The 115343-nt window shown below is 59.8% G+C and carries 105 protein-coding genes and 3 pseudogenes (1 of these 108 running past the window's edge); 63 read left to right on the forward strand and 45 right to left on the reverse strand.

Annotated elements, in window-relative coordinates; translation table 11 throughout:
* Positions 1–216 precede the first annotated feature (216 nt).
* Positions 217–1284, forward strand: coding sequence for a 23S rRNA (cytidine(2498)-2'-O)-methyltransferase RlmM (gene rlmM / locus FVV99_RS15435; protein ID WP_148255119.1), 1068 nt, complete (start codon positions 217–219; stop codon positions 1282–1284).
* 6 nt (positions 1285–1290) lie between these two features.
* Here the strand turns inward: rlmM and FVV99_RS15440 are convergent, their stop codons facing one another.
* Entirely contained in the window at positions 1291–1575 is a 285-nt protein-coding gene (locus FVV99_RS15440) for an antibiotic biosynthesis monooxygenase family protein (protein WP_148255007.1), read from the reverse strand.
* Positions 1576–1646: 71 nt separating this feature from the next.
* Here FVV99_RS15440 and tusA point away from each other — a divergent pair, with 71 nt between their 5' ends.
* Positions 1647–1898: a sulfurtransferase TusA gene (tusA, locus tag FVV99_RS15445; RefSeq protein ID WP_148255009.1), complete on the forward strand. Its 252-nt coding sequence runs from the start codon at positions 1647–1649 to the stop codon at positions 1896–1898.
* 31 nt (positions 1899–1929) lie between these two features.
* Here tusA and FVV99_RS15450 read toward each other — a convergent pair whose 3' ends face one another.
* From FVV99_RS15450 to FVV99_RS15460, 3 genes are all read right to left on the reverse strand, one after another.
* Positions 1930–2619 carry a hypothetical protein gene (locus FVV99_RS15450; protein WP_148255011.1) on the reverse strand — a complete coding sequence of 230 codons (690 nt, stop codon included), beginning with the start codon at positions 2617–2619 and terminating at the stop codon, positions 1930–1932.
* Between the two features lie 94 nt (positions 2620–2713).
* Entirely contained in the window at positions 2714–3676 is a 963-nt protein-coding gene (locus FVV99_RS15455; protein ID WP_236645430.1) for a DUF3080 family protein, read from the reverse strand.
* 79 nt (positions 3677–3755) lie between these two features.
* Entirely contained in the window at positions 3756–5147 is a 1392-nt protein-coding gene (locus tag FVV99_RS15460; RefSeq protein ID WP_148255121.1) for an MATE family efflux transporter, read from the reverse strand.
* A 221-nt stretch (positions 5148–5368) separates the two neighbouring features.
* Between FVV99_RS15460 and FVV99_RS15465 the strand changes: the two genes are divergently transcribed.
* On the forward strand, positions 5369–5932 hold the full coding sequence (locus tag FVV99_RS15465) for an elongation factor P hydroxylase (RefSeq protein ID WP_148255012.1): 564 nt from the start codon (positions 5369–5371) through the stop codon (positions 5930–5932).
* Here FVV99_RS15465 and FVV99_RS15470 read toward each other — a convergent pair.
* Entirely contained in the window at positions 5921–6415 is a 495-nt protein-coding gene (locus tag FVV99_RS15470; protein ID WP_148255014.1) for a hypothetical protein, read from the reverse strand. The genes FVV99_RS15465 and FVV99_RS15470 overlap by 12 nt on opposite strands.
* 1 nt (position 6416) lies before the next feature.
* A complete protein-coding gene (locus FVV99_RS15475) occupies positions 6417–7310 on the reverse strand; it encodes a TatD family hydrolase (protein ID WP_148255016.1) in 894 nt (297 codons plus the stop codon).
* A gap of 102 nt (positions 7311–7412) precedes the next feature.
* On the opposite strand from FVV99_RS15475, the gene FVV99_RS15480 reads away from it, so the two are divergent.
* Complete coding sequence (locus FVV99_RS15480) at positions 7413–9359, forward strand: ATP-binding cassette domain-containing protein (protein ID WP_148255017.1); 1947 nt, start codon at positions 7413–7415, stop codon at positions 9357–9359.
* A gap of 53 nt (positions 9360–9412) precedes the next feature.
* Here FVV99_RS15480 and FVV99_RS15485 read toward each other — a convergent pair whose 3' ends face one another.
* Entirely contained in the window at positions 9413–9868 is a 456-nt protein-coding gene (locus tag FVV99_RS15485; protein WP_148255019.1) for a universal stress protein, read from the reverse strand.
* A 193-nt stretch (positions 9869–10061) separates the two neighbouring features.
* On the opposite strand from FVV99_RS15485, the gene FVV99_RS15490 reads away from it, so the two are divergent.
* The gene (locus FVV99_RS15490; RefSeq protein ID WP_148255021.1) at positions 10062–10610 is read left to right on the forward strand and encodes a preprotein translocase subunit YajC; all 549 of its coding nucleotides are present in this window, start codon (positions 10062–10064) and stop codon (positions 10608–10610) included.
* A gap of 6 nt (positions 10611–10616) precedes the next feature.
* Here the strand turns inward: FVV99_RS15490 and slyA are convergent, their stop codons facing one another.
* On the reverse strand, positions 10617–11066 hold the full coding sequence (slyA, locus tag FVV99_RS15495) for a transcriptional regulator SlyA (protein ID WP_148255022.1): 450 nt from the start codon (positions 11064–11066) through the stop codon (positions 10617–10619).
* Between the two features lie 81 nt (positions 11067–11147).
* Positions 11148–12323 carry a DUF5924 family protein gene (locus FVV99_RS15500; RefSeq protein ID WP_148255024.1) on the reverse strand — a complete coding sequence of 392 codons (1176 nt, stop codon included), beginning with the start codon at positions 12321–12323 and terminating at the stop codon, positions 11148–11150.
* Positions 12324–12551: 228 nt separating this feature from the next.
* On the opposite strand from FVV99_RS15500, the gene fadB reads away from it, so the two are divergent.
* Entirely contained in the window at positions 12552–14702 is a 2151-nt protein-coding gene (fadB, locus tag FVV99_RS15505) for a fatty acid oxidation complex subunit alpha FadB (RefSeq protein ID WP_148255122.1), read from the forward strand.
* Between the two features lie 30 nt (positions 14703–14732).
* Positions 14733–15911: an acetyl-CoA C-acyltransferase FadA gene (fadA, locus tag FVV99_RS15510; protein ID WP_148255026.1), complete on the forward strand. Its 1179-nt coding sequence runs from the start codon at positions 14733–14735 to the stop codon at positions 15909–15911.
* 40 nt (positions 15912–15951) lie between these two features.
* Here fadA and FVV99_RS15515 read toward each other — a convergent pair whose 3' ends face one another.
* The 3 genes from FVV99_RS15515 to FVV99_RS15525 are packed head-to-tail and all read right to left on the reverse strand — an operon-like array spanning position 15952 to position 19982.
* Complete coding sequence (locus FVV99_RS15515) at positions 15952–16416, reverse strand: flavodoxin family protein (RefSeq protein WP_148255028.1); 465 nt, start codon at positions 16414–16416, stop codon at positions 15952–15954.
* A 32-nt stretch (positions 16417–16448) separates the two neighbouring features.
* Entirely contained in the window at positions 16449–18167 is a 1719-nt protein-coding gene (locus FVV99_RS15520; RefSeq protein ID WP_148255030.1) for an NADPH-dependent assimilatory sulfite reductase hemoprotein subunit, read from the reverse strand.
* A gap of 15 nt (positions 18168–18182) precedes the next feature.
* On the reverse strand, positions 18183–19982 hold the full coding sequence (locus FVV99_RS15525; RefSeq protein ID WP_148255031.1) for an assimilatory sulfite reductase (NADPH) flavoprotein subunit: 1800 nt from the start codon (positions 19980–19982) through the stop codon (positions 18183–18185).
* Between the two features lie 337 nt (positions 19983–20319).
* Here FVV99_RS15525 and FVV99_RS15530 point away from each other — a divergent pair, with 337 nt between their 5' ends.
* Entirely contained in the window at positions 20320–21456 is a 1137-nt protein-coding gene (locus FVV99_RS15530) for a zinc-binding dehydrogenase (protein ID WP_148255123.1), read from the forward strand.
* Complete coding sequence (locus FVV99_RS15535) at positions 21453–22517, forward strand: proline racemase family protein (RefSeq protein WP_148255032.1); 1065 nt, start codon at positions 21453–21455, stop codon at positions 22515–22517. The genes FVV99_RS15530 and FVV99_RS15535 overlap by 4 nt, the downstream gene beginning before the upstream one ends.
* On the opposite strand, the gene FVV99_RS15540 is transcribed toward FVV99_RS15535, so the two are convergent.
* Both FVV99_RS15540 and FVV99_RS15545 read right to left on the reverse strand, forming a co-directional pair.
* Positions 22518–22952 carry a DUF488 domain-containing protein gene (locus FVV99_RS15540; protein ID WP_148255034.1) on the reverse strand — a complete coding sequence of 145 codons (435 nt, stop codon included), beginning with the start codon at positions 22950–22952 and terminating at the stop codon, positions 22518–22520.
* A 26-nt stretch (positions 22953–22978) separates the two neighbouring features.
* Complete coding sequence (locus FVV99_RS15545) at positions 22979–23881, reverse strand: LysR family transcriptional regulator (RefSeq protein ID WP_148255035.1); 903 nt, start codon at positions 23879–23881, stop codon at positions 22979–22981.
* A 221-nt stretch (positions 23882–24102) separates the two neighbouring features.
* Between FVV99_RS15545 and FVV99_RS15550 the strand changes: the two are divergent.
* Together FVV99_RS15550 and FVV99_RS15555 are read left to right on the forward strand one after the other, a co-directional pair.
* Positions 24103–24330 (forward strand): annotated as a pseudogene (locus FVV99_RS15550) (aldehyde dehydrogenase family protein); the annotation flags it as partial.
* Between the two features lie 110 nt (positions 24331–24440).
* Positions 24441–24941, forward strand: a complete 501-nt coding sequence (locus FVV99_RS15555; protein ID WP_148255039.1) for a DinB family protein — start codon at positions 24441–24443, stop codon at positions 24939–24941.
* 112 nt (positions 24942–25053) lie between these two features.
* Here FVV99_RS15555 and FVV99_RS15560 read toward each other — a convergent pair whose 3' ends face one another.
* The 3 genes from FVV99_RS15560 to FVV99_RS15570 all read right to left on the reverse strand — a co-directional run bounded on the left by FVV99_RS15560 (position 25054) and on the right by FVV99_RS15570 (position 27121).
* Complete coding sequence (locus tag FVV99_RS15560; protein WP_148255041.1) at positions 25054–25596, reverse strand: carboxypeptidase-like regulatory domain-containing protein; 543 nt, start codon at positions 25594–25596, stop codon at positions 25054–25056.
* 159 nt (positions 25597–25755) lie between these two features.
* On the reverse strand, positions 25756–26658 hold the full coding sequence (locus FVV99_RS15565) for a complex I NDUFA9 subunit family protein (RefSeq protein WP_148255043.1): 903 nt from the start codon (positions 26656–26658) through the stop codon (positions 25756–25758).
* Between the two features lie 43 nt (positions 26659–26701).
* The gene (locus FVV99_RS15570; RefSeq protein WP_148255045.1) at positions 26702–27121 is read right to left on the reverse strand and encodes a secondary thiamine-phosphate synthase enzyme YjbQ; all 420 of its coding nucleotides are present in this window, start codon (positions 27119–27121) and stop codon (positions 26702–26704) included.
* A 137-nt stretch (positions 27122–27258) separates the two neighbouring features.
* Here FVV99_RS15570 and FVV99_RS15575 point away from each other — a divergent pair, with 137 nt between their 5' ends.
* Together FVV99_RS15575 and FVV99_RS15580 are read left to right on the forward strand one after the other, a co-directional pair.
* Complete coding sequence (locus tag FVV99_RS15575) at positions 27259–27912, forward strand: TetR/AcrR family transcriptional regulator (protein ID WP_148255047.1); 654 nt, start codon at positions 27259–27261, stop codon at positions 27910–27912.
* A gap of 83 nt (positions 27913–27995) precedes the next feature.
* Positions 27996–28472: a YbhB/YbcL family Raf kinase inhibitor-like protein gene (locus FVV99_RS15580; RefSeq protein ID WP_148255048.1), complete on the forward strand. Its 477-nt coding sequence runs from the start codon at positions 27996–27998 to the stop codon at positions 28470–28472.
* A gap of 6 nt (positions 28473–28478) precedes the next feature.
* Here the strand turns inward: FVV99_RS15580 and FVV99_RS15585 are convergent, their stop codons facing one another.
* From FVV99_RS15585 to leuS, 11 genes are all read right to left on the reverse strand, one after another.
* Entirely contained in the window at positions 28479–29408 is a 930-nt protein-coding gene (locus tag FVV99_RS15585) for a 2-dehydropantoate 2-reductase (RefSeq protein ID WP_148255050.1), read from the reverse strand.
* A gap of 21 nt (positions 29409–29429) precedes the next feature.
* A complete protein-coding gene (locus tag FVV99_RS15590; RefSeq protein WP_148255051.1) occupies positions 29430–30386 on the reverse strand; it encodes a PA2778 family cysteine peptidase in 957 nt (318 codons plus the stop codon).
* Between the two features lie 8 nt (positions 30387–30394).
* On the reverse strand, positions 30395–30793 hold the full coding sequence (locus FVV99_RS15595; protein WP_148255124.1) for a PA2779 family protein: 399 nt from the start codon (positions 30791–30793) through the stop codon (positions 30395–30397).
* A 160-nt stretch (positions 30794–30953) separates the two neighbouring features.
* Positions 30954–31346, reverse strand: coding sequence for a nitrilase-related carbon-nitrogen hydrolase (locus FVV99_RS15600; RefSeq protein WP_236645431.1), 393 nt, complete (start codon positions 31344–31346; stop codon positions 30954–30956).
* Positions 31347–31497: 151 nt separating this feature from the next.
* A complete protein-coding gene (locus FVV99_RS15605; protein WP_148255054.1) occupies positions 31498–32379 on the reverse strand; it encodes a glycine betaine ABC transporter substrate-binding protein in 882 nt (293 codons plus the stop codon).
* A gap of 52 nt (positions 32380–32431) precedes the next feature.
* Entirely contained in the window at positions 32432–33085 is a 654-nt protein-coding gene (locus FVV99_RS15610; protein WP_148255056.1) for an ABC transporter permease, read from the reverse strand.
* Between the two features lie 182 nt (positions 33086–33267).
* The gene (locus FVV99_RS15615; protein ID WP_148255058.1) at positions 33268–36057 is read right to left on the reverse strand and encodes an HAD-IC family P-type ATPase; all 2790 of its coding nucleotides are present in this window, start codon (positions 36055–36057) and stop codon (positions 33268–33270) included.
* 132 nt (positions 36058–36189) lie between these two features.
* Complete coding sequence (locus tag FVV99_RS15620; protein WP_148255059.1) at positions 36190–37536, reverse strand: Na+/H+ antiporter family protein; 1347 nt, start codon at positions 37534–37536, stop codon at positions 36190–36192.
* Between the two features lie 105 nt (positions 37537–37641).
* Complete coding sequence (gene holA / locus FVV99_RS15625) at positions 37642–38700, reverse strand: DNA polymerase III subunit delta (protein WP_148255061.1); 1059 nt, start codon at positions 38698–38700, stop codon at positions 37642–37644.
* Positions 38701–38706: 6 nt separating this feature from the next.
* Positions 38707–39198 carry an LPS-assembly lipoprotein LptE gene (locus FVV99_RS15630; RefSeq protein WP_148255062.1) on the reverse strand — a complete coding sequence of 164 codons (492 nt, stop codon included), beginning with the start codon at positions 39196–39198 and terminating at the stop codon, positions 38707–38709.
* A gap of 39 nt (positions 39199–39237) precedes the next feature.
* Complete coding sequence (gene leuS / locus FVV99_RS15635) at positions 39238–41820, reverse strand: leucine--tRNA ligase (protein WP_148255063.1); 2583 nt, start codon at positions 41818–41820, stop codon at positions 39238–39240.
* A gap of 238 nt (positions 41821–42058) precedes the next feature.
* Between leuS and FVV99_RS15640 the strand changes: the two genes are divergently transcribed.
* Positions 42059–42574, forward strand: a complete 516-nt coding sequence (locus tag FVV99_RS15640) for a zinc ribbon-containing protein (RefSeq protein ID WP_148255064.1) — start codon at positions 42059–42061, stop codon at positions 42572–42574.
* Positions 42575–42586: 12 nt separating this feature from the next.
* Here FVV99_RS15640 and FVV99_RS15645 read toward each other — a convergent pair whose 3' ends face one another.
* From FVV99_RS15645 to FVV99_RS15665, 7 genes and pseudogenes are all read right to left on the reverse strand, one after another.
* Positions 42587–43939 (reverse strand): hypothetical protein, encoded by a 1353-nt coding sequence (locus FVV99_RS15645; protein WP_236645432.1) that lies wholly within the window; start codon positions 43937–43939, stop codon positions 42587–42589.
* Positions 43940–44029: 90 nt separating this feature from the next.
* On the reverse strand, positions 44030–44359 hold the full coding sequence (locus FVV99_RS18845; protein WP_236645433.1) for a helix-turn-helix domain-containing protein: 330 nt from the start codon (positions 44357–44359) through the stop codon (positions 44030–44032).
* Between the two features lie 8 nt (positions 44360–44367).
* Positions 44368–44658, reverse strand: a complete 291-nt coding sequence (locus FVV99_RS18850; RefSeq protein ID WP_236645434.1) for a type 1 glutamine amidotransferase family protein — start codon at positions 44656–44658, stop codon at positions 44368–44370.
* Between the two features lie 6 nt (positions 44659–44664).
* On the reverse strand, positions 44665–45399 hold the full coding sequence (locus tag FVV99_RS15655) for a class II aldolase/adducin family protein (protein WP_148255065.1): 735 nt from the start codon (positions 45397–45399) through the stop codon (positions 44665–44667).
* A 37-nt stretch (positions 45400–45436) separates the two neighbouring features.
* Positions 45437–45953, reverse strand: a pseudogene (locus FVV99_RS15660) (aldehyde dehydrogenase family protein).
* 4 nt (positions 45954–45957) lie between these two features.
* A pseudogene (locus FVV99_RS19010) lies at positions 45958–46011 on the reverse strand (hypothetical protein); the annotation flags it as partial.
* A 220-nt stretch (positions 46012–46231) separates the two neighbouring features.
* Complete coding sequence (locus FVV99_RS15665) at positions 46232–47128, reverse strand: LysR family transcriptional regulator (protein ID WP_148255066.1); 897 nt, start codon at positions 47126–47128, stop codon at positions 46232–46234.
* Positions 47129–47351: 223 nt separating this feature from the next.
* Between FVV99_RS15665 and leuC the strand changes: the two genes are divergently transcribed.
* From leuC to FVV99_RS15750, 17 genes are all read left to right on the forward strand, one after another.
* Positions 47352–48803 carry a 3-isopropylmalate dehydratase large subunit gene (gene leuC, locus FVV99_RS15670; protein WP_148255067.1) on the forward strand — a complete coding sequence of 484 codons (1452 nt, stop codon included), beginning with the start codon at positions 47352–47354 and terminating at the stop codon, positions 48801–48803.
* A gap of 3 nt (positions 48804–48806) precedes the next feature.
* On the forward strand, positions 48807–49454 hold the full coding sequence (leuD, locus tag FVV99_RS15675; protein WP_148255068.1) for a 3-isopropylmalate dehydratase small subunit: 648 nt from the start codon (positions 48807–48809) through the stop codon (positions 49452–49454).
* A 46-nt stretch (positions 49455–49500) separates the two neighbouring features.
* Positions 49501–50577: a 3-isopropylmalate dehydrogenase gene (gene leuB, locus FVV99_RS15680; protein WP_148255069.1), complete on the forward strand. Its 1077-nt coding sequence runs from the start codon at positions 49501–49503 to the stop codon at positions 50575–50577.
* 87 nt (positions 50578–50664) lie between these two features.
* Positions 50665–51780, forward strand: a complete 1116-nt coding sequence (asd, locus tag FVV99_RS15685) for an aspartate-semialdehyde dehydrogenase (RefSeq protein ID WP_148255070.1) — start codon at positions 50665–50667, stop codon at positions 51778–51780.
* Positions 51781–51967: 187 nt separating this feature from the next.
* On the forward strand, positions 51968–52864 hold the full coding sequence (gene truA / locus FVV99_RS15690) for a tRNA pseudouridine(38-40) synthase TruA (RefSeq protein ID WP_148255126.1): 897 nt from the start codon (positions 51968–51970) through the stop codon (positions 52862–52864).
* Positions 52861–53517 (forward strand): phosphoribosylanthranilate isomerase, encoded by a 657-nt coding sequence (locus FVV99_RS15695; RefSeq protein WP_148255071.1) that lies wholly within the window; start codon positions 52861–52863, stop codon positions 53515–53517. The genes truA and FVV99_RS15695 overlap by 4 nt, the downstream gene beginning before the upstream one ends.
* 89 nt (positions 53518–53606) lie before the next feature.
* The gene (gene trpB, locus FVV99_RS15700) at positions 53607–54794 is read left to right on the forward strand and encodes a tryptophan synthase subunit beta (RefSeq protein ID WP_148255127.1); all 1188 of its coding nucleotides are present in this window, start codon (positions 53607–53609) and stop codon (positions 54792–54794) included.
* Positions 54795–54803: 9 nt separating this feature from the next.
* The gene (trpA, locus tag FVV99_RS15705; RefSeq protein ID WP_148255128.1) at positions 54804–55607 is read left to right on the forward strand and encodes a tryptophan synthase subunit alpha; all 804 of its coding nucleotides are present in this window, start codon (positions 54804–54806) and stop codon (positions 55605–55607) included.
* Between the two features lie 79 nt (positions 55608–55686).
* The gene (gene accD, locus FVV99_RS15710; RefSeq protein WP_148255072.1) at positions 55687–56643 is read left to right on the forward strand and encodes an acetyl-CoA carboxylase, carboxyltransferase subunit beta; all 957 of its coding nucleotides are present in this window, start codon (positions 55687–55689) and stop codon (positions 56641–56643) included.
* A 28-nt stretch (positions 56644–56671) separates the two neighbouring features.
* Entirely contained in the window at positions 56672–58033 is a 1362-nt protein-coding gene (gene folC / locus FVV99_RS15715) for a bifunctional tetrahydrofolate synthase/dihydrofolate synthase (protein WP_330860823.1), read from the forward strand.
* Positions 58030–58710 (forward strand): SPOR domain-containing protein, encoded by a 681-nt coding sequence (locus tag FVV99_RS15720; RefSeq protein ID WP_148255073.1) that lies wholly within the window; start codon positions 58030–58032, stop codon positions 58708–58710. Before folC ends, FVV99_RS15720 begins: the two co-directional genes overlap by 4 nt.
* Positions 58710–59270: a CvpA family protein gene (locus tag FVV99_RS15725; protein WP_148255074.1), complete on the forward strand. Its 561-nt coding sequence runs from the start codon at positions 58710–58712 to the stop codon at positions 59268–59270. Before FVV99_RS15720 ends, FVV99_RS15725 begins: the two co-directional genes overlap by 1 nt.
* 97 nt (positions 59271–59367) lie before the next feature.
* Entirely contained in the window at positions 59368–60885 is a 1518-nt protein-coding gene (purF, locus tag FVV99_RS15730) for an amidophosphoribosyltransferase (RefSeq protein WP_148255075.1), read from the forward strand.
* Positions 60886–60897: 12 nt separating this feature from the next.
* Positions 60898–62097 carry an O-succinylhomoserine sulfhydrylase gene (locus FVV99_RS15735; protein ID WP_148255076.1) on the forward strand — a complete coding sequence of 400 codons (1200 nt, stop codon included), beginning with the start codon at positions 60898–60900 and terminating at the stop codon, positions 62095–62097.
* A 55-nt stretch (positions 62098–62152) separates the two neighbouring features.
* Positions 62153–62842, forward strand: a complete 690-nt coding sequence (locus tag FVV99_RS15740; protein WP_201745120.1) for a type 1 glutamine amidotransferase domain-containing protein — start codon at positions 62153–62155, stop codon at positions 62840–62842.
* A gap of 196 nt (positions 62843–63038) precedes the next feature.
* Positions 63039–63596, forward strand: coding sequence for a cytochrome b (locus FVV99_RS15745; RefSeq protein WP_148255078.1), 558 nt, complete (start codon positions 63039–63041; stop codon positions 63594–63596).
* A 66-nt stretch (positions 63597–63662) separates the two neighbouring features.
* Positions 63663–64244, forward strand: a complete 582-nt coding sequence (locus tag FVV99_RS15750) for a YceI family protein (protein ID WP_148255079.1) — start codon at positions 63663–63665, stop codon at positions 64242–64244.
* 149 nt (positions 64245–64393) lie between these two features.
* Here FVV99_RS15750 and FVV99_RS15755 read toward each other — a convergent pair whose 3' ends face one another.
* The gene (locus FVV99_RS15755; protein ID WP_148255080.1) at positions 64394–65188 is read right to left on the reverse strand and encodes a 2OG-Fe dioxygenase family protein; all 795 of its coding nucleotides are present in this window, start codon (positions 65186–65188) and stop codon (positions 64394–64396) included.
* 348 nt (positions 65189–65536) lie between these two features.
* On the opposite strand from FVV99_RS15755, the gene FVV99_RS15760 reads away from it, so the two are divergent.
* The 3 genes from FVV99_RS15760 (at position 65537) to FVV99_RS15770 (ending at position 70272) form a co-directional block, all read left to right on the forward strand.
* Positions 65537–67471, forward strand: a complete 1935-nt coding sequence (locus FVV99_RS15760) for a putative bifunctional diguanylate cyclase/phosphodiesterase (protein WP_236645435.1) — start codon at positions 65537–65539, stop codon at positions 67469–67471.
* A gap of 112 nt (positions 67472–67583) precedes the next feature.
* Positions 67584–68882, forward strand: a complete 1299-nt coding sequence (locus tag FVV99_RS15765) for an MATE family efflux transporter (RefSeq protein ID WP_148255131.1) — start codon at positions 67584–67586, stop codon at positions 68880–68882.
* A 130-nt stretch (positions 68883–69012) separates the two neighbouring features.
* Positions 69013–70272 (forward strand): D-amino acid dehydrogenase, encoded by a 1260-nt coding sequence (locus FVV99_RS15770; protein WP_148255081.1) that lies wholly within the window; start codon positions 69013–69015, stop codon positions 70270–70272.
* 19 nt (positions 70273–70291) lie between these two features.
* On the opposite strand, the gene FVV99_RS15775 is transcribed toward FVV99_RS15770, so the two are convergent.
* Both FVV99_RS15775 and FVV99_RS15780 read right to left on the reverse strand, forming a co-directional pair.
* Positions 70292–71479 carry an amino acid aminotransferase gene (locus FVV99_RS15775; RefSeq protein WP_148255082.1) on the reverse strand — a complete coding sequence of 396 codons (1188 nt, stop codon included), beginning with the start codon at positions 71477–71479 and terminating at the stop codon, positions 70292–70294.
* Positions 71480–71818 carry a 4a-hydroxytetrahydrobiopterin dehydratase gene (locus tag FVV99_RS15780; RefSeq protein ID WP_148255083.1) on the reverse strand — a complete coding sequence of 113 codons (339 nt, stop codon included), beginning with the start codon at positions 71816–71818 and terminating at the stop codon, positions 71480–71482.
* A gap of 155 nt (positions 71819–71973) precedes the next feature.
* On the opposite strand from FVV99_RS15780, the gene FVV99_RS15785 reads away from it, so the two are divergent.
* The 8 genes from FVV99_RS15785 (at position 71974) to FVV99_RS15820 (ending at position 87985) form a co-directional block, all read left to right on the forward strand.
* Positions 71974–72591: a hypothetical protein gene (locus FVV99_RS15785; RefSeq protein WP_148255084.1), complete on the forward strand. Its 618-nt coding sequence runs from the start codon at positions 71974–71976 to the stop codon at positions 72589–72591.
* 64 nt (positions 72592–72655) lie between these two features.
* Positions 72656–77191, forward strand: a complete 4536-nt coding sequence (gene gltB / locus FVV99_RS15790; RefSeq protein WP_148255085.1) for a glutamate synthase large subunit — start codon at positions 72656–72658, stop codon at positions 77189–77191.
* Positions 77191–78666: a glutamate synthase subunit beta gene (locus FVV99_RS15795; RefSeq protein WP_148255086.1), complete on the forward strand. Its 1476-nt coding sequence runs from the start codon at positions 77191–77193 to the stop codon at positions 78664–78666. Before gltB ends, FVV99_RS15795 begins: the two co-directional genes overlap by 1 nt.
* Positions 78667–78730: 64 nt before the next feature.
* Positions 78731–80110: a hypothetical protein gene (locus FVV99_RS15800; protein ID WP_148255087.1), complete on the forward strand. Its 1380-nt coding sequence runs from the start codon at positions 78731–78733 to the stop codon at positions 80108–80110.
* Complete coding sequence (locus tag FVV99_RS15805; protein WP_148255088.1) at positions 80107–80877, forward strand: hypothetical protein; 771 nt, start codon at positions 80107–80109, stop codon at positions 80875–80877. Before FVV99_RS15800 ends, FVV99_RS15805 begins: the two co-directional genes overlap by 4 nt.
* Positions 80874–85769: a coiled-coil domain-containing protein gene (locus FVV99_RS15810; protein ID WP_148255089.1), complete on the forward strand. Its 4896-nt coding sequence runs from the start codon at positions 80874–80876 to the stop codon at positions 85767–85769. Before FVV99_RS15805 ends, FVV99_RS15810 begins: the two co-directional genes overlap by 4 nt.
* Before the next feature lie 136 nt (positions 85770–85905).
* Positions 85906–86967 (forward strand): HlyD family secretion protein, encoded by a 1062-nt coding sequence (locus FVV99_RS15815; protein WP_148255090.1) that lies wholly within the window; start codon positions 85906–85908, stop codon positions 86965–86967.
* Positions 86957–87985: a DUF2955 domain-containing protein gene (locus FVV99_RS15820; protein ID WP_148255091.1), complete on the forward strand. Its 1029-nt coding sequence runs from the start codon at positions 86957–86959 to the stop codon at positions 87983–87985. Before FVV99_RS15815 ends, FVV99_RS15820 begins: the two co-directional genes overlap by 11 nt.
* Positions 87986–88016: 31 nt before the next feature.
* On the opposite strand, the gene FVV99_RS15825 is transcribed toward FVV99_RS15820, so the two are convergent.
* Both FVV99_RS15825 and cfa read right to left on the reverse strand, forming a co-directional pair.
* Complete coding sequence (locus tag FVV99_RS15825) at positions 88017–88946, reverse strand: GGDEF domain-containing protein (protein ID WP_236645436.1); 930 nt, start codon at positions 88944–88946, stop codon at positions 88017–88019.
* A gap of 210 nt (positions 88947–89156) precedes the next feature.
* A complete protein-coding gene (gene cfa, locus FVV99_RS15830) occupies positions 89157–90308 on the reverse strand; it encodes a cyclopropane fatty acyl phospholipid synthase (protein ID WP_148255092.1) in 1152 nt (383 codons plus the stop codon).
* Between the two features lie 113 nt (positions 90309–90421).
* On the opposite strand from cfa, the gene FVV99_RS15835 reads away from it, so the two are divergent.
* Positions 90422–90712, forward strand: a complete 291-nt coding sequence (locus tag FVV99_RS15835) for an MTH1187 family thiamine-binding protein (RefSeq protein WP_148255093.1) — start codon at positions 90422–90424, stop codon at positions 90710–90712.
* Between the two features lie 19 nt (positions 90713–90731).
* Here FVV99_RS15835 and FVV99_RS15840 read toward each other — a convergent pair whose 3' ends face one another.
* Positions 90732–91628: a LysR family transcriptional regulator ArgP gene (locus tag FVV99_RS15840; protein WP_148255094.1), complete on the reverse strand. Its 897-nt coding sequence runs from the start codon at positions 91626–91628 to the stop codon at positions 90732–90734.
* A 144-nt stretch (positions 91629–91772) separates the two neighbouring features.
* Here FVV99_RS15840 and FVV99_RS15845 point away from each other — a divergent pair, with 144 nt between their 5' ends.
* The 3 genes from FVV99_RS15845 to cobA all read left to right on the forward strand — a co-directional run bounded on the left by FVV99_RS15845 (position 91773) and on the right by cobA (position 94943).
* Complete coding sequence (locus tag FVV99_RS15845) at positions 91773–92381, forward strand: LysE/ArgO family amino acid transporter (protein WP_148255095.1); 609 nt, start codon at positions 91773–91775, stop codon at positions 92379–92381.
* Between the two features lie 88 nt (positions 92382–92469).
* The gene (locus FVV99_RS15850) at positions 92470–93930 is read left to right on the forward strand and encodes a sodium-dependent transporter (RefSeq protein WP_148255096.1); all 1461 of its coding nucleotides are present in this window, start codon (positions 92470–92472) and stop codon (positions 93928–93930) included.
* Positions 93931–94088: 158 nt separating this feature from the next.
* On the forward strand, positions 94089–94943 hold the full coding sequence (gene cobA, locus FVV99_RS15855; RefSeq protein ID WP_236645437.1) for a uroporphyrinogen-III C-methyltransferase: 855 nt from the start codon (positions 94089–94091) through the stop codon (positions 94941–94943).
* 6 nt (positions 94944–94949) lie between these two features.
* Here the strand turns inward: cobA and FVV99_RS15860 are convergent, their stop codons facing one another.
* Genes FVV99_RS15860 through FVV99_RS15875 form a run of 4 tightly spaced genes read right to left on the reverse strand, consistent with a single transcriptional unit; the run spans position 94950 to position 98700 of the window.
* Positions 94950–96047 (reverse strand): ABC transporter substrate-binding protein, encoded by a 1098-nt coding sequence (locus FVV99_RS15860; protein ID WP_148255097.1) that lies wholly within the window; start codon positions 96045–96047, stop codon positions 94950–94952.
* On the reverse strand, positions 96044–97432 hold the full coding sequence (locus FVV99_RS15865; RefSeq protein ID WP_148255098.1) for a sensor histidine kinase: 1389 nt from the start codon (positions 97430–97432) through the stop codon (positions 96044–96046). Before FVV99_RS15865 ends, FVV99_RS15860 begins: the two co-directional genes overlap by 4 nt.
* A complete protein-coding gene (locus FVV99_RS15870) occupies positions 97429–98091 on the reverse strand; it encodes a response regulator transcription factor (protein WP_148255099.1) in 663 nt (220 codons plus the stop codon). Before FVV99_RS15870 ends, FVV99_RS15865 begins: the two co-directional genes overlap by 4 nt.
* A 15-nt stretch (positions 98092–98106) precedes the next feature.
* On the reverse strand, positions 98107–98700 hold the full coding sequence (locus FVV99_RS15875; RefSeq protein ID WP_148255100.1) for a helix-turn-helix domain-containing protein: 594 nt from the start codon (positions 98698–98700) through the stop codon (positions 98107–98109).
* Between the two features lie 230 nt (positions 98701–98930).
* Between FVV99_RS15875 and FVV99_RS15880 the strand changes: the two genes are divergently transcribed.
* The 17 genes from FVV99_RS15880 to FVV99_RS15960 all read left to right on the forward strand — a co-directional run.
* Positions 98931–99917 carry a Bug family tripartite tricarboxylate transporter substrate binding protein gene (locus tag FVV99_RS15880; protein ID WP_148255101.1) on the forward strand — a complete coding sequence of 329 codons (987 nt, stop codon included), beginning with the start codon at positions 98931–98933 and terminating at the stop codon, positions 99915–99917.
* Positions 99917–100369, forward strand: a complete 453-nt coding sequence (locus FVV99_RS15885; protein ID WP_148255102.1) for a tripartite tricarboxylate transporter TctB family protein — start codon at positions 99917–99919, stop codon at positions 100367–100369. The genes FVV99_RS15880 and FVV99_RS15885 overlap by 1 nt, the downstream gene beginning before the upstream one ends.
* The gene (locus tag FVV99_RS15890; RefSeq protein ID WP_148255103.1) at positions 100369–101898 is read left to right on the forward strand and encodes a tripartite tricarboxylate transporter permease; all 1530 of its coding nucleotides are present in this window, start codon (positions 100369–100371) and stop codon (positions 101896–101898) included. The genes FVV99_RS15885 and FVV99_RS15890 overlap by 1 nt, the downstream gene beginning before the upstream one ends.
* A 413-nt stretch (positions 101899–102311) precedes the next feature.
* On the forward strand, positions 102312–103643 hold the full coding sequence (gene urtA, locus FVV99_RS15895) for an urea ABC transporter substrate-binding protein (RefSeq protein WP_201745122.1): 1332 nt from the start codon (positions 102312–102314) through the stop codon (positions 103641–103643).
* Positions 103644–103818: 175 nt separating this feature from the next.
* Entirely contained in the window at positions 103819–105411 is a 1593-nt protein-coding gene (gene urtB, locus FVV99_RS15900) for an urea ABC transporter permease subunit UrtB (protein ID WP_148255105.1), read from the forward strand.
* A gap of 3 nt (positions 105412–105414) precedes the next feature.
* A complete protein-coding gene (gene urtC / locus FVV99_RS15905; RefSeq protein ID WP_148255106.1) occupies positions 105415–106539 on the forward strand; it encodes an urea ABC transporter permease subunit UrtC in 1125 nt (374 codons plus the stop codon).
* Positions 106536–107369, forward strand: a complete 834-nt coding sequence (urtD, locus tag FVV99_RS15910) for an urea ABC transporter ATP-binding protein UrtD (RefSeq protein WP_148255107.1) — start codon at positions 106536–106538, stop codon at positions 107367–107369. The genes urtC and urtD overlap by 4 nt, the downstream gene beginning before the upstream one ends.
* Entirely contained in the window at positions 107369–108067 is a 699-nt protein-coding gene (urtE, locus tag FVV99_RS15915; RefSeq protein ID WP_148255108.1) for an urea ABC transporter ATP-binding subunit UrtE, read from the forward strand. Before urtD ends, urtE begins: the two co-directional genes overlap by 1 nt.
* Complete coding sequence (locus tag FVV99_RS15920; RefSeq protein ID WP_148255109.1) at positions 108064–108975, forward strand: urease accessory protein UreD; 912 nt, start codon at positions 108064–108066, stop codon at positions 108973–108975. The genes urtE and FVV99_RS15920 overlap by 4 nt, the downstream gene beginning before the upstream one ends.
* A 320-nt stretch (positions 108976–109295) precedes the next feature.
* Positions 109296–109598, forward strand: coding sequence for an urease subunit gamma (locus FVV99_RS15925; protein WP_148255110.1), 303 nt, complete (start codon positions 109296–109298; stop codon positions 109596–109598).
* Between the two features lie 9 nt (positions 109599–109607).
* Positions 109608–109934 (forward strand): urease subunit beta, encoded by a 327-nt coding sequence (locus tag FVV99_RS15930; protein ID WP_148255111.1) that lies wholly within the window; start codon positions 109608–109610, stop codon positions 109932–109934.
* Positions 109931–111634 carry an urease subunit alpha gene (ureC, locus tag FVV99_RS15935; protein ID WP_148255112.1) on the forward strand — a complete coding sequence of 568 codons (1704 nt, stop codon included), beginning with the start codon at positions 109931–109933 and terminating at the stop codon, positions 111632–111634. The genes FVV99_RS15930 and ureC overlap by 4 nt, the downstream gene beginning before the upstream one ends.
* 99 nt (positions 111635–111733) lie before the next feature.
* Positions 111734–112240, forward strand: coding sequence for an urease accessory protein UreE (gene ureE / locus FVV99_RS15940; protein WP_148255113.1), 507 nt, complete (start codon positions 111734–111736; stop codon positions 112238–112240).
* Positions 112230–112925, forward strand: a complete 696-nt coding sequence (locus FVV99_RS15945) for an urease accessory protein UreF (RefSeq protein ID WP_148255134.1) — start codon at positions 112230–112232, stop codon at positions 112923–112925. The genes ureE and FVV99_RS15945 overlap by 11 nt, the downstream gene beginning before the upstream one ends.
* Before the next feature lie 263 nt (positions 112926–113188).
* Entirely contained in the window at positions 113189–113821 is a 633-nt protein-coding gene (gene ureG / locus FVV99_RS15950; RefSeq protein WP_148255114.1) for an urease accessory protein UreG, read from the forward strand.
* A gap of 40 nt (positions 113822–113861) precedes the next feature.
* Positions 113862–114467 (forward strand): HupE/UreJ family protein, encoded by a 606-nt coding sequence (locus FVV99_RS15955; protein ID WP_148255115.1) that lies wholly within the window; start codon positions 113862–113864, stop codon positions 114465–114467.
* 199 nt (positions 114468–114666) lie between these two features.
* A protein-coding gene (locus tag FVV99_RS15960) for an EAL domain-containing protein (RefSeq protein WP_148255116.1) crosses the window boundary here: on the forward strand, positions 114667–115343 show its 5' end (the start). The gene runs 2167 nt beyond the window's last position; 677 of the gene's 2844 nt are visible here — the first part of the coding sequence; it begins with the start codon at positions 114667–114669; its stop codon lies off the right edge, out of view.

The raw sequence follows: 115343 nt of genomic DNA on the forward strand, positions 1-115343 counted from the left end.
TCAGTCGTGAAACCGCTCAGCGCCGATGGTAGTGTGGGGCTTCCCCATGCGAGAGTAGGTCATCGTCAGGCCCTTATCGAAACAAGCCCCGAGCACCGAGTGTTCGGGGCTTTTTTATGGCCCGGCCCAGGGGCATGAAGGAATCGCTTCGGGATCCGGTGGCGGCACTGGACCACCTCGTGTTTCATGGGCACGAATTTGCATGGTAAAGAGGACATGACGCCTCAGGAACTACTGTTCTACTGTCGATCTGGGTTCGAGAGTGACCTGAGTGCTGAGTTGACCGATAAATCGGCCGCACTTGGCTGGGCAGGTTATCCGCAAGCGGCCCCGGATAGCGGCTACGTGCGTTTCGTCGTACTGGATGAGGAGCCGGCCAACCGGTTGCATCGGCAATTGTCCCTGGATGATCTGGTCTTTGCGCGCCAGAATCTGGTTGCACTCCCGCCCTTGGCTGCTATTTCTCGCGATGATCGACTGACACCGATCATCGAACAGGTGGTCGACAGTGGTTGGAGCTTTGACTCGGTATGGCAAGAAACGCCGGATACCAATGATGCCAAAGCCCTGCAAAGCTTGATCAAGGCTCTGGACCGCCCGTTGACCTCGTTGCTGAAGAAACGTGGGGCCTTGCGGCGCAAGGCTGGCGGACGGCGTCTGCATGTGTTCTGGACGGCTGGCGACTCGGTCCAGTTGGCCATGAGTTTTCCGGGCAATCGAAGCGAGCATCCGGGAGGCATTCCGAGACTTCGTTTTCCCCGTAACGCACCGAGCCGTTCGACATTGAAACTGGAAGAGGCGTGGCACACCTTTCTCCCCCGAGATGAATGGTCATCAAGACTCAATGAGTCGATGCAGGCTGCGGATCTGGGAGCAGCCCCCGGGGGGTGGACTTATCAACTGGTGGGCCAGGGAATGCATGTTTATGCTATCGATAACGGGCCCATGGCGCATTCATTGATGGCAACGGGACAAGTCGAGCACATCCATGCCGATGGTTTCAACTGGGTACCTCCTCAGCGTCTCGATTGGCTGGTGTGCGATATCGTCGATAGACCATCGCGTGTGACGGCCATGATCGAGCGTTGGTTGGTGAGTCGTTGGTGTCATGAGGCCATTTTCAATCTTAAACTGCCCATGAAACAGCGCTGGCCTGAAATCGAACGTTGTCTGTCAGGGTTGTCCGATGCGCTATATCGGGCAGGTGTCCAGGCAGAAATTCACTGCCGTCACCTGTATCATGATCGAGATGAAGTGACTGTCCATGTCCGTTTATTGACTTGACCGATATCAGCAATATTCGTAGACGCGGATCGTTTCATTTTCGGAGAGCAAGGGCAGCACATGTTGCATGACGCGCTCGCGTTCAGAACTGTGTAGCCAGTCTTTCCAAGCACTCAGGTCGCGCCACTGAGTGATCAGCAGGCGACGTCCAGGGTGATGACGCTCGCAAAGACTTTCTCCGGCAATGAAACCCTGGGCGTTGATCGAGGCGCGCATGGCCTCTCGAGCCGCCTGATCGTATTCTTCTTCCAGGCCGGGCATGATACGACGTTCGATGAGCACTTTGATCATGGTGCTGCTCCATCCGACAGTGGTACTTCATGTCTGACCATAGTCCAAACGGAAAGCAATAGAGAAGTGTCATGGATCCTATGTCCGATACCATTCCGGCTTCCGATGCCGAACTCGATACCTCCGGCCTGTATTGCCCGGAACCTGTCATGATGATGCATAACCGAGTGCGTGAACTGCAGACAGGGGATGTGCTTAAGGTGATTGCTACAGATCCGGCCACCACTCGCGACATCCCCAAGTTCTGTAGTTTCCTGGGACACGAACTGGTCCATCAATCGGAAGATCAAGGCACCTATCTCTATTTCATACGCTTGGGTTGACCCCCGGCCGGGCTGCGTTGCCGAGGGGTAGTTACCGTGCCACCATCAATGCCAATGCCTCCAGGGTGGCCGGGTCCTCCTGCTTGATACGGTTGGCTATGACGCGTTGAAAGAAATAAACGACTTGATGACGGCTATGCCCTGGGTATAGGCAAGGGTCGCCGGCCAATACCGGTGTCGATTCAATCCTGCTCTCGTCGACCAGCAGGGCCTCTATCTCGCCGTCGCTGAAGAGCCGCCATCCGAAGACTTGTTTGAGCTGCCAGGGCTGGTTGTCGCTATCCATGCAAAGCGCATGGGTCCCCAGGGTATCCGGCAATTGCTGTATCAGGGTGGGCTCTGAGGTCTCTTCATAATCGAAGTAGGCGGCAGCGTGCTCGATTTCCAGCACCTTGTGCTCGGGAGCGCTCTGGAATAGCTCCTCGGTTTCCGGATCCCGGTAACCGACAAAGTGGCCATGCTCCGAGTCGTTCAATTCATGACAGGAAGTCAACGCTTCCATCCAGGGAACGAGCCCGACCACATCACCATCCTCGCGCAATCCCCAGGCTAACAACGGCATGCCATACAACGTCTCCGGATCCGAGGCAAGGTGATAAATCATTTCCAGGCCATCGAGTTCGGGTGCCAAACGAATCATGCGGCGCTTGGCCTGTTGCCGTTTTCTCATCGCATCCAGGTCTATGACCTGTGCCGACCGGGGGGATAGTGGGGCGCCCATGATTACCCTCCTTGAACTTATGGTAACGGCATTGTTATGGCCTCGATTCACTATTAGCACAGACCGGCGTGAAAAGTTAAGCCCCGCAGCGTTTCTATGATCCCGTGGCGAGGGAATGGCATCGTGAGAGTAGCCGTTGCCAACTGGTTTCGTGCTGCTTTCTGGCCTTCATGAAGCGTTGCCAAGGGGCGTTCTGTGCATCCAGTGACAGCCATTCCCGACGATAAGCGTCGATGGCCGGACGAGAGACGGAATGCGCCTCAAGCAATGCATTGATAGCTGTCAGCCAGCGCTTTCCGTCCGTGCTCAGTCGCTGAAGATAGGGCATGAGCCGTTGGCGCACGAGATCGAGCAGTGGGGCGTCAGCGGTCTGCAACGGGCATTCATCCACGTCCTTCAGGGCGGTGTCGATGAGACGTCGGCTTTCCTCCAGACGTAGAGCCGCCAATTGCAGGGCACGCAGGATACGTGCACTCAAGGGCGTCCGTTGCAAGGTTTGCAAATGCCCTTCCAGTACGGACGACTCGGGTTGCCAGCCTGGGTCGAACTGATTGAGTGTTGCGCGACGCAAATAATCCAGCGCCTCCAGGGAGGCATCGAGCGGCGGGGAATCCTGTGGCGCCAGAGGCTCACTGGCGCGTGAAAAACTGTCGGCCCATTCACTGGAACCGAACAGGGCGTTCCAGCTTGCCTTGGGTAAGCGCTGCGTTTTCAGTTCGATGAGACGCTGCAACCTGTCGCGATCGTCATTATCGAGTGACTCGGGCACGTCGGAGTGCCAGCAGTCATTCAGGCGCCGCCATAATTCGAGCTCGTAGAGCCAACGCTGGCTGGGAGGGGCGACCTTGCCAAGCTGATTGTTACGTTGCGCGATCAACGATGTGATCTGGCATTCGCGCAAGGCATATATGTCGAGCAGCCCTTCTCGTATGTCGGGAATGTCGAAAAGTCTCGCCTGCTGATCGGGAAAGGCGCCAATATTGTCGGGGTCGCTTGCCGGCAGAGCCGCCACGTCCAGCGCGTCGTTCAACGCTTGCCGGTGTTCTTCGAAGAGCATCTCTGCATCATTGGGCTGACTGCACCCGGTCAAGAGTCCAAGGATGAGTCCCAGCAGTGCTATCCATTGGCCGTTGTGGCTAGCTCCGGGGAACCGCACGTCGACCATGGCTGACGGCCTTACTGATGGCATGCAACCGCCATCCGAGCAGCATGGCGGCAACCGTCAGTCCGGCGATCAGGCCGATCCAGTATCCATGTACCCCCAGCGGTTCCAGCCACTGCGATAGTCCGCGTGTACCTAACCAATGCCCGCCTCCCAGGCCGATTAACCAGTACGATATCAAGGTGATGACCATGATGATGCGAGTGTCCTTGTAACCGCGCAAGGCACCGGCCATGTTGACCTGGAGCGAATCCGAAATCTGGTAGAGCATGGCGAAGCCGATCAGAGACATCGCCAGTTGATGCACCGCCTGGTTGGTAGTGTAAAGACTGATGATGGTCGATGAGGTGAGCCACAGGATCAGATTGTTGAGTAATGCCACCAGCAAACAGACGACGATACCATTCCAGGCCACGAAGCGTGCTACGGGAGGCGGCGAGGCGCCCAGTGAGTGACCGACTCGCACGGTCAGTGCCATACCCAACGATAATGGCAACATGAAGAGAATGGACGTGTAATTCAGTGCGACCTGATGAGCCGCCACGGTAACCTCTCCGAGGCTGGCGATGAAGAGTGCGATCAGCGTGAACAGCGTGACCTCGACGAAAATGGAGACGCCGATCGGGACACCGACTCGGAGCAGTTCACGAATGCCGCTCCATTGAGGCGGCGTGGGCGAATGCCACAACGTGACGGGCGCATAGCTTCGACTGCGCTTGGTATAGACGACCATGGTGAGACACATGACCCACATGGATATCGCCGTAGCGATACCGCAGCCCAATGCCCCCAGGGCAGGCAGTGTCTGCAACGTTTCCGGTAATCCGTCGCCGGCGATCGCGACCAGACCCGGACCGCCATAGATCAGGACGTAATTAGCCGGCAGGTTGAGGCCCAGTCCTATCAGACTGATCCAGAGAGCAGGGCGGGTATGGTTCATGCCATCGGAGAATGCCCGCAAGGCTTGAAACAGTGCGATCCCAGGCATACCGAAGGCAATGGCAGCAAGGTAGGCTTCCGCGAGATCGGCCACGTCGTTCGGGACGTCCATCACGCGGAATATGGGGCTGACGGTGAACCAGAGCACTCCCCCTGCCAGGATGCCCAGCGTGAGCGCAATCCATAGGGCCTGATGCAGGTAAGGCCGGATACGCTGGGTTTCCTGGCCGCCGAGCAGTTGGGCTACGATCGGGGTCAACCCCATCAAGGTACCGGTCATGAAAAGCATCAAGGGTAGCCAGAGGCCGGAGCCCACCGATACGGCGGCTAGATCACTGGCGCTCAAGCGTCCCGTCATGATTACATCCACGGTACTCATTCCGGCCTGTGCCAGTTGGGCACCGCAAATGGGAAGGGCGAGACGCATCAGCAACCGAGTTTCCCGGCGGCTGCGAGTGAACCATTGAGCGTGCTGCGAAGCCAAGCGCTATCTCCGTTGGCGAGGGACCGATTTCTTCCTGATCGGCTGTCTTTGATAATATTGGCCATTGTTCAGCCGAAGGGGTAAGTCTAGCAAGACGTTGTCTTTTGTTGCTATCAACCAGAACTTCATTTCGTGTAATTCGTGTCACTCCACAGGATCATCCAGTGTCTCACCGCCTAGACGATATTATTGCGCTTTTCGATGGCCTTTTCATGGATAGTTATCGCACACGTTTGATACGTGGCGACGACGAGCCGCTCTATCTGCCGGCCGATAGTGAGTCTTCCTACCACCGGGTGATATTTGCGCATGGTTTCTACGCCAGTGCACTGCATGAAATCAGCCATTGGTGTATCGCCGGAGCCAGACGGCGTGGTCTCGAAGATTATGGCTATTGGTATGAACCCGACGGGCGCGATGCCGAGCAGCAACAAGCCTTCGAGTCGGTGGAAGTGGCCCCCCAGGCGCTGGAACTGTTGTTTTCCCGTGCCTGTGAGCACTCGTTCAACGTCAGTGTCGACAACCTTGGCGGGCCCCCGGTGGATAGAGACCGTTTCAGGCAGTGGGTCGAAGCGCGGGCGGAACGCTTTGACGCGGAAGGGTTGCCATGCCGGGCGGCGGCTTTTCGGGCAACACTCACGGCATTCTATCAGTGCCGGACCGGCAGGCAGGAAGCCATCAGCGCTGGTACGCAGTGGCTTCCCTCGCTGTCGGCGTCACTCAACTGAAGAGGGATCATCGCCGCGCAGGCGCTGGTGAAGCATCAACATTACCTGGACTTCCTCTTCAGGCTTCAACGGTTCGAATCCCAGCTCGCCGAACAATTCACCTCTAGCACGCGCCCACTCGTTGGCTGATATATCGTTATACAGAGAGTCGGCCGGGGCCAGTTCGATGAACGGGTCCATCCCGTAAGTATCGAACAATCGTGATAGGGCGGCTTCGTCGTCGTTGACCCCCGCCGTATACATCGTGGTGCTGAAATGGTCGTTTTCGAGTTCCCGGATCACGTCCAGCGGGCTCACCCCCAGGCTGTCCAGTTCTTCCCGGCTGTAACTTCCCAGTGCGCTCAATTCATCATCCAGCCAGGTATCGTCTGGCTGAATCAGGGTATGCTTGATACGTCCATCCGGCAGGGCCCAGGCAATGGCCAGCGGCAAGCTGTCATCGTCGCCGGTTTCAACGGCAATAAAACCAGGTAAATCGGACATATCATGCCTCTCCCGCACCTTGTGAACTCGTTGTGTGGTGATGGGCCAGTTCCCGCAATCCAAAGAACGCTTCGGTCGTCGCCGATGTGGCGTTGGCCAGGTCGACCTCCGCCATACCTCGCCAATGAGCGATTTCCCGTATGATCCAGGGTAGCAGTGCCGGTTCATGGCGCCTGCCCTTGAGTTTGGCAGGTAAATTGCGTGGCAACAGGTAAGGGCAGTCGGTTTCGACCATCAAACGGGTCAAGGGGATGCTGCCGACCAGGTCACGCAGGTGGTGGCCACGTCGTTCATCACAGAGCCACCCGGTCAGTCCGATATGGAGATCGAGATCCAGATAGCCGTGCAGGGTCTCGCGATCTGCGGTGAAACAGTGAATGACCGCATGCGTTATGTCATCGCGCCAGGCTTTCAGCATTTCGCGCATGCGCTGCCCTGCATCGCGCTCGTGAATGAAGAGAGGCAGGCCGGATTCGGCAGCAAGCTGTAACTGTGCTTCAAATGCGCCTTCCTGATGGCGTGGCACGGAAAAGTTCCGGTTATAATCGAGGCCGCACTCACCCACGGCCACGACTTCCGGTTGGCGCTGTAGTGCTGCCATGCGCTGCCCCAGTTCGTCAGACCATTGATCGGCGATATGGGGATGCAGCCCTGCGGTAGCGTACAGCCCTGCGTGCCTTCGAGCCAGGGCGACGGCTTGTTCGCTATGCGCCAAGTCAGTACCGGTCAGGATCAACGTATCGACATTGGCGTGTCGGGCGCGATGAATGACGGCATCGACATCGTGCTTGAAACTGTCATGGGTCAGGTTGGCGCCGATGTCGACCAGCGGCTGCGGCGACCGGAATCGCAGGGCTTCGGGCAAAAAGTCGTCAGGCTCGTTCGACGAATCCAAAAGGGTCCGCTCCTTTTATTGATGAAGACGTATTGTAACGATGCCACCTCCAAGCGGCCATGCGTTACAATGTCCGTTTTCAACTCGGCACGAGGTAAGTTCGTGGCACTGTTACGTCTTGAAGCGTTGCAATTGGCTTATGGTCCCCAAGTCCTGTTCGATAACGCCGACCTGGTCATGGAAAAGGGGGAACGACTGGCGCTGGTGGGACGCAACGGAACGGGCAAGTCGACCCTCATGAAGCTCGTCGCTGGCGATATCCTGCCCGATGGCGGCACTATCTGGCGTGCTCCTGGCCTGAAAGTCGGGGTGCTGGAGCAGGATTTGCCGGCGGCATCGGGTGAGACCATTTTCGATGTCGTGGCACAAGGGTTGCCGGAGGCTGGTGCCTTGCTGGCCGAGTACCATCACCTGGTGCTGTCAGCGGACCCGGACATGAATCGGATGGAGCGTTTGCAAACGCAGATCGAGTCGATCGATGGCTGGTCGTTCCATCAACGAATCGATACCGTATTGACTCGCCTGGGGCTCCCCGAGGATAGCGACATGACTTCTCTGTCGGGGGGGTGGCGTCGTCGTGTGGCGCTGGCCCGCGCCCTGGTGGCCGACCCTGACATGTTGCTGCTGGATGAGCCGACCAACCACCTCGATCTGGATACCATCGCCTGGCTCGAAGAGCAATTGCTGGCCTTCAATGGGGCCGTGCTGTTCATCACCCATGACCGTACGTTCCTGTCACGTCTGGCGACGGGTATTTTGGAGCTTGATCGCGGGCAATTGGGACGTTACCCCGGCGATTACGCGCAATATCAGGAACAGAAGACGCATGAGCTGGAAGTCGAAGCGCGCGAGAACGCTGAGTTCGACAAGAAACTGGCTCGGGAAGAGTCCTGGATTCGTCAAGGTATCAAGGCGCGCCGTACTCGGAACGAGGGGCGTGTCAGGGCTCTGGAGCAGATGCGCCGTGAGCGCAGCCAGCGTCGTGAACGGCAAGGGACAGCGAATCTCTCGGTCGATACCGGTGAGCGCAGTGGCAAGCGGGTCGTCGAGTTGTCACACGTCAGCCATCGTTACGGCGATGACTGGGTGATCCGTGACCTGAGCCTGGAAATTCAGCGTGGCGATCGCATTGGGTTGATTGGCCGCAATGGTGCGGGCAAGACGACGCTGCTGCAGATTCTGCTTGGTGAGCTGGCGCCGACGGAAGGCAAGGTTCAGATGGGAACCAAGCTGCAAGTGGCGTATTTCGATCAACTGCGTGCCGGCCTGGAACCCGAGAAGACTGTGTATGACAACGTGGCACAAGGTAGCGATCGTGTCACTGTCGGTGGGAAGTCCAAGCACGTCATGGGCTATCTGCAGGATTTTCTGTTTACACCGGAGCGGGCACGGCAACCGGTCCGAGCGTTATCCGGGGGGGAGTCCAATCGCCTGCTGCTGGCCAAGTTGTTTACTCAGCCGGCCAATGTGCTGGTCCTCGATGAGCCGACCAACGATCTGGACGTTGAAACCCTGGAGTTGTTGGAAGAACTGCTGTTGAATTTCGATGGCACCCTGTTGCTGGTCTCTCACGACCGCGCCTTCATGGACAACGTGGTGACGGGGGTGCTTGCCTTTGAAGGCGATGGCGTAGTGCGTGACTATGTTGGTGGTTATAGTGATTGGGTTCGACAAGGCGGCAAGCTGCCGCCGGCGCCGTGGGATGGCGGCGGCTCCCGGAACGCTGTCGACTCATCGGAAACGTCATCCCCGGCGACCGCTGCCGGCACAACGGCTCAGGCGCAACCGAAACCGAAACCCGAGCCGAAGAAGACGGCCAAGCTATCCTATAAATTGCAGCGTGAGTTGGACGCCTTGCCGGCGCAGATCGAGCGTCTGGAAAGCGAAGTCGCCGAGTTCGAAACGCAAGTCGGCGACCCGGCGTTCTACCAGCAGGATGCCGAGACCGTCACCGCGACGCTGGAGGCGCTATCGGCCAAACAGGCGGAATTGGATGAGGTCATGGAGCGTTGGATGGAACTGGAAGCCATGGCTGCCGGTAACGCATGACCTCATGCCGCTGCTCCCCGGCACAGGGAGCAGCGATGGAAGGAGGCCGGGTATTACTCGTCGGTCTCGCCGTCCTGACCGACACGTACCGCGAGCACGTCGCATTTGGCGCCATGTAGCACTCCGGTTGAGGTGGACCCCAGCAGTAGTGCAAAACCGTGACGACCATGCGAACCGACGACGATCAGGTCGACATCGTTATCGTCGGCAAAGCGATGAATCTCGGTATCCGGCATGCCGACTACGACATGTTGGTTTTCGCGCGCCACGTTGTGGGGATCGGCGATTTCGGCCAGACGCTGTTTGGCGTGATCGTCCAACTGATCCTGAATGCTGGTCAGATCCATGGGAATGTCACCGCCGTAGGCAAACCCTAGTGGCTCCAGCGTATGAATGATCGATAATCGGGCGTTGTTGCGCTCGGCAATGGGGAGTGCGCGTTCCAGTACCTTGTGCGAATCCTTGGTCAGGTCGACGGCGACCAGCACATGGTGATATTCATTGCTCATGGGTTGTCTCCCGGACATCGAACAAGTAGCGATTCGCTTCCCACTTTAGGTCGAATAGCGCCTGACGACAACGGTTTATCTCAACATATCAGCCCATTATCGTGCAGTGGCCCGCTGTCGGTCAGGCGGTTCTCGCTGCCGCTCCCGGGGGAGCGCCAATTTCGGAACGTTTCATGCAAAAAGTGAGGCACCCATGGAATGGTTAATTATCGTACTGGTCCTGATGCTGATCGTGTCGCCGGTGCTGTGGCTGAAACCCAAACCGCGCCAGAAACGGATTGCCGGCCTGCGCAATACGGTGATGAAAGCGGGGATCAAGGTAAAGCTGGACAAGCCGCCGTTGAACAATGATCCAGGCTTGATGCCCAGTTATCGCTGGCCGTATCCGGCGGATTACCCGGGCGCCACGTTCGTGCTGGTCAGGGAGGATGAAGCCAGTAATGCCTTGAAGGTATTCCGGCCGGGATGGCGTTGGCGTATCGAGCCGTTGCGTCCCCTGCCTGCTGGGGTCACGGAACGTCTCGAGTATCTGCTTACGCGTCTGCCCCGCGATGCGATTGTCATCGAGTCCAATCGTGAGGCGTTGAAGTTATGGTGGGATGAGTCCCAGGATGGCGAGCGTTTCACCAGCTACCTGGACGATTTCAACTACCTGCGCAAACACCTGGCTGGGCGTCCAGACGCTCCCGCGCCGCGCTGGCAAGGGTTTCAACACCTGCGTGATGGCGAACCCCGGGAGTAGGCCGCATCAGTTCTCGAGCGACTCCTCGCGTGACTGGATGTCCAGGCCATTGGATTCGATGCGCGACAGCAGACCGTCGAGTTGAGCGATATCGTCGTCACTCATGCCTGCCAGCATCTCGCGCCGGGCGTCTGCGACAATGGTATCGATTCGATTCAGTAATGGCGTGGCTTTATCTGTCAGGAAAACACGCTTGGTTCGCCGATCCTGGCCACAGGGACGTCGCTCGATCAGCCCCTGCTCGGCCAACTGATCCAGCGTGCGCACCAGAGAAGGCGCTTCGACACCGATGGCCCGCGCCAGGTCGCATTGCGCCTGCCCATCGCCTAGATGCGCTAGATGGTACAGCGTGACCCAGCGTGTCTGGGTCAGCCCAAGCGGCGCCAGTCGCTTGTCCAGGATCGCACGCCATAAGCGGGGTAAGCGTGCCAGTTTCAAACCGATGTTCTGATGCATGGCATTCCGAATTCGCAGACTAATAATTGCATTGTCCGAACCGTGCCTGTGTAATGCAAGTCCTACATCACACGGTAACCATCAGCTTCCGGGAATCAAGCGACGCCACTCCAATCCCGGTAGACCGGGCGGTGCGGTAATCTTGCCATCGGCGAGGACAGCATCGGTCGAGCCGTCTTCGACGGTGAAGCGAATCACCCCGATACGTTGGCCGGAGTTCGTCATGACATCGATACGCCACTGCCCTGTCGGATCCTCCGGGATATTTTTCTTGTGGGTCCAGGCGCGGTATCCCTGATCGCGTCCACCATGGATGATCAGGGGAATACGGTCGATCAACTCACCTTCATGATGCCATTCATGGTAGATCTTCTCACGCAAGCCGCGCGGTGCACGAATGGCAGTGTAGGCGTAGAGCCCTGTTGACTGAAGTTCCTCGGCACTCAGCGGAATTTCACCCTGAGGTTCGCGGGCTTGGGTATCGAAGCCCGGTGACAGGGCACTTCCGGTGATCCACAGGTTGGCGGGGGGTACCCAGGCGCGGCCGGCCCAGCCGGCGATCGCCAGCAGCATGGCCAGGCCGAACATGGCAAACCAACTGCTGACGCGTTTGGGACGCAACAAATGGATCAGGCTGGGGAGCGCGAACACGACCATCGCCAGCAAGGCGTAAATCAGGCTCTCGCCAGTCGTCAGATGCAACAGCGTGGGCAGTGTCACCAGGACGACCACGAAGACACACTGGGCATGAAAGGCGAAGTATACCCACCGGTAACGTTCGGCGAGCTTGAAGTAGAGGGGATCCAGGATCGACAGTGCGGCCATGCTCAGGACGAGAAGCGTAAAAATGGCTTGGCCGCTTGACCAGACGGTCGTCGCGAGCAGGAAGGGCAGACTGAAGAACAGTGTCTCCTGGTGAATCATCTGAGCAATGAACGCGGTAATGCCGCTTGGCAACGACGAGTAACCGTGGCGAACCAACAAACGGCCGATCAGGCTCTCTGACAGCAGCAGTACCCAGGCCAACAACATGCATAGAGCCAGGATGCCGCCCAGGGATTGCTGTCGATCGACCAGGAAGAAACTGGCCAGCCCTGCACAGAAAGCAATCGGAGGCCACAACCACGCATAGGGTCGCAAGCGGATTATGCCTCGGGTCAGGGCAACCTGTAGCGCATGTAATCTGGGTGACTTGCTGGCCGCTACGGCATCGTTCGCCGTGGTGCTGTCCGATGATGAAGAGGATGGTGTGGTCATGCGTGACGATGCGTTCCGGTAACGACAGTATCCATGGATGGTGCGAGACGCCGAATTCAGCGCATCCTAACAGGGAGGATGAGGCAGCGGGAGTCGAGAAAATGCGACACCCGGGAAAATCGATTTGAGGTCTTGACGTGGTCGGGCCACTGGATCAAGCTGACATTAATCAAACGGCCGTATGAAAACGTATCGTTCCGGTATCCAATCCTGTGGGGAGATTCCTTGATGATCTACCAAGGCAACGCCATAACGGTAGTGAGAGACGACGATGACATCGCTCTGCTCACGTTCGACCTGAAGGATGAGTCGATCAATAAATTGTCCAGTACCGTCGTGACTGAACTGGATGAGGCGTTACAGGCAATTCGCGGTGAAAGCGGTCTCCGGGGGTTGATCCTGGGCAGCGGCAAAGACGCTTTCATCGTCGGAGCCGATATCACCGAATTTCATGGTCTTTTCCAGCAAGGAGAAGACTATCTGGTCGAGATGAACCAGAAAGTGCACACCATCTTCAACGCGATCGAAGATATGCCGTTTCCCACGGTTGCCGCCATCAATGGGCTGGCGTTGGGTGGTGGCTGTGAAATCACGCTGACCACCGATTTCCGTGTCATGGCCGCAGAGGCCGAGATCGGTCTGCCCGAAACCAAGCTGGGCATTCTGCCTGGATGGGGCGGTTGCGTGAGGCTGCCCAGGTTGATCGGGGCCGACAACGCGATTGAATGGATTGCCGGTGGAAGCCAGAACAAGGCGGATGTCGCACTGGCCGTCGGGGCGGTCGATGCCGTCGTATCAGCCAGCCAACTCGAGGCGGCGGCACGCGATATCCTGTCCCGGGCCAACACGGGCGAGCTGGATATTCAGGCACGCCGTCGCGAGAAAACGGGGCCCCTGCATCTCAATGCCATCGAACAGATGATGACGTTCGAAACCGCCAAAGGGTATGTGGCCGGCAAGGCAGGGCCGCATTATCCGGCACCGATCGAAGCGATCAAGGTCATCCAGAAAGGGGCAGGCGAGAGCCGCGAGCGTGCTCAAGCGATTGAAGCCAAAGCCTTTGCCAAGCTGGCGTTGACCGATGTCTGTTATAACCTCGTCGGCCTGTTCCTCAATGATCAGGCTGTCAAGAAACAGGCAGGCCATTACGAGAAGCTCGGTCATTCGATCCAGCAGGCGGCGGTCCTGGGAGCCGGTATCATGGGCGGGGGAATCGCCTACCAGAGCGCGTCCAAGGGTACGCCGATCCTGATGAAGGATATCAAGGGCGACGCCATCGAGTTGGGACTCGAGGAAGCCCGCAAGCTATTCGGCAAACAGGTGGAACGGGGCAAGCTTACCAACGAGCAGATGGCTGAGCGTCTGACCAACATTCGACCGACACTCTCCTACGGCGATTTCGGCACAGTGGATCTGGTCGTCGAAGCTGTGGTCGAGAATCCCAAGGTCAAGGATGGGGTGCTGACTGAAGTCGAGGGATGGGTCGACGACAGCACCGTTCTGACCTCCAACACGTCGACGATCTCCATCAACCGGCTGGCACGGAATCTCAAGCGTCCCGAGAACTTCTGCGGCATGCATTTCTTCAATCCCGTACACCGCATGCCACTGGTCGAAGTCATTCGTGGCGAGAAGACCAGCGATGTCGCCGTGGGAACCACCGTGGCCTATGCCCGTGCCATGGGCAAGACACCGATCGTCGTCAACGACTGCCCCGGTTTTCTGGTCAATCGGGTTCTGTTCCCCTATTTCGGCGGTTTCAGCCACTTGGTGGAGCAGGGGGCCGATTTCGAGCATGTCGACAAGGTCATGGAGTCATTCGGCTGGCCGATGGGACCGGCCTACCTGCTCGATGTCGTGGGCATGGATACCGCGGTCCACGCCCAGGAAGTGATGGCCGAAGGCTTCCCGGACCGCATGGCACGTGATGGCAAAAACGCCATTCAGATCATGGTCGACAACGACCGTCTTGGCCAGAAGAACGGCAAGGGCTTTTACGCCTATGAGGAAGACAAGAAGGGCAAGCCGCAGAAAGTGTCCGATGAACGAGCGGGGGAACTGGTCGGCAGCCTGGTGACACAGAGACGGTCGTTCTCCGACGAGGAGATCATCGCCCGCCTGATGGTCCCGTTATGTCTGGAAACCGTGCGCTGTCTCGAAGACGGGATCGTCGGTTCACCGGCTGAAGCCGACATGGCATTGATCTATGGTATCGGTTTCCCACCGTTCCGCGGTGGCGCCATACGCTATATCGAGGCGAACGGCCTGGGCCCATTCGTCGATATGGCGGACCGGCTGGCCGATGAGCTGGGCTCACTTTATGCGCCGACCGACAAGCTGCGTCAGATGGCCCGATCCGGCGAGCGTTTCTACGCCTGAATCACCACGCGTTTTAGGGAGAATCTGCAGATGAGTTTGAATCCGAGAGATATCGTGGTGGTCGATGGTGTTCGGACCGCCATGGCCAAGGCCAAGAACGGCGCCTTCCGCAACGTGCGGGCCGAGAACCTGTCAGCGGCAGTGATGCAAGGGCTATTCGATCGCAATCCCGCTCTCGACCCCGCTGAGGTCGATGACGTGATCTGGGGATGTGTCAATCAGACCCTGGAACAGGCGATGAACATCGCTCGCAATGCGGCGATCATGACCGGCATACCGCGTAGCGTTCCCGCGCAGACCGTCAATCGCCTGTGCGGTTCGTCGATGAGCGCACTGCACATCGCTAGCGCCAACATCAAGGCCGGTATGGGCGACTTCTATATCATCGGTGGTGTCGAACACATGGAGCATGTGCCCATGACCCATGGTGTCGACGTCAATCCCGCCGCCAGCAAGTATGCCGCCAAGGCGGCGATGATGATGGGGCTGACCGCCGAACTGCTGGGCAAGATGCACGGTGTTTCCCGCGAAGAGCAGGACAGGTTCGGCGTGCGCTCGCATCAGCGTGCACTGGAAGCCAACCGGAACGGACACTTCGATAACGAGATCATCGGCGTCGAAGGACATGATGACCAGGGCTTTCGGATGCGGGTCCAGCACGATGAAGTCGTGCGTAATGATGCCAGTCTGGAAAAAATGGCCGAACTCAAGCCGGCGTTCGATCCGCGCAACGGTACCGTCACGGCGGGGACCTCGTCGGCGCTCTCGGTGGGAGCCGCCGGTATGGCGGTAATGAGCTACGAGCGTGCTCAGGCACTGGGGCTGGAGCCGATCGCCAAGGTCGTTTCCACCGGCGTGGCCGGGTGTGACGCCTCGATCATGGGGTATGGCCCGGTGCCGGCATCCAAGCAGGCGCTCAAGACCGCGGGGCTATCCACTGGCGATATTCAGACCGTCGAACTCAACGAGGCGTTTGCCGCCCAGTCGATTCCGGTGCTCAAGGATCTCGGCTTTCTCGATGCGCTGGATGAAAAAGTCAACCTCAACGGCGGCGCCATCGCGCTCGGCCACCCGCTGGGCTGCTCCGGGGCGCGCATCTGTACCACGCTACTCAACGTCATGCAGCAGCAGGGTACCACCCTGGGTCTTGCCACCATGTGTATCGGCATGGGGCAAGGGGTGGCGACGGTGTTCGAACGGCTCAAGTGAAACCTCTCTAGCGGCACCTCTGCGGGGTGCCGTTTCGCGTTCAGATGATGCCGCTGTCCAAGGCAGCCGCCATGTATGTCCCCAGCTCTTCGACCTGGTCGACAAAGAAATCCTGCCATTCGCCACGCAGCGTGAGCGGGTCCTGGACCCAGTGCCAGCTCAGCCCCGTGACGATACTTTCCACGGCACGCCGCGTGCCGGTGCCGTCGCGACCGGCGCGGATATAGAGTGCACATGGCAAGCCCTGTTTTTCCTCCAGTACCGGATAGTAACTGCGATCGAAGAAATCCTTCAGCGCGCCGCTCATGTAGCCAAGGTTCTCGGTGGTGCCGAGCAGGATGGCGTCACAGGCGCGGATATCGTTCGGTCCCGCATCCAGGGGCGCCTTGACCGTGACATCGACATTCTCGACATCCGGATGTCGAGCGCCGCGCTCGGCGGCCTCGCGCAATTTCTGGGTATTGGGAGAGGGGGCATGGGCCACGATGAGGAGTCGCTTGTTCATGACGTCATGGTGCCAGTCGCTCTGATCCGCGGCTAGTCATGGAAATGGCGCCCCGCCGTGGTTGCCGTGATGACTTCCTGACGAATCACGAAGTCGCCGAAATGCTCGCCTTCGATTCGCTCTCTGGCGTAGCGCTGGAACATCGGCGTGAGTGTCGCGAGGATCGTGTCCTCGTCGATGTTCTCGCGATACAGCTTATTGAGACGCTGCCCGGTGAAACTGCCGCCGAGATAGAGGTTATAACGCCCCAGCGCCTTGCCGACAAAGCCGATCTCGGCCAGGTAGGGGCGGGCGCAGCCGTTGGGGCAGCCGGTCATGCGAACGACAATCGCATCATCGGCCAATCCGGCATCGTGCATGGCGTGTTCCAGCTTGTCGATCAATGAGGGCAAATAGCGTTCGCTTTCCGCCATGGCCAGCCCACAGGTGGGAAAGGCAACACAGGCCATCGCTGACTGACGCAATGGCGAGACGTCCTTCACCATGTGGTATTTATCGATCAGGGCCATGATGTCGTCGCGCTTGTCATCGGCCACGTTGGTGATGATGAGGTTCTGGTTGGTCGTCAGGGCGATGTCGCCATCATGGATCCGGGCTATCTCGCGCATGCCGGTAAGCAGCTTCATGCCATTGGCGAAATCGGCGATACGGCCATTCTCGACGAACAAGCCGTAGTGCCAGGTGCCGTCGTCGCCCTGATACCAGCCGTAACGGTCGCCGTTGCTCTCGAAATGAAAATCGCGGGGCTCGCCCAGCGTGTATCCAAGGTGCCGTTCGACCTCTGCGCGGAACCACTCGATACCATGATCTTCGATAGTGTATTTGGTCCGGGCATGCTGGCGATCGTGTCTGTCACCGTTATCGCGCTGCACCCGCATGATCGCCTCGGCAACCTCGACGGCCTGGGCCGGAGTGCAGTAGCCGACGACATCGCTCAGCCGCGGAAAGGTGGCCGGTTCGCCGTGAGTCATGCCCATGCCACCCCCGATGCAGACAGTGAAACCCCGCAGTTCACCACCCTCGCTGTCGGCGATGAAGCCGACATCATGCGCGAATACATCAACGTCGTTTTCCGGAGGAACGGCTAGTGCAATCTTGAACTTGCGGGGTAGATAATGCTGTGTATAGAGCGGTTCCTGGGTTTCCTCGCCGCCGGCGACACGCTCCTCACCGAGGAATATCTCGTGATAGGCCCGAGAGCGAGGCAGCAAATGAGCGCTGAGCTCGTGCGCCAGGTCGAAAATCCGGCGATGAATCGTCGACCGGTGCGGATTGGCCGTGCAGATGACGTTACGATTCACATCACCGCAGGCGGCGATGGTGTCCAGCATGGCGTCGTTGATGGTCTGGAGATGCGCACGCAGGTTTTCCTTGAGCACGCCATGGTACTGGAACGTCTGTCGGGTCGTGATGCGCAGCGTGCCATTGGCGTAGCGTGAGGCGATATCGTCCAGAGTCAGCCACTGCGTCGCGGACATCAACCCGCCCGGCATGCGCAGGCGGACCATGAAGGAATACAGCGGTTCGAGCTTCTGGTGGCGTCGCTCGCTACGCAGGTCGCGATCGTCCTGCTGATAGAAACCGTGGAATTTGGTCAGTTGCGAGTCTGCGTCGCTGACGCCGCCACTGGCGCGGTCGGCCATGCTCTGGCTCAATGTGCCACGCAGGTAGTCGCTCTCTGCCTTGAGGCGTTCGTTGGGATGCAATTCCTCGAACGAGATATCGTGCAACTGCTGGATGATATCGGCCATCCTGATACCTCCGGTTCAATAGACGTCACGTTGATACCGTTTTGCCTGCTGGAGCTCGCGTAGATACTCCCTGGCACCCTCTTCATCGTACTTGCCTTCCGTTCGTATGGCATCGAGCAGGGCGCTGTGTACGTCTGCCGCCATACGCTCACCGTCACCGCAGACATAGAGGTGCGCGCCTTCCTGCAGCCAGGCAAACAGCTCGGCAGCGTGCTCGCGTATACGGTGTTGGACATAGACTTTCGCTTCCTGATCGCGGGAAAACGCCACATCGAGGTGCGTCAACAACCCCTGTTTTCGCCACTGCAGCATTTCGGCCTGATAGAGAAAATCGCTGCGGAAGCGGCGATCGCCGAAAAACAGCCAGTTGCGGCCCTGGGCGCCACGTTCTTCACGCTCCTGCAGGAAAGCGCGAAACGGCGCGATACCGGTTCCCGGCCCGATCATGATGATCGGCGTGTCATCGTCGTGTGGCAGCTTGAAGTTCTTGTTGCGGTCGACATAGATCGGCACCGTATCGCCTGGCTGTACCCGGTCGGCGAGATAGGTCGTCGCCACTCCCCCGCGTGCGCGTCCATGCGATTCGTAGCGTACGACGCCGACCGTCAGATGCACCTCGTCGGGGGCTGCCTGGTAGCTGGAGGCGATGGAATAAAGCCGCGGAGGTAACTTGCGCAGTGCCTGGGTAAACGTATGGGGATCGATCTCCTTGACCGGGAAATGTTCGATCACATCGATGATGTGGCGACCCTCCACCCAGTCGCGTAACTCGTCACGCGATTGTTGATCCATCAGACGACGCAGTTCGGCGGCATCGGACACCTCGGCCCAGTGCTCGAGAAATGGGCGGGTCAGCGTGGTGACTTCGAATTCGTGGAGCAGGGCATCGCGCAGAAGCCGCCCCTCACCGAGATCGGCATTGCCATCCAGGCGTAGGGTGTCGAGCAATTCATCGACATACGCCGGGTCGTTCTGCGGCACGACACCGATGGCATCGCCGGGCTCGAAGCTCAAGCCGGACTCTTCCAGTGACAGCTCGATATGACGGGTCTCCTTGTCGGAGTCACGACCGTTGAGCTCGATCGATTCGAGTACTTCGGCATGAAAGGGGTGCTTCTTCGAGTAAGTCGGTTGAGATGAGGCGTTGGCGGCAGTTGTCGGGGCAACCGCAGCCGGACCGGAACGGTGTTCATAGTGGTCAAGCACTGCCTCGATCCAGCGTTCGGCATCCTCCTCGTAGTCGATGTCGCAATCGACACGTTCGTGGATGCGTTGGGCGCCCAGTGCTGCCAGACGAGTATCGAAGTCCTTGCCGATCTGGCAGAAATGCTCATAGCTGGAATCGCCCAGGGCCAGTACCGAGAACCGCGTCTGCTCATCCAGCTTGGGTGCCTTGCGGCCATGCATCAACTCATGGAAGCCTTCCGCCGTATCGGGCGGGTCGCCATCGCCCTGGGTACTCACGACCACCATCAGATTGAGCGGTGCCTTGAACGTTTTCTTGCCGGCCTCGGCCATGTCAAGGAGGCGGACATTGAACCCCCGGGCCTTGGCTCGATCAGTGGCCAGTTCGGCAACACTTTCGGCATTGCCGGTCTGGCTTCCGTACAGCACGACGATTTCAGCGCTCTGCGTACCGGCTTCGGGTTGGGTAGTCGCACTCGAGGCGCCCTCATGCTGGGCTCCGAGCCCGGCGAGGTAACCGCTCAGCCAAGTCAGTTGATGAGTGTCGAGACCCTCTAGAGCGTCACTGAGGCGCTTTGCCTGTTCGGCACTCAGTGGGCTGTTGGTATCGAGCAGGGAGTGTTGTGTCATCAAGATAGCCTCATCCCGTACTACTGAGTGACAAGGCTAAAGGCGATATAAAAGAATTAAAAATTATATATTACGATTTTTATATTCTTGTTAGGAATTTGTGCACACCTGTATCGGTCAGGCGGGAAGCTATTCGCTGTTACCGCTTATAGGATACTCGTTGGAAGAGACAACCTGGATGAGAGCCATCGTTTTCAACGATTCCTGGCACATTTTCCAAGGTATTCTCTCTGATCCGGCAGCAAAGTTTGATATTGTCCCGCGCTGATTGCACCGGCCCAATAAAAGGAGATGCGACGTGAGCGTTGTCTCTCAATCGGAACCCCTACCGGATACCATGGCCGCCATGGTGCTGACCGGACATGGCGGCATCGATAAACTTGTCTATCGCGACGATGTCCCCATCCCGTCGCCGGCTTCCAATGACGTGTTGGTCAAAGTGACCGCCACCGCCAAGAACAACACCGACCGAAAGGCACGTGAAGGACTGTATCCTACCGACGAGCAGGAGGACGTGACCTCATTTCAGATTGGTGGGTCGCCGACACTGACCTTCCCTCGTATTCAAGGCGCCGATGTCGTCGGTCGTATCGTGGCTGTGGGTGATGACGTGGATACGGGCCGTATCGGTGAGCGTGGATTGCTGGATTTCAATCTCTATGCCGACAAGCGGCCGGATATCAACCTGACACCGGATTATTACGGCCATGGTGCGGATGGCGGTTTTGCCGAGTATGTCGCGGTGCCGGCGGATCAGTTTCATACGGTGGACAATCCCGGGCTGGCGGATGCAGAACTGGCGGCGATGGGCATGTGCTCTTACCAGACCGCACTGCACATGCTGAATGCAGCAGGTGTGAAGGCCGGGGAACGCGTGTTGGTTACCGGCGCCAGCGGTGGTGTGGGTACGGCTTTGATTCAGCTATGCCGCATTCTGGGAGCGGTTCCCTATGCGGTGAGCCAGCGCGATAAGGCCGGCGTTCTACGCGAATTAGGCGCCGAGGCAGTGCTTGATCGCGGTGACATGAGCGATTTCACCGACCGGGTGCGGGCGCTCACCGATGGCCGCCCCATCGATGCCGTTATGGATCTTGCCGGTGGCGAGATGACCGACCACTTCATCGACACCATGATCTTTGACATGCAAGCCCGCGACACTTACCCGCGGCTCAGCATAGCCGGTGCCAGTGCCGGTAACGTCAGTGAGATCATGTGGACACGTATCTACCTGTATCAAGTGCAACTGTTCGGTGTTTCTCACGGTACCCGTCAAGAGGCCGATCAGTTGGTTGACTGGATTCGTGACGGTCGGCTCAAGCCGGTGCTTCATGCCGCCTTCAGACTCTCCGACCTGCATACCGCGGAACGCTATTTCGTCGAGCGCAACCGTAACTACCTGGGCAAGATCGTGATTGTCCCGGACTCACAGTGGCAAACACATGGCGTGCCCTATGCGCTAGAGGGGACAACATGAGCAGTGAACTCACGCTTCAATTGATCGATACCCATGCCGGCGGGGATGTCAGCCGTATCGTGGTTGGCGGAATCAACGCGCTGCCGGGCGAGACCGTGCGACAGCAGATGGAATACTTGCGCGACGATGCCGACGGGTTGCGTGAATTGCTGATCAACGAACCCTTCGGCATTCCCGAGATGTCGGTGGATCTCATCGTGCCGCCCACCGATCCCCAGGCCCAGGCGGGCTACATCATCATGGAGGTGATGGGATACCCCATCTATTCTGGCTCGAACACGATCTGTACCGCCACCGCCGTTCTGGAGAGCGGGCTGGTGCCCAAGCAGGAGGGGCATCAGCGGTTCGTGCTGGAAGCGCCGGCTGGTCTGGTGCAGATCGATGCCTACGTGGAAAACGGGGTCGTGGAAGCGATCACCTGTGAGGGACTGCCCAGTTACATCGATACCTATCGGGCGACGATTCACGTCCCCTCGATCGGCGATGTGACCTACAGTGTTGCCTACAGTGGCGGCTTTTATGCGCTGGTGGATGCCACCGAACTCGGCTTCGCGTTGACCCGCGACGAGGAGAGTCGCCTGGCGGTGTGCGCCCACGCCATCGTGGAGGCGATTCAGGCCGAACGCGGCTTTTCTCACTACACGCTCGGTGATGTCGGGCCGCTGCCGTTTCTTCATTTCATGGGGCCGGTCGAACAAGTCGCCGATGACTTCTATCGTTCGCGCTCGGCGACCTATGTACATCCTGGCGTGATCTGCCGCAGCACGACCGGCACCGGCACCTCCGCTCGGCTGGCGCTCATGCATCATGAAGGACGTATTCGGCCGGGGGATAAACTGGAGACCGTGTCGCTACGCGAAACCGGCTTCATCGGCGAGATGACGGGGGCCCGCAAGGAGGGCAGCTATGCCGTGGTGGAAAATACCATCACCGGTAAAAGCTACGTGTTGGCACGCTCGGATATCGTCATCAACTGTGGCGATCCGATCGTACGTTGCGACAGCCTTCATCATATCCTTAGCGACGTTCAGAACAGCGACGCTCAACTCGTCGTCGAGTGATCACGATTCTCGATCGTCGTGACTGGCATAGCAGGGCGGTGAACTCGGTTCGCCGCCCTCGGCCTGACGGTCCTCTTCCAGTAACATGTCGAGCAAGGTATTGCGCAGGATGGGCAAATGCGACTGTTCCAGGTCGCGACTCGCGGACAGCAGCGTCAAGGTTCCCTGGCGCGCCCACTTCATCAACGGCACGAGACAATCAGGGGCGTCGGTCATTTCCCAGCGGTAGCGGCGTTCGAACACAGCCCTTGATATCCGACCCTGGTGCCAGCTGCGGCGCAAGCCATTGGAGGGAGAGGCATCACGATACCAGTCGGTCAACGCCAGGCTGTCGCGGCGCTTGCCGCGCGGCCACAGGCGATCTACCAGCACGCGAGCGCCATCGTCCTGCTCGGGTTCGGCATAGACACGCTTCAAGCGGATATCATGGCCCACGGCAATGCTCCTGTGCGTTCATCGGCTCATTCGGTCTCGGATGATGCAATGGTTTCGTTGAGTGTTTCAAAGCATTCGACGGATTCCGTACCGGTAACGATAGCCTCGAGTTCGTCGCAGAAAAAGTGGAAGGCTTCGCTGGAGCGGCCCGGTGAGCGGTGCATTTCGATCTCGACATGGCCGAGCTCGGGTAAGCCTTCGTCGTCACCGACGATACGACAGCCCGGGGGCACGCTACGTGGCGTTTTTACCGTCATTGCCAGGCCCGCCTGGACCGGCAGGTTGATTCCAGTGGGGGATTGGCTGGAGTAGCGTACGTCCCAGCGCCAGTCTTCTCTGCCCAATGCCGCAAAGGCATGAGCCCGAAAGATGCAGCCTTCCGGATTGAGCGCCAGGGGTAGGGTCTCCCAGTCATCGAGCGAATTGTCGTCGGCGATGACCCATACCATGGGTTCGCGGCCCAGCAACTGGCCGGATTGGGTCGGCATGTGACGGATGACCAGGGCAGCATCGAGTAACCCTTCCTGAAAATCGTGAATCAGGCGAGCACTGATATCGCAGATGACTTCGAGCCGGACGCCAGGGAACTGTCTGGCGAAGCGGGGCAATAGTTCGGGGAGATAGGTGCTGGCCTGCTCTTCGGAAGTGCCCAGACGAATCATCTCGCCCTGGCGTTCCGCGCCCATGACACGCTTGGCTTCATCCTGCAGCTTGAGGATATGTCGGGCATACGGCAACAGCCGGCCACCAGGGGGCGTCAACACGACACTTCGGCTGGTGCGTTCGAACAACGCTTCACCCATCTGGTCTTCAAGGCGCTTGATTTGCAGGCTGACAGCCGATTGCGTGCGATGTAGAACCTTGCCGGCGGCACTGAATCCCTCGCATTCTGCAACGGTCACGAAGGCGCGCAGCAGGTCGGTATCCATAATCAATGAGCCCTTGCAATGAATTTTATCTTAACCATTCATTTCTATTATTGAACTTGGCTGGCTACCCTGTCCATACGTTATCCACGATGGCAGGAACAATGACGATGCACGCCACAGCACAACAGGAAGACGATACGTCACTTCATGGGCTGATTGATCTCGAGCATTATCCGATCAACCAACTCGATGGTCAGGCGGCAAGCGTTTGAGGTCGATAAGCTGGCCGCCGCTTTGCCGACAGCATCGAGGTAGGCATGGTGGGGATCAATGTGCCGCTGCCGGTCGCATTCCACAGTTTCGGTGGTTGGAAGGAATCGCTCTTCGGTGACCTTCACGCCTACGGCCCCGACGCGGTTCGGTTTTATGCGCGCCGCAAGGCCGTTTCCCAGCGCTGGCCGCGAACTCGGCAGCGGGAATCCGCCCAGTTCAACTTTCCCTCGCACTGAGTCGCCCCGCGCATGCCTCCAAACGTCCGTCTGGTGAGTCCAGGCGGGCGTTTTCGTGTTGCAGCGGCTATGATTCGGATACTGCCAATGCCTATGTGGATGGAGGCACAATGCTGAGTCATTTTCACTATATGGCGCGCTACAACCGCTGGATGAATCAGCGGATTCATGAATGTTGCGCATCGCTATCCGATGAAGAGCGTAAGCGGGATATGGGCGCGTTCTTCAGGTCGATCCACGGGACGCTCAACCACCTGTTGTTGGCCGATCGTGTATGGATGGGACGATTTACGCAACGGCCCTTCGAGATCGAATCGCTCGATCAGGAGCTCTATGCCGATTTCTCCATTCTGTGGACGGAACGCAAGGAGGAGGACGCAAGGATTCTCGAATGGGTGAATTCGCTGTCGTCGGAAACACTGGCAAGAGAACTTGTCTACACCAGTATCGTGGGATCGCAGACGCGCCGGTATCCGTTCTGGTTCGCCCTTGCGCATTTTTTCAATCATCAAACGCATCACCGTGGCCAGGTCACCACACTGCTCAGTCAGCAGGGTATCGATCCAGGCGTGACCGATCTCATCGGGCTTCCGGAGCTCATGGAGCGATGAACGTTGCGGCACGATATTCCCCGAGGGCCGCCGTCAGCAGGTCGGTGATCAGGTGCAGCCCCGTGAACAAGGGTAGTGTCTGCTGGCGTCATATGGCCTCTCTTCGTCCGGGTCAGCCGGGATCGACATGACGACTCAGGGCGAGCGTGGTCGTACGGCCGGCGTCGAGCCGGACCCGTTGAACGAGTGCCTGCCTGCGGTGATTGGCGCCTGGCAGGCTGACGCTGCCGGCCACGAAGTAGTCACCGGGGGGCAGATCGCGGGCCGTGAAGTAGCCCGCGTCGTCGGTTTCGGCGTAATGGGTATGGCGACGAGCACGGGGATCGGCCGGCTCGATCGTCAGGCCGGCATCGATGGCCCGGGCTTCCTCTTCGGCGTAGCGCGTCGCCGGGGCGATGGCCACCGTCTCGCCGGCGCTGGGCACGCACTTGCCGCAAGGGTGATGCAGGAATAGGCGGCCGCGAAGGACAGCGTCTCCCCGGATGGCCAGGTTGGCATATTCCTCGGCGGGGAAGGCCTCCTTGCGGCGCAGCGTCTGCGTCTCACCCTCCAGTGCGGTGTCCACGCGCGACTCATCGGGGTCGCTCTCGGCGCGTGGGGGCTGATAGTTCGATAATATCAAGCCCAGCGTGACTGCCATCAACCATCTCAACATCGTCGTCTCCCTGACCGTCGATCTACGAGAAGCGACTCGCGTCGATTGCATGAGTCGCTCCGGCATGAACCCTTAGAGAGAGATCGGGCATCAAGGTTCGACGAGACGTGGACCGGGCTTGGTGGTCTAAGTCGCTCCCCCGGGACTCTGGGGCATGGATTATCTGCGAGGCAGACATTCCGGCAGGCTTTCACGCAAGGTGCGTGGGTCGATGCCGAGTTCCGAGAAGGTGCCGACGTGTTCGCCGACCACGTTGTCGTGTTGCATGAGAATGATCTGGTCGTGTGTCAGTGGTGCGTTGGGTAGCCGCGCTGTCACTGTGGCGAGGCCGCGCCAGATTGGGAAGGGGACGGGCATCAATCGGCACGGGCGGTGAAGGTGGGCGAGTACCTGCTCGAGGAGGTTGCGATAGTCTTCGATTTCGCCCCCGCCCAGTTCGTAAAGCCGCCATGCCGGAGGGTGGCCACCCAGAAGCCGGGTAACGGCACGCGCGACGTCGATGACGTGAACGGGTTGCAAGCGGGTCCGGCCGCGGCCAAAGAGAGGAATGACGGGGAGCCGGCTCAGTGAAGCGAGGCTTGTGAGAAACGCGTCATTGGGGCCGAACAGTACGCTGGGGCGAAGTAACACGGCCTTGGGGAATGCCGTGATCACTTGAGATTCGCCACGCGCTCGGGCTCGGATGTAGGCCGAGGGCGACTCACTATCGACGCCGATACCGGAGATATGTATCAGGTTGTCGATATTTGCTTGTCGAGCCAGGCGAGCCAGACGTGCAGCAGCCTGCACATGAATGGTGTCGAAGTCGAGCCTGCCGCGTTCGACATAGAGACTGACGGCATTGACGACGGCGCTCGCCCCCGCCAGTGCAGCGATGATGCTCGCCTCATCACGGACATCGGCGGTGGCGAGCTCCAGGCGATCATCCTCGCTGGCCCAGTCCGGGAGCACGGGGTGACGCGCCGCGATCCGCACTCGACGACCGGCCTCCGCCAGTTCGCGTATGATGGCACGACCGAGAAATCCGGTGCCTCCGAATACGACGATCAAACCATCACTCATGGAATGTCCCCCGAGATTCCGCGCCTGCATCCAGCCGCTTGCGTCATTCACCGTTCAAGGTGGCGATGATGCGTCGTGGTCCGCCATGGTCACGATGTTCTCCCAACCAGATACCCTGCCAGGTGCCCATCGCCAGTCGCCCATGACGCACCGCCAGCGTTAGCTGCGTGCCGAGCAGGCTGGCGTGAACATGGGCCGGCATATCGTCGAGACCTTCCAGGGTGTGGCGGAAGTACGGCAGATCGCCGGGCACCAACCGGCGCAGAAACGCATCCATGTCATGACGCACGTCGGGATCGGCATTTTCGTTGAGGGTCAGCGACGCCGATGTATGCTGCAATTGCAGATGAAGCAGCCCGGTCGTGACCTCGCCGAGACGCGGCAGCGCAGCGACGATGTCAGCGGTGATCAAGTGGAAGCCTCGCTCTCGAGGGGTTAGGCGTATGTCGTGCTGGTCCCACATGTTTGGCTCTCCTGTGACTGCCACCAGGGGCTACGCGATGACTGACGGCGGTTGGAACCCTACGTCATCAATGCGTTCTATGCTAATAGCAACCCGTATCGTGCGACGACCCTGTCAGGACGACGCAAGGAGAACGCATGACCATGATACCAGTACATCATGATGTGGAGACGGAATCAGCGTCGCTGGCGTCGCGGATTCTCGACATGGCGCTACTCATGGCGGAAGAGCGTGGCTGGAAGGCCGTCACGCTGTCGGGTGTTGCCAGGCGACTGAATGTTCCGCCGCGTGCCGTGCTTGATGCTTATCGTGACCTTGATGCCGTGGCCAATGCCTGGTTTCTGCATGGCTGGCACGCCATGCTGGCTGACAAACCTGATGGCTTCGACGATTGGTCGGCCAAGGATCGTATCCGGCATTGCCTGCTGGCCTGGTTCGATGCCATGGCCGTTCATCGTCGGGTCACGGTGCAGATGTTGTGCACCAAGATGCATCCGCCGCATGTGCATACCTGGGTACCGATGATGTTCGATCTGTCGCGGACCATTCAATGGCTACGGGAAACCGCGAGGCTCGAAGCCCCCTATGGTAGCCGCCAGGCGCAAGGGGAAGAAATCGCGCTGACGGCACTGTTTCTTGATACGCTGCGATACTGGGCGCGCGATGAATCGTCTGATCAGGCGGAGACCCGCCGTTTTCTGAACCGGCGCCTGGCGTATGGCGATCGTCTGATGCGTTGCCTGCGGTGCGATGGGAACAAGCGGCAACGCGAATCGTCGGCGGTTTGGTGAAGCGTTGACAGTTACCCCGGGTCTCTCCGACGCTAGAGACCTCTCAGGCGTTGTCCCGTTATCAATGGAAGGAGGAGTACACGATGGGTTTTGCATTGTCGAACATGCAGGTAGGCAGCGTGTCGTTCGAAAACCTCGGTGAGATACCGACCAAACACTCTGGTGAGGGGGACGATATCTCGCCAGTACTGACCTGGAGCGGGGCACCGAATGGCACTCAGGGGTATGCGGTGATCTGTCATGATCCGGATGCGCCGTTGCTCAAGCCGGGCAGCTACGGGTTCGTTCATTGGGTGCTATACAACCTGCCGGCCTCCATCACCCATTTGGCCGAGGGCAGCACCGAAGGCACCACCGGTGGCAACGATTTCGGCAGTACCGGCTATGGTGGTCCGATGCCACCGGAAGGGCATGGCAAGCATCATTACTATTTCTGGGTACTGGCGCTGGATCAGAACCTGAATTTGCCGGCAGGGCTCAGCCTGGAAGCGTTCCTGGCCGAGGTCGAGCCCCACGTATTGGGGATGAATCGCCTGATCGGCACTTACGAGCGTAACTGATCGCACTTAATCACTGCGCGCTTTGCGTTCCTGTGGAAGCAGGGCGGCGTGGATCACGGCGTTGACCGGTGTGGCGACGCCGTACTGCTGCCCTAGCCTGACAACAGCGCCGTTCTGAGCTTCCAGTTCGGAAGGATGCCCCTCCATGATATCGCGCTGCATCGAGGCCGTACTGTTTTCCGGCAGGGCCTCGATGAAATTCATGGCGCGTTCGATGGCGTCATCCGGCATGATGACGCCGCTTGCCTGGGCGACAGCGCAAATTTCCTCCATCACGGCAATGAAGAGTCGACGCGTTTCATCCAGGGCACGCGTGTTGCCGATCGGTGCCCGGGTGATGGCCCCGACACCGCTCATGGCGCAAATGAACAGGAATTTGCTCCAGATTGCGACCTGGATATCATCGGGGATTTCCGCCTGAATGCCCTTGGCATTGGACAGACTGTCCTTGAGGGCCACTGTCCGTTCACTGGGACGATTGTCCCGTTCCCCCAGGCGTATGAACGGGTCGACTCCCACGTGGCGGATACGACCGGGTCTCTCTCGATAGGCGACGATCCCGCAGAGTCCGCCGATCACATGGTTACCACCGAGCTCGGCGGTCAACTGGTCTGCGGCTTCAACGCCATTCTCCAGTGGGAGTACCACCGTGTCGGGGCCGATCAGGGGCCGCATGGCCTTGGCCGCTTCAGGGACTTGCCAGGCTTTCACGGCAACGATCACACAGTCTACCGTGCCGATGTCGGCTGGATCGTCGGTCGCCTGGGTCTCGGGTAAGTGTATGTCGCCGTCGGGGCTCTCGATGGTAAGCCCGTCACGCTGCATGGCTTCCAGGTGCGCACCACGTGCGATGAAAGTGACGTCCTCGCCGGACTCGGCCAGACGACCGCCGAAATAGCCGCCGACGCCGCCGGTACCATAGATTGCAAAGCGCATGACTCGCTCCTTGTCGTTACATCATTCTGAGGATAGCTCGTCCAGTGCCGTGCGTGCCCGCTCCCGCCATTTGCTGGGCAGGGCGGCGGCCTGATTCAGGGCGTCTCGCGCACGGTCGATATCGCCCAGCGCCTCGAGGGACAAGCCAAGATTGAGCCAGGCAACGGCCAGACCGGCATCCTGTTCGGTGGCTTGACGAAAGGCGTCGGCTGCCGCTTCCGGGTTGCCGGTGGCATGCTCGGCATTACCCAACCCGAACCAGCCCATGGCAAGTTCGGGCCAGCGTTCCGCTAACGTTCGCCAGGCCGGCAGTGCGGTTTGCGGATCGGTAGCCCGCTGGAAGTCGGCTATGGCGTTCAAGGCCCGGTGACGGCCTATGCTGTCAGGCAACTCGCCGGGCGGGAGGGCGACGACGGCCCAGCGTTCGCTACGTGCCCAGGTATTGTCGAAGGTCGCGAAAGAGGTACGGGTTTCCGCATCCATGCCACTATGCAGGATCAACTCCCGTGCGTTCAGGTCATAGCCGATGGCGACGGCGTAATGCCAGACGGGCCAGGCGGGTAGCGACAGGTTCTGCATGACGATGACGGGATGACCATTGGCGATTTCACGTAACAGAGCGTTGAAATTGCCATCGATGACGAACGGAACGCGTTCATAGCGTCGCAAGGTGGCGAGCATTTCCGGTTGAACGCTACCCTCGCGTTCGGGCAGGAAGACTTGCGGAATCAAGGAGTCGACATCCGCATCGACACCACTGGCATTGAGCACCATTGCCAGTGAGGCAGGGCCACACTGATAGTCACGCTGCCCATGGAAGGGTACGTCATCGAGTTTGAGTTGCTCGGGAATGCCCAACCGGTCAGGGCTTTGTATCGTCGGGCTGCCAGCACAGCCGCCGAGTATCGTCAGGGTCAGTACCAACAGCAGAACGCCCGCAGGGCGGGCGTTCGTTGACAGTCGTTGCGGGCGACTCATGGTGCGTCTCAACGCGTGAAGGGGAAGACGTCGGTCAGTCCCAGGATGTCGGTCACCAGGAGAATTACGAAGACGGCGAATAGCGCGCCAACGACACTGGCTCCGGCCGGCATGTCGTCGAGTCGGTCGGCCATGTCACGTACTTCCTGATCGGACAGGGCATCGACACGGGCCTCCACTTCGGCAGGATCGACACCTTGGGCCAGGAGTTGTTCCTGGACATCCTGACGCGACAAGACCTCGTCGATGCGCTTCCGGTCGGCCTGTACCTGATCGGCACTCAACGCATCCTGAGTGGAGACGAGGCCATCGGATGAAGCATTGGGTGCTGCCGCAGCTACCGGGAGGCTTCCCAAGACCAGGCAGGCAATCAGTAGCGGGCTAATGACTCGAGCAAGTTTCTTCATCATGGGATGTTCCTTATTTGGGATGGCTTCCGGCTTCTTCATGATCCTTGAGTCTGCGTCGTACGTCCATGCGATGCTCCACCAGTATAGAGCGAGATGGGCATGATTTTCATGCCCTTTTTATCATGAAGCCGCGACTCGAAGAGTCACGGCATGTTCCTCAACGGTAACCGGCCATCAATTCCCTGACTAACGGGGTATCGGCATCGCGAAGGGAGGGCAATTCGAAGCGTGCGCGGGCAATCTCGGTGCGTGAAAGATCGGCATGCACCAGCGTGTCGGTGTCGCCGGCTTCCGTCAGGATATCGCCGCGCGGGCCCTGGATGCGCGACCCACCCCAAAAATGACTATCGCCTTCTGAGCCATGACGGTTGGCCATGATGACCGGTGTATCATAGGTCATGGCGTAGAAACTGACATTGAGGGCCCAGTTACGTTCGTTGGAAAAATCTTCGCTGACGATGCCGGAGTTGATCGGCGCGCACAACACGGTGGGGCGTGCCAGTAGCGAGACATGAACCAGGGCGGGGTTCCAGAGATCGGCACATATCAACTGGGTGGCCGACCAGCCATCGCGAAACCGGGTATGCGTCAGAGACTCGCTGTGGGTGAACCACTTGCCTTCCTCGAGGCCGCCTGAGAAGGCGGCCTCGAACGGGGAGTCATGTGATTTTGCCAGCTCGGGGTGGCTGACGAAAATCGCGTCAGATCAGGTCGTGCTCTTCGAGAAACCCGGTGGCCACGTGTTCGATGGTGGCTTTGTCGACATCCACTTTGGCATTGAGTTTGGCCATGGTCTCGTCGTCGAGTAACGTGGAGATCTTGTTGAGCTGCTCTTCCAGCTCCGGATATTCCTCTAGGGTTTCCTCACGAATGACCGGTGTCAGTGCGTAGGCCGGGAAGTAGCCCTTGTCATCTTCCAGCACGGTCAGGTCAAAGGCGGGAATGCGACCGTCGGTGGCGAATACGACGGAAACATCGACTTCTCCATCGCGCAGTGCCGGATACGTCAGGCCAGTGTCCATGCGCCGGATATTGGCGCGACCGAATTCGAACCCATAAGTTTCCTGGAGTGGACGCAGACCGTTGTCGCGGGCATAGAATTCCGCATTCGAGGCGAGCGTCAATGCGTCGCCGCCATTGATTGTCTCGGCCAGGTCGGAGATGGTCTCGATACCGCGCTCTGCGGCATCGTCTTCACGCATGGCCAGGCCATAGGTGTTGTTGGCGTCGGACGGTGCCAGCCACACCAGACCTTGCTCGGCATCGAGTTCCTTGACGCGCTCATAGGTCTCGTCGGTATCGAGGTCTTCATCGATCTCGTTGTAGTTGATCAGCGATGTACCGGTGTATTCCCAATAAAGGTCGATCTGACCGTTCTCTTGAGCCTGACGGAGGACGGAAGAACCCATGCCGGAACGCCGGTCGACATCGTAGTCCAACGACTCCAGGTACTGGGTCGTCATGCTGGCGAGTATCTGCTGTTCGGTGAAATTCTTGCCACCGACGACGATCTCCTCGGCCGCTGCGGTGGTCACGGTGCTAGCCAGTGCCAGTCCGGCCAGGGTTGTCACGACGGTTTTCATTGCGCGCGCTCCTCGATTGTCTGTAGTCACTCGATCTGTCGATTAGTATATGTCAGGCCCGTGCAGGATTGACCCCACGTGGAACGATGATGAAGGCCACCGTCGCGACCAGAGCATCGACCACGATGGCCAGCAATGCTGTGGGAATGGCGCCCGATAGCATCATGACGGGATCATGGAGGTCGATGCCGGTGAAGATCAGTTCTCCCAGGCCACCGGCACCGATCAGGAATGCCAGGGGAACCGTGCCGACATTGATTGCCAATGCCGTGCGAATGCCGGCAAAGATCACGTACAGGGCATTGGGCAATTCGATCCGAAACAGCCGCTGCAGGGGTGACATATCGATGCCGGCGGCAGCCTCGCGCAGGGCAGGGTCAACATTGTTGATGTCCGTGTAGGTGTTGCGAATGATCGGAAGCTGTGAATAGAGCAGAAGGGCAATGACGGCGGGTACGTAGCCAATGCCCTGGCCGATGAGAGACAGGATCGGGATCATGATGCCGAACAGGGCAATGGATGGGATCGTGATGATGATCGACGCCGCATAGAGGACAGCGCGTGCGACCCGCTCGTTGCGGGTGATCACAATACCGATGGGAACGACGGTCAAGGTAGCGATCCCGACAGCGACGCTGACCAGCGAGATATGCTCCAGAGTCCGGGTGCCCAGCAAGTCGATATTATCGAGGGCATACTGAATCAATTCCCAATGCTGTCTCCTCTCGGCATCGGCTCGTAATTGACATCACGACGCCCTCGGCAGCCAGAAACTGGCTACTTGCGAGCCCCGTGTCGAATCGACTTTAGTTTAGCAGAGGGAAGGATCTATTTGGTTTGGTAATGAATAACGATCTAAAATTACAATAATTGATGATGTTGATTCGCTTACCAGGGGGGCTCCTGTCGTTTTAGGGAGGATTCGCGTATACGCGCGGAAGACTGCTCCCCGGAAAAGGGGCGGTGAGAATGTCTCCATACTCCCTTTTCCAGCTCGACAATGAGAAACAGGACGATGCTGGCCGAGACGATGACCAGCCAGTGGATGAGTGACAGCGCCTCACTACCGAAGAGGCGTTGCATGAACGGCAGGTAGGTCCAGCCCAACTGCAGCAATACGACCAGAGTGATCGCCAACCATACCGAGCGGCTGCCGAAGACTCCCTGCTTCGACAATGCACTGTAAACAAGGTATCGGCTGTTGATCAGGTAAGCGGCGCTGCCCATGACCAGTATGTTGACGGCCCCGCTGCGGGCCAGGGCCTGGCTGTTGCCCTGAAAGTCGTGCAACCAGGTGAACATGCCGAAGACGCCGGCCAGTAACAGTACCGATACGAATACCACGCGCCACAGAAGAAAACCGTCCAGCAAGGGGGCGTCAGGATTCCGAGGGTGACGTTTCATGAGATCGGGTTCGCCGGGCTCGAAAGCCAAGGCAAGCCCTAAAGTGATGGCGACAACCATATTGACCCACAGCGCCTGTAGCGGTGTCACCGGCAATGAACCGCCGGCCAGGACGGCAAGAAGAATCGAAAGCCCCTGTCCGCCATTGGTGGGCAATAAAAAGGTGATGGTCTTGCGGATATTGTCATAGACCTTGCGACCTTCTTCGATGGCGCTGACGATGCTGGCGAAATTGTCATCCGCCAGCACCATTTCTGCGGCATTCTTGGCGGCCTCCGTCCCCTGGACACCCATGGCGACCCCGACATCGGCACGCTTCAGGGCGGGGCCATCGTTGACACCATCGCCGGTCATTGCACAGATACCGCCCTGGGCCTGCATGGCCTTGACCAGCCGCAGTTTGTGCTCGGGGGCGGCACGAGCGAATACATCGATCTCGCTAATACAGGCTGCAAGATCGGCATCGCTCATGGCTTCGATCTCTCGCCCGGTGACAGCGCGGTCGGTGTGGGCAAAGCCCAACTGCCGAGCTATGGCGAGCGCGGTCTCGGCGTGATCACCGGTTACCATGACGGGGCGAATACCCGCTGTCAGGCAGCGTTCGACAGCGTCGATGACATCCTCCCGTGGTGGGTCGAGCAGGCCGACCAGTCCCAGTAATACCAGTCCTTCCTCGGCATGTTCATCGGTCAGGTCCCCGGCGTGCGGCTCCCCGGCTTTTTCGGCCAGAGCCAATACACGTAGGCCACGTGAAGACAGTGCACGGATGCGGGCGTGCCATTCCTGCGTGTCGAGCGGTTGTGTTTGATTACCGACGCGAACCCGGTGACACATCTCCAGAAGCCGGTCCGGAGCCCCCTTGACGAACAGGCAAGCGGTGCCGTGGAGATCGTGTAGGGTTGCCATGTAACGACGCTCCGACTCGAAGGGGATGGCATCATGGCGAGCATGATCGTAACGTAATGTACGAAACGATAGCCCCGCCTTGGCGGCAGCCACAACCAGAGCGCCCTCTGTAGGATCGCCATGAATATGCCAACGGCCGCCTTCCTCGGCTGATTCGGCGTCGTTACATAGCACGCCGGCACGAAGCAAGTGACCCAGATCGGGCTGGTCATCAAGCGATTCGATAGTGGAAGCGTCATTACCGTCGTCATTGAGCGCGACGAAGTCACCCTCCGGCGCATAGCCGATGCCCGTGACACGGAATTGGCCATCAGGCAGCCAGATGGCTTGCACCGTCATCTCATTGCGGGTGAGTGTCCCTGTCTTGTCGGAAAAAATGGTGGAAATCGAGCCAAGCGTTTCTACCGCAGGCAGGCGTCGGATGATGGCGTTGCGTCTGGCCATTGTTTGCACGCCCAGTGCCAGCCCGATGGTGACGATCGCGGGCAGGCCTTCCGGAATGGCGGCCACTGCCAGGCCGATGCTGGCCATGAACATGTCGCTCAATGGTTGGTCGTGGACCAGAATGCCGAACACTCCGGTGAGCAGTGCCGTCAGCACGATCACGATGGCGAGCGTGCGTCCGGCACGGTCGAGCTGTCGCAGTAGCGGCGTTTTCAGTTTCTCGACGTCGCGCAACAACTCCGATATGCGCCCAATTTCGCTCCGTGCGCCTGTCTCCACGACAACGCCGGTGGCATTGCCCTCAGCGATGATGGTCCCCGCATACGCCATGTTCGAACGTTCAGCCAGTTCGGTGTCGTCGGCGATGGGCATCGTCTGCTTGTCGACCGGGACCGACTCGCCAGTCAATGCTGCCTCATCGGCTCGCACTCGCTTGGCATCCAGCAGGCGAAGGTCCGCCGGCACGCGGTCGCCGCTTTCGAGCAGCACGATATCGCCGGGGACGAGCACTTCGGCATCCACTTGCCGACGCTGCCCGCCCCGCAAGACATCGGCGCGAGGCGACAGCATGCGGCGAATACTGTCCAGTGCCTTCTCGGCCTTGCCTTCCTGGATGAACCCGACCAATGCAATGATGACCACCACGCCAAGAATGGCCAGTGTGTCCAGCACATGTCCCATGCCCAGGCTGGCCAACGCGGCGAGCAGCAGGATCAGCATCAGCACGTTATTGAACTGGACCAGAAGTCGTTTCCACCAGGGGCGAATGCGTTCCTGCTGTAGTCGATTCCGTCCGTGGATACCCAGACGATGCTGTATCTCGGCGTCATCAAGCCCCCTGGGGTGGGAAGTCAAGCGTGACAATGTCTCTTCGACAGATAGGGCATGCCAAGGTGGGCGAGGTGGTTCGTTCGATGCAGGCATTGGAAGACTCTGGATCACAGTGATAGGGCATGACTATCTGTTTAGCACAGCATATGCTGCACTGCAGTGATCCAGAGCAAGAAATGAGTCATTCACCAGGTTGCCGGCATGTGTCGGCAACCTGGGGTAGGGTCAAAGCACCATTGCCGCCAGCCAGCCGAAAATGATCAGAGGGATATTGTAGTGGAGGAATGTCGGCACGACGGAGTCCCAGATATGGTCATGCTGACCATCGGCGTTGAGCCCTGCCGTAGGGCCAAGCGTCGAGTCCGACGCCGGTGAGCCGGCATCGCCCAGTGCGGCAGCGGTGCCGACCAGTGCGACAGTGGCCATGGGAGAAAAGCCGAAATTGAGTGCTAGCGGCACGTACAGTGACGCGATGATCGGAATGGTCGAGAACGATGACCCGATGCCCATGGTGATGAACAGCCCCACCAGCAGCATGATCAAGGCTGCCAAGCCTCGGTTGTCACCGATCACCTCGGTCGAACTGGCGACCAGTGTCTCGACTTGGCCGGTTGCCTGCATCACGCTGGCGAATCCGGCTGCAGTGATCATGATGAAACCGACCAGTGCCATCATGCGCATGCCTTCGGTAAAGATGCTGTCCTGCTCGTGCCAGCGGAACACCCCACTGACCGATAGCAAGGCAAAACCGAACAGACCGCCCAGTACCATCGAATCGGTCACTAGTTGGATAACCACGGTGCCGACCAGGGCAAGAGCCAGGACGACGACCTGCCAGGGTGCCAATTGGCGAGCGGCTTGAGCTGGGCTCTCATCGCCGTGAGCCAGGTCGCGATCCTCGTACACACGTTGACGGCGATAGCTGAAAAGAACGGCAACGATCAAGCCCAGCAGCATACCGCTGATGGGGATGCCCATGGCCAGGGGCACCATTCCGGCATCCACTGCCAAGCCTTGTGCGGCACCCGCTTCATTGATGTTGCCAAGCAGCAGATCATTGAGAAAGATCGAACCGAAGCCTACCGGCAGTAACATGTAGGGGGCGGTGATACCGAATGTGATGACGCACGCCACGGCACGCCGGTCGAGCTTGAGGTGGTTCATCAGCTTGAGCAGGGGCGGAACCAGTACCGGAATGAATGCGATATGGACCGGAATCAGGTTCTGTGAGCTGATGGCGGCGGCAAGCAGGGCGCTCAATAACGTCAACACGGCCAGGCGATGACCCGCGGCCTGGCCGTTCAGCCCCAGACGCTGGATGGTTCGGTCAGCCAGCAACTCGGTCACGCCGGAGCGTGAAAGTGCCACGGCAAAGGCGCCGAGAACCGCATAGGAGAGGGCAATGGTAGCGCCATTACCCAAGCCTTCGTTGAAGGCATCGAGCACATCCGACAGCGGCAATCCAGCGTAGAGGCCGCCGACCAGGCTGGCGATGATCAGGGCGAAGACGACGGAAATGCGGGCGAGACTCAAGGTGACCATCACCAGGATGGCCAGAACGACGGCATTCATGGCGGACTCATGTGGTTGGCATGGATGGTATGTAAAGGCACCGCGATAGGCGCGAAAGCGCGGAATGATACCGTAATATGAGACCGAGATCAGGGGGTGGCGAACTCAACCCACCTTGTACGACAGAGAGGACTCTGCCAGCAGCCCACGTCCACCGGCCAGTGTCAGTGCCAGGTCGTGCAAGCCATCCCATAACGGAATCGGACTGGCACCCTTGATGGACAGGTCGAGGCGCTGGGCAAACAGCAAGAGTTTGTGCAATCGTTTGATCGGTAGTCGATTGAGAGCGTGTTGATAGGCGGGGCGGCGCTTGTCGAAGATCGGCGGTTTCTGCGATTTGCAGGCGTGCTCGAAGCTCTGCCCCTGATCGAGATGCTGATACAGCGATAACAACGTGCGCAGTTCGCGAGTCAGGGCCCAGAGTACGATCGGGGCTTCAACGCCCTCGCCGCGCAGGCCAGCGACGATACGCGATGCGCGTTCACGTTCGCCGCGGAGGCAGGCATCGGCCAGCGTGAAAACGTCGTAACGGGCGCTATCCTCGACGCCCGTGGCAATGGCCGTGGTGTCGACCTGGGCCCCGGGTGGCAATAGTAGCGACAGTTTCTGAAGCTCCTGATCGGCGGCAAGCAGGTTGCCTTCGGTACGCTCGCCAAGCAGACGAGCCGCTTCCATATTGATGGTGAGTCCGTGACGCCCGGCCCGGTCACGCACCCAGTACCCCAGCCGTTGATGGTCGACCGGCCAGACAGGAACGAACATGCCGGCCTTGTCGAGGGCCTTGAACCACTTGCTCTGTTGCTGCTTGCGGTCCAGGCGAGCGGAAGAGATCAGCAGCACATCATCGCTTTGCCGCAGATGTTCGGCGTAATGTTCCAACGCTCTGGCGCCATCCTGGCCGAGACTCTGGTTATTCAGACGCAACTCGATCAGTTTGCTCGAGGCAAACAGTGACATACTGGCGGCTGACTCGGTCAGCCGTCCCCAGGAGAAGCCACTCTCGACGTGCAACACCTCGCGCTCGTCGATGCCTTGTTCCCGCGCCTTGGCCCGGACGGCATCGCAGGCTTCCATGTGGATCAATGGCTCGTCACCAGCGACGATCACCACCGGCGGCAGTCGCTTTTCCAGTTCGGCGGACAGCTTGTCGGGAAAGACTTTCATGTGAGATCAGCGTTCTGCCAAGGGGCGAAGACGGTCCAGCAATTGCCGGGCGGCTTCCTGGCGCAGTCGCTCGGTAGCTTCGGCGCGCAAGTCATCCTGTGCCAGCAGGTTATCGTCATTGACGCTGTAGCTGGTGGTGACTTCGATCTGCTCCTGGTTCATGAGGTATGCGTCGTCTGCCGAGCGCTGGACGGAGAAAGGGGCCGTCAGCGTCAGCTCGATTTCGCGACTGCCGGCACTGCCGAACGTCAATACCGACTGGCGCAGCGATTCCTTGCCGAGGTTGAGACGCAGAGGTGCGGCGTCGTCCAGTCGGGTGCCGCCGCTTTCGAGCTCGCTGCGCACGACGCTTGTCAGATCGCTGTCGGCGGCATCCAGTGCCAGACTGTCGATGGTGGCGACATCGCTGCCCAGGCCGCGCAGCTGAAAGCCGCAACCTGTCAGACTAGCGGCGCCCATGAGCGCCAGTGTATGTGTCAGGAAGGTGCGGCGTCGCATAGTGTGTTCCTCATTCGTCTACAGCAAAATCCGGTTCGCTTAACCAACGACGACATTGACCAGCTTGCCGGGAACGACGATGACCTTGCGGATCGACTGGCCTTCGATATGCCGCCTGACGTTATCGGCGGCCAGCGCCTGGGCCTCGATAGCTTCCTTGTCGGCATCGGCTGGCACCTGCAGTCGCGCCCGCAGTTTGCCATTGACCTGGGCCACCAACTCGATGGTATCGCGGGTCAGGGCCGTTTCGTCGACTGCCGGCCAGGCCGCGTCGATGACAGGCGTCTCGTGACCTAGCTCATGCCATAGCGCGTGGCAAGCGTGCGGCGTGATGGGTGCCAGCAGCAGGACACAGGTTTCCACGGCTTCGCGAGCGACAGCCAGCCCCAATGGTGAGGTGTCTTCGAACTTGCCCAGTGCATTGGACAGCTCCATCACGGCGGCGATGGCGGTATTGAAGGTCGTACGTCGGCCGATATCGTCGCTGGCCTTCTTGATGGTTTCATGGGTCTTGCGGCGTAGCTCGCGCTGATCGTCGTCAAGCGCGTCGGTGTCCAGAGCCGCTGGCGTCCCGGTGTCGACATGGTCCGCGACCAGTCGCCACAAGCGCTTGAGGAAACGGTGAGCGCCTTCGACGCCTGAGTCGGACCATTCCAACGATTGTTCGGGTGGGGCGGCGAACATCATGAACAACCGAACGGTATCGGCACCGAAACGATCGATCATCGCCTGTGGGTCGACACCGTTGTTCTTCGATTTGGACATCTTCTCGATGCCGCCCATTTCCACCGGCTGACCATCGCGCACCAGGATAGCGCTGACCGGCCGCCCCTTGTCATCCCGCTTGACCTCGACATCGGCGGGATTGAACCACTCCTTGCCGCCGTTTTCGGTGGGACGATAGAAGGTTTCGGCGATCACCATGCCCTGAGTCAGTAGCTGCTGGAAGGGTTCATCGGAATCGACCAACCCGAAGTCGCGCATCAACTTGTGGAAAAAACGCGCATAGAGCAGGTGCAGGATGGCGTGCTCGATACCGCCGATATACAGGTCGACGGGCAGCCAGTAGTTGGCGCGCTCGTCGAGCATCGCTGCATGGTTGTCCGCACAGCAGAAGCGCGCATAGTACCAGGACGACTCCATGAAGGTGTCGAACGTATCGGTTTCTCGTGTCCAGCCATCGCCGAGGTCATAGAAGGCCGGCATTTTCTTCAGCGGTGAACCGGTGGCATCGACTTCCACTTCCATGGGGAGCTCGACGGGGAGCTCGTCATCGGTCAGTGGCACGGTTTCCCCTTCAGGGCCATATTTGACCGGAATCGGCGCTCCCCAATAGCGTTGACGGGCCACCCCCCAGTCACGCAACCGGAAGTTGGTCTTGACCTCGCCGTGGCCTTGTTCCTGGAGTCGCTGGGCGATGGCATCGAATGCGGCCTGAAAGTCGAGACCGTCGAACTCCCCGGAATTGATCAGTTTGCCATAGGCGACATGGGCGCCCTGTGACAGATCCGGCGTCTGACCATCGTCATCGGCGATCACCGGCTCGATGGGCAGTGCGTATTTGGTGGCGAATTCCCAGTCACGTTGGTCGTGCGCCGGCACCGCCATGACGGCCCCGGTGCCATATTCCATCAATACGAAATTGGCGACGAAAACGGGCACTTCCCGACCCGTGAGCGGATGCACCGCCCTGAAGCCGGTATCCATGCCTTTCTTTTCCATGGTCGCCAACTGGGCTTCGGAGGTGCCTCCCTGGGTACATTCTTCGAGGAACTCTGCCAGCGCGGGATTGCTGTCGGCGGCTTCCCGAGCCAGGGGATGGTTGGCCGCCAGCCCCATGTAGGTGACTCCCATCAGCGTATCGGGGCGCGTGGTGTAGACGCGTACCGCTTCCTTGGAGGTTCCATCGGTGGCACGAACGGCGAAATCCATTTCCACACCGGTGGACTTGCCGATCCAGTTGCGCTGCATGGTCTTGACCTGATCGGGCCAGTCGACGTTGTCGAGATCGGCCAGCAGCTCGTCGGCATAGTCGGTGATCTTCAGGAACCACAAGGGAATTTCCTTGCGTTCGACCGGCGCTCCACTACGCCAGCCACACCCATCGATGACTTGTTCGTTGGCCAGTACCGTCTGGTCCACCGGATCCCAGTTGACTGCGGCCATCTTCTTGTAGACCAGCCCTTTTTCCACCAGTTTGGTGAAAAACCACTGCTCCCAGCGGTAGTAGTCGCTATCGCAAGTGGCGAATTCCCGGTTCCAGTCATAGGCGAAGCCGAGCGACTTCAACTGACGCCGCATGGCGTCGATATTCTCGTAGGTCCATTGAGCCGGCGGTACCCGATTGCTGATGGCCGCGTTTTCGGCCGGCATACCGAACGCATCCCAGCCCATCGGCTGGAGGACATTCTTGCCTTGCATGCGTTGAAAACGCGAGACGACGTCACCGATGGTGTAATTGCGCACATGCCCCATGTGCAGTTTGCCGCTGGGGTAGGGGAACATCGACAGGCAGTAGAAAGTGGTCCGGTTGGCATCTTCTACGGCCTTGAAGCACTGGTGTTTTTCCCAGTACTGCTGAGCATCACGTTCTATGGCATGGGGCGTGTACTGTGCGTCCATTGGGTTCAATCGATACCTTGCGTTGACGGTGGTCGAATGTCGAACAGGGCCGGAGCCAGTGCCGCAAGACCCGGTCGACGACGAACGAGAGTTCGACTCGCGCCAGCCTGAGCCCCCTGTTGCAGGAATACCCCTTGCAGGCACGAGAAGTTAGCGTCTAAATGGGTAACAAGCATACCCTAGCGAGGCGCTCTCAGGTAGGGGCCCATAGGCTGAAACCGTGTTTAAGGAGTCGGAGATGAACGAAAACAGGGAACAACGCGAACATCGTCTGCGTGACGGGTACGAGCGCATGCTGTCGCACCTCAAAGAAGGTGCCGAGGAACTCTCCTGGGAGAACCTGCAGCGGGATCTCGATGAGGCGGTCGAATTCGAGGCGGAACTGGAAGACTACACCAAGAACGAGCTGTCCCTGTTGCGCGCCTGGGTCGAACGTGACTTGAAGGATATGCGCCGCTATCTGGCGGCAGGTGGCGAGGGCGTGGCCAGTTGGTTGGGTATCGATCTGTCGGCATTGTCACGCAAGGTATCGGAGGCGTTGCTGTCGATTGCCGATCGGTCGGTCGTCGACAAGGCTCGCTTCGAGGATGACCTCGAAGCGGCACGAGCCGACTATTGTGAAGGCGAGATCGCAGCACCGGGCCGTATGACTTGCGTACATTGCGGAGCGATCGTCGAGTTGGATAGCGTCAAGCGTATCGATCCCTGTCATCAGTGTGGGCATCGTTACTTCGCGCGCGCCTCCGTGACATGAGCGAATGCGGCGTTACGTCAACGTCGCCGTGAACACGATGGCGACACAGATGCAGCATGACATGAGCAGCGCATAGACGATGTTGTTCCGCATGATGCGGTAGCCATTCGTTCCGTAACGGCCCTGCAATGACAGGTTGATCCCTGACAACGGGCCGATGGCGGCGCCGACGCCCCAGGCGGAAAGGGCCACGAGTCCCAGCAGCGTATGATTGACACTGCCGATATCCAGCAGTGATGCCAGCGTCGAGACGCCGATGATCGGGTGGAGACCGATCATCGCGCTGGCGACGATTGCAGCATAGCTGAGCATCGCTTCACGGGCGCCGAAATGCTCGAACAGTACCCACTGACTACCGGTGGCGGCGTCGATGAATGTTGATAACCCCAGCGTGAACAGGCCCGCCGACAGGAATAACGACACCTCGCCGCGCATGCTGGGTAGACGAGTTCGGGTATGGGAGATGATGCGCCTGCCTGTCCAGCCGAGCCCCTTGGGCAGATTGAGAAGTAGCGCCGCGGCAGGCAGCAGAAAGGTGATGATGCTGACGATGGACAGCGATGGCGTCAGCCCGTAGTGAAACAGCATGACCAGGGCCGCCATGGATACCGGTAGCAGCAGGCTGGTAGGCGACAGAGAGAACCCGTGAACCTGGGAGATATCGAAACGTCGTTGCATCTCGCTGCGGGTGATGAGGCCGGAAACCAGTGCCAGAGGAATGCCGGTCATCAAGATGCTGATGTAATTCATGTCCGGTGCTGCGCTCATCGCCACGCCCATCGAGGCGAAGAAGGGAGACCAGAAGGCGGCACTCGACAGGCCGCGGTTGAGTGTCAGAACCTGTGGCAGATTCAGAGAACCGCGTGCCTTGATGTGATCGCCGATCATGAAGACTGACGACAGGTTGAGGATCGAGCCCAGCAGATGAACGCTCAACCAAGTACTGATGATGCCTTTCGTACCGACACTGGCCTGCCCCTGCTCGCCGCCACGGCGTGAGCCGATCAGGCCGATGAAGCTGACACCGACCAGCATGGCCACGACATAGGTGTTGCCGCCGAGAATGCCGGGCCAGTCGATATCCGCCTGATAGCGGATACGGCTGACGACCAGGAGGGTCAAGCCGGCACTGGAGAGTACGCCGGCCTGCAGGCGAGTGCGAGGGTCGAGGTCGAACCACAGTAATGCCGCAGCGAACCAGAAAAAATAACCGATCAAGCCCGAACCGATCGGGGCACCGGTGAAGCTGGCGATCTGCAAGAGCAGGCCGACGAAAATGGCCAGACCGGACACAGGGTGCCGCCAGGGGGGCAAGTCCGTACCATCGAGACGGGCGTTGGTGCTGAGTGACTCCTTGGTGGCCATGGGGGCAGTGGTTCCAGAATGTAAGATGAATGCGGCTAACCATTAGCATCCTAGGGACTTGTCAGACATCCTACAAGTCACAGGTGACCGTTAGCGCTGATGAGGAAGGTAACGAACCGGCAGGACCGGGGCATCCAGCGATTGAAGGCGATCGTCGCTGGGGGCACAGCCGAAGAAGCGTCGATAGGCGCGAGAGAAATGTTCCAGCGAACCGAAGCCGGCGCAGTTTGCCACTTCCGCCACGCTGAGATCGGTCTGCTGCAAGAGTCGGTGTGCACGGTTGATGCGTAGCCACAAGTAATAGCGAATCGGAGTGACACCGAGTTCGGCCTTGAAGCGACGTTCCAGCTGGCGGGCCGAGAGTCCGGCGAGCGCGGCCAGTTCCGTTGCCGATAGCGGGGTCTCGATACGACGACGCATTGCGCGTATTACCTTGCGAAGCTGAGCCGATGTCTCGACCTGATGTTCGGGCGCGGCGCTGAGTTGCTCGGTGTCGCCCCGACGTTGGCGTCGCTCATGGGAATACCGTTGGAGGCGGAGACCGAGGCATCGCTACCCAGCAATTGCCATGTGAAACGTGGCTCCTGAGCGAGCCAGTTGATGATGAACAGTGGATCCAGTATCGCGCCCAGCCCGCCGAACGAGAACTGTGGCATCAACAGGATGCCGATCCGTTCAGGAAGCGGGGCACGGCGTCGTGAGGACGTCGGGACAGCCATGGAGGATCAGTCCCGATAATCCGGTTCGTCGCGATCGAGCAGACGCATCAGCGCGGCGAGATGCATATGGGCTGAGCCATGGTTCAGACTGTCCTCCCATTGCCTGGCCGTCTTGCGTGCAATGGCCGGCGATACTGGACGAAGCGGCAGTCCGCTGGCCCGTGCCACCAGGTATGAGCGGCAGGCTCGTTCGAAGTAGTACAGGTTGTCGAAGGCTTCGGCGACATCGACACCGGTGGCGACCACGCCATGATTCCCCAGCAGGAGAATCGGTGCCGTGCCGGCCAGACGGCCGAGCCGCTCCGCCTCGTCATCCAGTCCCATGCCATCGAACCCCGTGTCGACATGGACACGCTCGAAGAACCGCATGGCGTTCTGTTCCACTGGCGGCAGTTCTGGCGATTCCAGGCAGGCCAGTGCGGTGGCATAGAGCGAATGGGTGTGCATGACACACCCCACGCTGCGTCCCTGGCGATGCATGGCACCATGAATGGCCCAGGCCGTGGGGTCGATTCCCTGCGGGCGCTGGTCGGCGCTGGCATCGACATCGACCAGGTCACTGGCGCGCATTTCGGCGAAATGACGTCCCTCGGGATTGACCAGGAAACGCATGCCGTCGGCCTGAGTGGCCAGACTGCAGTGGTTGGCGATCGCCTCGTTCATATCGAGGCGTGCCAGCCAGCGGAAGACGCAGGCGAGTTGTTCCCGGGGCGTACCAGGGATGTCGGTGGATGACGTCATGAATGACTCCTGTGTCGATATGATCGATCGCTCATTGTCAATAATGAATCCAGCGGGTCTTGAGTGCCATGTACTTATGCATCCCGGCGAGCGCGTAGTCACGACCGATACCCGATTGTTTCATCCCGCCGAAGGGGGCTGACGGCATCGACGCCGTTGACCGTCACGGTACCGGCTTGAAGGGCATCACACAGGCGGTGAGCGCGTCCCAGGTTCGCAGTCCAGAGCGATGCCGCCAAACCATACTGGCTTTCGTTGGCCAATGTCACGCCTTCACTCTCTTCATGAAAGCGCGTCACGGTGAGCACGAGGCCGAAAATTTCTTCCTGGAAAATCCGGTGATGCGAAGCCACATCGGTGAATACAGTGGGGGAGACGAACAGTTTGCCGTCCGCGATCTGCTTGGTATCGCCGCCACACAGCAGGGTGGCTTCGCGCTTGCCGATGGCCAGATACTCGCAGACCTTCTCGAACTGAGCCTGGCTGACAAGCGGGCCCAGTGTCGCGGCGGCCCAGCGCTTCCCCGGCGATATGACCGTGACCGGGCACGACATTGAGCACTCGCCGCGGAAGCCCAGCCTGCGAAGCGAGTTCGGCCAGGCGAAGTGCCAGGCACCCCTGAAAAGGCGATCCCGTTCGGCGTTGAACAACTGGGGGCCTAGAAGTAACGGGAGCGGAGCGTCAGTGCCGTTTCCGGGTTTTGGGTAGCCCAGGAGGACGTGGCGGCTTGGTCGGTCATGTCAGTCACCTCATGCAAGCGAATCGTTGTGGATCGTTTGGCACAAGGCTAGGGCGCTGCGACGCGGGTGGCATGACATTTAGCGACATTCCCTCAGGATGACCAGGACCTGGCCAATTTCTCACGCGCTTCATCCAGCAGTGTCAGCATCGAACGGGCCGCATTCGACAAGGTGCGATTCTTGTGTACCAGGTAACCGAGCGGACGCTGGATGGGGCGGTGTTCGATCGGGAGCACCTTGACCTCATCGTCGATCAGCGTCTCAGGCAATACACTCCAGCCCAGGCCGATATTGACCATCATCTTGAGGGTCTCCAGATAGTTGGTGGACAGCGCCACATTCACCTTGAGGCCGTCACGGGCGAAGGTGTCGACGACGATGCCACGTGTGAACGTCAAGTGACCGGGCAGGACGGCGTCGTAATCCGACAGTGCCGATAACGCCAGGTCGTTGCGGAAGGCCAGCGGATGATCATGCCCGCAGACGAAGCGCAGCCGGTCTATCCAGACGGGCACGACGGTGAGGTGAGGGTCGGGGACCGGGGCCAGGGTGACGACGGCGATTTCCAGTTCCCCCTCCAGGACCTGCTGATAAGCCTGTTCCGAGTCAAGAAAGCGCATGTCCATGCGGACTCCCGGGTGGGCTTGGGTATACGCTTTGAGCAGTGGCGGTAAGCGGTGCAGGCCGATGTGATGGCTGGTCGCCATGGTCAAGCTGCCGGCGACATCGCCGGACAGGTTCGTCAGAGCGCGCTGGCTGTCGTTCACCATCATCAGGATCTGTCGTGCTCTCGGCAGGAGCAACTGCCCGGCTTCGGTCAGGGCGACATGGCGACCGATGCGATCGAAAAGCCGCGTTCCCACCTGGTCCTCCAGCGTGGCGATACGCTTGCTGACCGCGGGTTGGGTCAGATGAAGCTGCTCACCGGCCAGGGAAAAGGAGCCGCAGTCGGCGACGCTGAGAAACGCTTGCAGGCTTTGTGTGTCCATGGAATAAGGTCTCGTCCAGCAATGTATGCGCTCGATCATGCCGTGTTGCGCATCGACTCGGGGGACTGTGGTTGTCGCAATGCGTTCTATGCCGATGGGGTGAGTCTGATGTATTCCATTATGGAATTCAAAGCATAAAAAACATGAATTGCTTTTATGGGTCGAGCGTCCTAGGCTGAGCACATATCCAGTCAAGCGGCGCAGACCGTGAGGGAGGAGAAACATGTCAGGCCAGACACTCTATGACAAATTGTGGTCGCAGCACCTGGTCAAGGAACGCGGCGATGGCACGGCGTTGATCTACATCGATCGCCAGTTGCTGCACGAGGTGACATCGCCCCAGGCGTTCGAAGGGCTGCGTCTGGCAGGGCGTCGCCCGTGGCGTCTGGACGCCAACCTGGCGACGCCCGACCATAACGTACCGACGACACTGAAGGAGCGTGCCGAAGGCAATACCGGTATCAAGGATCCGGTATCGCTGATTCAGGTGCAGACGCTGGACGACAACTGCGATTCCTTCGGCATCGAGGAGTTTCGTATCAATGATGCTCGCCAGGGCATCGTGCACGTCGTCGGTCCCGAGCAAGGGGCGACGCTGCCCGGCATGACCGTGGTATGCGGGGATTCACACACAGCGACGCATGGTGCCTTTGCGGCGCTGGCGCACGGTATCGGCACCTCCGAAGTCGAACATGTGCTGGCGACTCAGTGTCTGCTGGCGCAAAAGATGAAGAACATGCAGGTCCGCGTGGAAGGCAGGCTCGGCGCCGGGGTGACCGCCAAGGACATCGTGCTGGCCATCATCGGCCGTATCGGCACGGCCGGGGGCACTGGTTATGCCATCGAGTTCGCTGGCAGCGCGATTCGTGATCTGTCTATGGAAGGCCGCATGACGGTCTGCAACATGGCTATCGAGGCTGGTGCCCGTGTCGGCTTGATCGGTGTTGACGATACGACGATCGATTACTTGCGCGAGCGTCCTTTTGCCCCGCAAGGCGAGTTGTGGGATGCCGCCGTGACCGAATGGCGCAACCTGGTATCGGATGATGATGCCGCCTTCGACAAGGTCGTGACCATCGACGCCGCCGATATCGAACCGCAGGTGTCCTGGGGAACCAGTCCGGAAATGGTGGCCAACGTGTCCGGCGAGGTGCCCGATCCGGCGTCGGCTCGGGACGAGACGGTCAAGCACAGTTATAGCCGCGCCCTGGAGTACATGGGGTTGTCTCCCAAGCAGAAGATCACCGATATCAAGCTCGACAAGGTGTTCATCGGTTCCTGCACCAACTCGCGTATCGAAGACTTGCGTGAGGCGGCCAGGGTGGCCAAGGGCAAGAAAGTCGCCGCGTCGATTCAGTTGGCCATGGTGGTACCGGGATCCGGTCTGGTGAAGCGGCAGGCGGAGGCTGAAGGGTTGGACAGGATATTCATCGAGGCCGGCTTCGAGTGGCGAGAACCGGGATGTTCCATGTGCCTGGCGATGAATGCCGATAAACTGGGTGCGGGTGAGCACTGTGCATCGACGTCCAACCGCAATTTCGAGGGGCGTCAGGGATATGGTGGACGTACCCATCTCGTCAGCCCGGCAATGGCCGCTGCGGCAGCCATCGCCGGTCATTTCGTCGACGTGCGCCAGTTCGCCGCCAACGACGATACCCAGGTACAGGAGGCGTGAGCCATGCAGAAGTTCGATCGTCATCAGGGTGTGGTTGCCCCTCTGGACCGGGCCAATGTCGATACCGACCTGATTATTCCCAAGCAGTTCCTCAAGTCCATCAAGCGGACGGGGTTCGGCGTCAATCTCTTCGACGAGTTGCGATACCAGGATGAGGGGTATCCCGGGCAGGATGTCGCCAAGCGTCCGCTCAATCCCGACTTCATGCTCAATCAGCCGCGTTACCAGGGGGCAAGCATTCTATTGGCGCGACGCAATTTCGGATGCGGTAGCTCACGTGAGCATGCGCCCTGGGCCCTGGAAGATTTCGGTTTTCGCGTGATCATTGCACCGAGTTTTGCCGATATCTTCTACAACAATGCCTTCAAGAATGGGCTGTTACTGGTCACCCTCGAGGAAGATACGGTGGCAAGGCTGTTCCAGGAAGTGGACGCGGAGGAAGGCTATGCTCTGGATGTCGACCTGGAAAACCAGCGCGTCATTACCCCGAGTGGTGAGGTGCTGGAGTTCGAGATAGATGAGTTTCGCAAACACTGTCTACTCAACGGTCTCGACGACATTGGCATCACGTTACAGGATGAGCCGGCCATTCGCGCCTTCGAAGCGCGTCATCGCGAGTCACGTCCCTGGTTGTTCCGTCAGGCTCAGTGAGCTTTCCGGAGGGCATGGATCATTAGCACATCAGCAAGAGTGAATTATGAGTCGCAGGATTCTCGTTCTACCGGGTGACGGTATCGGCCCGGAAATTACCGATGAGGCGATCAAGGTACTACAGGCCTGTCAACGTCAGGGGCTGGACGTCATCATCGATGAGGGGCTGGTAGGCGGCAGTGCCTACGATGTTCATGGCGAACCGCTGCCCGTCGAGACGCTGGACAAGGCGAAGGCGTCCGATGCCATTTTGCTGGGTGCCGTGGGCGGACCCAAGTGGGACGACATCGACGACTTGAGCAAGCGGCCGGAAAAGGGGCTTCTCGGGCTGCGCAAGCAGCTGGGGCTGTTCGGCAATTTGCGTCCTGCCATTCTCTATCCACAGTTGGTCGAGGCCTCCAGCCTCAAGCCTGACGTGGTTTCCGGGCTCGATATCATGATCGTGCGCGAACTGACCGGCGGCATCTACTTCGGTCAGCCGCGCGGTATCGAGGAGCGTAACGGAGAGCGTGTCGGTTTCAATACCTATGTATACTCCGCGTCGGAAATCGAACGCATCGGCCGGGTTGCCTTCGAGATGGCGCGCAAGCGCGATAAACGCGTCTGCAGCGTCGACAAGGCCAATGTGCTGGAAGTCACGATCCTGTGGCGCGAGATCATGGAGCGGCTGGCTGAAGAATATCCCGATGTCGAGCTGTCCCACATGTACGTCGACAATGCCGCCATGCAACTGGTACGCGAGCCCAAGCAGTTCGATGTCATCGTCACAGGCAATATGTTCGGTGATATCCTGTCCGATGCGGCTGCCATGTTGACCGGTTCCATCGGCATGTTGCCGTCGGCATCGTTGAACGAGCGCGGGCAGGGCATGTACGAACCTTGCCATGGCAGTGCGCCGGATATCGCCGGGCAAGGCATGGCCAATCCATTGGCTACGATTCTCTCGGTCGCCATGATGTTGCGTTATTCACTCGATGAACCCGGTTATGCGGCACGGATCGAAGGCGCCGTGGGCAACGTCCTGGATGACGGGCTGCGCACCGCCGATATTGCCTATCCCGGCACGCAGCGCGTGTCGACGTCCGAGATGGGGGAAGCCGTTCTGGACGCCTTCGCTCGCTAGGTTTCGTCACCCCTTGCGCTCATGCACGATCACGCCAAGGGGCTCCCCTGTCAGATGGGGCAATACAGATTTCAGGAGGGTAGTCTTATGTTGACAGTCGGGTTTGTCGGTTGGCGGGGCATGGTTGGCTCCGTTCTCATGCAGCGGATGCTGGACGACAACGACTTCGCCGGTATCGAGCCGGTATTCTTTTCCACCTCACAGACCGGTCAGCCGGGTCCCGATGTCGGTGTCGAGGTACCGCCATTGAAGGATGCCTTCGATCTCGAGGCTCTCAAGGCGCTGGATGTGGTCGTGACCTGCCAGGGGGGCGACTATACCGGCAAGATTTATCAAGATCTGCGTCAGTCGGGCTGGCAAGGATACTGGATCGATGCGGCGAGCACGCTGCGAATGTCGGATGAGTCGACCATCGTGCTCGATCCGGTCAATCGCCATGTCATCGATGCCCAACTCGACAAGGGAACGAAAACCTTCGTCGGCGGTAACTGTACCGTCAGCCTGATGCTGATGGGATTGGGGGGCCTCTTCGAGGCCGGTCTGATCGAGTGGATGACATCCATGACGTATCAGGCAGCATCTGGTTCCGGTGCCAAGCACATGCGTGAACTGCTCGACCAGATGGGGGCCTTGCGCAACAGTGCCAAGGACCAGTTGGCCGACCCGTCCAGCGCCATTCTCGATATCGACCGCCGGGTGACGGAAGCCATGCGAGGCGGTGACTTCCCGATCGATAATTTCGGGGCGCCGCTGGCCGGCAGTCTGCTGCCCTGGATCGATGCCAAGATGGACAATGGTCAGAGCAAGGAAGAATGGAAAGGCAACGTCGAGACCAACAAGATTCTGGGATTGGGTGATAACCCGATCCCCATCGATGGGCTCTGCGTTCGTATCGGGTCGATGCGCTCTCACAGCCAGGCATTCACCATCAAGCTCAAGCAGGATGTGCCGCTCGATGAAATCGAGGATCGTCTGGCCAGGCATAATGAGTGGGTCAGGGTGATCCCGAACGAGAAGGATGCGACCATCGATGGCCTGACGCCCGCGGCGGTGACCGGTACCATGAATGTGCCTGTCGGTCGCCTGCGCAAGCTGGCCATGGGAGGCGAGTACTTGTCGGCCTTCTCGGTGGGCGATCAGTTGTTGTGGGGGGCCGCCGAGCCACTCAAGCGGATGTTGGGCATTCTGCGCGAACGCAGCTGACGTTCGGCCACATAGCGACGCTCACGGACACGCCCCACACCGTTGGGGCGTGTGTCGTTTTGCTGGCAGTACGCGATGCGGCGGGTAATGAGGTGGCATTCATGCCGCTGCATCTGGATAATAGTGTGTCTACCGTTTGGCGTCATGCCGTCCGACCGACTCGAATGAGAGACAGCGCTGCTTGCCCATGTCCCTGTTCCAACGATTAGATGATCATCGTCCATTGACGGGGCGTCTTGCCCTGAGCCTGGAATATGATGGTAGCGCCTATTGTGGCTGGCAGCGCTTGAAGCAGGCACCATCGGTGCAGGCCGAGGTCGAACGTGCCCTGTCCAGGGTGGCCGACCGTGCGATCAGAGTTCATTGCAGCGGGCGTACCGATAGCGGCGTGCATGCGACGCGCCAGATCGCACATTTCGATCCGCCGGTGGAACGCACCCACAAGGCCTGGGTGTTTGGTGCCAATGCCAATCTGCCACGCGATATTGCGGTGCGTTGGGTGGCACCCGTAGCCGATGAGTTTCATGCGCGGTTCAAGGCACTGGCCAGGCGTTATCGTTATGTCATCCTCAACCAGCCAAGCCGCCCGGTAATCGAGCGTGCCTATGCAACCTGGTGCCGTGATTCCCTGGATGCCGATGCCATGCATCGAGCGGCCCAGGCGCTGGTGGGGGAGCACGATTTTTCCAGCTTCCGGGCAGCGGGGTGTCAATCGAAAACGCCATGGCGCCATCTACATTTTGTCGAAGTGACGCGCCATGGTCCGTTGGTGGTGATCGACATTCAGGCCAACGCCTTCCTGCACCACATGGTACGCAATATTGCGGGCGCCCTGGTGACGGTAGGACGTGGCGAGCGAGGGGGCGATTACCTGGCGCACCTGTTGGCCATGCGTGACCGTACCCGGGCTGACGTGACGGCCCCGGGGTGCGGCTTGCATTTCGTCGATACCCTGTACGATGAACGTTTCGTCTTGCCGCAGGAGCCGTTGGGGCCCAACCTGTTGGCGTTCCTGGGAGAGTGGACGGGAGAACGTGAATTGCCGGACTGTCCCTGGGTCGAATTCCGGAGAGGAACGGCATGAGTGAGGTACGGGAGTATTCGATGTACCGCACGCGAGTGAAAATTTGCGGCATGACGCGCGAGCAGGATATTCAGGCTGCCGTATCGGCAGGTGCCGATGCACTGGGCTTCGTCCTTTGGCCCGGCAGTCGGCGGGCGCTGGACCTCGAGCGATTGGCCGAGCTGACTTCGCAGGTGCCCGCGTTCGTGACGCGCGTCGGTCTGTTCGTCGATCAGGACCCGGCATGGATTCAGCAAGCCAGCCGCTATCTGGACCTGCTCCAGTTCCATGGCGCAGAGGCTCCGGACAGTTGCGAGGGGTTCGGCCGCCCATGGATCAAGGCGCTGCGTATGCGCGACGGCATTGACCTGGGCGCAGCGGCGATTCGTTATCAAGGTGCCAGCGCCTTGTTGCTGGATGCGTATCGTCCCGGCGTGCCAGGCGGTACCGGTGAGACGTTCGACTGGTCAAGGATACCCGCAAACCTGGCGAAACCTGTTATTCTCGCTGGAGGGCTGACCCCGGACAATGTCGGCGAAGCGATTCGCCGAGTTCGGCCTTATGCCGTCGATGTCTCGGGCGGGGTCGAGAGCGCCCCTGGCATCAAGGATCCCCTGAAACTCGGTGGCTTTTGCGACCAAGTGTTTATCAGTCAATCCCGACAGCGCACATGAATTCGTGAGGTGATCTCGTGACCGACTCCCCAGTGACTGAGACTTCCGCCATCGGCTCGGCCGTGGCGGATTATGGTGACTTGACTCGGATGCCCGATGCGCGTGGCCATTTCGGCCCCTACGGCGGTCGATTCGTGTCCGAAACTCTGAGCTTTGCGCTGGAGGATCTCGAGAAGACGTATCTCGCGCTTCGCGATGATCCCGACTTTCGCGCCGAGTTCGATTATGACCTTGCCCAATACGTGGGACGCCCATCGCCGCTTTATCATGCAGCGCGCTGGTCCGAGAAGCTGGGCGGCGCACAGATCTGGCTCAAGCGTGAAGACCTCAACCATACCGGCGCGCACAAGGTGAATAACACCATTGGCCAGGCGCTGTTGGCCAAGAAAAGCGGGAAGCCGCGTGTTATCGCCGAAACGGGAGCGGGACAGCATGGTGTGGCGACAGCGACGGTAGCGGCACGACTGGGACTCAAGTGTGACGTTTACATGGGGGCGGAGGACGTCGAGCGCCAGAAGGTCAATGTGTACCGCATGCGGCTGCTGGGCGCAGACGTCATTCCCGTGGAATCGGGATCGCGGACCTTGAAGGATGCCATGAATGAGGCGCTGCGTGACTGGGTCACGAATGTCGACGATACCTTCTATATCATCGGCACCGTCGCTGGTCCGCACCCGTATCCGTTGCTGGTACGCGATTTCAATGCCGTGGTCGGGCGTGAAGCCAGGGCGCAATCGCTCGAGCAGATCGGTCGGCTGCCGGATGCACTGGTCGCCTGCGTGGGCGGCGGGTCGAACGCGCTGGGGCTGTTCTACCCCTTCGTCGAGGATGTCGACGTGCGAATGTACGGTGTCGAGGCCGGTGGCGATGGGGTGGAAACCGGGCGACATGCCGCACCGTTGGCGTCGGATGCCCCGCGGGGCGTGCTGCACGGCAATCGCACCTACCTGATGTCCGATGAAGGGGGCCAAGTGGCCGATACGCATTCGGTGTCGGCAGGACTCGATTATCCGGGAGTGGGCCCCGAGCATGCGTTGTGGAAGGATGTCGGTCGGGTGCAATACGTGGCCGCCAACGATACACAGGTGTTGGAGGCGTTCCGTGAACTGACCCGTCTCGAAGGCATCATGCCGGCGCTGGAGTCCGCACACGCACTCGCGCATGCCAAAGTGTTGGCCCCGACCATGCGCCCCGACCAGCATATCGTGGTCAACCTGTCGGGCCGGGGTGACAAGGATATCCAGACAGTGGCCGAGATCGACGGCATCCAATTCTGAGGGAGCATGATGAACCGAATCGACCAACGTTTTGCTACGCTAAAGGAGCAGCGACGTACGGCGCTGATCCCCTATATCACGGCGGGCGACCCATCCCCTGAACATACGGTAGGGTTCATGCACGCCCTGGTTGAAGCCGGCGCCGATGTGATCGAGCTTGGCGTTCCGTTTTCCGACCCGATGGCCGATGGCCCAGTGATTCAGAAAGCCTGCGAGCGCGCCTTGCGTCACGGCACGCGTCTGCACCACTTGTTCGACATGGTACGTGAGTTCCGTCAGGCCGATACACAGACGCCGGTCGTATTGATGGGGTATCTCAACCCCATCGAACGCTTGGGTTACGATGCTTTTGCTGAACGTGCGAGCGAAGCGGGCGTCGATGGCGTGTTGGTCGTCGACATGCCTCCTGAAGAGGCGGATGAGTTCGGGCCGCTGCTCAAGTCACACGGTCTGGCGTCGATCTTCCTGATTGCCCCTACCACCTCCAGAAGCCGTGCCGCTACAATATGTGCCCATGGCGAGGGGTATCTGTACTATGTCTCCCTCAAAGGAGTGACTGGAGGAGCCGCTGCCAATGCCGAGGATGTCGCCGAGCATCTGGCTCCGCTGCGTGAGATGACGACGTTGCCGCTGTGCGTGGGGTTCGGCATTCGCGATGGTGCCTCGGCGGCAGCGGTAGGGCGTGTCGCCGATGGGGTCGTCGTCGGCAGTGCCCTGGTCAATCGTATCGCCGAAGGTGCCGACCATCCGGCGACCATCGCTCCGGCCCTGAAAGAGGTATTGGGTGACATGCGTCACGCACTGGATTCGTGACGGGTGGTCTCTGTCGATTTCATGGAATATGTCCAGTGCGGCTGGGCAGTTCGACCGCTAACGATGGAAGTCTTCTGATATGAGCTGGCTAGACAAGATCGTACCGTCCGTGGGACGCATTCAGCGCAAGGATCGCCGTGCAAGTGTACCGGATGGCCTGTGGCGCAAGTGCCCCAAATGTGAGGCGATACTCTATCTCCCGGAGCTGGAGAAACATCACAACGTCTGCCCCAAGTGCGATCATCATTTGCGTTTGACCGCACGCAGGCGCCTTGCCTGGTTCCTCGATGAAGAGGAACGAGAGGAGATCGCTGCCGATCTGGAACCCGTCGACCGTTTGCGCTTTCGCGATTCCAAGAAGTACAAGGATCGCCTGTCCGCTGCTGCCAAGGAAACCGGCGAGCACGATGCGCTGGTTGCGATGCGTGGCAAGCTGGATGGTTTGCCCGTGGTGGCCGTCGCGTTCGAGTTTACGTTCATGGGAGGCTCCATGGGCGCCGTGGTTGGCGAAAAATTCGTGCGTGCAGCGACCCTTGCCCATGACGAAGGGCTTCCGCTGGTCTGTTTTGCCGCCTCTGGTGGTGCTCGCATGCAGGAAGCCCTGTTCTCGTTGATGCAGATGGCGAAGACATCCGCAGCACTGGAGCGGCTCAAGCAGTCCGGGGTTCCCTATGTCTCGGTCTTGACCGACCCGGTTTTCGGTGGCGTTTCGGCGTCCCTGGCGATGCTGGGCGATGTCAATGTGGCCGAGCCGAATGCGCTGATTGGTTTTGCCGGGCCGCGCGTCATCGAACAGACAGTCCGTGAACAGCTGCCCGAAGGGTTCCAGCGTAGCGAGTTCTTGCTTGAACATGGCACGGTCGACATGATCGTTCACCGTAGTGAAATGCGAGAACGTTTGGGGAGTCTGCTGCGCAAGTTGTCGTTGCTGCCCGTTTCCGGTGTGCCGCGAGACGAGGAGCCCGACCTGGTCGACTTCGCGGAGCAGGAGGCGATCGAGTCCGTCGAGCAGGATGCCGACGAGACACGTTCTTAATACCGTCATGAACGAATGCGAGGCTCCATTGCAACAGCCGATGTCGCTCGAGGCATGGCTGCGACAGATCGAACACCGCCACCCTATCAGTATTGATCTTGGCCTGGAGCGGGTGACGACGGTCGCGCAGCGCTTGGGGTTGATGGAAAACTCCCTGGCGACGCATGTCGTCACGGTTGCCGGTACCAATGGCAAGGGGTCGACGGTGGCGATGGTCGAAGCGCTGGGGCGTGCCCATGGTTTGACGACGGCAACGTACACCTCCCCGCATCTCGTTCGTTATAACGAACGAGTCAGATTGAACGCTCAGGAAGCGAGCGATACCCGTCTGGTCGAGGCGTTCGAGCGCGTCGAAGCGGCTCGAGTCGATGGCGAGCCAGTCAGCTTGACCTATTTCGAGGTCGGTACGTTGGTCGCATTTTGCCTGATTGCGGATGATCACCCCGACCTGGCCGTACTGGAAGTGGGGCTGGGCGGACGGCTGGATGCCGTCAATATCGTCGATCCCGATGTGGCGGTAGTGACGACGATCGCTCATGACCATGCGGCATTTCTTGGCAATGACCTCGAGGCCATCGGGCGTGAGAAGGCCGGCATTCTGCGTCCGCATCGCCCCGTCGTGCTGGGCAGCCGGGAGCTGCCTGACAGTGTGCACGAAGTCGTCGCAGCCTTGCAGGTGGAGCGACACTGGTTGGGCGCTGACATGACCTGGTCGCTCGACCCGCCCGGCACCTCCGATGCGGTGGATGACGGTGATCCTCTCGCTTGCTGGACATGGCGAGGGTGCGACATCGACGGACAATCGCGCACCCTCGTAGGACTACCGGATCCGCAACTGCCGCTGGACAATGCAGCGGTCGCCTTGCAGGCCCTTTCCCTTTGCGGCGTCGTACTCGACAATGAACGTTGTCGGCAGGCGTTGTCCACTGTGCAACTGCCTGGGCGCATGCAATGGCTGGGTCAATGGTGCCTGGATGTCGCGCATAATCCCCATGCGGCAAGCTATGTGGCGTCTCGATTGTCGATGCAGCCTTGTCAGGGGCGTCGTATCGCGTTGCTCGGCATGGTCGATGACAAGGATGCCGATGGCGTCATCGACGTGCTGGCGCCGGTAATCGATGCCTGGGTACCTGTGTCCCTGACCGGGGAACGGGGAAGAGAGGCGAGGTCGTTGGCAGCACGGCTGGAGGCAGCCAACTGCCGGGTGTTTCACCAGGCGACGTCGCCGGCGGCCGGCGCGGCCTGGTTACTGGAACATGTCAATGGTCAGGATCAGGTGCTGGTGTGTGGCTCTTTCTTTACCGTTGCCGAAGTGCTCAATGCAGACCTGCTGAGTGCCACTGTCGACGGTGCCCAACCCCGACCGGATCATCCAGGGAGGACGGGATGAAATACGGAATGCGTGAACGTATTAGCGGCGCCATCATTATCGTGGCACTGGGTGTGATTTTCATACCGATGCTGTTCGACGATCCGGCCCCGCGCGATTCGCAGCAGACCCCGGTATTGACTATCGATCAGCCAGTCGAGGTTGAACATACCGAGGTGGACGATCCCCAGCCACCATCGAGCCTCGGTGACGAAGCCTCGAGCGTGCCCGACGTTGCGGACGATGGTGACGCTCCCGGTGCAACCGTGACTGACGACGCACTGCCGGACGCTGATGTTGCTAGCCCCGATAGTGACCCCATTGCTGAATTGGCCCAATCGGCGGCCAGCACTGACGACACAGGTACCTCGGCCGCTGACGATGGCGGTGAGCCCGAGCCGGGTGCGTCCAACGCTGCGGATGGCGATGAGAACGCCTCGGCAACGACGAATCAGACCGTCGAAGACGGGCAATGGGCAGTCCAGGCGGGAAGCTTTCGAGAAGCCGGCAATGCCGAGCGTCTCGAAGCGCAACTGGACGAGCAGGGGTTCACGGCATATCGACGTGAACGCGATGACGACCTGACGACGGTCTATGTCGGCCCGTTCGGCAGTTCCGACGATGGCGAACAGGCCATGAACGAGCTCAAGGAACGTGCCAATATTCAGGGACTGCTGGTGCGTGTACAGGAGGACTGATGACCCTGACGTGGCTTGATGGCGTCTTCCTGGCAGTTCTGGCGATATCCATGCTCGCTGGTTTCATGCGTGGCTTGATTCGTGAAGGCTTGGGGTTGGCGGCGTGGATCCTGGCATTGCTGGCGGCTCGTGCCTTCGCCGAGCCGGTGGCGGACATGTTCAGCGGCATGATCGACCATGCCGATGGACGGTTGGTATTGGCGTTCGTACTGGTGATCTTCGTTGTCATCATGCTGTGTGGTCTCGTCATTCGAGCGATTCACGCCGCCGTCGAATGGGTCGGTATGGGCTTCTTCAACCGTGTGGCCGGTACCGCCTTCGGTGCCTTGAGAGGGGCAGCCGTACTGGTGTTGGCAACGGTATTGATCTCGCTGACACCGTTGACGCAACTGGAAGCCTGGCAACAGGCCGAGGTCCGTCCCACATTCGAGCGTCTGCGCGACTGGTCGCTCGACCAGCTCAGAGATTGGGAGCAGCGTGATCCGGAGAGAGCCGAAGAGCTCCGCCAATTGACGCAACCTGACGGCTCGGACAATGCTCACACCGAGCCGAGTCAGTGACCGGTTCGACCGGCCATCGTGCGGAGTCGCTACAAGTTAACACTCAAGGATACCGGCCAAGCCGGTATCGGCATTTCATCAAGCGAGGTATGGCGGAATGTGCGGTATCGTGGGCCTTATGGCCAATCAGGCGGTCAATCAGCCTTTGTACGATGCGCTGACGGTTCTTCAACACCGAGGGCAGGATGCCGCCGGCATGATGACCTGGCACGAGGGGCGCTTTCTGTTGCGTAAAAGTAACGGCCTGGTACGTGACGTTTTCCATACACGCCACATGACGCGCCTCAAGGGTAACGTCGGTATCGGTCATGTGCGCTATCCCACTGCCGGCTCCTCCAGTGAGGCCGAATCGCAACCCTTCTATGTCAACTCTCCCTACGGCATTACGCTGGCCCATAACGGGAACCTGACCAACTCCGATCAGTTGAAACAGGAGCTGTTTTCCACCGATCTGCGGCATATCAACACCAGTTCGGATTCTGAAGTCCTGCTCAATGTGTTTGCTCATGAGTTGGGTAAACAGGGGCATCACCTGGAGGCCGAGGACGTCTTCGATGCGGTGCGCCGTGTGCATCGCCGCTGCCAGGGCGGCTACGCCGCCGTAGCGATCATCAATGGCTTCGGCATGGTGGCGTTCCGTGACCCGCATGGCATTCGTCCGGTCGTCTACGGCACACGTGAAACCGATGGACAGAGAGATGTCATGATCGCGTCCGAGTCCGTGGCTCTGGACGTGGGCGGTTTCGAGTTGCATCGCGATCTTGCCCCGGGGGAGGCGGTCTTCGTCGACCTTGAAGGTGACATTCATACCCAGCAATGCACGGACAAACCGCAATTGGCCCCTTGCATCTTCGAATACGTCTACCTGGCACGACCGGATTCGATCCTCGATGGTGCCTACGTCTACGGTACGCGAATGGCCATGGGACGTAAGCTCGGCGATCGCATACTGACTGAATGGCCCGAACACGATATCGATGTCGTGATTCCGATTCCCGATACGTCGCGCACTTCGGCATTGGAGATGGCACAGCACCTGGGCGTGACCTATCGTGAAGGGTTCATGAAGAACCGCTATATCGGACGGACCTTCATCATGCCAGGGCAGACTCAACGCAAGAAATCCGTACGTCAGAAACTCAATGCCATCGATATCGAGTTTCAAGGCAAGAACGTGTTGCTGGTCGACGATTCGATCGTGCGTGGTACGACCTGCAAGCAGATCATCCAACTGGCTCGCGAAGCGGGGGCCAACAAAGTGTATTTCGCCTCGGCCGCGCCACCGGTACGCTATCCTAATGTGTATGGTATCGATATGCCGGCGGCTAGCGAGTTGATCGCTCATGGTCGCAGTGAAGCGGAAGTCGGGGAACTGATCGGTGCCGACCATATCTTCTATCAGAAGATCGAGGACCTGACGGCGGCATGTCGAGAGGTCAATCCTTCGATCGAGCATTTCGATTGTTCGGTCTTCGATGGCCGTTACATTACCGGCGATATCGACGAGACGTATCTGGAGGCGCTCGAGAGCGCACGTAACGATGCCGCGAAGGACCAGAGCGCCGGCGACCATGCCCTGGTTGGCATGCATAATCAGGATGACGATCTCGACTGAGTGGGAGCAGGCATGAGTGAGCAGAGGGAAAGCCGTGGTTGGGGGCTGGAAACCCAGGCCATTCGGGTGGGGCATGATCGTACCCACGAGCAGGAACATGGCGAACCGATCTTTCCTACATCGAGCTTCGTCTATGGCAGCGCGGCGGAAGCCGCACGCAAATTCAGCGGCGAGGAAGCCGGTAATGTCTACTCGCGTTTCACCAATCCAACGGTAAGAACGTTCGAGAAGCGTCTTGCCGAGATGGAAGGTGGCGAGCGCTGCATTGCGACGAGTTCCGGCATGTCGGCGATACTTTCCACCGTCTTGGCGCTCCTGCAAGCCGGTGACGAGATCGTGGCGTCGCGCTCCCTGTTCGGTTCGACCGTCAGTCTGTTCGACAAGTATCTTGGCAAGTTCGGGATCACGACACGTTATGTCGAGCTCTCCAGTCTGGAAGCCTGGGAAGCGGCCATTACCCCCGAGACACGGCTGCTGTTTGCGGAGACGCCCTCCAATCCCTTGTCCGAGGTCGTCGACATCGCTGCGCTGGCCGACATCGCGCATCGTCATGATGCTTGGCTGGCTATCGACAACTGCTTTCTGACGCCGGCATTGCAGCGCCCCATCGATCTGGGTGCCGATCTGGTGATTCATTCAGCGACCAAATACCTCGATGGTCAGGGGCGTGCCGTCGGTGGGGCGGTGGTCGGACCCGACAAGGAGCTCGAAGCGCTCTTCGGGGTGGTACGTACCTGCGGACCATGCATGAGTCCATTCAACGCCTGGATCTTTTCGAAAGGACTGGAGACGCTACGCCTGCGCATGAAGGCACATTGCGAGAATGCCATGGCCATGGCCGAATGGCTCGAGGCGCATCCGGCAGTGAAGCAGGTGCACTATAGCGGCTTGTCGGCTCATCCTCAGCACGAACTGGCAGCACGCCAGCAGAAAGCCTTCGGGGCGGTGCTCGGATTTGAAGTCGATGGCGGCCGTGAGGCGGCCTGGTCGGTGGTTGATGCCACACGCATCATGTCGATCACCGGAAATCTGGGGGATGTCAAGACGACCATCACGCATCCGGGCACCACGACGCATGGGCGATTGTCCGACGAGCAGAAGGCGTCAGCCGGTATCAGTGAGGGGTTGATCCGTATCTCGGTGGGACTGGAGGACCTGGAGGATCTCAAGGCTGATTTGCAGCGTGGGCTCGATACTCTGCCAATCTCTTGAATCCGAGTCATGCATCGCCATCATGAGATGAGCGGACATTTCCTTTCGCAGGAGCATGAACATGAAAATACTGATGGTTCTCACATCGCATGACAGCATGGGCGATACGGGACACAAGACAGGATTCTGGCTGGAGGAGTTCGTCGCTCCCTATTACGTCTTCAAGGATGCCGGGGCCGATATCACGTTGGCGTCACCGAAGGGCGGACAGCCGCCGGTGGACCCCAACTCGACGCAGCCAGAAGCCTTGACCGAGGAGACTCGACGTTTCGATGCTGACGACGATGCCAAAGCGCAGCTGGCTAACACGGAAAAGTTGTCCGACGTCGTTGCCGACGGCTTTGATGCCATCTTCTACCCAGGCGGTCATGGCCCGCTCTGGGACCTGACGGACAACGCCGATTCTCTGCGCTTGATCAACGCTTTCGCTGCCGCTGACAAGCCCATCGGCGCCGTATGCCACGCGCCGACCGTGTTGCTCAAGGCCAGGGACGAGCAGGGTAATGCGCTACTGAACGGTCGCCAGGCAACGGGGTTCACCAATAGCGAGGAGGAAGCCGTCGGGCTGACTGAGGTGGTGCCGCATCTGCTCGAAGATGCCATGAAGGAAGCCGGTGCCCGCTATACTCGCGGTGATGACGATTTTGCCCCCTATCAGGTGCGTGACGGCCTGCTGATCACTGGCCAGAATCCGGCCTCCAGCGCACCGACAGCGCGCCTTCTACTGGACACCCTCTCAGCATGAGGTAGTCGGGCAAACGCCGCACCCGGCAGGGCGGCGTTTGCCCACCGTTTCTCATCCGTGAATGCAGCGTTCACCAATCTCAGGCTGTGCTGTTCGCAATGAGCGATTATGCTCTTGTCCATCGCAATCATAATGCGCTGTCGACGCATGACGTCGTCGGCGATTCTTGGCATTCAGACAACGTAAGGAAACAGCGATGTGGCGCAATACACCTAGTGGGTGGGGGCTTACCAGTATCGTCCTGCACTGGCTGAGTGCCATCGCCGTGGTTGGCTTGTTCGTGCTGGGTTGGTGGATGACCGGCCTGGGATACTACGACGATTGGTATTATCTGGGCCCTTGGTGGCATCGGTCCATCGGGATGCTCTTGCTGGGATTGACGGTCTTGCGACTGATATGGCGTGGGTGTCAGCCGAGTCCTGAGGCGCACGGTCAACGGTTCGAGCGCCTGTCAGCGCACCTAGGGCACATCGCTCTCTATGCGTTGATGCTTCTGGTACTGGTCAGCGGCTACCTGATATCGACTGCCGATGGCAGTGGCATTCAGGTGTTCGATTGGTTCGAAGTACCGGCTGTCGTCAGTGGAATCCGCAATCAGGCGACGCTGGCAGGGCTCGTGCACTGGTACGCATCGCTGGTGCTGATCGCGTTGGCAGCCGGACATACGCTGGCTGCGTTGAAACATCATTTCATCGATCGACAGGATACCCTGATACGCATGATATCCCCGTCATTGAGCCGCAGGGAACGATAAGGCGTTCCCGGCTTGGCAATCGTGAATCGGTTATCGAACCGAATTTTCATCAAAAGGAGAAAGCGCATGTTGAAAAGAACCGCTTTGGCTGCATTGACTGCCGCTACCGTGATCCCGATGACGCAGGCGCAAGCCGCCGATTATGTGATCGATACCGAAGGCCAGCATGCCTTCGTCCAGTTCAAGATCAGCCATCTTGGCTATTCCTATATCCTGGGCACGTTCGAAGAATTCTCCGGTGAATTCAGCTACGATCCGGAAGATGTCGAGTCGTCTTCGGTCAGTGTCGATGTCGATGTGAATAGCCTCAACACCAATCATGGTGAGCGCGACAAACACATTCTCAGCGATGATTTCCTGAATGCCAGCGAATATCCGGAAGCGACCTTCCGATCGACTGGCTTCACCCGTACCGGTGAAGGCGAAGGGGAACTGGAAGGGGATTTGACGCTGCATGGTGAAACCCGCTCCATCACCATGGACGTCGAGCATGTTGGTGGTGGCGAAGATCCGTGGGGAGATTATCGTCAAGGATTCGAAGGTACCACGACGCTGGCTCTGGAAGATTTCGGTATCGATATGAGCGATTTCCCGGAAGTCATGCATGAACTGGAACTCTACGTCACCTTCGAAGGTATTCGTCAGTAATCGAAAAAAAAGCCGGTCAACATGGTGTTGACCGGCTTGCCTGACATCCTGTCATTCTCCTCATCTGCACTTCCTGCCTATTTACCGCTTCTTGCCTTCCAGCTTGTCAATGGCTTACTTCCTTGTCGGAGTGCATTGATCCGCGCGTATCAGAATACCTCGTTGAGGACGGCATCCGGAAAGTGACGGCGCAACATACGGTTCTGGAAACCATCCACGAAGCGGCTGTTGATGATGATGATGAAGCGCTCATAAGGGGCATCGGGATTTTCCTGAGTGATGCCATCAGCGCTATGGAACAACTGATCGTCACGGATGTGCAGAACCTCGCCGGGAGCCAGCACTCGGTCCATCAACGGTTGACGTCCGGCCTTGTCGGCGTAGAGGTGATTGCAGGCGCCACTGACGTTGTCGCGATTGACGACCAGGATGCTCAGGGATTTGCACCCATCGGCATGTATGCCCTGGCCTTGCAACGGGTCCAGCTTGCCTTTACCGCGTACGCCCGTGATTTGCATCAGGATGGGTTCGCGTGGACCGATACCCCACAGCTTGGCCCAGGCACGCACGAAAGCCTTGACGTCACTGCGTGAAGTGAACTCCTCGGTCAATCCGGGGTAATAGCGCAGCTTGTCGGCCATGCTGTCGGCATCGTTGAACATGCCCCCTTGGGCCATCGGGCATTCCCCCATGACCTCGACGTCATCGGTGTCGGTCAGGTTCAGCCATGACATCCGCTTCCAGCGTCGATTGACATAGGGATCACGCGGCAGGTCTTTCAGGTGACCTCGCCATTCCTCCAGGTCGACATGCGGCTTGATATCCGTCAGGCTCCACCCTTGGCTCGCCAGTTCGGCGGGGACATGAGATTCCCAATACCCGATTTCACGCTCACGAATGAGACCAGACAGACCATACCCATGCTTCAAGCTTTCATATTTCATGATGATTTCCTCCAGATGATCTCATCGGGAATCGATGAGAAATGTCGTTGCAAGGTGCAACCTGATAAAGAGTGGAAAGGTATGATAAAAAATGTCAACAAAATGTATCTGTCGTGTGAGTAGGGGATTTCTGATAAAAACGCGCTATGGTGTAGTCAGTCGCATGTCTTGCGTGTCGGCGTGCGATACGAACGTGTTCCCCGCAATCGCATCAGATCAATAAGTTGGGGTGGGTGGTTGAGGCAGTTCCGTGTAGGATAAGCTCACAAAAATGTTTCCCCGTTTATCAGGAAAACGGATGTTTTATCGGCACATGAGTATCGGCATAACCGTACTGAGGGTACTAGCATGACCGACAGGCAGCGCAGTGGTAGTTCCGCATGGCTATATGGACTATCGTTCCTGACTGCCATCGTTGTGCTGTTGCTCTTCATCGCTAGTGCGTCGCGATCCTGGTGGCTCGGGATGCTGTCAGGCGTCGGATTGGCCAGTGCCTGCGCCGTCATCTGGTTGTTTCATCGACGTCAACGCGATAAGACCGAGACGTTGAACGGCCGGCTGGAGACGGTGCAGCGCCACTATTCCGAAAGCGAACAACGCTTCCGGGCGCTGTTGGAGAGCTTGCCGAAAGTGGCCGTTCAGGGGTATGACCGCAACCGGCGTGTCATTTACTGGAATGAAGCCAGCACCCGGCTTTATGGCTACTTGCCGGAGGAGGCTCAGGGGGGCTTGCTGGAGGAACTGATCATTCCCGAGGCGATGCGTCAGGCGGTCATTGATGCTCACTATGACTGGGTGACTCATGGTATCGAGATACCGGCCGAGGAATTGGAGCTCAGGCACAAGACCGGTGCGACGGTAGCCGTATTCTCGCATCACGTCATGATCGGGGAGCATACCGAAGACCCCTTGATGTTCTGCGTCGATGTAGACCTGTCCGACCAGAAACAGGCACGGCGCGATCTGGAGTTCGTGACCCGTTTCGATACCCTGACGCACTTGCCCAATCGCCAGAGTTTCGAGACCGAGCTGAATGATTGCATCGAGGACTGTCATCACCATGGGCGCCAGATGGCGGTGATCTTCGTTGATCTTGATCGTTTCGGTGAGATCAATGATGCACAGGGGTACGAGCTCGGGGACGCCTTGCTGTTGCTGGTGGCCAAGCGACTGCGTCATTGTCAGCGAGGTTCGGATTTGCTCGCGCGTTTTGGCAGCGATGAGTTCGTCATGGCTTTTCCTCGACTGCAAGCCGATAGTGACGCTCTGCAACTCGTCGAGAGCGTGCTCGAGTCGTTCAATCAACCCTACACGCTGGCCAACCGTGAAATTCACTTGACGGCCAGTATCGGGGTCAGTCTGTTTCCCTATAACGGCAGTACGGCACGCGAGTTGGTGCACAATGCCGATGTGGCCAAGAATCGTGCCAAGCTGTTCGGCCCCAATTGCTACTGGTTCTTCAATCAGCAATTGCACGACGAGTTGGTTCATCAGCACCGTTTGGCCGAGCGACTGCAACATGCGCTGCGCGACGACGAACTCTCGATGCACTATCAGCCCCAGGTGGCTGCCAACAGTGGCCGCATCGAGAATCTCGAGGCGTTGCTGCGCTGGTTTCCCCCCGAAGGTGGCTCGATATCGCCCGCCGAATTCATCCCCGTCGCTGAACGCACTAATTTGATCCACCGTCTGGGCAAGTGGGTGATACAGGAAGTCTGCCGTCAAAAGGCGGAATGGAACACCGTCGGGCTGAATGATTATCGCGTCGACATCAACTTTTCAGGCAAGCAGGTCGCCTACCTGGAAGTGTTCGATCAACTCGAAGCCGGTATGGAGCAGTACGGTCTGACGCCGCGTGACATCGGGATCGAACTGACCGAGAACGTCCTGATTCAGGCAGACGACAACATTCTCGATACCTTGAGGCGTCTCTATCATCGCGGCATGAAGATCGCCATCGATGATTTCGGCACCGGCTATTCGTCGCTTAGCTACTTGAAGCTGTTCCCCGTGACTGCGCTGAAAATCGATCGCAGCTTCGTGCGCGATGCTCCCGATGACCCCAGTGATCGTGCCATCATGGCGGCGACCGTGTTCATCGGTCATCGCCTGGGCCTGGAAGTGATCGCTGAGGGGGTGGAAACCGAAGAACAACTGGAACTGGTACGCGAGCTGGGGTGCGACCTGGTGCAGGGATATTACTGTTTCAAGCCGATGTGTGCAGGCGATGCCCGCAAGTTGTTGACCGGTTTAGTGACACCTATCGATAGATACTCGGGATAGCCACGCAAGCGCGTTACAATGCGCGCTTCTCATTCTGGCTGGAGATAGCGTGTCGGTAACTTCAACGACGAACGCCGAATTGGGGCGCCAACTCTGGCGGCAGACCTGGCCGATGGCGATCGGCGTGATGGCTCTGCTGGGCATGCAACTGATCGACAGTGCCTTCATCGCCCGGTTGGGTACGCGGCCTTTGGCCGCTCAATCCTTCACGTTTCCCTTGTCATTTCTGATCATCGGCGTCCAGGTCGGGATGGGAATAGCCATCGCGGCCTTGATCTCGCGTGCCCTGGGGGCGGGTGAGCAACAGCGAGCGCGGCGTCAGGGGAGCATGGCCTTATGGCTCGGGAGTCTGGTCATTGCCATGCTGGCCATCCTCTTGTGGCTGATTCAGGTACCGATCTTCACGCGGCTCGGGGCAGGCCCACAAAGTCTACCGCTGATACGCGCGTATTGGGGGCCTCAGCTACTGTCTGCCTGGTTGGGAGCGCTACTGTATTTTGGTTACAGCCTCTTCCGAGCGCATGGCAATACGCGACTTCCCGGGAAATTGATGGTCGCGACCAGTGTCGTCAATCTGTGTCTGGACCCGTTGCTCATTTTCGGAATCGGTCCCTGGCAAGGCATGGGCCTTCCCGGTGCTGCGTGGGCAACGGCTCTCGCGTTTACCAGTGGGCTGGTCATCCTGGCATTGCGGTTACGCGGTACCGGCTGGTTGGCGCGTCGGGGCGTGCTGGCCGAAGTACGTACCAGCTTGCCTGATTTTCTGGGAATTGCCGGTCCAGCCATGATCAGCCAGTTGATGCCGCCATTGGCGCAGATGCTGGCCATCAGTGTCGTCGCCTCGCTGGGTGAAGCAAGTGTCGCCGCTTGGGGGCTGGCAAGTCGTCTGGAGACGTTGTCGTTGATGGTGGTGCTGGCACTGACCATGTCACTGCCACCCTGGTTGGGACGGTGCTATGGCGGAGGAGACTGGCAGCGTATCGAGCAACTGATGTACCTGGCGGCACGTGTCGTGATTGCCTGGCAGCTTGCGCTCGGGCTGCTGATGGCCTTGGGAGCGCCATGGGTGGCGCTGGGCTTGTCGGGAAGCCCTGACGTACGCGGTGATCTTGCCATCCTGATCCGCTTCCTGTTGCCGAGTTATGCACTGCTGGGGATCTGCATGATCGTGGTGTCGGCCGGCAATGCGCTGGGCTGGCCGCTGCGAGCGATGTTGATGTCAGGCGTCCGTCTTTTCGGATGCTATCTGCCCTGTCTGTGGCTAGGCGCTCGCGTGGGGGGTATCCATGGTCTGGCAGCGGGAGCGGCCGGCGGCAATGTCCTGGCGGGAGTGCTGGCTTGGCGGCTGTATCGGAGGGCGCAACGATCGCGTGAAATAGATGCAGGATATAATCCTGTAGATAGTGAATGATGAAGTGTTCTGTCATGTATTCATTCTATTATTTGATTTTATGTATGCGTAAATATCGATAATTTGGTCAATTTATCTGCACGCTATTGCTTATACTGCGCCGTTTCATACAACAAGCGTGGAGCAGAAAATGCGTGTACTGATCCTGGGTAGCGGCGTTGTGGGTGTTACCAGTGCTTATTATTTGGCTAGGCAGGGACACGATGTCACGGTCATCGACCGCCAGGCCGCACCGGCGATGGAGACCAGTTACGGCAATGCCGGTCAGGTGTCCTTCGGCTTTTCGTCACCCTGGGCCGCACCGGGCATTCCTCGCAAGGCCGTCAAGTGGATGTTCCAGGAGCATGCACCGCTCAAGATCCAGCCACGCATGGATCCTGCCATGGCACGCTTCATGATGCAGATGTTCGGCAACTGCACGACAGAGCGCTATGCCGTCAACAAGGAGCGTATGGTGCGCGTCGCCGAATATAGCCGTGCGTGCATCGATCAGTTGCGTCGGGATACCGGACTCCATTATGAAGACCGTCAGCGTGGTTTGATGCAGTTGTTCCGTGACGATAGTCAGGTCGAGTCGGCGGCCAAGGATATGAAGATTCTCGAGCAGTGCGGTGTTCGTCACCGGTTGCTGAACGCCGACGAGATCACGACCGTGGAACCGGCCTTGTCCCGAGTGCCTGGTAAATTCGTTGGTGGCCTGCATCTTCCCGACGATCAGACGGGCGATTGTCACTTATTCACCAACCGCCTGGCAGACTACTGCCGCGAACGCTTGGGCGTGACATTTCGGTTCGGCGTCGAGATCCAGCGCATCGAACGGCGTGCCGATACCATCGAGTCGGTCATGACCAGTGAGGGCGCCATGACGGCCGATGCCTATGTCGTCTGTCTCGGCAGTTTCTCCCCCCTGTTGGTCAAGGACCTCGACATCCGCCTGCCGATCTATCCGGTCAAAGGCTACAGCCTGACCATTCCGGTCATCGACGACGGTGGTGCACCGCAGTCCACGATCATGGACGAGACGTTCAAGGTGGCGATTTCACGCTTCGACAACCGGATTCGTGTCGGCGGGACCGCGGAGTTGGCATCCTACGATCTGAATCTACTGGAGAAACGCCGCTCGACCATCAGTATGGTAGTACGGGATGTGTTTCCGGAAGGTGGGGATCTTGGACACGCTGAGTTCTGGACAGGCTTGCGTCCCATGACGCCTGATTCCACGCCGATCATTGGCGGTACCAAGTACGCCAACCTGTGGCTCAATACTGGCCATGGCACCTTGGGCTGGACCATGAGTTGCGGCAGCGCTCATCTTCTGGCGGATCTGATGGCGGGACACGAGCCCGCCATCGATCCTCATGGGCTGGATGTCGGCCGTTACGCGGCCTGAACGACCCTGCGTGCCGCGGTCAGTTGACCGCGGCGATGGCCTTGGCGACATAGGGCATGTTGTCCGATGCCAGCCCCGCCACATTGGCACGGCCGGAGCGCACCATGTAGATACCGAATTCGTCACGCAGACGATCGACCTGATCCGGAGTGAGCCCCGTGTAGGAAAACATCCCTCGCTGATCGGCAATGAAGGCATACTTGTCCGACAGGCCGTATGGCGCCAGCGCGGCGACGAACTCGCGGCGCAACCCGTTGATACGATCGCGCATCTCGGTCAACTCGTCACGCCAGTGCGCGGCCAGCTCCGCCGACTCGAGAATTTCGCTGACGACCGCTGCACCATGGGCGGGAGGGTTGGAGTAATTTTCCCGCGCCACGATGGCTATCTGCGAACGCACATTCTCCATCTGCTCGCTGTTCCGGGCGATCGCGATCAGTGCACCGGTTCGCTCGCGGTAGAGGCCGAAATTCTTGGAACAGGAACTGGTGATCAGCAGCTCGTCGAGGTTCTCGGCCAGCAACCGAACGCCGTAAGCATCCTCGTCGAGTCCGTCGCCGAAGCCTTGATACGCGAAATCGATCAAGGGCAACAGGTGCCGCTCCTGCACCACCGTCAGGACCTGCTGCCATTGCTCCTTCGACAGATCGAATCCGGATGGGTTGTGGCAGCAGGCGTGCAGGACGACGACATCGCCTGCGGGAATCTGCTGGATGGCGTCCAGCATGCCGACGAAGTCAAGCTGATTGTTCGCATCGACATAGGGATACTTGCCGATTTTCAGGCCAGCCGCCTCGAAGATGCCCAGATGGTTGGGCCAGGTCGGGGTGCTGACCCAGATGCCTTTACCGGGCAACTGGGTATACACGAAATCGGCAGCCAGGCGCAGCGCTCCGGTACCACCTGGCGACTGGGTCAGGCTGGCACGATTGTCGGCCAGAATCGGTGAGTCACTGCCCAGCACCATGGGTAGCACGACATCAGCATAGCGAGGATCGCCATGGGAGCCGATGTAAGTCTTGGTCGTCTCTTTCTCGAGCAGTAGCGCTTCGGCCTCCTTGACGGCCCGCATCACCGGTGTCGTGCCCTGGGCATCGCGATAGACACCGACCCCGAGATCGACCTTGTTCGGATTGCCATCCTTCTTGAAGGCCTCGATCAACCCGAGGATGGCATCCCCGGGGACCCGCTCAATCTGCTCGAACATTTATGCTGCTACCTCGTCGGTTCTGGCGGCCAGTATGAAGTCGTTCTTGTGCAAACCCTTGATCTTGTGAGACCACCACGTCACGGTCACTTTGCCCCATTCGGTCAAGAGGGCAGGGTGGTGGTCGGCTTCCTCGGCAAGCTGGCCGACCTTGTAGGTGAAATCCAGGGCTTGCTGGAAATTGGGGAATTTGAAGTCCCGCTCCAGTTTCATGATGCCATCCCGCTCGACGATCTGCCACTCGGGAATGTCGCTCTTGTACTGTGCGATTTCCTCGTCGGTGACTCGCGGCGCATCGATACTGCACGCTTCACATCGTTGTTGGGAAAGGTTGGCCATGTTGCCTCCTTGATTGCGTTGCGGCAGTGGAACAAGTGTCATTGGCAAGGATAAGACGCTTGTGCTCATCTATCACGTATGGGGATGGATCGGCCGTGAGTCAATCCCGTCAACGGTCAGATTCGTTGGCAAGTGAACGCCGAAGGAAGCGCAATATGGATAGGGCGAGTGCACGACGGCTACCGTTATGGCCAAAGCTGCTGTTCAGCCTCTGGATTCTTGGCTGGGCGCCGACGTATGCCATCTTGCTGGGGCCGCAGAATTTCCTGTGGTTATGCAATCTGGCCAATTTCCTGATTCTCGTTGCCTTGTGGAGCGAAAGCCGACGTTTGATGTCCATGCAATTACTGGCGGTGCTGCTGGTCGGTACCCTATGGGCGGTGGATGTCGGCACCGCGCTGGTGACGGGGTGGCATCCCATTGGCGGTACGGAATACATGTTCGATCCCGAGCACCCGCCAGTGACGCGGGCCTTGTCGTTATACCACCTGATCCTGCCGGTCGTGGCGTCGCTGACGGTATGGCGACTCGGGTTCGATCGCCGGGCCATCCTGTGGCAGACGGGGTTGACCTGGCTGATCATTCCCTTGAGTTATGTCTGGACCGATCCCGAGCGCAACATCAATTGGGTGCATGGTCCCTTTGGCCAGCCCCAGGAGAGTCTTGCGCCGCTTGTCTACCTGGCAGGGTTGATGATGGCATGGCCGCTGGCGGTCTATCTGCCCGTACAACTGTTGATGATCTGGCTGCAGCGTTGGCATAGGGTGTCATAGTATGGGATGACAGTATCTATCCTGAGAACGACACAACATCACCAGGCAGGGGGTGACGAGCGACATGCGATACCCGGTAGCCCACACGAACGCGTCACGGCAAGAACGTCGCCATGGCCACGCACACTGTGGTGTCGGCACCATTCTCAACGTTCGTGGCGAACGCACGCATGAATTGATCGAGGATGGGCTGCGCATGCTGCGCCACCTCGATCATCGTGGGGCTCGCGGCGCCGAGGAGAACACCGGGGATGGTGCCGGCATGCTGCTTCAGGTTCCTCATCGGCTGCTGGCCGATGCCATTCCCGATCTGCCACAAGCGGGGTCTTATGGCATTGGACAACTGTTTCTGCCGCGCAACCAGGCCCGCTATAGCGCCATCAAGCAGTTGATCGAATCGACTGCCGAGGAACTGGGCTACCGCCTGCAGGCCTGGCGCACCGTGCCGACCGACAATCGCGGGCTGGGACAGACGGCACTAGCGAGTGAACCCAGGGTGGAGCAGTGTGTTGTGGTACCGATCGAGCCCATGTCGTCGGTGGCACTCGATGTGGGACTTTACGTGCTGCGCTGCCATATTCAGAACCGTGTGCGCGACCATCAACTGGGCGGCGAGGGCGCTGATCTCTTTTATATCTGCAGCCTCGATCGCAAACGCATCGTCTACAAGGGATTGCTGACCTGCGCGCAACTGGCGAGTTATTACCCGGATCTGCAGGATCCGCGTAGCGACAGTGCGCTGGTTCTGGTGCACTCGCGTTTCTCGACCAACACCCTGGGGGCCTGGGAATTGGCTCACCCCTATCGGGCGGTGGTCCACAACGGTGAGTTCAATACCTTGCGTGGCAACGTCAACTGGATGCGAGCGCGGGAGCCGTTACTGGCACACGCCCGCTTCGGCGATGACATCGAGCGTATCCGGCCGGTCCTGGCCGAGGATGGTCAGAGTGATTCCGCCGATTTCGATCACGTGCTGGAATTGTTGCTGGTCGGTGGCCGTTCCCTGCCGCATGCCTTGCGCATGATGATACCCGAAGCCTGGGAGAAGCATGCGTCGATGCCGCCTGAGCGCCGTGCCTTCTATGATTTCCACTCGACGCTCATGGAACCCTGGGATGGCCCTGCACTGGTGGTCGCAACCGATGGTGATGCCGTCGGGGCGGTCATCGACCGTAATGGCCTGCGTCCCTGTCGCTACTGTCTGACTCGCGACGATAAGTTGATCATGGCCAGCGAGAGCGGCACGCTGGATACCGATTTCGGCGAGATCGTTCAGCAGGGGCGCCTGCGCCCGGGACAGCTTTTCTATGCCGATACGCGTGAAGGCCGCATCGTTCCCGAGGCTGAGATCTTCACTGGACTGACGCAACAAGCACCCTATGCGACCTGGCTCGCCAGTCACCGCCTGCGGCTCGACGACCTGGTCGCCGGACAACCCGAGCCGGTCGTCGCAAAGCCGGATCCGCAAGCGCTGGCGGCGCATCAGTGTGCTTTCGGTTATACGATGGAGGGGCTGCGTGTCTTGTTGGCTCCCATGGCCGAATCCGGCAAGGATCCCTTGGGCGCGATGGGCAATGATGCGCCGCTGGCGGTTCTCTCGGCGCAGCGCAAGCCGCTGTACGCCTATTTTCATCAACTCTTTGCTCAGGTGACCAATCCACCTCTGGATTATCTGCGTGAATCGCTCGTCACATCGCTGGGTTCCCACTTGGGTCATCAATGCAATTTGCTGGAAGCATCCCCTCAGCACTGCCGGCAGCTTCATCTCGACAGCCCGATCCTCGATGACCACGCATTTGCCCGGGTCGCGGCGCTCGATCGCGACGGTTTGCGCGCAGGGACGATCGATACGACCTATGCTCCCGATAGCGACCTGGCCGATGTCCTGGAGCGTCTGCGGTGTGATGCGAACGCCGCCGTCGAGGCAGGCAACACCTTGCTGGTTCTCGATGACCGCAGCGCGGGCCCCACCCGGGTGGCGGTGCCTGCCTTGCTGGCTGTCGGAGCGGTGCATCATGGGCTGTTGCGCGTCGGCAACCGTAGTCGCGTGTCGTTGGTGGTGTGTGCGGGGGAGCCCTATGCCGTTCATCATCACTGTACCTTGGTGGGGTATGGGGCGGATGCGATTTATCCGTGGCTGGCTTATCGCAGCCTCGATCAGTTGCACGCTGAAGGGGCGCTTGGCGATGTCGAGGATGCCGCCGAGGCACGGCGTTCTTACTGCCTCGCCATCGAGGATGGCCTGCTGAAAGTCATGGCCAAACTGGGCATTTCGACGCTGGAGAGCTACAAGGGGGCGCAGACGTTCGAGTGTGTCGGTCTGGATCAGGCACTGGTCGACGAGTGTTTCGACGGGACTCCGGCCCACATTCCCGGAGTCGGGCTCGACACGATTGGTCGTGAAACCCTACAGGCCCATACCGTTGCCTACAGTGATCGTATCGCCGGCAATCTACCGCTATTGCAGGGAGGAGACTTCTATTGGCGGCGTGACGGCGAGTGGCACCAGTGGAACCCCCAGACCATCGGTTATCTGCAACAGGCTGCGCGGCACAATGACGCCGACAGCTATCGGCGTTTTGCCCGCTTGATCAATGAGCAGGATCAGCGACTGCAGACGCTGCGTGGCTTGATCGATTTCGAGGTCGATCAGGAGGCCTCGCTGCCCATCGAGCAGGTCGAATCCGTGGAGTCGATCCTGACCCGCTTCGGGACCGGTTCGATGTCTTTCGGGGCATTATCCCGTGAGGCGCATGAAGTCATGGCGATCGCCATGAATCGTATCGGTGGCAAGGCGGGGAGTGGCGAAGGGGGCGAACAGGTCGAGCGCTTTGGAACGGATGCGGAAAATTCCATGAAGCAGTGTGCGTCGGGCCGGTTCGGCGTGACAGCGCAATATCTGGCCAGTGCGCGTCAGATCGAGATCAAGATGGCCCAGGGCGCCAAGCCCGGCGAAGGGGGCGAATTGCCTGGCGGCAAGGTCGACGAAGCGATCGCTGAAGTCCGCTTTACCGTCCCGGGGGTGGGACTGATTTCGCCACCGCCGCATCACGATATCTATTCGATCGAGGACCTGGCGCAGCTGATTCATGATCTCAAATGCGCTAACCCGGAGGCCGAGATCCACGTCAAACTGGTCTCCAAGGCCAATGTCGGCACTATCGCGGCCGGGGTTGCCAAGGCGCGCGCCGATGCGGTGCTCATCTCCGGGGATGCCGGAGGCACCGGCGCCGCCAAGAAAACCTCCATCAAGCATACCGGCACCCCTTGGGAACTGGGACTGGCCGAAACCCATCAGGTGCTGATGGCCAACCAGCTACGTTCACGTATCACGGTGCGTGTGGATGGCGGCATGAAGACGGGACGCGATGTGGCGATCGCCGCCTTGCTGGGAGCCGAAGAGTTCGGTTTCGGGACGGCGCCGATGGTCGTCGTGGGCTGCTTGCTGTTGCGCAAGTGCCACTGCAATACGTGTTCGGTCGGCGTGGCGACCCAGGATCCACAGCTACGTGAACAGTTCGCGGGCGAAGCCGAGCATATCGTCAACTACCTGCGTTTCGTTGCCGATGAGTTGCGCGCGATCATGGCCATGTTGGGATTCCGCTCGGTACAGGAAATGGTGGGGCGCGTCGATCGGTTACGTGAGCGGCCGATCGATCATCCGCGTGGCCTGACGCTGGATGTTTCTGCGCTTCTGGCGCCTACCGAGTCGAACGATACGCCCTACAGATCGCGCGCGCAGAACCATCAGCTCGATGACAAGCTGGACCAGCGTCTGATCGCTCGGGCCGCATCGGCGTTCGAAAGTGGCGAGACGGTGCGTATCGAGACCCCGGTATGCAATCGCGATCGCAGTGTCGGCACCCTGCTTTCTGCGCGATGGGTCAAGCATCACTGGCGGTCCTCGTTGCCCGATGAGGGCCTGAACATCCATCTTCACGGCTCGGCTGGCCAGAGTTTCGGTGCTTTCGTTGCCAAAGGCATCGAGCTGCATCTGTGTGGTGAAGCCAATGACTATGTCGGCAAGGGACTATCGGGAGGCCGGCTCAGCATCCGTGTTCCTCCTGAGGCCCGCTATGCGGCTGCCGACAATGTCATCATCGGCAACGTCGCGTTGTTCGGCGCAACCAGTGGGGAGGCCTATGTCAATGGGCGAGCGGGCGAGCGGTTCTGCGTACGCAATTCCGGCGCGTTGGCAGTGGTCGAAGGTATCGGCGATCACGGCTGTGAATACATGACCGCGGGCGTTGCGCTGGTGCTCGGGCCATGCGGCCAGAACTTCGCCGCCGGAATGAGCGGCGGCGAAGCCTACCTGCTTGACGAAGACGGCTCGCTGGCAGACCGGGTCAACCCGGAGCGAGTCAGTCTCGAACGCGTGGAAGAAGCGCGGGATGTCGCCTTGATACGCCGTTTGCTGGAGAATCATGTCGCCTATACCGGCAGTCGACGCGCCAGCGCCTTGCTCGACGACTGGCCGACGACATTGACGCGTCTGATCAAGGTGGTGCCGGAGGCATACGCCGAGATCGTCAACCGTGAACTGTCTCAAGGGCGGGATATCCGGACGGTGCTGCCGTTCGCCGCTCGGGAGGTGGCCTGATGGACGAGAATCATCCCGACGGGTTTCTGCGCTACCCGCGCGAACCGATCGGCAAGCGTGATCCCCTGGAGCGCATCGGCGATTATCAGGAAATCTACGCACCGACCTGGCAGGAGAAGCACCTTCGCCAACAGGGGGAACGCTGTATGGATTGTGGCGTGCCCACGTGCACCGGCGGCTGTCCCATCGGCAACCTGATTCCGGAATGGAATGACCTGGTCCATCGTGGCCGGTGGCGGACGGCGCTGGATCGACTGCATGCCACCAACAACTTTCCCGAGTTCACCGGCTATACGTGTCCGGCGCCCTGCGAGCCCTCCTGTACGCTGGCTTACAACGCCGACGCCGTTGCCATCAAGAGTCTCGAACGGGCGATCGTCGACAAGGGCTGGGAAAGGGGCTGGATTCAACCCGAACCGCCGTTGCGGCGTACGGGCAAGCAGGTGGCGGTAGTGGGTAGTGGGCCCGCCGGTCTGGCCTGTGCTCAACAGCTCAATCGCGCCGGCCACGCCGTGACGGTCTACGAGCGTGACGAATCCCTCGGCGGTCTCATGACTCTGGGCATTCCTGATTTCAAGTTCGACAAGCGGCAGGTCACGCGGCGGCTCGACCAACTTCAGCGTGAAGGCATTGCCTTTCGCACCGGTATCGATATCGGCACGACGATGTCGCTATCCGACCTGCGTGAGCGCGCCGACGCCATCTGCCTGGCGATCGGCGCCCAGGCACACCGCGACATATCGGTTCCGGGGCGTGAGCTGGCAGGCATCCATTTCGGTATGACGTATCTGACCGATGAGAATCGCCATCAGGCGGGGGGCGGGGCCGTCTCGATCGATGCCGGCGGCAAACGTGTGGTGGTGCTTGGCGGCGGCGATACGGGAGCGGATTGTGTGGCGACGGCCCACCGTCAGGGCGCCGTGGATGTCGCACAGATCAGTGTCCGCGATCAGCCGCCGCTGACGCGTCCGGATGACAACCCGTGGCCCTGGCAGCCTCGCACCTTCGAACAGACGTATGCCCTGGAAGAGGGGGGTGAGGCACTCTATGCGCTGGATGTCACCGCCTTCGTCGATGAAGATGGCGATGATCACGTCGATGCGCTGATGGCCGAACGCGTCAAGTGGACGTTCGACTCGCAGGGACGGCGGATCGACAAGACCGTGCTCGAAAGCGATGTCAGAGTTGCGGCCGATCTGGTCCTGATCGCTATCGGTTTTCGCGGTGCCCAGGCCGACTCCCTCGTCGATCAGGGCATCGAGCTGACCGGCAACGGTCGGATCGCGGCCAATGAGGCCATGATGACGACGCTCGATGGCATATTCACCACCGGCGATAGTCGTCGGGGCCCTTCGCTGGTGGTCTGGGCGATCGGGGAGGGGCGTGATGCCGCACGTCATATCGATCGCTACCTGATGGGCGAATCGCGTTTGCCCCCGAGCCTGGCGACGCAGTCGCCGCCGACGGATGAGTGACGACGTCCGGTGACCGCAGGAACGAGGATTGGCATAATGGGCGTTTTTCCTTCAGGGATGACCCATGACTGCCTGGAGCAAGCTACTCCTTGCCACGACACGATTGATCGATCTGCACGACAGTGCCCATGAACCTGGGTCGCCTTTCGTGCAGGTCAGCCAGGAGCAGCGCCGTGGACTGCGTGATGGCTATTGGCTGGATCTCGGTTGCCTGCTGCTCGACTTTTTGCTGGACATGGATTTTGCCACCAACAGTGCCTTCGTGTCCCAGACGCGCTGTCTGGCCGCATTGCGGGACGCGTATCCTGACCTCGCGTCGGACGACCTGACCTTCGTCGTCAATCTGCTGGCGACACCCAGTGAGCTGCACTATCGCTCGTCGTCCGGCGCTGGCGGTGATCCGGCGCGTAACGTCAGCAGCACCAAGCGCACCGCGTTGATCGAGAAACAGGGGCAGACGGGCCAGGTGCGCCTGACACCCGGCGGGCGCCAGGCGGTGACGTTGGCCAGCCAGGTCGAAGACCTGCTGTACTCCGAATACGATGCGGCCAAGATATTGGCAGCATTGTCGCGCGGCGACTTCGCTCGCATCCCCGATATCACCAACCAGATCCTCATGGCGACCCGCGGATTGACCCAGGAATTACGGCGTGTCCGTGAAAACCCGACCCGTGAAGGCAAGCTGCAGGCCTTTCTCGACAACGAGCGCCATTATCACAATGCCTTGTCCACGATCCAGAACACCTTGCTGGGAGCCCGGTCGCAACTGACCTCGCCGGAGGTGATGAGGCGTTTCGAACAGTGGCAGGCAGAGCAGGAAGACGGTTGGGATCTGCGGATGCTCGCGAGCGCCATCGGGCGCGTCCTCACCGCGATCGAGAATCTATCCCGACGGTTATCGGAACTGCTGTCCGATATCGCCGAAGGCCGCATCCAGTCGATGGGCGTGGTCGATTTCTCCGCCTTGGCGCGCCATCTGTTGAAAGACCCACTGCAGCCGGCGATGCAGGATGCCACCGTTGCCAGAATGATGCCCTTCGAATCGGCAACGGCGATCCCGCGCGTCGAACCGCTGATGCCACTGGTCGAAACGCGACGGGCCGAAACGCGTACCACGGCACTGGTGTTCGACGAGCAGGATGACATGCCGCAGGATGACCCGATGCTGATGCGCTTCCTCGCGTCACACGGTCCGGCACTCTGTCGGCGCTTGGACGAATCGCCCCTGTCGCTGCCCGAGGCCTTGCATGAAGCCTGGCACCGCCTTGACGGCGAAGATTGCCTGTCCCAGCTGCTCAATACCTTCGTCGATACCCAATTACTCGATGACCGCTTGACGATCGGAATCGAGCGTCGTGGTTTTTCGGTCACGCTGGACGATGGCCGCCGTGTCGAAGGTGAGGTGACCCCCTCGCTGCGTTTTGCACAGGAAGATACCTTATGAACATGACCGAAATGGGCGAAGTCGTCGCCTATTTATTGCGCTATCGTACCGCCGAGCGTCAACCCAGTGGGGGCCGTAAGCGGCGCGCGGCGCGGGAAGGTCAACTGGCCGAACGAGATGTCTGTGCCTTGATCGACGATGCGCTCGATACCGAGCGGGACGCGTTGCGTGATTTCCTGGCCGGTCAGGGCTTGCGCCTGCGAATCTTCGAGCCTGGCGATTATCCAGGCATTGCTCCAGGCTCGCGTTTCTATGCGCTATTGCCGGATCCGGAACTTGAGCAGCCCCCGTTATATACCCGTGATCCGGTCTTCGATGCCCTGCGCTTGCGTCAGGAAAGCCGGGCTGAACTGGCCCAATGGTATCTACAACTCTGGCTGTTGATGCACACCTTGCTTTACACGCGTCTCAATCGCGCCTTGTCGGATGTCAGCCGCTATCAGGAGGCGGCATTCGCGACCACCGAACTCATCGATCTGATGCGAGAGCAGCTCGAGACTCTGCGCGCGATGGGAGAGACCGCCCCGGAGAGCAGTCGCGCGCTGCTCGATGAGCGTGGTGACGATATCGGCCGTCGCGTTCGCGCCTTCATCGAACTGCAGATGCGTGCCGGGCAACTCGAACCGGTGCGTGAAGGTGGCGACGAGAGTGGTGACATCTGGCAACAGACCCTGCTAGGTGCCCTGGAAGCCGAACAGGTCGGCATGCACCACTTGTCGCACCTGCAATCCCTTGTCGAGTCCCCGGCCGAGGAGACGAGCGAATGAGCGTGATCCATCGCATCGAAGTGGCGAACCTGCTCAACAAGCATGGTGATATCGCCTCGCCCTGGGATGCCAAGATGCGGCACCTGCTGCTCGATCTGCGTGGCCAGTCGAGCGCAATCAGCATGGAAAACGGCTTCGGCAAGACGACGCTGGCCGAGGCCTTGATTGGCATGTTGTCTCGCGATCGCACGTTGCTGACGCGGACACGGCGCAAATGTTCACCTTCGAACGTCGGCGGGCAGGGACGCAGTTGGACGCACCTGCGGGTCGAGTTCCGTACCGGCGGCAGTGAGGGTGGTCAGGACGACATGCTGGCCACGGCCGGCGAAGAAGTCGCCGGTGAGTCCGTCGTATTCGGCATGTACGGCTACTGCGACGGCAGCGGGTTATCCTTCTATCACTACGCCGGTCGGCTCGAACAGGTCCCGATACATCACGAGACGGCGGACGGCAAGCTGGCGTTATACGCCAACAGCGATGTCCAGGCCGCCATGCGTGCTCAAGGCGTGTCTCGTAGCGCCAATCGAGAGGAGTGGTTGGATGCCGTGGGTGCCCACGTGTCGCGTCGTGAGCTGGCACAACTGGCCTCCTTTCAGAAGGAAGGCGGCGCCGACAAGAGCCAGATATTCAATGCCATCAAACCGCGTGGCGGAGAGAAGGCCGACCAGGCGTTCTTCTTCGAAGTGCTGGCACCACAAATCCTGTCCGGCGCCACGCATGGCGAGACGGATGAAGGGGAAGACCTGATCGAAGAGGTCATTCTCAACTCCGGTACCAAGGTCACCGAACTCCGTCATCGGTTGAGTGAAGCCGAAACCGACCAGCACCGTGCCGAAGACAAGGTGGCCTATCTGGAGTCACTCAATGCGCAGGGACAGTCCCTGCTCGATGCGCGGAATGCGCTGGTGGCCATGGATGCAACCCTATCGGCCAGCGAGCGCTTGATCGGTGGCCAGGCGCTGATGGCCTTGCCGGGGATCCCCAATGGCAGCGCAACCTGGGTCGAAGGGTTTGCCTGGGGCAGCGGCGATACCGGTCGTCCGCGGGTCTCTCTATGGTTGCTGGCACGACTGACTCGTCAGGCGGAACGTCATGTTCGTCAGGCATTGTCCGAACGGGGGGCGCGGGTCGACTCTCACCGCCGCTTGATTCACCTGCCGGAGGCGAGTTGGCCTGCTGCCAAGGAAGTGGGACATGTCGCCTTCGAAGCCGCGCGTGACTGGCTCGCCGACAGCCAGGCTTTCGACGACGACGCTGCACGTTACCGGGCGCTCGCTCAATTCGATGAAGCGGCCGAGGCCTTCGAATCCCTGGACGGCAACCGTTGGCGGGAAGAGGTGATCGCCGACCGTACCTATCTCAAGGAACTCAAGACCGATGTCGAACGGCTGGATCGTGACTGGGAGCGTCTCGATCAGGAGCGCGAACAGCTCGAGTCGCGACAACGGGAATTCACCGACAATCAGAGCTTTTACACGCAGGCACTGAGCGACGGGCTCTTTAGCGAAGAGGAATTGGAGGCCCCGGATACGACGGAACAATCCGTCCAGGCTGCCGCCGACGCGGCCCGACAGTCACTGGCCGACCATATCGCCCGGGTCGGCGAGTTGCGAAAGGCGTCGCAATGGCATGCCGAATTCAAGGCGCAACACCCCGATACCACACCGGGCGACCTGTTGGCACTCAAGACTGAGCAGTTGGATACGCTGAACAGCGAGTACGAGCGCCTGGATAGTGAACGCAATGAAGCTCGTTCTGCGCATGAAGCGGCGCGCACTGAACTCGAGAGGCTACGCGGTGAGCGGCAACGTCTGGAAGGCGAGCAGACACCGTTGCAGCGAGGGCGCGAGGCATGGCAGGCATTCGTCGAGCACTGGCCGGAGGCCGAGGTCACCGGCTTCTGGACCCGGAAGAAGAATGAACTGGCGACATTGCAGCAACAATGTCAGCAATGCCGGCAGTCACTCGAGACGGCACGCAATCATCAGGCACAGCTGGCGCCTCTGGCCGAATCCGCGGCTGCGTATACCCGCTGGCATGGTGATGAAGAGCCGGTCCATCTGCGGGATCGGCTGTATCGCCAATCACGTGAGCTCGACGACGAGGCCCAACGTCTGGCTCACGAGGAAGCGCGGTTACGCGAGCTTCACGATGCCTGGCTAGCGTTTCGTGAGGTGAGCGAGCAATCGCCCCAACGCTGGCTCAAGGATGCCAAGGCACGTTACCCACGCCTGCTGCGCGAAACACAAGCACTCGATACGCGTATCGCAGAGCGTGAGAGCTACCTGGAACAATTGGCCGGCGATCCCCTGGCTTCGCAGGCCGCAGAGGTCGACGCGCAGCGCCTGCTCGACGATGCCGGCATAGCCTATGTTCCCTTGCATCGCGTCCTGACTGACTGCGAGGCGTCTCAGCAGCAGCATCGCGAATGGTTATCCCAGGCGGCCTCGCATCTGTTCGCCCCTGTCGTCGACGGTGAGAAGACGGCTCGCGACGCCGCGAATCGCTTGATCGACGAGGGGATCGGCGTGCCGGTGATCGAGGCGCATCGGCTGACAAACGCGCTGCAAGCGGGGCAGACCCCGCTGGGGGCGATCCAGGGTGTCGAAACGCTGGCGGTGAAGGCGGCACTGGACCCCTCGCACCTGGATGCGCTCCGTCAGGAGACCCAGCAGCGGCTCGACATCGATCGCGAACGTCGCGCGGCACTCGATGATGAGATCGCGCGTCTCGACCCGCATGGCGAGCGCTTTGCACTGGCTCGTCAGGCACACGCCGCTGAAGAGCAGGCGGTAGAGACGGCGCTGGAGTCGCTGACACGCGATCAGGCCGCCCTGGCGGACAAGCGGAATCAGCTGGCTCCTCGCATGAGTCAGGAAGCGCTGGCTTCGATCGATGACTATCAGCGCTATCTGCAGGAAGGCGGAGACAAGGCACTGGAAACGGCCACGCAAGCGCTCGCCGATGCGCAGGCTCGCCTGGCCGAACTGGAGCCGCAACGCGAAGCGGCTGAGCAGGATCTGGAACGGCACGGGGATACCTGGCTGTCAGCCGAACAGTTCGCCGATGCCGGTGGCGTGGAGCGTCTCGCTGAACTCGAAGCGCGTCTGGCGGGTGTCGCCGAACAGGAAGGTCTGGCCCGCGAACGTAGCGACGAGCTTGTCGAGCGCCTCGAATCACTGGACCAGCAACTGACCTCGTTGGAGGCTCGACGTCGCTCGCTGTTCGCCGATGGCGAGCGCGACTGGCTGCGGACGCTGGATGACTTCGAGCGCGAGGGCGGCGAGGCCTTCATGCAAACGGCGTCGCAGGTCGAGACTGAACTCAATCAGGCCGTGACCCTGGCCAGTCGGCGTGCCGATTTCGATTTTGCGCGGATACGCGCCTATCTCGAGGTGCGCGACGCACGCGGCGGACGACAGAAACTCGAACGTGACATTGCCCAGCTCAAGCGCGATATCAATGAGACGCGCGATGCTCGCAAAGCCCGTCTGGCGGAGCAATCCTCGGTGGAGTCAAGACTGGAGGTGAGCCGCCAAGCGATGGGATGGGTCGACCAATTGGCCGTTGCCTGGCTGGAACGGTTGCGGGAGTTGCCGGCGGGATGGCGACAACGACTGGCAGGATTCGACGATCTGAGCGAGGTCAGTGGATGGCCTGACGATCACCCTGATGTCGATGCTTTGAACGAGGCGCTGTCTCAGTGGCATCGCTTGGCCGGGCCCGGCGATGAACCGGTGCCGGCCGATGTCACGGATGACTGGTTCCAGACCCTGGAGGCCAGTCAACAGACCTTGCTGCAAGCCCTTGGCGAACTCAACTTGGGCGAGCATTCCCGCCAACGTGACCGTCAGGCCCGTGAGCTCGAGACTCGAGAACAGCAGTTGGCGCGCTCGCTGGATGACGCCAGTGGCAGCCGTTTGTTCAATGACACCGAGCGAGCTCGTCTAGCGACGTTGAATGGCGTCGATCCTGGCGCGCTCGCCGCCCTGCATTCGCTCCACGATCAACTGGTCGGCCAGCTTGGCGATCACCGTGATCGGGTCGCCAAGCTGCACGCCTCGCGTGAGCATATCGAAGGCACGTTGGTTGAACGTCTCGGTTCGATCATCACCGATGCCGCCGGCAACCTGGACATCCTCAAACGTGTGGCACGACGCAGTGGCGATGGCGGCGCCTTCTTCGACGTCAAGGCATCGCTGATCGATGATACGGCCGTGCGCGAACTCATTCAGCAGATGCTGGCCGACATCGACGAACATCAAGCGGCACAGCGGCGTCGCCAGCAACGAGGCGAAGATGCCGGCGAGTCGTCGCGCCGTGCCGGCGACAAGCAGGAAGAGCTGGCGCGCCAGATTCGCCGGCGGATCTACCGTGGCTTGTTCCGCGACGTCTCGATTCGGCTCAAGCACGATGCGATTCGTCCCCATGGACGGTTGTTTTCACTCAACGAAGACATGTCCGAAGGGCAGCGTGAAGCGGTATCGTTGATGTGGTTGGTCAAGCTGTCCGAATTCGCCATCGAACGCGGACTGCACGATGTTCCGGGGGCGCGCAAGCGCCGTGGCCAGGGAGGACGTGAGAGCGTGATCCTGCTGGATGGCCTGTTCTCCAAGCTCTCCCATCGTCGTTTGATACAGGATTCCCTGGAGTCTCTGCGCAACACCCGTGGACGTTTCCAGATGATCGGCCTGATTCACAATCCCAATTACGAGAACGATCCCGGCATCTTTCCCACCTACCTGGTGGGCAGCGTCATTGGCGGGCAACACGGCCAGGGAGGGCATGTCGTGGTACGTGAAGGTCAGGTCGTCGAGCCCACGAGTGTGGGACGTGACGACGGGGATGCCAGTATCTTCGGCATTCATGTCACGGAACCCGCCGTCGAGTGAAGTCGGAAACCCGCAAAAATTGTTAGCATGCTAACATTATGCTAATCTCTCGTTTCCCGCCCCGTGGGTCGTTCGTGAATCCGATCCGCGGGGCGCTTCTGTCTGGCTGTAACCATTACCAAGCAAGTGAGACGAGATGACTCCAGAACAACGTTTTGCCCGCTGGGTTCGCGTGGCAATCGCGGCATTCATCGTGCTGTTCGTCTATTTCGTGATTGCCGACACCTACATGCCCATGACACCGCAAGCCCGTGCCATGCGCCCGGTCACGACGGTCGCTCCGGAAGTCGATGGCCGTGTCGTGTCCGTCGACGCGTCCAACAATAGTCGTGTTCACGAGGGCGACGTCCTGTTTACCCTCGACGCTGAACCCTATCGGCTGGCGCTTCAACAAGCGCGGCTGGCGCGGGAAGAAGCCCGCCGTGACAACGCCCGCCTCAAGGCTGAGCTGGCCGCGGCGCGGGCCGAACTCGTGGCGGCCCAGACCTCGGCTGACGAACTGGAACGGGAACAACGTCGTTACGCAACATTGGCCAAGCGCCAGGAAGTATCGCAACAGGCGTATGAGCAGCGCCTGGCGGATTATCGCAGCGCTCAAGCCTCCGTCGATGCTGCCCGGGCGAATGTCGAGTCACTGGAAGTCGAGCTGGGAGACGACGGGGAAGCCAATTTGCGGTTACGACAAGCCGAGAATGCCGTCGCCCAAGCCGAACTCGATCTCGAGCGTACGCGAGTCCGTGCGGACCACGCTGGTGTCGTCACCAACCTCCAGTTGCAGTCGGGGAGCGTCCTGTCGGCGGGCACGGCGGTATTGGCCCTGGTCGATGATGAACTCGATATCGTGGCGGATTTTCGCGAAAAGGCGCTTCGGCATGTATCGCCGGGAGATCCGGTGCGTGTCGTTTTCGATGCATGGCCCGGTCAGGTTTTCGAAGCCAGAGTCAGTTCGCGGGATGCCGGGATTCAGGATGGACAGCTGTCGGCCGACGGCCGCCTCGTCGATATTGCCGCGACCGACCGTTGGGTACGTGATGCACAGCGTTTGCGGCTGCATGTGACGCTGGATCGGCCCCTGGATACGCTGCCGGCCAGTGGTGCGCGAGCGACAGTACAGTTGCTACCGGACAATCACTGGCTGGCGAAACCGTTCGCCTGGCTGCAAATCCATGGGATTAGCTGGATTCATTATGTCTACTGAGCGCCACGTGCTGGATGCCAATGGATTGCGGCAGTGTCTGCGCGTGGCGGGCGGCGGGTCACTGGGGTTCGTGATCAGCCATCTGATGGGCTGGAATTACGGTGTCTTCTTTACCGTCTTTCCGATGTTTCTATTGGGATTGATCCCGGTGCTCAATGCCCTGGTGATCCGTCAGTTCATCGTCAACGTCTGTGTCAATGTGCTGGAAGTCAGCCTGGTCGTAGGACTGACCCAGCACATGCCCGTCATCATGACCGGGCTGGTGTTTGCACTTTTCTATGCCCGTTTCCGATTGATGGCTCGGGGAAGGCTGTTTCTGTTTGGCGCCAACGGCGTACTCACCTTGAGCATCCTGTTGCACTTCGCCAGTTATCCCGATCTGGACCTGGCGGATTTGTTGGCGAGCAATATCGTCGCCAGTGTTCTGGCCGTGGCGATAGCCATGCTCATGCATGCGGTGTTTCCGGATATCGAAGCACGACGAATGCCGCAGAGTCCGGAAAAAGCGCCGTCCCGCGTGCGCCATGAAACCCTGATCGGGGCTGTGACAGCGACGCTGTCGTTCGTCGTGTTTCAAGTGTTCGATCTGCGTGATTCGCTGTCGGCGCAGATGGCGACGATCCTGATTCTCTTCGCGTTGAGCTATCCCGGGGCCAGAGTCTCCGCGGTCAAGCGAGCGGTAGGTACCTTGCTGGGCTGCAATCTCGCGTTATTGTTGCAACTGGTCTTGTACAGTCAGAGTGGTCATCTGGTGCTGGTCACACTTTGCTACTGGCTGGGGTTGATGATGTTCGCGCGTTTGCATGTGCTGGAAGGTGGGGGCTCGGGGGTCGGTTTCGGCGGTCTGACGACGCTGGGGATCCTGTTTGGCCAGTATCTCGGGCCACAGCAGGATCTCGTCTACAGCGCCCTGTATCGGTTTTCGTCAATGAGCGTCGCGCTGGTGGCCACGCTGGTCGTGATGGCCTTACTGCATCGGTTACTGGATGGCTGGGAACCGACACGCTATGCGGGATAGCGAAAACGCGCATACACGGTGGGGAACACGGTTAACCGGCGGTATCCGACAGGCACCCGATGACCCGATTGCGACCCTGCTCCTTGGCGGCGTACAGACTGCAGTCGGCACGATCGATGAGCCGCTCGCGGGATTCGCCGACCCGGTGTTCGGCAATACCGATACTGGCGGTGACATGCCCTCGACTGATACCGAAGTCATGATTGGCGATGCGTTGGCGCAACCGTTCCGCCAGGGCTCTGCAGCGGGTCTGAGGGGTCAACGGCAAAAGAATGGCAAACTCCTCGCCACCAAGCCGGGCCAGGGTATCCTCTTCGCGAACCAGTTCACTGCATAAGCTGCCGAACTCGGACAATACCTGATCGCCCTGCAGATGGCCCCATGTATCGTTGACGAGCTTGAAATGGTCCAGGTCGAGCAACATCAGCGACAACGGCGTGCCATATCGGTTGCTCTTGGATATTTCCTCATCCAGCCGCTTCATCAACTTGCGGCGATTGGCCAGATTGGTCAGGGCATCGGTATCCGACAATTTGCGCAGGTGGGCTTCGTGCGCTACCTGCTCACTGATGTCCAGCATCAGGCCGTGCCACAATGTGCCGTTATCGTGATGCTCAGGCTGAGCTCGAGCGGCGATCCAGCGTACCTGGCCGTCGATCTGGCGCAAGCGGAATTGGGTCGCCAATGGTGTCTGCTGCTGGGCCGACCGCTCGATAGCGGTCATCAACTGCGGAAAGTCTTCAGGGTCGATACGTTCGAATGCATAGCTGGCATCATCCGCCAGCAGGCGTTTGTCCTCATGACGGATCAAGGTACCGCTGCCGGCCAGGTAGGGAAATGACATTTCCCCCTGTGCACTGCGAAAGAACTGAAAGATCATGCCGGGAATGCGTTCGGTCATGACCTTCAGTTGCTCGAGACTGTCCCGGCCATCGACCGGCATCGTGTTATCGGCAGGCATAGGCTTGGTTCCCTGCGGCATCCTGCAGCATTGGGTGTTATTGTGCCGTACCTGAACCTCGCGCGGATCGGTTGTCGTTTGTCATGGTTTCGAGGCGCAGATGGCTTTAGATCAGCGCGTTAATATACGCCCACGTTCTGGTTGGTGTTATTACACGCAGGATGTAAGAGATATCTTACACAACATGCCCGGCAACCTTGCCGTGTCCGTTCAGCGTGGTGCGTCGTAACGGCCTGGTCTCCACTTGGAGTACACGACCTGCCAGAGTTGCAGGTTACGCGCCCGAAAGGCACCGGCACACACCGACAGGTAATAGCGGAACATTCGACGTGTGCGTTCATTGTATCGGTCGGCGATCTCGGGCCAGTAAGTATCGAAGTTTTCCAGCCAAGCCATCAGGGTACGGTCATAGTCGGGACCGAAATTCTGCCAGTCTTCCATCAACAGACGTCCTTCGGTGGTCTTGGCGATATGCTCTATCGACGGCAGGATCCCATTGGGAAAGATATACTTGTTGATCCAGGGGTCGGCACTGATCTCGGACGTGTTCGAACCAATGGTATGCAGCAGGAAGAGTCCATCGGGATCGAGCAGCCGTTCGACGGTATCGAAATAGGTCCGGTAGTTGCGGTGACCGACATGCTCGAACATGCCGATCGAGACGATGCGGTCGTAGCTTCCTTGCAAGTCGCGATAATCCATTAGCCGGATGTCGACAGGCAATCCCTGGCATTTTTCCTCGCCGAATGCGGCCTGCTCCCTGGAAATGGTGATACCGGTGACCTCGACACCATAGTTGCGCGCTGCATGTTCGGCAAAACTGCCCCAGCCGCAGCCGATGTCGAGAACGCGCATGCCGGGTTGCAGATCCAGTTTGCGAGCCGCCAGATCGAGTTTGGCGACCTGGGCTTCGTGCAGCGTATCGGCAGTGTGCCAGTAGCCACATGAATAGCACATGGTGGGGTCGAGCATGCGTTCGAACAGGTCGTTGCCCAGATCGTAGTGAGCTTCTCCGACCATATAGGCCCGCGCCTTGCTTTGAAGGTTGAAAAAGCCGGTCTGGAGACGATACAGCAGTCGTTTCGACGGAGTGCGGGCCCGCTCACCAAGCCCGTGTCTCAGCAAGCGGTGAGCGAATTCGTCGATGCTGTCGCACTCCCACCAGCCGTCCATATAGGATTCACCCAAGCCCAGCGTACCCTGATGGAGAACGCGCGAAAAAAAGTCGGGATGAGTGACACGTATGTCCCATGGGCGGTCACCGTTCAATTCGATGCCCGAGCCATCGATGAGTTGTTCAACCACACGCCTGGCCCGAGTGTCCGGAAGCGCGACGGGGCCGATGCGAGGATCACTGGTCATGAGGCCTCCTGTTCCTACAGCGATCACACCTATGCTGAATAGTGAGAATAGCGCATCATGTCTATGTTATATATCTGTCAATGCATCTTAGGATACCGCTTAAGGAGTCGGTTATGCACGTCATCGTCGATTTTTGCATCGTGCCTCTGGGGGTCGGTGTGTCGGTATCGGCTTATGTATCGGCGTGTCAGCGGGTCATTCGCGATGCCGGACTCGACCATCACATGCATGCTTACGGCACCAATATCGAAGGGCCATGGGACGACGTGATGGCGGCGGTCAAGCGCTGCCATGAGGAAGTCCACGCGATGGGAGCGCCGCGTATCACGACGACCCTGAAGCTGGGGACGCGTACCGATCGTGATCAGTCCATGCAGGACAAGATCGATAGCGTCAATGCCTAGCTGGGTGGCAGAGCATGGATCAGAGTGGTGTTTCCATTGGCGTGAGCCACTGCTGACTGGTCGCGAGCAAGTGATCGGTCAATGCATCGAGAGTTTCGCCACCGTGGCGCCAATGGTGCCAATACAGAGGCACATCGATGTAACGCGTCGTATCGAGATCCACCAGTCTGCCCTCGGCCAGCTCGCGCTGAACCTGATGTTCCGGAAACAGGCCGTAGCCCATATTGGCCAGTGCCAGCCTCACGAAACCGTGTGAGGAAGGGCACAGGTGATGGGGAAACGGGTCACGGACACCGTGCAACTCCAGATAGCGATGCTGCAGCCGGTCATCCGGACCATAGACGATGGCAGGCGCTTCACGCAGCGCCTGTTGAGTAATGCCGTGCGGAAAATACTTGGCCATGTAGGCAGGGCTTGCCAGGGCGCGATAGCGCATTCCGCCCAGCAGGTGCGAACGTGCTCCCTGAACCGGGCGTTGCATGGCGCAGACGCACCCCGCCACTTCACCATCGCGCATGCGTTTCAAGGCGACATCCTGATCCTCGATGACCATGTCGAGTAGCACATCATGACATTGGCAGAAGTCGCCGACGGCGTCAGACCACCAGGTGGTCAGGCTGTCTGCATTGATAGCCAGCCGCAAGCGCTGTTCACGTTCACCCAGCGCCGGTACACGTTTCAGCAGGTCATGTTCTAGCAGGCGGACTTGCAGCACATGATTGAGCAGGCGTCGACCGATAGCGGTCGGCGTCAGTGTCGGGCTGCGCACGAGGACGGGTTGACCGAGCCGCGCCTCCAGCAACTTGATACGTTGTGAAATGGCGGATTGCGTCAGCCCCAGATGCCGAGCGGCTCGCTCGAATCCCGACTGATCGATGACGGCGGCAAGCGCTTCGAGTAATTTGTAGTCGAGCATTAGGTTCGTTAATAACGGATTCTCTAAATTAATTTCATTTATTTCAGTTCTCAGCCTAGCCTGATCCAGCCGGAGAAAAAAGACCTGGCTGTCCGATGCCGGACGCTTGGTAGCGGCAATGATACGGAATGGATCGGAGGTGAGATGCTGACGTCGACGGTGCATGGATTGTTGGTGGGCGGTGGTTTGATCGTGGCGATCGGTGCCCAGAATGCGTTTGTGTTGAGTCAGGGGCTGAGACGCGAACACGCATGGTGGGTAGCGGGCATATGCGCCTTGTGCGATTGGCTGCTGGTCGGTCTGGGCGTGCTCGGCATGGGCGCGTTGATCGCTGAACAGGCATGGATGATGGCGTTGGCGCGTTGGGGAGGCGCCGTTTTCCTGGCGTGGCAGGCCACGTTGGCCATGCGCCGCGCCATGGCTCGTCATGTGCTGGAAACCGGCTCGAGCGTATCGGGGGCGCGCCGTCATGTATTGCTCGCCACCCTGGCCGTCACACTGCTGAATCCGCAGGTGTACCTCGACACCTTGATCATGCTGGGAGCGATCGGTGCCGTTCAGGCGAGTCCCGCGGGCTTTTTCGTCGGCGCCGCCTTGGCCTCTTTCGCCTGGTTCTTCGGGCTGGTGGCCGCTGCGGGTTGGCTGGCACCGCGCTTGACGAGCCCGCTGGCCTGGCGGGTCATCGATGCCGTCATCGGGCTGATGTTGGGCATCGTTGCCTGGCGCCTGGCGATGGGCGCGCTGCTGCCGTGATCCAGGCGATCCTGCAAGACGAACAGTCGACGACATCACTGTCTGCGGGTAGTATCCAGCCCTCAATGATGTGTCACGATGGTGCGATATGACGACGAGACAGCGTCCCAGAACGCTATGGCTTGGCCGGTGGGGCTTCGTGCTGGCTGCTACCGGCTCAGCCGTGGGGTTGGGGAATATCTGGAAGTTTCCCTACATGACCGGAGAGTATGGGGGTGGCGCCTTTGTACTGGTGTATCTGGCCTGCATTCTGGCCGTCGGCATACCGGTGATGATGGCCGAGATTGCCTTCGGCCGCCGCGGGCGAGGCAGTCCGATCGATGCGATACGTCGGGTCGTTCGCGAGTCGGGGAGCGGGGCCTGGTGGTCGCTGTTCGGCTGGATGGCGATGCTCTGCGGTTTCCTGATCCTGTCATTCTACGTGGTCGTGGCCGGCTGGTCGTTTTCCTATCTGTGGAAGACACTGACCGGAGGGCTGAATGGGACCAGTGTCGACGACATGGCGATGATCTTTGCAGCCAACAATGCCAACCCCTGGCATCTCGGCTTCTGGAGTACACTGGTGACGCTGCTGACCATGGTCATCGTCGGCAAGGGCGTTCGTGAGGGCATAGAGCGTAGTGTCAGTTGGATGATGCCGGGGCTGGTGATCATGTTGGCACTCATGATCGTCTATGCGGCCTTTTCCGGCGGATTCAGCGACGGTGTGGCGTTCCTGTTTTCCTTCGAAGTCGGCAAGCTGTCCAGTGAAGGGCTGCTGGCGGCTCTGGGGCACGCCTTCTTTACGTTGTCTCTGGCGTCGGGAGCGATACTGACTTACGGTGCCTACCTGCCCGATCAGCGCTCCATCGCCCGGACCACCGTGAGCGTAGCGATTGCCGACACGATCGTTGCCCTGATGGCGGGCCTGGCCATTTTCCCCGTCATCTTTGCCAACGGCATGGATCCGGCCAGTGGCCCAGGCCTTCTGTTCATGAGTCTGCCATTGGCGTTCCAGGCCATGCCGTTGGGCACGCTATTCGGTGTGATCTTCTTCACCATGTTGTCGATGGCGGCCCTGACGTCGGCGATTTCGATGATCGAAGCGACGGTGGCCTGGCTCAATGAAAGCCGGGGCATTTCGCGGGCCAAGGCGTCATGGGGTGCTGGTAGCCTGCTATGGGTGATCAGTACGCTGGCTATGATGTCGTTCAATGTCGGTTCAGAATGGACGTTGGCTGGCAAACATGTCTTCGACTGGCTGGACTTCTTGACGTCGCGCTTCATGATGCCTCTGGGCGGTCTGGGGATGGCATTGATGGCCGGCTTTCTGCTGCGTCATGAAATCTTCCGTTCCGAGCTGAATCTGACGCCGGTACAACACGCCCTGTGGCTTTTCATGGTGCGTTATGTCAGCCCACTGGGTATCGTGCTGGTTTTCATCGACTCATTGGGCATCGTCACGCTCGACCTGGCGGCTCAATGGCCCTGGCTACTGGCGATTCTGGTAGCCATTACCGCGGTTGGCGAAATGGCGAGCCCGCGGCTCAAACGGCAGCTGAGCGAATGACTTCCTTCGCCTCGCTGCCGCAGGGCGCGTGCGGCAGCGAGGCGGTCGTTATAAGGATGCAAGCATGCGTTACTGGCCAGCGGTCGATAAAAACCTTAATCTTTGGCTATATAAGGTCGCTGTTTTCTATTCAAATGCTATAAGAGAGTTTGCCCGAGATGACGCTCGACGACACCCAACGCATGAATCGGCTACGTGATTTCCCGCGCGGGCAGGTGTCTCTGGTCGGCGCCGGTCCCGGGGATCCGGAATTGTTGACACTGAAAGCCCTCAAGCGTCTCGAAGTCGCCGATGTGATACTGCATGATCGCCTGGTGAGCGCGGAGATTCTGGCGCTGGCGAATCCCGGCGCCGAGCGTCTGTATGTCGGCAAGGCACGTTCGCAGCATAGCCTGCCTCAGGATGGCATCAATCAGGCCCTGGTGGACTGGGCGTTGCAGGGCAAACGCGTGGTACGGCTCAAGGGGGGCGACCCTTTCATCTTCGGCCGCGGCGGAGAAGAGCTGGAGGCCCTGGTCAAGGCGGAAGTGGCGTTCGAGGTCGTTCCGGGTATCACTGCAGCGTCGGGGTGCAGCGCCTATGCCGGCATTCCTCTGACTCATCGTGACCATGCCCAGTCTGTCCGCTTCGTGACCGGCCATCTCAAGAATGGAAGCTGTGATCTCGATTGGCCATTGCTGGCCACCCCCGGACAGACTCTGGTGTTCTACATGGGGTTGGGAACGCTGGATATCATACGCGAACGACTGGTGGCCCACGGCCTGGATGCCGATACCCCAGTGGCGTTGGTGGAACAGGGCACGACAGCCAGGCAACGTGTGTATCGCGGTACGCTGGCAACGCTGCCGGAGTCGCTCGACCGTGACCGTGTCGCGCCACCGACGTTGATCATCGTGGGCGGTGTCGTGGCCTTGCATGACTCGTTGGCCTGGTATGACGGTACGCAATCGACCAGCCAGGGCTGGCAGGACGGCAAGCATCCCACCCCGCAACGTCGTTCGGATAGCGCGTGATTCGGGTCATGGCGATGTGTCCTGCAGGCGCCGGTATTCGCGCTGCCATCGGCTGAGCAAGGCGTCCCGCTTGAGGTCATCCAACGTGGCCAGCAAGCCCGGGCCAAGCCGAATCGGCCTCAACGCATCGCCTAGCCGGCGACGCAATTCCCTGGCGGTGCCTTCCCCATCCAACCCTGGATGCACGGCCCCCAACGAGGTGCGTTCCGCCAACACGCGTTGCCCGGTTTCGCTCAGCAGGTAGTTGAGGAACAACTCACCGGTCTGCGGGTTGGGGGCATTGCGAGAGACGAAGACCGGCCGCTGTACGATCAGCGCATAGTCGTCGGGGATCACGACGTTCAGTTGGGGATGGTCACGCACGAAGTCGCGGGCATAGCTGCCCAGCAGGTTGTAACCAATCAGATAATCGCCGTCGGCCAACCCGTTCAGCATCTCACCGGTGGTACCGACCAGGTCGGTATTCACGCTACCCATGGCCGATACCAATTCCCAGTAGCGCGGTGACAATTGCGCTTCCTGAATGGCATACGTATAGCCGGCACCGCTGCGTTCGGGATCATAGGTCACGACACGACCCTGCAACGCCTCGCGCTGATTCTCGAGCAGCGTCAATAAATCGTCATGGCTGCTGATCGGCTCGAAGCGTTCCGTCAGCGCGTCGTGATAGACCATCACGATCGGCTCGAAGGTGACCGCAAAGAGTTCATTGCGCCAGCGGGCCCACTCCGGCCAGGCCTCGGCTTCCGGGGTGTTCAATGCCCGGCCATAGCCATCGTTCGCTAGACGGTATTGCCAGGGCATGGCCGAAGAAATCACGACATCGGCGTTGGCGCCCTCATGATCCAGGAAGCGTTGGTGAAGCGCCAGCGTGGTGAAGTTGCGGTAGTGTAGATCGATGTCGGGATAGTGCTGATGGAAGGCTTTCAGCACGGGCTGGAACTGTGGGATGTCCAAGGCCCCTTCAATGATCAGTTCCCGTGGCTCGGTCCCGGCCTGGTCAGGCATGTTAGCGGGGAAATGCACGGTATCGTCGGCGGCAAGCGGCGGGCTGACGAGTGACAGCCCGGCCATGATCAGAGACGCTGCATTCGCTCTCTTCATGCTCTCTCCCGCGTGGCGTTTGGTTGGACAAAGCGCAAGGTGACGCATAGACCGCTGCCGTTCGCCGGATCGCTCAGCAATAGACTGGCGCCGTGGGTACGAGCGATTCCATCGACGATGGCGAGCCCCAGGCCCGACCCGTCTCCGCCGTCCTGCCCGCGGTGGAAGGGGCGCAACATCAACAAACGCTGCTCGGCGGGAATGCCGGGGCCATTGTCTTCTACGACCAGTTCTGGGGGTGCCGCATTGACCCTGACCGTGATATGCGTCGCACCGTAACGCCGTGCATTATCGATGAGATTGCTCAGCGCCTCCTCCAGTTGCCAGCCGATACCCTGGATCATGACGGTGCCATCGGCTGCGTCGACACCGATATCGATCCCGTCCCGGTAGCAGGCGTTAAAGGCATCCCTGACGGCCTGCCGGGCAATCTCATTGATATCCAGGGGGGTTAGCTCGGGCGTCGCCTCCGGGTTATTGAGGCGCGTCAGCGACAAGAGTTGCACGGCCAGGCGAGCGGTACTGGCACTGGTGGTCTGCATTGCCTGCAAGGCATCCCGCCATGCCTGAGGGTCATCCTGTCGCAACGCCAGCTCGGCACGCGCCGACAACCCGGCAAGCGGTGTGCGAAGCTGGTGAGAGGCATCACCGATGAAGCGCTCCTGATTGGCCCGCACGCGGCGCATCCTGGCGAGCAGTTCATTGAGCGTTTCACGCAGTTCGGCAAGTTCGCGCGGTAGTGGTAAATCCAACGGTGCCAACGTGCGCGGGTCGCGTTGGCGAATCGCGCGTCGCAGGCGAGTCAACGGGCGTAGTGCGGAGCGTACGGCGAGCAACAGGACAGTGATGGCCAGGATGGCCATGGCGCCGATATACGCCAGATTGCCCAGGAAAAGCCGCCATGTGAGTCCTTCCCGGCCTTCACGAGTATGCGCGACACGCACTTCGAAGCGTTCTCTCAGACTCCAGTCTTCGAGCCGGGTCCGGCGCACTCCCTGGCGCAGTGACAAGCCCCGCCACTCGATGTCGTCGTAGTATAGGGTGTCATCCTGCGAATCGTTGCTGCGGGGGTCGCCAGGCAGGGCGGCATTACCGGTAATGAAATCGCCATCGCCGTCGTAGAGCGCATAGAAGACACGCTCCTCGGCATCGGTCGCCAGCATCTCCAGAGCCGCGGGAGGGAGATCCAGCCAAAGACGGTCATCCTGCCACTGCACCTGTTCAGCGATGGCGTGTGACGACGCCTCCAGGAGCCTGTCGAACGCCCGGTCGGCGGTCCGGCGTGCATCGAGATAGGCCTGCACCAGCATGAGTGCGCCCAATGCCAGCAGTGGCAGCAGCAACCATAACAGCAAGCGACGAAAGAGACTGTCCGTTGCCTTCACGACGACTCCAGCAGATAGCCGAGGCCGCGCACGGTGCGAAGTTCCAGCGGGCTTCCGCGCAAGCGTCGTCGGAGCCGATGTATGTAGACTTCGATAGCGTTGTCGCCCATGGCATCGTCGCCAAAGGCTTCCTTGACCAGTTGAGTCTTGTCGACCGGCTGGCCGGCATGGGACATCAGGCAGGTCAGCAGTCGTTGTTCGCGCGGCGGTAAAGCGAGAGAGCGGCCGTCGAGCGTGAAGCGTTGCGATATGGGATCGAATGACAGTGAGCCCACCTGCAGCACCCCGCCGCGTGAATGACGCCGTAGTAAAGCGCGTACTCTGGCTTCGAGCTCATCGAGTGCAAAGGGCTTGGCAAGATAATCGTCGGCGCCCAGGTCGAGGCCGCGAACGCGATCTTCGACGGCACCACGTGCCGTCAGTATGAGCACGGGTGTTTCACTATCATGTTTGCGCAGGGCGGCGAGTCCCTCGAGTCCTCCCGCGCCGGGAAGGTTGAGATCGAGCAGAATCAAGTCATAGCCGTGATCGGGGGATGACAGAAGCCCCAGGGCACGGTCGCCATCGTCGACCGTGTCCACATCCTGTCCTTCGAGGCGCAGCGCATCACCCAGGGTATCGGCAAGCAAGGCGTCGTCTTCCACCAGTAGCAGTTTCATGGCGCTCTCCCTATCTCAGGCGCCTGTCGGATGGCGACCCAGCTCGATGATGGCGTCGTCAAGCTGGCGTGCGGCCTGGTCAGGTACCAATCTCCCCTTGGGGCCGGACAAGGCCAGCCACCAGTCGGCCTCGTCGGTGATCTGACGAAGCGTCTTGCCGACCATGATGCCACCATCGAAGGTCAGCATGGGCGAAGCATGCTCGATTGCCCAGCATTGACCGGGCCGCAGTTCGTGCCGCAGCGCCACATCGGGGATCGCCACCAGGAGGCATTCGGCCATGTCGCCGTTGACCTCGATCAATGAGGCCGTTTCGCCGCTGTCCGTTACCAGCCTATCCAGGAGGGGGCGTATCCAGGCCTCCAGCCGACGACTGGGCGAATGGCGCCGGGACAACCGCATGGGGGCATGGCCGATACGGTAATGCCCATCGCGTCCTCGCTGCACATAACCGAAACGCTCCAATGAGCCGAGCAGACGCAGCAGGGTGCTCTTGTAGTACCCCGTAGCACCGGCCAGGTCGTTGAGCGAGAAACTCTCCTGAGGCGAATCGAATGCCTCGAGTATCGTCAAAGCCCGTTCGACGGCTTCCACACGATCTTGTGCCATGTCGTCATCGTTCCTCAAGTTCAGTTGGCTGCCCAGCGCAGACGAATTCAACTTTAGTTGTAAGTCGCGCATTACACATTGACGCCGAAGGGCAAGATGCCTAGCTTTCCATCCTAAGGAATGCAATTCTGCCTTACAGAATTGTAAGGTTCAACAACGCATTCCTGCAAGCTCTGACTTGCTATTTGTCAGTTTCCGATACGTTCATTCAATTGAAGGGGACAACAACAATGTTGACGAAAACGCCGCTCAAACTGGTTGCTATCGCCACGTTGACCGCCAGCTCCGGCCTGGCCATGGCCTATGAACCCGAAGGCAAGGTCGAGTGCCTGGCGCCTGCCGATCCCGGTGGTGGCTGGGACTTCACCTGCCGCAGTGTCGGCAAGGTGATGGAAGAGTTGGATCTCGTGCCGCGTAGCGTGCAGACCGTCAATATGGCGGGTGCCGGCGGCGGTGTGGCTTATGCTCATACCGTCAGCAAGCGTGAAGGCGACGATCAACTGCTGGTGGCCGCATCGACGGCGACCACGACGCGTCTGGCGCAAGGCCAATTCCAGGGCATGGATGCCGAGATGGTGAACTGGATCGGCGCGCTGGGTGCCGACTACGGCATCATTGCGGTATCCGATGACTCGGAGTACGAGGATCTCCCCGCTCTGATGGATGCGTTGAAGGAAGACCCGCGTAGCGTCAAGTTTGCCGGCGGTAGCGCCAAGGGTGGCTGGGACCATCTGAAAGTGTTGATCGCAGCGCAGGCCGCCGATGTCGAGAATCTGCCACGCATTGCGTATCTCTCGTACAACAATGGCGGGGAAGCGATGACGCAAGTCGTGGGCGGTCATGTCGATGCCTTCACCGGCGATATTTCCGAAGCCCAGGGCTTCATGGACTCCGGTGACCTGCGTGTCCTGGCCGTATTGTCCGAAGAGCGCCTGCCGGGCGAGTTCTCGGATATTCCCACGGCACGTGAGCAGGGCATCGACGCGTTGGGACCGAACTGGCGTGGCTTCTACATGCCGGCGGGGATTTCCGACGAGGCCGAAGCGTACTGGACCGAGGCCGTCAACACGGTCTACGACAGTGAAGAGTGGCAAGAAGTCATGACGCAGAATGGCCTGATGCCGTTCCAGATGAGCGGGAGTGAATTCGACGAGTTCGTCAAGAACCAGATCGATGACATCGAAGCGCTGTCCAAAGATATCGGATTGATCGAGTAATGACCTTTAACGACCGCATCTTTGGGGTCCTGATGATCGTCCTGGCCGTCGCGTACGGCTGGGGCGCCACTCAGTTTCCCGAATCGTTCGGGGGAAGCGAAGCCGTCGGGCCTTCGACGTTCCCTTTCTTGCTGGCTGCCGTGCTGGTGTTGTCCAGCCTCTACATGATCGTTCGTCCCGACCCGGACAATGCCTGGCCCTGGAGCCGGACGGGCATCGAATTGATCGTTGCCGTGGTGGTACTGGTGCTCTACGCCATGCTGCTCCAGCCACTGGGCTTCATCATCAGCACCTCTCTGGCCGTAGGTATCCTCTGCTGGCGGATGGGCGCCGTGCCGATCAAGGCCGTCGTCACCGGTGTCTCGGCCGCCGTCGTGGTATTCCTGCTGTTCAATTTCGCCCTTGACCTGTCATTGCCGATGGGGCTGCTCGAGTTTCTGGAGGTCGGCTGATGGAAACGCTGGGTTATCTGATCGACGGGTTCGGGGTCGCACTGGCGCCTCATAACCTGATGTTCGGTCTGCTGGGGGCCTTCCTGGGCACTCTGATCGGCGCCTTGCCGGGGCTTGGTCCGGCCAATGGCGTGGCGATCCTGATCCCCTTGGCATTCACGCTGGGGCTGCAGCCGGATACGGCCATGATCATGCTGACGGCCGTTTATGCCGGGGCCATGTACGGTGGCCGGATTTCCTCGATTCTGCTTAACATTCCCGGCGATGAGCCGGCGATGATGACCTGTCTGGACGGCTATCCCATGGCCAAGAAGGGCAAGGCGGCCGAAGCCCTGGCGATTTCCGCGGTGGCGTCCTTCATCGGCAGTCTGGTCGCCACCATCGGGTTGATCCTGCTGGCACCGTTGCTGGCGGATTTCGCCCTGACGTTCGGGCCGGCCGAGTACTTCGCCCTGTTCCTGCTGGCGTTTGCCACGCTGGGAGGCATCACCGGCAAGAATCCCATGAAGACGGTGGTCGCGGCGGCGATCGGGCTGATGATTGCGACGGTCGGTATCGACTCGACCGGAGTTCAGCGTTACACCTTCGGGGTGCTGGAACTCTATGAAGGGGTGGATTTCATCATCGCGATCGTGGGTCTCTTCGCGATTTCGGAACTGCTGTTCTTCATCGAGAATCGCGCCGGTGGTGGCGGTGAAAAGATGGCCGTCAACAAGCTCACGATCTCCTGGAAGGACATCCGCGAGATCCTGCCATCGAGTTTTCGTGGGGGAGTTCTCGGGTTCGTCGCCGGGGTCTTGCCGGGTGCCGGCGCGTCGCTGGGCAGTTTCATCGGTTATACGCTCGAAAAGCGGGTGGTCGGCAAGAAGGGTTATTTCGGCCAGGGGGATCCGCGCGGTGTGGCCGGCCCTGAGGCGGGCAACAACGGCGCTTCCAGCGGGGCGCTGGTCCCCATGCTGACGCTGGGTGTGCCGGGTAGCGGCACCACCGCGGTGCTGCTGGCGCTGCTGATTTCGCTGAACATCACCCCCGGGCCGCTGATGTTCACCCAGAACGCCGATATCGTATGGGGCGTGATCGCGGCGCTGTTGATCGGCAACTTCCTGCTGCTGGTGTTGAACATTCCGCTCGTGGGCATCTTCGTCAAGCTGCTGTCGGTACCGCCGATGTACTTGCTGCCGATCGTGACGATGATCGCGTTCGTGGGGATCTACTCGATCAGCAACACGACCTTCGACCTGTACTTCATGGTCGCCTTCGGGGTTGCCGGTTATGTGCTGCGCAAACTCGAGATTCCTCTGGTCCCGATCATTCTCGGTCTGCTGCTGGGGCCGGAGATGGAGAAGAACCTGCGCCATGCGCTGGATATCTCCGATGGTGACTGGAGCATTCTGTGGAACAGCGGCCTGGCAATCGGCTTGTGGGTGTTTGCCGGTATCGGCCTGATCCTGCCTTACATCGTCGGCCCGATACTGCGTCGTCGGATGCAATCGCAACTCGCCCAGTCGGGTGACACGTCGAACGACTGACGAGGCCCGGGCTCGTCACGAGCTTCCCATTCAGTCCCTATTGTCAAGGCGTCATCAGTGATGGCGCCTTGACTTTTTGGTGTGCCGGGCAAGCACACAATGCCTTGCTTGGCGTTGCGGCTGAAAGGGGATCCTGCATATTGTATACAACAGCACTGTCGTGGTGCACACGGAGCTTGATTGTCACCGTTGTAGTGCATGTCGTGAGGAGGGATGCACGTTAGTTGTGCGAAAAAACACCGGTAGGTGGCGGGGGTTTCGGTATAATTTTCTGATTATAATGGATAAAGAGGTTTTTTCCCTATTCTGGAACATTCCTTGCGTTTCAAAAGAGAGAGCGCTGTTGATGCCGAATCGGCGGTGCCTCTGTCGAGTAGATCATTCGATAACAAAAGATTCGCAAGGAGAACATCGTGTATCAACGCATCCCATCTCCTCGTTGGCTGGCGGCGTCGCTGATAGCGCTTGGCGTGTCCGCTCCGGCTGTTGCACAAGACGATGACCCCATCAAGGTAGGCATTCTGCACTCCCTATCCGGCACCATGGCCATCAGTGAGTCGACGCTGAAAGATACCGTGGAAATGCTCGTCGAGCAGCAGAATGAAGCGGGCGGTCTGCTCGGGCGTGAACTGGAACCCGTCGTGGTCGATCCCGCCTCCGATTGGCCGCTGTTTGCTGAGCGCGCGCGCGAGCTACTGGAGCAGGAAGAGGTCGATGTCATTTTCGGCAATTGGACGTCCGTCTCTCGCAAGGCGGTGCTTCCGGTCATGGAAGAGCTCAATGGCTTGCTGTTCTATCCGGTTCAGTATGAAGGGGAAGAGTCTTCCGAGAACGTTTTCTACACCGGTGCAGCACCCAACCAACAGTCGATTCCTGCCGTCAATTACCTGCATGATCAAGTGGGGGTCGAACGCTGGGTGCTGGCTGGTACCGACTATGTCTTCCCGCGTACGACGAACCGCATTCTCGAGGCATACCTCAAGGATGAATTCGGCGTGGCGGACGACGACATCATGGTCAACTACACGCCGTTCGGTCATTCCGATTGGCAGAACATCGTCTCCGAAATCAAGCGCTTCGGCAGCGAAGGCAAGAAGACCGCCGTGGTCTCGACCATCAATGGCGACGCCAACGTACCGTTCTATCGTGAACTGGGGAATCAGGGGGTCGACGCTGCGGACATTCCGGTCATGGCCTTCTCGGTGGGCGAGCAGGAGCTTTCCGGTATCGATACCGGCCCCCTCGTTGGCCACCTGGCGGCATGGAACTACTTCATGAGCGTCGATACCGATGCCAACTACGACTTCATCGACGCCTGGATCGAATATAACGATGACGAAACCGTCGTGACCAACGATCCGATGGAAGCCCACTACATTGGTTTCAACATGTGGACCGAAGCGGTGCGCAAGGCCGGTACCACCGATGTCGACGCCGTGAAAGACGCGATCATCGGGGTGAGTGTCCCCAACCTGTCTGGTGGCTACGCGACGATGATGCCCAACCACCACATCACCAAACCGGTCATGGTCGGCGAAATTCAGGACAACGGTCAGTTCGCCGTGGTCTGGGAAACGCCTTCCACGGTGGCGGGCGATGCCTGGTCAGACTACCTGTCCGGCTCTCGCGACCTGATCGCCGATTGGCGTAAACCGATGGAGTGCGGGAACTACAACGTGGCTGAAGGCACCTGCATGGGCAGCAATGCCGAAGAACAGGCCGAAGAAGCCCTGTCAGGCGATTGATCGATTCGCGGGCTCGTTCGGTAGACCGAGCCCGTTCTTGGAAGATGACTGGGTGTCCTGGGATTGACGTCGCTGGACAACGCCTGACTCAGGACACGCGTTCACGCCACTCAAAGGAATAGAACCTATGAGGATCCCTTGCACTTTCTTGGGGCATGCGCGATGGCATGCCGCCATGACAAGGATCGTCAGCCTCGGGTTGTTGTGTTTGCTCATCGCGATTCCCGTTGCCGCGACGGCTCAGGATGATGTCGATAACGGCCAGGCATTGCTGGAAGCGCTGGACGTGCGTTCTTTTCAGGATAAAGCCGAAGCCATCAATGCCATCATCGAAAGCGAGGACGAGCGCGCCAATGACTGGTTGCAAGCGCTGCTCGACGGTGACCTGCAGCGTCATAAGGACGATGGGCGCTTCGTGATCGTGACCGACAATGTCGGCCGGGAATGGCCGGTGATCGACGCGTTGAGCGGTGACGACCTCGGTGAAATGTCACGCCGTGACCTCGCTCGCATCAATATCAACAATGCATTGCGGCGTCAGTTGCGTTCGGCCCTGTCGATGGTCGAGCTCTATACCGGAGACCGCGATGAGCGGCGCGAGGCAGCCAAGGGGCTGATCGGCAAGGTCGACGATGAACTGTCGGACTCGCTGGCATCGCGGCTGGAAAACGAGAGTGACGAGGACGTCAGGCACCGGCTGAATCAAGCACTGGCCGTGTACCGTCTGGAGCAGGGCGATATCGATGCCGTCGAGACATTGGCCGGCAGTCTGAACAGCGATGTCAGGGTGGCACTGACCCGCGCCGCTGACGGCGAGGGTGCCGTCGCCGATGCCGCGCAAGCCGCATTGGCCGATATCGAACAAACATTGAAACTCAATCGTGGTGCAGAGACGCTCTACTTCGGCCTCTCCATGGGGTCGGTACTCGTGTTGGCTGCGATTGGGCTGGCCATCACGTTCGGCGTCATGGGCGTCATCAACATGGCGCATGGCGAGTTGATCATGCTGGGGGCGTATAGCTCCTGGATGATGCAGCAACTGCTGCCGGGCTATCCAGGCATTGCCGTTCTGCTGTCGATTCCCGTGGGCTTTCTGGTGTCGGCACTGGTCGGCGTCGTCATCGAACGCAGCGTCATCCAGCACCTGAAAGGGCGGCCGTTGGAAACACTGCTGGCGACCTTTGGTGTCAGCCTGATCCTGCAGCAACTGGTGCGTACCGTCGTGTCACCGCTCAATCGTAGCGTTACCACGCCGGAATGGATGAGCGGCTCGGTCGCCATCAACGACGCCTTGTCGCTGACGCTCAACCGGCTCTATGTCATGGGCTTTGCCGTATTGGTATTCGCTGCTCTGATTCTGGTGATGCACCGGACCCGCCTTGGGCTGGAAGTTCGTGCCGTGACGCAGAACCGGGCCATGGCACGCTCGATGGGCATTCGTGCCACGCGTGTCGACATCATGACCTTTGCACTGGGGTCCGGAGTAGCCGGGCTGGCCGGCGTTGCTCTGGCGCAGTTGACCAATGTCGGGCCCAACCTTGGCCAGAGTTACATCATCGACTCCTTCATGGTCGTTGTATTCGGCGGTGTCGGTAATCTCTGGGGCACGCTGGTGGCCGGTCTGTCGCTGGGCATCATCAACCAGGTCCTCGAGCCCTGGGCAGGTGCCGTGTTGGCGAAGATCATGGTGCTCGTCTTCATCATTCTGTTCATTCAGAAACGCCCCCGCGGACTTTTCCCGCAGAAGGGCCGTGCGGCGGAGGGCTGAACCATGCATTGGCTTGGACGACCATTCAACGAACGATCGACTCAACTCTTCCTGCTGGTGCTGGTGCTGGCCGTCACGTTGGTCACGGTGCTGCACCTGGCCGTATCGCCGCAACATCCGCTGTATGTCTCCGGCTATACCGTGGGCTTGCTGGGCAAGTACCTATGCTTTGCCTTGCTGGCCGTCGCCGTCGACCTGGTCTGGGGTTATCTGGGGATCCTCAGCCTCGGGCATGGCGCCTTCTTTGCGTTGGGCGGCTACGCCATGGGTATGTACCTGATGCGCCAGGTCGGTGATCGAGGCACCTATGGCGATCCGGTATTGCCGGATTTCATGGTGTTCATGAACTGGGAGTCGTTGCCCTGGTACTGGCATGGCTTCGACATGGCCTGGTTCGCGTTCCTCATGGTGTTCCTGGCGCCGGGGGCATTGGCACTGGTGTTCGGCTACCTGGCATTTCGCTCGCGGGTCACCGGTGTGTACCTGTCGATCATTACTCAAGCCATGACGTTTGCCTTGATGCTGGCGTTTTTCCGCAACGAGATGGGCTTTGGCGGCAATAATGGCTTGACGGATTTCTATGACATCCTCGGCTTTGATCTGCGCAGCAATGCAACGGGGCTGGGGCTGTTCATTGCTTCAGGTATCGCTCTGGCATTCGGTTACCTCCTCTGTCGCTCGATCGTCGCCAGCAAACTGGGACGAGTCTGTGTCGCTTCCCGCGATGCCGAGGCACGTACGCGCTTTCTGGGCTACCGGGTGGAACGTGTCCAGCTCTTCGTCTTCGTCGTTTCAGCGATGCTGGCCGGGCTGGCAGGTGCGCTCTATGTCCCTCAGGTCGGCATCATCAATCCCAGTGAGTTCGAACCGCTGTTTTCCATCGAAATCGTCGTATGGGTCGCTCTGGGCGGACGTGCGACGCTTTACGGTGCCGTCATCGGCGCCATTCTGGTCAATTACGCCAAGACGATATTTACCGGTGTCATGCCGGATGCCTGGTTATTCGCGCTGGGCGGCTTGTTCGTGATATCCACCGTGCTGCTGCCCAAGGGGATTGCCGGCGTGCTGGCTCACCGGTTCAGGCGTCGCGAGGCATCGAACACGACGAAAACGGAGGTGCCTGCATGAATCTCTGGCAATCCATGGCCAGGCGCGATCGCGTCTTCGATTTTCTGGCCCCTACGGCATCATCGGTGGATGTACGGCACGGCCCGATTCTCTATCTGGAAGACGTGACGGTGAGCTTCGACGGTTTCAGAGCCATCGATAACCTCAACCTGACCATCGACGATGGCGAATTGCGTTGCATCATTGGCCCGAATGGCGCCGGCAAGACCACCATGATGGACATCATTACCGGCAAGACGCGTCCGGATACGGGGTCGGTCTGGTTCGGTAGCCGGCATGATCTGCTGACGATGAATGAACCGGAAATCGCGTCCCTAGGCATCGGCCGCAAGTTCCAGAAGCCGACAGTGTTCGAAGCGCTGACCGTCTTCGAGAATCTGGAACTGGCTATGGCGGCCGATAAACGCGTGATTCCTACCTTGACGGCACGCCTGACCGGTGAAATACGCGATCGCATCGATGAGGTCCTCACGATGACCGGCCTGGCCGAGCAGCAGCATGCGCTGGCGGGTATCCTCTCGCATGGGCAGAAACAGTGGCTGGAAATCGGCATGCTGCTGATGCAGCGCCCTCGCTTGCTGCTTGTCGATGAGCCGGTCGCCGGCATGACCGAACAGGAAATGGAGCGCACCGCGGAGTTGCTCACCGGCCTGGCCGGCAAGCAGTCTGTGGTCGTGGTCGAACATGATATGGGGTTCGTGCGTTCCATTGCCCGCACGGTAACGGTACTGCATCAAGGCAGTGTGCTGGCGGAAGGCAGTATGGACCAGGTGCAAAGCGATCCCAGCGTGATCGAGGTGTATCTGGGCGAAAGCGAGGAGGCTGCCTGATGCTCAAGATCGACAAGCTCAACCATTATTATGGTGAAAGTCATACGTTATGGGACCTCGAGCTTGACGTCCCTCAGGGGGAATGCACCTGCGTCATGGGCCGCAATGGCGTCGGCAAGACGACGTTGCTCAAGTGCATCATGGGGGAAGAGTCGACGGATAGCGGACGAATACGGTTTGCCGACGAGGTCGAACTCACCCAGCAGCGAGTCGAAGCGCGTTCGCGATTGGGTATCGGTTATGTACCGCAGGGACGACAGATCTTTCCACTACTGACGGTGGAAGAAAATCTGCGTACCGGACTGGCGGCTCGTGCCGATGGCAAGCATGTCATTCCCGAGCGTGTCCATGAGCTGTTCCCGATCCTGCACGACATGCGACATCGTCGGGGTGGCGACCTCTCCGGGGGGCAGCAGCAGCAATTGGCGATCGGGCGGGCATTGGTCATCGAACCTCGCCTGCTGATCCTCGACGAGCCCGGCGAGGGTATCCAACCCAATATCGTTGCCCAGATCGGTGAGGTGGTACGTACCCTGATCCGTGAAGATGGCCTGAGTGTGCTGTTGGTAGAGCAGAAGTTGCCGTTCGCGCGCAAGTACGCCGATCGGTTCATGATCATGGATCGCGGCCGCCCCGTGGCGAACGGCGGGATCGACGAACTCTCCGATGATTTGATCAAGCGGTATCTCACGGTATGACGACACTCGCGACGACGATTTCCGACATGGCTGACGATATGACGAATACCGGTCATCGTTTCGATGAACGGCGCCACTGGGCCGCGTCACTGAAACTGGCATTTCGGTCGCGTGAGACACGGGGCAACGTGAGGACGTGCTTGGCGCATGCCCGTCACCAGGGTCCGTTGCGCGTTCAGCGTGCGTTCTATCCGGAAGGGCGTGATGGCGCTTGCCACCTGTATCTTCTGCACCCTCCGGGGGGCCTGGTGAGTGGCGATGCCTTGGCGATCGATGCGTCGGTGGCACGGGGTGCGCATGCACTGCTCACCACACCGGCGGCCAACAAGCTATACCGTGCCGACAGTCAGGGAGTGGCCTGGCACCAGCATACCCACCTGACGGTCGATGAAGGGGGGACGCTGGAGTGGTTGCCTCAGGAAACCATCGCTTTCGACGGCTCGCGCGGTACGCAGACCACTACGCTTGACTTGCAACACGGTTCACGATGTCTGGGCTGGGAAATCATGGCTCTGGGGCGGCCGGCGAGTGACCTGCCGTTCGTCAGTGGCCGTATCGAGCAGCGTTTCCGCCTGTCGCAGGACGGACGGCCGCTGTGGCTGGAACGCCAGCCACTCGATCCTCATCACCCGCGTTTTCATGGGCGCTGGGGGCAGGGCGGTGCCACGACCCAGGCGACGCTCTGGGCGGTGGGACTCGCCGATGACGCGGCAGCGATCGAGGCCATACGCGCTGCGGTGCCGGCTTCCAGTCGATGGGCAGTCACCCGACGCCACGGCGTGGTCCTGCTGCGCTACCTGGGCAACGAACGCAATGAAGCCTGGGATATCTGTCAGCGTGCCTGGGAGGTGGTGCGCCCATTGCTGGTAGGACGGCCTGCGAATGTACCGAGGATCTGGTTGACGTAAGACGAGCGAGAAGTGTGAAGCGGTGACTGGTGCAGGGCTAACGCCCTGCATTGCGGTTGAAACCGCGCCTGCGACACCGGCTGTTTGCTTTTGTAGGAGCGACGTCAGTCGCGAAATCGCGGTTGAAACCGCGCCTGCGACACCGGCTGTTTACTTTTTGTAGGAGCGACTTCAGTCGCGAAATCGTGGATGAAAGCGCGCCTACGGCACCGGTTGTTTGCTTTTTGTAGGAGCGACTTCAGTCGCGATTGGCGCCGTCAGGCGCCCAGAAAAAACGGCAAGCGTCAGTATTTGAACATCTGATAGAGGGAGATCCGCTGATGGAACTCACCCCACGCGACAAAGACAAGCTGCTGCTGTTTTCTGCAGCGCAGCTTGCCGAACGCCGCCAGGCGCGCGGTTTGAAACTCAACTATCCCGAGGCGGTTGCGCTCATCACGTTCGAGATTCTCGAAGGTGCACGCGATGGCAGAAGCGTGGCCGAGCTGATGAGTTACGGCCGTGAAATCCTGACTCGTGACGATGTGATGGAAGGGGTCGCCGAGATGGTGGACGAGGTTCAGGTGGAGGCCACGTTTCCCGATGGAACCAAGCTCGTAACCATCCACGATCCTATCGTCTAAGGAGGCACCATGATTCCTGGTGAATATCAGTTGCAGGACGGTGACATCGAGCTCTGTGTCGGGCGCGAACGGATCACCGTCGAAGTCGCCAATAGTGGCGACCGGCCCGTACAGGTCGGGTCGCATTACCATTTTGCCGAGGCCAACCCCGCACTGCATTTCGACCGTGCCAAGGCACGCGGCCACCGTCTCGATGTCGCCGCCGGCACCGCCATTCGTTTCGAGCCCGGTCAGAGCCGGGAAGTCACTCTGATTCCCTTTGCCGGAACACGTCATATCTATGGCTTTCGTGGCGACGTCATGGGCCCACTGGATTCGTCGGGAGGCCAATCATGAAAATCACACGCCAAGCCTATGCCGACATGTACGGCCCGACGACCGGCGATCGGGTGCGACTCGGCGATACCGAATTGTGGATCGAGGTCGAACGCGATGCCACGCATTATGGCGATGAGGTGAAGTTCGGCGGTGGCAAGGTGATCCGCGACGGTATGGGCCAGAGCCAGCGCGTTGGTGATGACGTCATGGATACCGTCATCACCAATGCCTTGATTCTCGACTGGTGGGGTATCGTCAAGGCCGATGTGGGCATCAAGCATGGTCGTATCGCCGCGATCGGCAAGGCCGGCAATCCGGATACCCAGCCCGATGTCGAGATCGTCATTGGGCCGGGGACCGAAATCATCGCCGGTGAAGGCAAGATCCTGACCGCCGGCGCGCTGGATGCTCATATCCACTTCGTGTGCCCGCAACTGGTGGACGAAGCGCTGATGAGCGGCATCACCACCATGCTGGGCGGCGGTACCGGGCCGGCGACCGGCACCAATGCCACGACCTGCACGCCCGGAGATTGGCATATCGGCAAGATGCTGCAGGCCGTCGATGACATGCCGATGAATATCGGCTTTCTCGGCAAGGGCAACAGCAGTCTGCCCGAGGCGCTGGAGTCGCAACTCGAAGCGGGTGCCATGGGGTTGAAGCTGCACGAGGACTGGGGAACCACGCCGGCCGCGATCGATAACTGCCTGGGGGTGGCCGAACGTTACGATGTGCAGATCGCGATTCACACTGACACGCTGAACGAATCCGGCTTCGTCGAGGATACCCTGGCGGCGTTCAAGGACCGAGGCATTCATACCTATCACACCGAAGGGGCGGGGGGCGGCCATGCTCCCGATATTCTGACGGCTTGCGCACGTGACAATGTCCTGCCGTCGTCGACCAATCCCACCCGGCCCTACACGGTGAACACCATCGACGAGCATCTCGACATGTTGATGGTCTGCCACCACCTCGACCCGAATATTCCCGAAGATGTGGCTTTTGCCGATTCACGGATTCGTCGGGAAACCATTGCCGCCGAGGACATCCTCCACGATATGGGGGTGATCTCGATGATCGCCTCCGACTCACAGGCCATGGGACGTGTCGGCGAATCGATCTGCCGAACCTGGCAGACCGCTCACAAGATGAAGGTACAGCGCGGTCTGTTGCCGGAAGACCAGGCGTTGGGTGCCGACAACGTTCGCGCCAGGCGCTACGTGGCCAAGTACACCATCAATCAGGCGCTGACCCATGGGATTGCCCATGACGTCGGCTCGGTCGAAGTCGGCAAGCTGGCGGACCTGGTGCTGTGGGACCCGGCGTTCTTTGGCGCCAAGCCGGCCATGATCGTCAAGGGCGGCATGATCGCCGCGGCGCCGATGGGCGATCCCAATGCCTCGATCCCCACGCCGCAGCCGGTCCACTATCGCCCCATGTTCGGGGCCTACGGCAAGGCGGCCAGCCAGACGCGACTGTCGTTCGTCAGCCAGGCCGCCGTGGATGCCGGCATCGGTGACCGTCTGGGGCTCAGTAGCCCGCTGTCGGCGTGTCGTGATGTGCGCGGTGTGCGTAAGCGCGACATGAAGCTCAATGACGCCTGTCCCAAGCTCAGCGTCGATCCGCAGACATACGAAGTGCGGGCCGATGATGAACTGCTGACCTGCGAGCCGGCGACCGAGCTGCCGCTGGCGCAGCGGTACCACCTTTTCTGAGATACGGGCTAAGTCACCAAGGCGAGCGGTGCCGAGGGTGGACCCTCGCGCAGGCCTGCCTGCGGAACAGCCGCGAGTCATTTCAACGAGGCAAAACCAATGCTGAAACTCATCGAACGCCTAGGGGCCATCGAGCATGGCCAGGAAATGGACACCCTGACGCTGCCGTTCGAGTCACGCACGCGCGGCCGCCTCAAGGCAACGAGCGATGCCGGACGTGAGCTTGGCCTGTTTCTGGAACGTGGCCCGGTACTGCGTGATAGGGAAGGGTTGCGTGCCGAGAGTGGCGAGATCGTACGGGTCCAGGCGGCCGATGAACCGGTGGTGACGGCCCGGACCGAGGCCGGCCTGCCACTGGCCAGGCTCGCCTATCACCTGGGTAACCGGCATGTGCAGTTGGCGTTGGGGGACGATGCTCTCGGCGGTTGGGTACGCTTTCCGCCCGACCATGTGCTCGAGGCGTTGGCCGAACGTCTGGGGGCGCGTCTGGAACACCACGAGGCCCCGTTCGACCCCGAACCGGGCGCCTACTCCCATACCGGGCACGCTCATGGACATCACCATCATGACCACAGCCACGCGGACGGTTCGCCCCATGCCCACTGAGCCATCAGCAACGCAGAGTGACGATCTGGCCTTGCTGGGATTGTTGCAATTGGTCAGCCCGGCATTGCCGATCGGCGCCTTCGCCTGGTCGCAGGGGCTCGAGAGCGCGTTTGAACTCGACTGGGTTCGTGATGAAGCCAGTTTGGCCGAGTGGTTGGAAGGTGTGCTCCATGATGGTCTCAGCCACTGCGAACTACCGGTTCTGGCGCGTCAGCAGCATGCCTGGGCGGCGGCGGACAGTGACGCCATCGCGTTCTGGGATGACTGGCTGCAGGCCAATCGCGAAACCGCCGAGCTTGCGGCCGAGGACCGTCGGCTGGGCGACGCGCTGACCCGCCTGCTTGGCAATCTGACGTTGCTGCCGACATCGCCGTCGTTACCTGCGAAGGCCGGTTACGTCACGGTCTTTGCCTGGACCGCCGAGCGGCGTGGCGTGCCGGTGCGCCAAACCCTCCTGGGGTTCGCCTGGGCATGGCTGGAAAATCAGCTGGCGGTGGCCTGCAAGGCGTTACCCCTGGGGCATACGGCGGCACAACGCCTGGTCGAGCAACTGAGGCCGTCGCTGGTGACTGCGGTGGACAAGGCCCTGACGCTCGACGATGAGGCTCTGGGACCGGTATTACCCGGCCTGGCATTGGCCAGTGCGTTGCACGAAACACAGTATTCACGGTTGTTCAGGAGTTGATTCCAACGACATGCGGACCTGGTGTCGTAGGCGCGGTCTCGACCGCGATATAGGGTGTCAGCCCTGCCGGATGTGTCACCGTCGGTTGCCTGGCGGCGTCAATCGCGACTGAAGTCGCTCCTACGCAAACCAAGCGGGATGGGAGGGGCTGTAGGAGGGGCTGTAGGAGCGGTTTTAACCGCGATGCAGGGCGTCAGCCCTGCCTGGCCAGGCATCTGGCGGTGTCCATCGCGCTAATCACTGATAGATCAAGGAGCCAAATCATGACCCATTGTCTGCGTATCGGCGTCGGCGGTCCGGTGGGGTCGGGCAAGACAGCGCTACTCAAGCAGCTCTGCCTGGCGTTGCGGGACCATTACGATATCGCCGTCGTCACCAATGACATCTATACCCGCGAAGATGCGGAGTTCCTGCTGAAGCACGATGCGCTGGCGGCGGATCGTATCCTCGGTGTGGAAACCGGCGGTTGCCCGCATACGGCGATTCGTGAAGATGCCTCGATGAACCTGGCGGCCATCGACGATCTCCAGGCGCGTCACCCCAATCTGGAACTGGTGCTGGTCGAATCCGGTGGTGACAATCTATCGGCGACGTTCAGCCCCGAACTCTCGGATCTGACGCTTTACGTGATCGATGTGTCCGCCGGAGACAAGATCCCTCGCAAGGGCGGCCCTGGTATCACCAAATCGGACATGTTGATCATCAACAAGATCGACATCGCCGAGCAGGTTCATGCCTCGCTGGATGTCATGGATCGTGATGCCAGGTTGATGCGTGGTGAGCGGCCGTTTGTTTTCACCAACCTTTATGATGGCGTCGGCCTCGAAGCGATCATCCGTTTCATCCTCGATCGCGGCATGCTCGATGAGCGACGCCCTCACGCCCAAGCCAGCTGAATGCTCATTCATGACCAACATATTGTGGAAGGAGTCCATCATGACAGTAACCCCGATTCAACAACCGACGCGCATCGCACTTTCGCTCTTCATACCGCTGCTGGCGCTCAGCGGTCTGGCGTTGGCGCACCCGGGCCATAATGGCGCTGGCCATGGTGGGTTTGCGGCAGGCGTATCGCACCCGTTTCTGGGGCTGGACCATTTGCTGGCCATGTTGACGATCGGCCTGTGGAGCGTGCGCCAGGGAGTGACATTCCGTCGGTGGTCGCCGGCCGCCGTGCTCGGCGGGATGTGGGTCGGTGCCGGCCTGGCCTGGGGGGGTATGGCGCTCCCGGGCGTCGAGACCGGTATTGCCCTGAGTGTGCTGCTGGCTGGCGTCCTGCTGGCAACGCTGGTCCGGTTGCCCACGGCCGTAGGCGGGACCTTGGTCGTTGCCTTCATGCTATTCCATGGCCATGCACATGGCAGTGAACTGCCGCATGGAGCCTCGTTGTTGACGTACCTTGTCGGCTTTTCGCTCGCGACGCTCGCCATCACCTATGGCGGGAAAGCCCTGGGGGCCTTCCTGATGAGTCGTGGTAACCGCTGGATGCGGGCAGTCGGTGTCGCCATCGCGGCGGTCGGCAGTGTCTTTGCCCTGAGTTAATCGCGACTTTGTCTGCTAGATGCTGCATGCTGCCCGTTGCTCCGTAGCGGGCAGCATTCGTTGGCAAGCGATCAATGAATTACCACTGAACTGATTGGCTTGACTCTCGAAAGGAAGCCTTTCAAGGTCAGACAATATGTGCCGATAACACGTGGTAGAGTGTATTGTTCCGCCATGCCAAGGCACCGGGAGCGATTCATTGGACAAGGCGATTGCCGCGCAAGGTGATTTTCAAGTACTGGCCGATACGCTGGCACTGGATGCCGGTGAATCGTTCTTCGAAGACCTGGTCATGCACCTGGCCAAGGTACTGCAGGTCGAGTTCGTCCTGATCGGAGAGATCGGCCCCGACAACCTCAGTGTGCATACGCTGGCCATCTGGTCCAAAGGCGAGTTCGGTCCGAACATCGACTATCCTCTCAAGGGCACGCCGTGTGATGGCGTCGTCGGCAACCAGCCCTGCCATTATCCATCGGACATCTGCGCCCGGTTTCCTGATGACCCCATGCTGGAAGAGCTGGGCGCTGAAAGTTATCTGGGGATTCCCATCTTTACCCCTGACGGTTCCGCATTGGGCTTGATCGCCGTACTGGACAGCCGCCCGATGCCACAAGCCGATATGGCTCGCGAGGTGCTCCGCGTTGCCGCCTCACGCGCCGGCGCAGAACTCACTCGCCAGCAAGTCGAGAGACGTTTACGGACCTCGCATCGCGCCTTGACCCTGCTTGGCCGGTGCAACAAGGCACTGATCAGGGCCTCGGATGAGCCGTCGCTGCTGGAATCGATCTGCCACCTGGCCGTCGAGGCAGGTGGCTATCGCATGGCCTCGGTCGGATATGCGCTGAATGATCCGGCGAAGAGTATCGTGCCCCAGGC

Source organism: Aidingimonas lacisalsi (genome assembly GCF_008079445.1).
Lineage (GTDB): Bacteria > Pseudomonadota > Gammaproteobacteria > Pseudomonadales > Halomonadaceae > Aidingimonas > Aidingimonas lacisalsi.

Coding starts and splice junctions, on each gene's coding strand:
- FVV99_RS15870 (WP_148255099.1), bottom strand. CDS start 98,091: ATGAAACTGCTACTGGTGGAAGACGACGCCTTGCTTGCCGATACCCTG.
- FVV99_RS15755 (WP_148255080.1), bottom strand. CDS start 65,188: ATGAAATATGAAAGCTTGAAGCATGGGTATGGTCTGTCTGGTCTCATT.
- slyA (WP_148255022.1), bottom strand. CDS start 11,066: ATGCATCAGAACATCGGTTTGAAACTGGCACGCTTACCCCGCTTATGG.
- trpA (WP_148255128.1), top strand. CDS start 54,804: ATGAACCGAATCGACCAACGTTTTGCTACGCTAAAGGAGCAGCGACGT.
- FVV99_RS15645 (WP_236645432.1), bottom strand. CDS start 43,939: ATGGCCACCAAGGAGTCACTCAGCACCAACGCCCGTCTCGATGGTACG.
- FVV99_RS15450 (WP_148255011.1), bottom strand. CDS start 2,619: ATGGGCGCCCCACTATCCCCCCGGTCGGCACAGGTCATAGACCTGGAT.
- FVV99_RS15605 (WP_148255054.1), bottom strand. CDS start 32,379: ATGAAAACCGTCGTGACAACCCTGGCCGGACTGGCACTGGCTAGCACC.
- FVV99_RS15810 (WP_148255089.1), top strand. CDS start 80,874: ATGAGCGTGATCCATCGCATCGAAGTGGCGAACCTGCTCAACAAGCAT.
- ureG (WP_148255114.1), top strand. CDS start 113,189: ATGACCCATTGTCTGCGTATCGGCGTCGGCGGTCCGGTGGGGTCGGGC.
- FVV99_RS15815 (WP_148255090.1), top strand. CDS start 85,906: ATGACTCCAGAACAACGTTTTGCCCGCTGGGTTCGCGTGGCAATCGCG.
- FVV99_RS15775 (WP_148255082.1), bottom strand. CDS start 71,479: ATGTTCGAGCAGATTGAGCGGGTCCCCGGGGATGCCATCCTCGGGTTG.
- leuC (WP_148255067.1), top strand. CDS start 47,352: ATGTCAGGCCAGACACTCTATGACAAATTGTGGTCGCAGCACCTGGTC.
- FVV99_RS15585 (WP_148255050.1), bottom strand. CDS start 29,408: ATGCGCTTTGCAATCTATGGTACCGGCGGCGTCGGCGGCTATTTCGGC.
- FVV99_RS15545 (WP_148255035.1), bottom strand. CDS start 23,881: ATGGATACCGACCTGCTGCGCGCCTTCGTGACCGTTGCAGAATGCGAG.
- FVV99_RS18845 (WP_236645433.1), bottom strand. CDS start 44,359: ATGCGTCGTCGTATCGAGACCCCGCTATCGGCAACGGAACTGGCCGCG.
- FVV99_RS15595 (WP_148255124.1), bottom strand. CDS start 30,793: ATGAAGAAACTTGCTCGAGTCATTAGCCCGCTACTGATTGCCTGCCTG.
- urtE (WP_148255108.1), top strand. CDS start 107,369: ATGCTCAAGATCGACAAGCTCAACCATTATTATGGTGAAAGTCATACG.
- FVV99_RS15820 (WP_148255091.1), top strand. CDS start 86,957: ATGTCTACTGAGCGCCACGTGCTGGATGCCAATGGATTGCGGCAGTGT.
- FVV99_RS15460 (WP_148255121.1), bottom strand. CDS start 5,147: ATGCGTCTCGCCCTTCCCATTTGCGGTGCCCAACTGGCACAGGCCGGA.
- FVV99_RS15880 (WP_148255101.1), top strand. CDS start 98,931: ATGTTGACGAAAACGCCGCTCAAACTGGTTGCTATCGCCACGTTGACC.
- FVV99_RS15795 (WP_148255086.1), top strand. CDS start 77,191: ATGGACGAGAATCATCCCGACGGGTTTCTGCGCTACCCGCGCGAACCG.
- gltB (WP_148255085.1), top strand. CDS start 72,656: ATGCGATACCCGGTAGCCCACACGAACGCGTCACGGCAAGAACGTCGC.
- FVV99_RS15955 (WP_148255115.1), top strand. CDS start 113,862: ATGACAGTAACCCCGATTCAACAACCGACGCGCATCGCACTTTCGCTC.
- FVV99_RS15745 (WP_148255078.1), top strand. CDS start 63,039: ATGTGGCGCAATACACCTAGTGGGTGGGGGCTTACCAGTATCGTCCTG.
- urtC (WP_148255106.1), top strand. CDS start 105,415: ATGCATTGGCTTGGACGACCATTCAACGAACGATCGACTCAACTCTTC.
- FVV99_RS15490 (WP_148255021.1), top strand. CDS start 10,062: ATGGAATGGTTAATTATCGTACTGGTCCTGATGCTGATCGTGTCGCCG.
- FVV99_RS15785 (WP_148255084.1), top strand. CDS start 71,974: ATGGATAGGGCGAGTGCACGACGGCTACCGTTATGGCCAAAGCTGCTG.
- urtB (WP_148255105.1), top strand. CDS start 103,819: ATGACAAGGATCGTCAGCCTCGGGTTGTTGTGTTTGCTCATCGCGATT.
- FVV99_RS15520 (WP_148255030.1), bottom strand. CDS start 18,167: ATGGCCGATATCATCCAGCAGTTGCACGATATCTCGTTCGAGGAATTG.
- FVV99_RS15850 (WP_148255096.1), top strand. CDS start 92,470: ATGACGACGAGACAGCGTCCCAGAACGCTATGGCTTGGCCGGTGGGGC.
- FVV99_RS15930 (WP_148255111.1), top strand. CDS start 109,608: ATGATTCCTGGTGAATATCAGTTGCAGGACGGTGACATCGAGCTCTGT.
- FVV99_RS15890 (WP_148255103.1), top strand. CDS start 100,369: ATGGAAACGCTGGGTTATCTGATCGACGGGTTCGGGGTCGCACTGGCG.
- FVV99_RS15655 (WP_148255065.1), bottom strand. CDS start 45,399: ATGACGTCATCCACCGACATCCCTGGTACGCCCCGGGAACAACTCGCC.
- FVV99_RS15765 (WP_148255131.1), top strand. CDS start 67,584: ATGGCGATCGGCGTGATGGCTCTGCTGGGCATGCAACTGATCGACAGT.
- FVV99_RS15665 (WP_148255066.1), bottom strand. CDS start 47,128: ATGGACACACAAAGCCTGCAAGCGTTTCTCAGCGTCGCCGACTGCGGC.
- FVV99_RS15725 (WP_148255074.1), top strand. CDS start 58,710: ATGACCCTGACGTGGCTTGATGGCGTCTTCCTGGCAGTTCTGGCGATA.
- FVV99_RS15770 (WP_148255081.1), top strand. CDS start 69,013: ATGCGTGTACTGATCCTGGGTAGCGGCGTTGTGGGTGTTACCAGTGCT.
- FVV99_RS15875 (WP_148255100.1), bottom strand. CDS start 98,700: ATGGCACAAGATCGTGTGGAAGCCGTCGAACGGGCTTTGACGATACTC.
- FVV99_RS15780 (WP_148255083.1), bottom strand. CDS start 71,818: ATGGCCAACCTTTCCCAACAACGATGTGAAGCGTGCAGTATCGATGCG.
- FVV99_RS15455 (WP_236645430.1), bottom strand. CDS start 3,676: ATGCTCTTCGAAGAACACCGGCAAGCGTTGAACGACGCGCTGGACGTG.
- cfa (WP_148255092.1), bottom strand. CDS start 90,308: ATGACCAGTGATCCTCGCATCGGCCCCGTCGCGCTTCCGGACACTCGG.
- urtD (WP_148255107.1), top strand. CDS start 106,536: ATGAATCTCTGGCAATCCATGGCCAGGCGCGATCGCGTCTTCGATTTT.
- ureC (WP_148255112.1), top strand. CDS start 109,931: ATGAAAATCACACGCCAAGCCTATGCCGACATGTACGGCCCGACGACC.
- accD (WP_148255072.1), top strand. CDS start 55,687: ATGAGCTGGCTAGACAAGATCGTACCGTCCGTGGGACGCATTCAGCGC.
- fadA (WP_148255026.1), top strand. CDS start 14,733: ATGAGTTTGAATCCGAGAGATATCGTGGTGGTCGATGGTGTTCGGACC.
- leuS (WP_148255063.1), bottom strand. CDS start 41,820: ATGGACGCACAGTACACGCCCCATGCCATAGAACGTGATGCTCAGCAG.
- FVV99_RS15555 (WP_148255039.1), top strand. CDS start 24,441: ATGCTGAGTCATTTTCACTATATGGCGCGCTACAACCGCTGGATGAAT.
- FVV99_RS15825 (WP_236645436.1), bottom strand. CDS start 88,946: ATGCCTGCCGATAACACGATGCCGGTCGATGGCCGGGACAGTCTCGAG.
- holA (WP_148255061.1), bottom strand. CDS start 38,700: ATGAAAGTCTTTCCCGACAAGCTGTCCGCCGAACTGGAAAAGCGACTG.
- FVV99_RS15530 (WP_148255123.1), top strand. CDS start 20,320: ATGGCCGCCATGGTGCTGACCGGACATGGCGGCATCGATAAACTTGTC.
- FVV99_RS15485 (WP_148255019.1), bottom strand. CDS start 9,868: ATGAGCAATGAATATCACCATGTGCTGGTCGCCGTCGACCTGACCAAG.
- FVV99_RS15720 (WP_148255073.1), top strand. CDS start 58,030: ATGAAATACGGAATGCGTGAACGTATTAGCGGCGCCATCATTATCGTG.
- fadB (WP_148255122.1), top strand. CDS start 12,552: ATGATCTACCAAGGCAACGCCATAACGGTAGTGAGAGACGACGATGAC.
- FVV99_RS15560 (WP_148255041.1), bottom strand. CDS start 25,596: ATGTTGAGATGGTTGATGGCAGTCACGCTGGGCTTGATATTATCGAAC.
- truA (WP_148255126.1), top strand. CDS start 51,968: ATGTCCCTGTTCCAACGATTAGATGATCATCGTCCATTGACGGGGCGT.
- ureE (WP_148255113.1), top strand. CDS start 111,734: ATGCTGAAACTCATCGAACGCCTAGGGGCCATCGAGCATGGCCAGGAA.
- FVV99_RS15800 (WP_148255087.1), top strand. CDS start 78,731: ATGACTGCCTGGAGCAAGCTACTCCTTGCCACGACACGATTGATCGAT.
- trpB (WP_148255127.1), top strand. CDS start 53,607: ATGCCCGATGCGCGTGGCCATTTCGGCCCCTACGGCGGTCGATTCGTG.
- FVV99_RS15470 (WP_148255014.1), bottom strand. CDS start 6,415: ATGTCCGATTTACCTGGTTTTATTGCCGTTGAAACCGGCGACGATGAC.
- FVV99_RS15500 (WP_148255024.1), bottom strand. CDS start 12,323: ATGACCACACCATCCTCTTCATCATCGGACAGCACCACGGCGAACGAT.
- FVV99_RS15925 (WP_148255110.1), top strand. CDS start 109,296: ATGGAACTCACCCCACGCGACAAAGACAAGCTGCTGCTGTTTTCTGCA.
- FVV99_RS15590 (WP_148255051.1), bottom strand. CDS start 30,386: ATGAGTCGCCCGCAACGACTGTCAACGAACGCCCGCCCTGCGGGCGTT.
- rlmM (WP_148255119.1), top strand. CDS start 217: ATGACGCCTCAGGAACTACTGTTCTACTGTCGATCTGGGTTCGAGAGT.
- FVV99_RS15440 (WP_148255007.1), bottom strand. CDS start 1,575: ATGATCAAAGTGCTCATCGAACGTCGTATCATGCCCGGCCTGGAAGAA.
- tusA (WP_148255009.1), top strand. CDS start 1,647: ATGGATCCTATGTCCGATACCATTCCGGCTTCCGATGCCGAACTCGAT.
- asd (WP_148255070.1), top strand. CDS start 50,665: ATGTTGACAGTCGGGTTTGTCGGTTGGCGGGGCATGGTTGGCTCCGTT.
- FVV99_RS15620 (WP_148255059.1), bottom strand. CDS start 37,536: ATGAATGCCGTCGTTCTGGCCATCCTGGTGATGGTCACCTTGAGTCTC.
- FVV99_RS15695 (WP_148255071.1), top strand. CDS start 52,861: ATGAGTGAGGTACGGGAGTATTCGATGTACCGCACGCGAGTGAAAATT.
- FVV99_RS15760 (WP_236645435.1), top strand. CDS start 65,537: ATGACCGACAGGCAGCGCAGTGGTAGTTCCGCATGGCTATATGGACTA.
- cobA (WP_236645437.1), top strand. CDS start 94,089: ATGACGCTCGACGACACCCAACGCATGAATCGGCTACGTGATTTCCCG.
- FVV99_RS15860 (WP_148255097.1), bottom strand. CDS start 96,047: ATGAAGAGAGCGAATGCAGCGTCTCTGATCATGGCCGGGCTGTCACTC.
- FVV99_RS15835 (WP_148255093.1), top strand. CDS start 90,422: ATGCACGTCATCGTCGATTTTTGCATCGTGCCTCTGGGGGTCGGTGTG.
- FVV99_RS15615 (WP_148255058.1), bottom strand. CDS start 36,057: ATGCCTGCATCGAACGAACCACCTCGCCCACCTTGGCATGCCCTATCT.
- FVV99_RS15535 (WP_148255032.1), top strand. CDS start 21,453: ATGAGCAGTGAACTCACGCTTCAATTGATCGATACCCATGCCGGCGGG.
- FVV99_RS15945 (WP_148255134.1), top strand. CDS start 112,230: ATGCCCACTGAGCCATCAGCAACGCAGAGTGACGATCTGGCCTTGCTG.
- FVV99_RS15920 (WP_148255109.1), top strand. CDS start 108,064: ATGACGACACTCGCGACGACGATTTCCGACATGGCTGACGATATGACG.
- FVV99_RS15640 (WP_148255064.1), top strand. CDS start 42,059: ATGAACGAAAACAGGGAACAACGCGAACATCGTCTGCGTGACGGGTAC.
- FVV99_RS15740 (WP_201745120.1), top strand. CDS start 62,153: ATGAACATGAAAATACTGATGGTTCTCACATCGCATGACAGCATGGGC.
- FVV99_RS15570 (WP_148255045.1), bottom strand. CDS start 27,121: ATGTGGGACCAGCACGACATACGCCTAACCCCTCGAGAGCGAGGCTTC.
- FVV99_RS15630 (WP_148255062.1), bottom strand. CDS start 39,198: ATGCGACGCCGCACCTTCCTGACACATACACTGGCGCTCATGGGCGCC.
- FVV99_RS15750 (WP_148255079.1), top strand. CDS start 63,663: ATGTTGAAAAGAACCGCTTTGGCTGCATTGACTGCCGCTACCGTGATC.
- FVV99_RS15840 (WP_148255094.1), bottom strand. CDS start 91,628: ATGCTCGACTACAAATTACTCGAAGCGCTTGCCGCCGTCATCGATCAG.
- leuD (WP_148255068.1), top strand. CDS start 48,807: ATGCAGAAGTTCGATCGTCATCAGGGTGTGGTTGCCCCTCTGGACCGG.
- leuB (WP_148255069.1), top strand. CDS start 49,501: ATGAGTCGCAGGATTCTCGTTCTACCGGGTGACGGTATCGGCCCGGAA.
- FVV99_RS15515 (WP_148255028.1), bottom strand. CDS start 16,416: ATGAACAAGCGACTCCTCATCGTGGCCCATGCCCCCTCTCCCAATACC.
- purF (WP_148255075.1), top strand. CDS start 59,368: ATGTGCGGTATCGTGGGCCTTATGGCCAATCAGGCGGTCAATCAGCCT.
- FVV99_RS15805 (WP_148255088.1), top strand. CDS start 80,107: ATGAACATGACCGAAATGGGCGAAGTCGTCGCCTATTTATTGCGCTAT.
- FVV99_RS15525 (WP_148255031.1), bottom strand. CDS start 19,982: ATGACACAACACTCCCTGCTCGATACCAACAGCCCACTGAGTGCCGAA.
- FVV99_RS15735 (WP_148255076.1), top strand. CDS start 60,898: ATGAGTGAGCAGAGGGAAAGCCGTGGTTGGGGGCTGGAAACCCAGGCC.
- FVV99_RS15885 (WP_148255102.1), top strand. CDS start 99,917: ATGACCTTTAACGACCGCATCTTTGGGGTCCTGATGATCGTCCTGGCC.
- FVV99_RS15565 (WP_148255043.1), bottom strand. CDS start 26,658: ATGAGTGATGGTTTGATCGTCGTATTCGGAGGCACCGGATTTCTCGGT.
- FVV99_RS15845 (WP_148255095.1), top strand. CDS start 91,773: ATGCTGACGTCGACGGTGCATGGATTGTTGGTGGGCGGTGGTTTGATC.
- FVV99_RS18850 (WP_236645434.1), bottom strand. CDS start 44,658: ATGGCTGTCCCGACGTCCTCACGACGCCGTGCCCCGCTTCCTGAACGG.
- FVV99_RS15575 (WP_148255047.1), top strand. CDS start 27,259: ATGACCATGATACCAGTACATCATGATGTGGAGACGGAATCAGCGTCG.
- FVV99_RS15580 (WP_148255048.1), top strand. CDS start 27,996: ATGGGTTTTGCATTGTCGAACATGCAGGTAGGCAGCGTGTCGTTCGAA.